At 69.9% G+C, this 86,444-nt stretch carries 81 protein-coding genes, 1 tRNA gene and 1 pseudogene (1 of these 83 running past the window's edge); 33 read left to right on the top strand and 50 right to left on the bottom strand.

Annotation, left to right across the window (positions count from 1 at the left end):
- Nucleotides 1-96: 96 nt before the first annotated feature.
- Both ACZ60M_RS04240 and ACZ60M_RS04235 read right to left on the bottom strand, forming a co-directional pair.
- Nucleotides 97-1,110: a LacI family DNA-binding transcriptional regulator gene (locus tag ACZ60M_RS04240; protein ID WP_465414541.1), complete on the bottom strand. Its 1,014-nt coding sequence runs from the start codon at nucleotides 1,108-1,110 to the stop codon at nucleotides 97-99.
- Nucleotides 1,111-1,429: 319 nt separating this feature from the next.
- Nucleotides 1,430-2,047, bottom strand: a complete 618-nt coding sequence (locus tag ACZ60M_RS04235) for a class I SAM-dependent methyltransferase (RefSeq protein ID WP_465414539.1) — start codon at nucleotides 2,045-2,047, stop codon at nucleotides 1,430-1,432.
- Between the two features lie 259 nt (nucleotides 2,048-2,306).
- Between ACZ60M_RS04235 and ACZ60M_RS04230 the strand changes: the two genes are divergently transcribed.
- Together ACZ60M_RS04230 and ACZ60M_RS04225 are read left to right on the top strand one after the other, a co-directional pair.
- Nucleotides 2,307-3,305 (top strand): hypothetical protein, encoded by a 999-nt coding sequence (locus ACZ60M_RS04230; RefSeq protein WP_465414537.1) that lies wholly within the window; start codon nucleotides 2,307-2,309, stop codon nucleotides 3,303-3,305.
- A gap of 262 nt (nucleotides 3,306-3,567) precedes the next feature.
- On the top strand, nucleotides 3,568-4,596 hold the full coding sequence (locus ACZ60M_RS04225) for a proprotein convertase P-domain-containing protein (protein WP_465414535.1): 1,029 nt from the start codon (nucleotides 3,568-3,570) through the stop codon (nucleotides 4,594-4,596).
- Nucleotides 4,597-4,670: 74 nt separating this feature from the next.
- Here the strand turns inward: ACZ60M_RS04225 and ACZ60M_RS04220 are convergent, their stop codons facing one another.
- From ACZ60M_RS04220 to ACZ60M_RS04150, 15 genes and pseudogenes are all read right to left on the bottom strand, one after another.
- Entirely contained in the window at nucleotides 4,671-5,750 is a 1,080-nt protein-coding gene (locus tag ACZ60M_RS04220; protein ID WP_465414533.1) for a cytochrome d ubiquinol oxidase subunit II, read from the bottom strand.
- Complete coding sequence (locus ACZ60M_RS04215) at nucleotides 5,747-7,231, bottom strand: cytochrome ubiquinol oxidase subunit I (protein WP_465414531.1); 1,485 nt, start codon at nucleotides 7,229-7,231, stop codon at nucleotides 5,747-5,749. The genes ACZ60M_RS04220 and ACZ60M_RS04215 overlap by 4 nt, the downstream gene beginning before the upstream one ends.
- Nucleotides 7,232-7,494: 263 nt before the next feature.
- The gene (locus ACZ60M_RS04210; RefSeq protein ID WP_465414530.1) at nucleotides 7,495-8,949 is read right to left on the bottom strand and encodes a vWA domain-containing protein; all 1,455 of its coding nucleotides are present in this window, start codon (nucleotides 8,947-8,949) and stop codon (nucleotides 7,495-7,497) included.
- Between the two features lie 151 nt (nucleotides 8,950-9,100).
- Nucleotides 9,101-10,150, bottom strand: coding sequence for a glycerophosphodiester phosphodiesterase family protein (locus tag ACZ60M_RS04205; RefSeq protein WP_465414528.1), 1,050 nt, complete (start codon nucleotides 10,148-10,150; stop codon nucleotides 9,101-9,103).
- A 69-nt stretch (nucleotides 10,151-10,219) separates the two neighbouring features.
- Nucleotides 10,220-11,032 (bottom strand): tRNA pseudouridine(38-40) synthase TruA, encoded by an 813-nt coding sequence (gene truA / locus ACZ60M_RS04200; RefSeq protein ID WP_465414526.1) that lies wholly within the window; start codon nucleotides 11,030-11,032, stop codon nucleotides 10,220-10,222.
- Nucleotides 11,033-11,115: 83 nt separating this feature from the next.
- Nucleotides 11,116-11,463, bottom strand: a pseudogene (gene rplQ / locus ACZ60M_RS04195) (50S ribosomal protein L17); the annotation flags it as partial.
- Between the two features lie 68 nt (nucleotides 11,464-11,531).
- The gene (locus tag ACZ60M_RS04190) at nucleotides 11,532-12,578 is read right to left on the bottom strand and encodes a DNA-directed RNA polymerase subunit alpha (protein WP_392962605.1); all 1,047 of its coding nucleotides are present in this window, start codon (nucleotides 12,576-12,578) and stop codon (nucleotides 11,532-11,534) included.
- Nucleotides 12,579-12,655: 77 nt separating this feature from the next.
- The gene (gene rpsK / locus ACZ60M_RS04185) at nucleotides 12,656-13,054 is read right to left on the bottom strand and encodes a 30S ribosomal protein S11 (RefSeq protein WP_136529806.1); all 399 of its coding nucleotides are present in this window, start codon (nucleotides 13,052-13,054) and stop codon (nucleotides 12,656-12,658) included.
- Between the two features lie 11 nt (nucleotides 13,055-13,065).
- Complete coding sequence (rpsM, locus tag ACZ60M_RS04180; RefSeq protein ID WP_465414524.1) at nucleotides 13,066-13,440, bottom strand: 30S ribosomal protein S13; 375 nt, start codon at nucleotides 13,438-13,440, stop codon at nucleotides 13,066-13,068.
- A gap of 168 nt (nucleotides 13,441-13,608) precedes the next feature.
- Complete coding sequence (rpmJ, locus tag ACZ60M_RS04175; RefSeq protein WP_081913453.1) at nucleotides 13,609-13,725, bottom strand: 50S ribosomal protein L36; 117 nt, start codon at nucleotides 13,723-13,725, stop codon at nucleotides 13,609-13,611.
- Nucleotides 13,726-13,752: 27 nt separating this feature from the next.
- A complete protein-coding gene (gene infA, locus ACZ60M_RS04170) occupies nucleotides 13,753-13,974 on the bottom strand; it encodes a translation initiation factor IF-1 (RefSeq protein WP_026929479.1) in 222 nt (73 codons plus the stop codon).
- A gap of 314 nt (nucleotides 13,975-14,288) precedes the next feature.
- Complete coding sequence (gene rpsD / locus ACZ60M_RS04165) at nucleotides 14,289-14,933, bottom strand: 30S ribosomal protein S4 (RefSeq protein ID WP_465414521.1); 645 nt, start codon at nucleotides 14,931-14,933, stop codon at nucleotides 14,289-14,291.
- A gap of 155 nt (nucleotides 14,934-15,088) precedes the next feature.
- A complete protein-coding gene (locus ACZ60M_RS04160) occupies nucleotides 15,089-16,141 on the bottom strand; it encodes a D-alanine--D-alanine ligase family protein (RefSeq protein WP_465414519.1) in 1,053 nt (350 codons plus the stop codon).
- Nucleotides 16,138-17,139: an NAD(P)H-dependent glycerol-3-phosphate dehydrogenase gene (locus tag ACZ60M_RS04155; protein WP_465414551.1), complete on the bottom strand. Its 1,002-nt coding sequence runs from the start codon at nucleotides 17,137-17,139 to the stop codon at nucleotides 16,138-16,140. Before ACZ60M_RS04155 ends, ACZ60M_RS04160 begins: the two co-directional genes overlap by 4 nt.
- 11 nt (nucleotides 17,140-17,150) lie before the next feature.
- The gene (locus ACZ60M_RS04150; protein ID WP_465414517.1) at nucleotides 17,151-17,960 is read right to left on the bottom strand and encodes a lysophospholipid acyltransferase family protein; all 810 of its coding nucleotides are present in this window, start codon (nucleotides 17,958-17,960) and stop codon (nucleotides 17,151-17,153) included.
- Between the two features lie 298 nt (nucleotides 17,961-18,258).
- Here ACZ60M_RS04150 and ACZ60M_RS04145 point away from each other — a divergent pair, with 298 nt between their 5' ends.
- The 4 genes from ACZ60M_RS04145 (at nucleotide 18,259) to ACZ60M_RS04130 (ending at nucleotide 21,241) form a co-directional block, all read left to right on the top strand.
- Nucleotides 18,259-18,486, top strand: a complete 228-nt coding sequence (locus ACZ60M_RS04145; protein ID WP_465414515.1) for a hypothetical protein — start codon at nucleotides 18,259-18,261, stop codon at nucleotides 18,484-18,486.
- A 21-nt stretch (nucleotides 18,487-18,507) separates the two neighbouring features.
- Complete coding sequence (locus ACZ60M_RS04140; RefSeq protein ID WP_465414513.1) at nucleotides 18,508-18,723, top strand: cold-shock protein; 216 nt, start codon at nucleotides 18,508-18,510, stop codon at nucleotides 18,721-18,723.
- A gap of 74 nt (nucleotides 18,724-18,797) precedes the next feature.
- Nucleotides 18,798-19,715: an NUDIX domain-containing protein gene (locus tag ACZ60M_RS04135; protein ID WP_465414511.1), complete on the top strand. Its 918-nt coding sequence runs from the start codon at nucleotides 18,798-18,800 to the stop codon at nucleotides 19,713-19,715.
- A gap of 215 nt (nucleotides 19,716-19,930) precedes the next feature.
- A complete protein-coding gene (locus ACZ60M_RS04130) occupies nucleotides 19,931-21,241 on the top strand; it encodes a D-arabinono-1,4-lactone oxidase (protein WP_465414509.1) in 1,311 nt (436 codons plus the stop codon).
- A 130-nt stretch (nucleotides 21,242-21,371) separates the two neighbouring features.
- Here ACZ60M_RS04130 and ACZ60M_RS04125 read toward each other — a convergent pair whose 3' ends face one another.
- From ACZ60M_RS04125 to leuC, 3 genes are all read right to left on the bottom strand, one after another.
- Nucleotides 21,372-21,929, bottom strand: a complete 558-nt coding sequence (locus ACZ60M_RS04125) for an HU family DNA-binding protein (RefSeq protein WP_465414507.1) — start codon at nucleotides 21,927-21,929, stop codon at nucleotides 21,372-21,374.
- Nucleotides 21,930-22,169: 240 nt separating this feature from the next.
- Complete coding sequence (leuD, locus tag ACZ60M_RS04120) at nucleotides 22,170-22,769, bottom strand: 3-isopropylmalate dehydratase small subunit (RefSeq protein WP_465414506.1); 600 nt, start codon at nucleotides 22,767-22,769, stop codon at nucleotides 22,170-22,172.
- Nucleotides 22,770-22,784: 15 nt separating this feature from the next.
- Nucleotides 22,785-24,212 carry a 3-isopropylmalate dehydratase large subunit gene (leuC, locus tag ACZ60M_RS04115; RefSeq protein ID WP_465414504.1) on the bottom strand — a complete coding sequence of 476 codons (1,428 nt, stop codon included), beginning with the start codon at nucleotides 24,210-24,212 and terminating at the stop codon, nucleotides 22,785-22,787.
- A gap of 67 nt (nucleotides 24,213-24,279) precedes the next feature.
- On the opposite strand from leuC, the gene ACZ60M_RS04110 reads away from it, so the two are divergent.
- Nucleotides 24,280-24,966: an IclR family transcriptional regulator gene (locus tag ACZ60M_RS04110; protein WP_344469158.1), complete on the top strand. Its 687-nt coding sequence runs from the start codon at nucleotides 24,280-24,282 to the stop codon at nucleotides 24,964-24,966.
- 119 nt (nucleotides 24,967-25,085) lie between these two features.
- On the top strand, nucleotides 25,086-25,253 hold the full coding sequence (locus tag ACZ60M_RS04105; RefSeq protein WP_465414502.1) for a hypothetical protein: 168 nt from the start codon (nucleotides 25,086-25,088) through the stop codon (nucleotides 25,251-25,253).
- 32 nt (nucleotides 25,254-25,285) lie between these two features.
- Here the strand turns inward: ACZ60M_RS04105 and ACZ60M_RS04100 are convergent, their stop codons facing one another.
- The 7 genes from ACZ60M_RS04100 to hppD form a co-directional block, all read right to left on the bottom strand.
- On the bottom strand, nucleotides 25,286-26,068 hold the full coding sequence (locus ACZ60M_RS04100; protein WP_465414500.1) for a CHAD domain-containing protein: 783 nt from the start codon (nucleotides 26,066-26,068) through the stop codon (nucleotides 25,286-25,288).
- A 92-nt stretch (nucleotides 26,069-26,160) separates the two neighbouring features.
- Nucleotides 26,161-27,699: a histidine ammonia-lyase gene (gene hutH, locus ACZ60M_RS04095; protein ID WP_465414498.1), complete on the bottom strand. Its 1,539-nt coding sequence runs from the start codon at nucleotides 27,697-27,699 to the stop codon at nucleotides 26,161-26,163.
- Between the two features lie 9 nt (nucleotides 27,700-27,708).
- Nucleotides 27,709-28,854 (bottom strand): imidazolonepropionase, encoded by a 1,146-nt coding sequence (gene hutI / locus ACZ60M_RS04090; RefSeq protein WP_465414496.1) that lies wholly within the window; start codon nucleotides 28,852-28,854, stop codon nucleotides 27,709-27,711.
- A 25-nt stretch (nucleotides 28,855-28,879) separates the two neighbouring features.
- Nucleotides 28,880-30,175 (bottom strand): formimidoylglutamate deiminase, encoded by a 1,296-nt coding sequence (locus tag ACZ60M_RS04085; protein ID WP_465414495.1) that lies wholly within the window; start codon nucleotides 30,173-30,175, stop codon nucleotides 28,880-28,882.
- Nucleotides 30,169-31,404, bottom strand: coding sequence for an allantoate amidohydrolase (locus tag ACZ60M_RS04080; RefSeq protein WP_465414493.1), 1,236 nt, complete (start codon nucleotides 31,402-31,404; stop codon nucleotides 30,169-30,171). Before ACZ60M_RS04080 ends, ACZ60M_RS04085 begins: the two co-directional genes overlap by 7 nt.
- Before the next feature lie 26 nt (nucleotides 31,405-31,430).
- Nucleotides 31,431-33,068: a urocanate hydratase gene (gene hutU / locus ACZ60M_RS04075; protein WP_465414491.1), complete on the bottom strand. Its 1,638-nt coding sequence runs from the start codon at nucleotides 33,066-33,068 to the stop codon at nucleotides 31,431-31,433.
- 14 nt (nucleotides 33,069-33,082) lie between these two features.
- Nucleotides 33,083-34,246, bottom strand: a complete 1,164-nt coding sequence (gene hppD, locus ACZ60M_RS04070) for a 4-hydroxyphenylpyruvate dioxygenase (protein ID WP_465414489.1) — start codon at nucleotides 34,244-34,246, stop codon at nucleotides 33,083-33,085.
- Between the two features lie 130 nt (nucleotides 34,247-34,376).
- On the opposite strand from hppD, the gene ACZ60M_RS04065 reads away from it, so the two are divergent.
- The gene (locus tag ACZ60M_RS04065) at nucleotides 34,377-34,862 is read left to right on the top strand and encodes an Lrp/AsnC family transcriptional regulator (RefSeq protein ID WP_465414487.1); all 486 of its coding nucleotides are present in this window, start codon (nucleotides 34,377-34,379) and stop codon (nucleotides 34,860-34,862) included.
- Here the strand turns inward: ACZ60M_RS04065 and fahA are convergent.
- Nucleotides 34,855-36,078 carry a fumarylacetoacetase gene (gene fahA, locus ACZ60M_RS04060; RefSeq protein WP_465414485.1) on the bottom strand — a complete coding sequence of 408 codons (1,224 nt, stop codon included), beginning with the start codon at nucleotides 36,076-36,078 and terminating at the stop codon, nucleotides 34,855-34,857. The genes ACZ60M_RS04065 and fahA overlap by 8 nt on opposite strands.
- Nucleotides 36,075-36,869, bottom strand: coding sequence for a hypothetical protein (locus ACZ60M_RS04055; protein ID WP_465414483.1), 795 nt, complete (start codon nucleotides 36,867-36,869; stop codon nucleotides 36,075-36,077). Before ACZ60M_RS04055 ends, fahA begins: the two co-directional genes overlap by 4 nt.
- Nucleotides 36,870-37,061: 192 nt before the next feature.
- Between ACZ60M_RS04055 and ACZ60M_RS04050 the strand changes: the two genes are divergently transcribed.
- Complete coding sequence (locus ACZ60M_RS04050; protein ID WP_465414482.1) at nucleotides 37,062-38,243, top strand: homogentisate 1,2-dioxygenase domain-containing protein; 1,182 nt, start codon at nucleotides 37,062-37,064, stop codon at nucleotides 38,241-38,243.
- A 28-nt stretch (nucleotides 38,244-38,271) separates the two neighbouring features.
- Here ACZ60M_RS04050 and ACZ60M_RS04045 read toward each other — a convergent pair whose 3' ends face one another.
- The 4 genes from ACZ60M_RS04045 to ACZ60M_RS04030 are packed head-to-tail and all read right to left on the bottom strand — an operon-like array spanning nucleotide 38,272 to nucleotide 40,951.
- Nucleotides 38,272-38,532, bottom strand: a complete 261-nt coding sequence (locus tag ACZ60M_RS04045; protein ID WP_465414480.1) for a MafI family immunity protein — start codon at nucleotides 38,530-38,532, stop codon at nucleotides 38,272-38,274.
- Between the two features lie 11 nt (nucleotides 38,533-38,543).
- Nucleotides 38,544-39,077, bottom strand: coding sequence for an NUDIX hydrolase (locus ACZ60M_RS04040; protein WP_465414478.1), 534 nt, complete (start codon nucleotides 39,075-39,077; stop codon nucleotides 38,544-38,546).
- 21 nt (nucleotides 39,078-39,098) lie between these two features.
- Entirely contained in the window at nucleotides 39,099-40,043 is a 945-nt protein-coding gene (locus ACZ60M_RS04035; RefSeq protein ID WP_465414476.1) for an NADP-dependent oxidoreductase, read from the bottom strand.
- 35 nt (nucleotides 40,044-40,078) lie between these two features.
- The gene (locus ACZ60M_RS04030) at nucleotides 40,079-40,951 is read right to left on the bottom strand and encodes a LysR family transcriptional regulator (protein ID WP_465414474.1); all 873 of its coding nucleotides are present in this window, start codon (nucleotides 40,949-40,951) and stop codon (nucleotides 40,079-40,081) included.
- An 86-nt stretch (nucleotides 40,952-41,037) separates the two neighbouring features.
- On the opposite strand from ACZ60M_RS04030, the gene ACZ60M_RS04025 reads away from it, so the two are divergent.
- Both ACZ60M_RS04025 and ACZ60M_RS04020 read left to right on the top strand, forming a co-directional pair.
- Nucleotides 41,038-41,478 (top strand): hypothetical protein, encoded by a 441-nt coding sequence (locus ACZ60M_RS04025; RefSeq protein ID WP_465414472.1) that lies wholly within the window; start codon nucleotides 41,038-41,040, stop codon nucleotides 41,476-41,478.
- Nucleotides 41,471-43,045 (top strand): multicopper oxidase family protein, encoded by a 1,575-nt coding sequence (locus ACZ60M_RS04020; protein ID WP_465414470.1) that lies wholly within the window; start codon nucleotides 41,471-41,473, stop codon nucleotides 43,043-43,045. The genes ACZ60M_RS04025 and ACZ60M_RS04020 overlap by 8 nt, the downstream gene beginning before the upstream one ends.
- A 113-nt stretch (nucleotides 43,046-43,158) precedes the next feature.
- Here the strand turns inward: ACZ60M_RS04020 and ACZ60M_RS04015 are convergent.
- Nucleotides 43,159-43,233 (bottom strand) — tRNA-Gln (locus ACZ60M_RS04015).
- A 224-nt stretch (nucleotides 43,234-43,457) separates the two neighbouring features.
- On the opposite strand from ACZ60M_RS04015, the gene ACZ60M_RS04010 reads away from it, so the two are divergent.
- Both ACZ60M_RS04010 and ACZ60M_RS04005 read left to right on the top strand, forming a co-directional pair.
- Nucleotides 43,458-43,970 carry a SigE family RNA polymerase sigma factor gene (locus ACZ60M_RS04010; protein WP_465414468.1) on the top strand — a complete coding sequence of 171 codons (513 nt, stop codon included), beginning with the start codon at nucleotides 43,458-43,460 and terminating at the stop codon, nucleotides 43,968-43,970.
- Between the two features lie 19 nt (nucleotides 43,971-43,989).
- Nucleotides 43,990-45,597 (top strand): hypothetical protein, encoded by a 1,608-nt coding sequence (locus tag ACZ60M_RS04005; protein WP_465414466.1) that lies wholly within the window; start codon nucleotides 43,990-43,992, stop codon nucleotides 45,595-45,597.
- Between the two features lie 346 nt (nucleotides 45,598-45,943).
- On the opposite strand, the gene ACZ60M_RS04000 is transcribed toward ACZ60M_RS04005, so the two are convergent.
- Together ACZ60M_RS04000 and ACZ60M_RS03995 are read right to left on the bottom strand one after the other, a co-directional pair.
- Entirely contained in the window at nucleotides 45,944-46,891 is a 948-nt protein-coding gene (locus tag ACZ60M_RS04000) for a nucleoside triphosphate pyrophosphohydrolase (protein ID WP_465414464.1), read from the bottom strand.
- A complete protein-coding gene (locus ACZ60M_RS03995) occupies nucleotides 46,888-47,559 on the bottom strand; it encodes a hypothetical protein (RefSeq protein ID WP_465414462.1) in 672 nt (223 codons plus the stop codon). Before ACZ60M_RS03995 ends, ACZ60M_RS04000 begins: the two co-directional genes overlap by 4 nt.
- A gap of 154 nt (nucleotides 47,560-47,713) precedes the next feature.
- On the opposite strand from ACZ60M_RS03995, the gene ACZ60M_RS03990 reads away from it, so the two are divergent.
- The 4 genes from ACZ60M_RS03990 (at nucleotide 47,714) to ACZ60M_RS03975 (ending at nucleotide 52,320) form a co-directional block, all read left to right on the top strand.
- Nucleotides 47,714-48,388 carry a Crp/Fnr family transcriptional regulator gene (locus tag ACZ60M_RS03990; RefSeq protein WP_465414460.1) on the top strand — a complete coding sequence of 225 codons (675 nt, stop codon included), beginning with the start codon at nucleotides 47,714-47,716 and terminating at the stop codon, nucleotides 48,386-48,388.
- Between the two features lie 109 nt (nucleotides 48,389-48,497).
- Nucleotides 48,498-49,523 carry a hypothetical protein gene (locus ACZ60M_RS03985; RefSeq protein ID WP_465414458.1) on the top strand — a complete coding sequence of 342 codons (1,026 nt, stop codon included), beginning with the start codon at nucleotides 48,498-48,500 and terminating at the stop codon, nucleotides 49,521-49,523.
- Nucleotides 49,520-51,481 carry a hypothetical protein gene (locus tag ACZ60M_RS03980; protein ID WP_465414456.1) on the top strand — a complete coding sequence of 654 codons (1,962 nt, stop codon included), beginning with the start codon at nucleotides 49,520-49,522 and terminating at the stop codon, nucleotides 51,479-51,481. Before ACZ60M_RS03985 ends, ACZ60M_RS03980 begins: the two co-directional genes overlap by 4 nt.
- A complete protein-coding gene (locus ACZ60M_RS03975; RefSeq protein WP_465414454.1) occupies nucleotides 51,481-52,320 on the top strand; it encodes a hypothetical protein in 840 nt (279 codons plus the stop codon). Before ACZ60M_RS03980 ends, ACZ60M_RS03975 begins: the two co-directional genes overlap by 1 nt.
- Before the next feature lie 61 nt (nucleotides 52,321-52,381).
- Here ACZ60M_RS03975 and ACZ60M_RS03970 read toward each other — a convergent pair whose 3' ends face one another.
- Complete coding sequence (locus ACZ60M_RS03970) at nucleotides 52,382-52,633, bottom strand: hypothetical protein (RefSeq protein ID WP_465414452.1); 252 nt, start codon at nucleotides 52,631-52,633, stop codon at nucleotides 52,382-52,384.
- A gap of 338 nt (nucleotides 52,634-52,971) precedes the next feature.
- On the opposite strand from ACZ60M_RS03970, the gene ACZ60M_RS03965 reads away from it, so the two are divergent.
- Nucleotides 52,972-55,656: a S8 family serine peptidase gene (locus ACZ60M_RS03965; protein WP_465414450.1), complete on the top strand. Its 2,685-nt coding sequence runs from the start codon at nucleotides 52,972-52,974 to the stop codon at nucleotides 55,654-55,656.
- Nucleotides 55,657-55,705: 49 nt separating this feature from the next.
- Here the strand turns inward: ACZ60M_RS03965 and ACZ60M_RS03960 are convergent, their stop codons facing one another.
- Complete coding sequence (locus tag ACZ60M_RS03960; RefSeq protein WP_465414448.1) at nucleotides 55,706-56,308, bottom strand: hypothetical protein; 603 nt, start codon at nucleotides 56,306-56,308, stop codon at nucleotides 55,706-55,708.
- A gap of 89 nt (nucleotides 56,309-56,397) precedes the next feature.
- Between ACZ60M_RS03960 and ACZ60M_RS03955 the strand changes: the two genes are divergently transcribed.
- From ACZ60M_RS03955 to ACZ60M_RS03945, 3 genes are all read left to right on the top strand, one after another.
- Nucleotides 56,398-57,102 (top strand): TioE family transcriptional regulator, encoded by a 705-nt coding sequence (locus tag ACZ60M_RS03955; protein ID WP_465414446.1) that lies wholly within the window; start codon nucleotides 56,398-56,400, stop codon nucleotides 57,100-57,102.
- Nucleotides 57,103-57,229: 127 nt separating this feature from the next.
- Nucleotides 57,230-59,449, top strand: a complete 2,220-nt coding sequence (locus ACZ60M_RS03950) for an endo-1,4-beta-xylanase (RefSeq protein WP_465414444.1) — start codon at nucleotides 57,230-57,232, stop codon at nucleotides 59,447-59,449.
- 89 nt (nucleotides 59,450-59,538) lie between these two features.
- Nucleotides 59,539-59,808 (top strand): DUF2277 domain-containing protein, encoded by a 270-nt coding sequence (locus ACZ60M_RS03945; RefSeq protein ID WP_465414443.1) that lies wholly within the window; start codon nucleotides 59,539-59,541, stop codon nucleotides 59,806-59,808.
- A 2-nt stretch (nucleotides 59,809-59,810) separates the two neighbouring features.
- On the opposite strand, the gene ACZ60M_RS03940 is transcribed toward ACZ60M_RS03945, so the two are convergent.
- Nucleotides 59,811-60,143, bottom strand: coding sequence for a type II toxin-antitoxin system PemK/MazF family toxin (locus ACZ60M_RS03940; protein WP_465414441.1), 333 nt, complete (start codon nucleotides 60,141-60,143; stop codon nucleotides 59,811-59,813).
- Nucleotides 60,144-60,281: 138 nt separating this feature from the next.
- Here ACZ60M_RS03940 and ACZ60M_RS03935 point away from each other — a divergent pair, with 138 nt between their 5' ends.
- Nucleotides 60,282-61,004 carry an SDR family oxidoreductase gene (locus tag ACZ60M_RS03935; RefSeq protein WP_465414439.1) on the top strand — a complete coding sequence of 241 codons (723 nt, stop codon included), beginning with the start codon at nucleotides 60,282-60,284 and terminating at the stop codon, nucleotides 61,002-61,004.
- 30 nt (nucleotides 61,005-61,034) lie between these two features.
- On the opposite strand, the gene mfd is transcribed toward ACZ60M_RS03935, so the two are convergent.
- Together mfd and ACZ60M_RS03925 are read right to left on the bottom strand one after the other, a co-directional pair.
- Nucleotides 61,035-64,631 carry a transcription-repair coupling factor gene (gene mfd / locus ACZ60M_RS03930; protein WP_465414438.1) on the bottom strand — a complete coding sequence of 1,199 codons (3,597 nt, stop codon included), beginning with the start codon at nucleotides 64,629-64,631 and terminating at the stop codon, nucleotides 61,035-61,037.
- A gap of 130 nt (nucleotides 64,632-64,761) precedes the next feature.
- Nucleotides 64,762-65,592 (bottom strand): metal-dependent hydrolase, encoded by an 831-nt coding sequence (locus ACZ60M_RS03925; RefSeq protein WP_465414436.1) that lies wholly within the window; start codon nucleotides 65,590-65,592, stop codon nucleotides 64,762-64,764.
- Nucleotides 65,593-65,770: 178 nt separating this feature from the next.
- On the opposite strand from ACZ60M_RS03925, the gene ACZ60M_RS03920 reads away from it, so the two are divergent.
- Nucleotides 65,771-66,628, top strand: a complete 858-nt coding sequence (locus ACZ60M_RS03920) for an arylamine N-acetyltransferase family protein (protein ID WP_465414434.1) — start codon at nucleotides 65,771-65,773, stop codon at nucleotides 66,626-66,628.
- 3 nt (nucleotides 66,629-66,631) lie between these two features.
- Here the strand turns inward: ACZ60M_RS03920 and ACZ60M_RS03915 are convergent, their stop codons facing one another.
- Nucleotides 66,632-67,186, bottom strand: a complete 555-nt coding sequence (locus ACZ60M_RS03915) for a hypothetical protein (protein ID WP_465414432.1) — start codon at nucleotides 67,184-67,186, stop codon at nucleotides 66,632-66,634.
- Between the two features lie 129 nt (nucleotides 67,187-67,315).
- On the bottom strand, nucleotides 67,316-68,134 hold the full coding sequence (locus ACZ60M_RS03910; RefSeq protein ID WP_465414430.1) for a TrmH family RNA methyltransferase: 819 nt from the start codon (nucleotides 68,132-68,134) through the stop codon (nucleotides 67,316-67,318).
- A 108-nt stretch (nucleotides 68,135-68,242) separates the two neighbouring features.
- On the opposite strand from ACZ60M_RS03910, the gene ACZ60M_RS03905 reads away from it, so the two are divergent.
- On the top strand, nucleotides 68,243-69,157 hold the full coding sequence (locus ACZ60M_RS03905; protein WP_465414428.1) for a LysR family transcriptional regulator: 915 nt from the start codon (nucleotides 68,243-68,245) through the stop codon (nucleotides 69,155-69,157).
- Nucleotides 69,158-69,204: 47 nt separating this feature from the next.
- On the opposite strand, the gene ppc is transcribed toward ACZ60M_RS03905, so the two are convergent.
- Nucleotides 69,205-71,958 (bottom strand): phosphoenolpyruvate carboxylase, encoded by a 2,754-nt coding sequence (gene ppc / locus ACZ60M_RS03900; protein WP_465414426.1) that lies wholly within the window; start codon nucleotides 71,956-71,958, stop codon nucleotides 69,205-69,207.
- A gap of 297 nt (nucleotides 71,959-72,255) precedes the next feature.
- On the opposite strand from ppc, the gene cysC reads away from it, so the two are divergent.
- Nucleotides 72,256-73,800, top strand: a complete 1,545-nt coding sequence (gene cysC, locus ACZ60M_RS03895) for an adenylyl-sulfate kinase (RefSeq protein WP_465414424.1) — start codon at nucleotides 72,256-72,258, stop codon at nucleotides 73,798-73,800.
- A gap of 42 nt (nucleotides 73,801-73,842) precedes the next feature.
- Here the strand turns inward: cysC and ACZ60M_RS03890 are convergent, their stop codons facing one another.
- Nucleotides 73,843-74,463, bottom strand: coding sequence for a vitamin K epoxide reductase family protein (locus ACZ60M_RS03890; protein WP_465414550.1), 621 nt, complete (start codon nucleotides 74,461-74,463; stop codon nucleotides 73,843-73,845).
- Nucleotides 74,464-74,569: 106 nt separating this feature from the next.
- On the bottom strand, nucleotides 74,570-75,466 hold the full coding sequence (locus tag ACZ60M_RS03885; protein WP_465414422.1) for an SDR family NAD(P)-dependent oxidoreductase: 897 nt from the start codon (nucleotides 75,464-75,466) through the stop codon (nucleotides 74,570-74,572).
- 74 nt (nucleotides 75,467-75,540) lie between these two features.
- Here ACZ60M_RS03885 and amrA point away from each other — a divergent pair, with 74 nt between their 5' ends.
- Nucleotides 75,541-76,146 carry an AmmeMemoRadiSam system protein A gene (gene amrA / locus ACZ60M_RS03880; RefSeq protein ID WP_465414420.1) on the top strand — a complete coding sequence of 202 codons (606 nt, stop codon included), beginning with the start codon at nucleotides 75,541-75,543 and terminating at the stop codon, nucleotides 76,144-76,146.
- On the opposite strand, the gene ACZ60M_RS03875 is transcribed toward amrA, so the two are convergent.
- Complete coding sequence (locus ACZ60M_RS03875) at nucleotides 76,143-76,979, bottom strand: PhzF family phenazine biosynthesis protein (RefSeq protein ID WP_465414418.1); 837 nt, start codon at nucleotides 76,977-76,979, stop codon at nucleotides 76,143-76,145. The genes amrA and ACZ60M_RS03875 overlap by 4 nt on opposite strands.
- Before the next feature lie 90 nt (nucleotides 76,980-77,069).
- Here ACZ60M_RS03875 and ACZ60M_RS03870 point away from each other — a divergent pair, with 90 nt between their 5' ends.
- Nucleotides 77,070-78,206 carry an Mrp/NBP35 family ATP-binding protein gene (locus ACZ60M_RS03870; protein WP_465414416.1) on the top strand — a complete coding sequence of 379 codons (1,137 nt, stop codon included), beginning with the start codon at nucleotides 77,070-77,072 and terminating at the stop codon, nucleotides 78,204-78,206.
- Nucleotides 78,207-78,270: 64 nt separating this feature from the next.
- Here the strand turns inward: ACZ60M_RS03870 and ACZ60M_RS03865 are convergent, their stop codons facing one another.
- A complete protein-coding gene (locus ACZ60M_RS03865; RefSeq protein ID WP_465414415.1) occupies nucleotides 78,271-78,639 on the bottom strand; it encodes a YbjQ family protein in 369 nt (122 codons plus the stop codon).
- 141 nt (nucleotides 78,640-78,780) lie between these two features.
- Nucleotides 78,781-79,710 (bottom strand): DapH/DapD/GlmU-related protein, encoded by a 930-nt coding sequence (locus tag ACZ60M_RS03860; protein ID WP_465414413.1) that lies wholly within the window; start codon nucleotides 79,708-79,710, stop codon nucleotides 78,781-78,783.
- Between the two features lie 39 nt (nucleotides 79,711-79,749).
- On the opposite strand from ACZ60M_RS03860, the gene dapE reads away from it, so the two are divergent.
- Together dapE and ACZ60M_RS03850 are read left to right on the top strand one after the other, a co-directional pair.
- Nucleotides 79,750-80,823, top strand: a complete 1,074-nt coding sequence (dapE, locus tag ACZ60M_RS03855) for a succinyl-diaminopimelate desuccinylase (protein WP_465414412.1) — start codon at nucleotides 79,750-79,752, stop codon at nucleotides 80,821-80,823.
- Nucleotides 80,820-81,506, top strand: coding sequence for an LOG family protein (locus ACZ60M_RS03850; protein ID WP_465414410.1), 687 nt, complete (start codon nucleotides 80,820-80,822; stop codon nucleotides 81,504-81,506). The genes dapE and ACZ60M_RS03850 overlap by 4 nt, the downstream gene beginning before the upstream one ends.
- 50 nt (nucleotides 81,507-81,556) lie before the next feature.
- On the opposite strand, the gene folP is transcribed toward ACZ60M_RS03850, so the two are convergent.
- Nucleotides 81,557-82,420 carry a dihydropteroate synthase gene (folP, locus tag ACZ60M_RS03845; RefSeq protein WP_465414408.1) on the bottom strand — a complete coding sequence of 288 codons (864 nt, stop codon included), beginning with the start codon at nucleotides 82,418-82,420 and terminating at the stop codon, nucleotides 81,557-81,559.
- Nucleotides 82,421-82,481: 61 nt separating this feature from the next.
- Here folP and ACZ60M_RS03840 point away from each other — a divergent pair, with 61 nt between their 5' ends.
- From ACZ60M_RS03840 to ACZ60M_RS03830, 3 genes are all read left to right on the top strand, one after another.
- Nucleotides 82,482-83,753, top strand: a complete 1,272-nt coding sequence (locus ACZ60M_RS03840; protein ID WP_465414406.1) for a M18 family aminopeptidase — start codon at nucleotides 82,482-82,484, stop codon at nucleotides 83,751-83,753.
- An 83-nt stretch (nucleotides 83,754-83,836) separates the two neighbouring features.
- Nucleotides 83,837-86,389: an FtsK/SpoIIIE domain-containing protein gene (locus ACZ60M_RS03835; protein ID WP_465414405.1), complete on the top strand. Its 2,553-nt coding sequence runs from the start codon at nucleotides 83,837-83,839 to the stop codon at nucleotides 86,387-86,389.
- On the top strand, nucleotides 86,386-86,444 hold the 5' portion of the coding sequence (locus ACZ60M_RS03830) for a hypothetical protein (RefSeq protein ID WP_465414403.1). Its footprint extends 601 nt past the window's final position; the window shows 59 of its 660 coding nt (coding positions 1-59); the start codon lies at nucleotides 86,386-86,388; the stop codon falls past the right edge of the window. Before ACZ60M_RS03835 ends, ACZ60M_RS03830 begins: the two co-directional genes overlap by 4 nt.

Below are 86,444 nucleotides of genomic sequence, written 5' to 3'. Positions count from 1 at the left end.
CCCAAGACGCGGGGAGGTGCTAAGAGCCGGTTTTGTAGGGGGGGGGGGGGGGGGGGCGGCCGCCCCCCCCCCCCCCCCGCCCTCGCCTTTTCGCGTTCAGTTCCTCGGGGCCGACTCGCGCTCGACGATCGTGAAGTCCGCCAGTTCGGTCCGCGGCGGCTGCTTCGGGCCGGTCTCGGCGATGCGCTCCAGCAGCGTCCCGAGCGCGGTGCGCGCCAGCCACTCCCGGCCGGGGTCCACTGTGGTGAGCGAGGGGATCGAGTAGGCGGCCTCGTCGAGGTCGTCGAAGCCGATGACCGCCACGTCCTCGGGGACGCGGCGCCCGGCCTCCTGGAGCACGCGCATCGCGCCGAGCGCCATCGTGTCGTTGAAGCCGAAGACCGCGTCGAACGGCACGTCCCGGTCGAGCAGCTCGTGCATCGCGCGGGCGCCGTCAGCGCGGTGCCACAGGGTCGCCCGCACCACGAGCGAGGCGTCGTACTCGACGCCGTGCGCGGCCAGCGCCTCGCGGTAGCCGCGCAGGCGGAGCCGGGCCGAGCCCATGACCTCGCCCTCGTACTCGCCGATGACGGCGATGCGGCGGCGGCCGGAGGCCAGCAGGTACTCGGTGGCGGCGCGGGCGGCCTCGGTGTTGCGCATGGTCACGTGGTCGCACGGCCAGTCGAAGGTCCGCTCGCCGAGGAGCACCAGCGGGAAGGGGACGTCGAGCGCTTCGGCGTCCTCCTGGCCCATGCCGAGGGGGCTGAGGATGAGGCCGTCGGTCATGCTCAGGCGGGGGCTGTGCAGCAGCGCGAGCTCGCGGTCGCGGTCGCCGCCGGTCTGCTCGACGACGACGGTGAGGCCGTTCTCCTCGGCGGCGGCGATGACCATGCCCGCGAGTTCGGCGAAGTAGCTGAGGTTGAGCTCGGGGACGGCGAGGGCGACGGTGCCGGTGCGGCCCGAGCGCAGGCTGCGGGCGTTGAGGTTCGGCTTGTAGCCGAGCTCGGCGATGGCCCGCTCGACTTTTTCCCTGGTCGCGGGGCGGACGTGCGGGTAGTCGTTGATGACGTTCGAGACGGTCTTGAATGAGACGCCCGCCAGTTTCGCGACATCGCGCAAGGTCGCCGCCATCGCACCTCCTCGTTTCCCGCGAATTCTACAACGATGCAAACTGCCGTTGCCGGAGCTCCCACAGGTCGTCGCGCCATTGGAGCCGACCCGGCGATATTTTATCCGCACATTTCCATCAACCGATACCTCAGCATCACCCCGAACCCGCCGCCGGACCAATCCAACACCCTCACCCCGAACCCGCGCTCGGACCAAACGGCACCAACCGTCAATGTCGGACCCATGTGGGAGAGTGTCCTTATTTCACATGGTGGTCGGAGGTGGATGCGGGTGGGAAGGGGCATGCCCTATAGCCGCGCAGCGGCGCCCGCGGGCGCCGTTACGCCTCGGGGCGTTCGACCTTCAGCACCCGGTAGCCGTTGGCGCTCGCATGCTTGTCGACTTCCCAACCCTGGTCGGTGAGCCAGCGCGCGAGCGAGTCGGCGCCGAGGTGCTTGGAGACGACGAGCCAGGCGACGCCGCTGTCGTTCAGGCGCGGCAGCCAGGTCAGGAGGAGTTCGTGCAGGGCCTCTTTGCCGACTTTGATGGGCGGGTTGGACCAGATCTCGTCGAAGCGGACCTCGGCCGGGACGTCCTCGGGGGCGGCGACGTGGACCGTGCCGGGAGCCTTCTCGGTGTTGCGGCGGGTCAGGTCTAGGGCGCGGCGGTTGACGTCGACGGCCCAGATCTCGGCGTCGTCGCGCTGGGCGAGCACGGCGCTGATGGGCCCGTAACCGCAGCCGAGGTCGAGGAAGGTCCCGGCCCCCTCGGGGGGCACGACCTTGTTCAGCAGCACGCTCGTGCCGGGGTCGAGGCGGTTGCCGGAGAAGACCCCCGTGGAGGTTGTCAGCTCGTAGTCGACACCGTCGAGCGCGAACTCGACGGTGCGCTCGCGGTCGTCGACGGCGGGCTGCTCGCTGAAGTAGTGCTCTGGCTTCTCGGCTGGGCCTTTGGACATGCCCCACATTGTCGCGTGCCCCGCCTGACCGGGTCGCACGGATCGGCCGGTTAGAGACCTGCGCCGTTCCCCCGCCCCTGCAGTAGCGCGTGACATGCCACCGCCCACCGCGCCCTCTCGATCCCCGGGTGCACTGTGTGACATGTGATATGTCACGTGGCACGCCTTGTCACCCAAGGAGATGAACCCCGCTCAACACCGTCCACCTCCCGGGGGAACGTTTCCCGGTTTCGCATGTTTGCGGGTCTAAGCTGCCTCCATGGCACATGGCCCGTCACCGTTCGGAGTTCCCCAGGAGACGCAGGCGCACCGGCCTCCGGACAATCCAGGTTTCGACTGGGCGGAGTACGACGAGCGCTCGCAGATGCGCGCCCCCACGGCGCGGCTCAGCCCCGAAGACCGCACCCCGACCGTGCGGCTCGGCGCGGGCGACCGCACCCTGCCGCCCGCGAGGCGGTCCCCCGAGGAGGAGATGGAGGCGCACCTCGACCAGATCCAGGCCTCGCGCCCCCTGCGCCGCGCCGCCCAGCGCGCCCGGCGCCGCACCAGGTGGTGGCTGGTCGCGCTCGCGATCGTGAGCGCCGTCGCCGTCGCCGGGGCCTGCACGGCCGGGGCGTTCATCGTCCTCCGCGAAGGCGAGCCCGACCCGTCCGCGCCCAGCGCGGAGCCCCGAGCCGATGAGCCGTCCGCAGTGGACGAGACCGCGGGCGCGCCCGACGTGGTCGACCCGATCGCCAGCCGCGACAACGACACCGACCCGATTTCCATCGAGGAACTCTTCGGCGCCGACACGATCGCCCCGGCAGGCGGCGCGGGCGCATACAAAGTCCTTGAGACCGAAGAGCTCTCGAACTGCGCCGACGCCGGGCTCGACGAGCTCGCCGAGCTGCTCGCCGACGCCGACTGTACTCAGACCGTCCGCGCGACCCTCATCAACCCCGACGGCGAGTACGCCGCGACCGCCGGCGTGCTCAACCTCGCCGACGCGGCCGAGGCCGAATCGCTGCGCTCCGCCATCGAAGCGGGCCTCGAAGGCGGCTTCGCGGCCCTGCGGACCGATGGCGAGGCCGAGGAGCTCGGCCGGGCCGCCACCATGGTCGGCTACAACACCTACGGGCACTACCTGATGTACGTGGTCATCGGCCGCACCGACGGCGAGCCCATCGAAGAGGCCTCGGAACCGGTGCGCGCCATCGTGAGCGACCTCGTGGACGTCTGGTTCATCGACCAGCTCAACCCGAGGCGCGAAGTCCAGTAACCCGGACACGGAGCCGCCCACGCACGAAAGCGCGGGCGGCTTTCGTTGTGCGCCTCTGCCTCTCGGCGAACTTCCGACCCCTCGGCCCCAACCGCGCAGTGTCAGGAATGTGAACAATCTACTGTGACTATTGCCACGGCCGATCATCCCATGATTTGATCAATCCAAGCCCGCGTCCCATCCCCTGCGGGCCCACTCCCCGCGACCGGCCCGCCGGTCACCCGTCACCGCGCTCAACCGCCTCACCTCAGGAGCCGAACCCATGCCTTCCTGGACCTTCCCCGCCCGCCGCGCGCTCGCCGCGCTCGTCGCGGCCGCGCTGGCAGTCCTCACCGTCGTCGTCTTCGACGCCGCGCCCGCCGAAGCCGTCCGGCCGCCGGGCATCCCGTCCACCGCGACCGCCCAGTCCGAGCTCAACGCGCTCACCGTGGCCGCCGAGTCCCACGGCTCGACCTACGACCGCGACCTCTTCCCGCACTGGAAGTCCGTCACCGGCAGCGGCGGCTGCACCGCCCGCCAGTACGTCCTCAAGCGCGACGGCCAGAACGTCGTCACCAGCGACGGCTGCCAGCCGACCTCCGGCAACTGGCAGTCCGACTTCGACAACACCTGGACGACCACGGTCTCCAACGCCTCCATCGACCACGTCGTGGCTCTGAGCGAAGCCTGGGCGTCCGGCGCCTGGGCCTGGACCACCGCCCAGCGCCAGGCCTTCGCCAACGACATCAACTCCCCGCAGCTGTGGATCGCCACCGTCTCCTCGAACGCCGCGAAGAGCGACTACGACCCCGCCGAGTGGATGCCCGTCAACACCACCGGCCTGCGCTGCGACTACGTCAAGGCCTGGACCCACGTCAAGTACCTGTACAACCTCACCGTCGACTCCGCCGAGAAGACCGCGATCCAGTCGCACCTGACGACCTACTGCGGCTCCTCCGGCGGCACCCCGACCGGCTGCACCGGCTCGAAGACCACCGCCGCCGCGATCCCCGAAGGCTCGCCGCTGGACTCCACGATCGCCTTGTCCTGCACCGGCACCGCGTCATCGACGAGCTCGGTCACCGTCAACATCACCCACCCGTACAGCGGCGACATCACCATCGCGCTCATCGCCCCTGACGGCACGAGCCGCACCCTCAAGGCCGCTGGCGGCTCCGGCGCGAACATCGCCGCGACCTACAGCGTCAACCTCTCCACCGAAGCCCGTTCGGGCACTTGGACGCTGCGCGTCACCGACACCTACTCAGGCGGATCGAGCGGCACGCTGAACAGCTGGTCGCTCAGCATCTGACGCACCGAGGAGGGCCGGGCACTGGCGCGCCCGGCCCTCCCCCAATCCACCGCAGGTGTCGAAGTCCGAAGTGGTCAGTTCCCCAGCTGCCGGCTCCAGTGCGCGACGCGGCGGACCGGACCGCCCTCGCCCGCTTTGACGCCGCCGCCCGCCTCCCCGTTCCACTCGGGCGACTGGGTCAGATAGAACAGGTACCCGAGCGCCGGGCCGACGATCACAGCCGCGATCCCCACGGCCACAAGCAGCCCCTGCAGTGTCGCCACCGCACCAGCGCCGTCGGCGATAGTCACCTGGTCGACGAGCACCCACGGGTACTGCCCGATCCCCCACCCGGCCATGACCGCCGCGACCGCGATCACCGCGGTCAGCCGCGCCGGGCCGAAGCGCCTGCGCCACAGCAGGACCAGCGTCGCGATCCCGCCGAGCGCCGAGAGCGCCATGACGGGCGCGGCACGCCCGGTCAGGCCGTCCCAGAACGTCGGCGCGTCGTGCTCGATCGGGATGAGCCCCGCGAACACCACCACCCCGGTCGCCGCACCCACCACAAGGGACCTAACGCGGAGCTTCGCCGCCAGCGCGGTCTCGCCGCGCCGGGCCGCGTCGGCGGTCAGGAAGGTCGCGGCGAGGAACGCGCAGGTGCCGACCGAGATGCACCCGGTGAACAGCGCGGTCGGGTTGATCCACGACGACCACGGGTCGCCGTTGCCGTCCGCCGGGACCCGGCCCGAGGCGAGCGCGCCGACGATCGTGCCGAGGAAGAACGGCGCGAGCACCGAGCTCGTGGCGAAGACGGCCCCGAACAGCTTTGCCTGCCAGAGGGTCTCGCTGTACTTGCGGAACGCGAAGCTGGCGCCGCGCAGGACGATGCCGACGAGCGCGAGCACGAACGGCACGTACAGCGTCGTCATCGCGGCGGCGAACGATTCGGGGAACCCGGTCCACCACATGACGAGCACGTAGATGAGCCAGACGTGGTTGGCCTCCCACACCGGGCCGATGCTGCGGTCGATGAGCGTCCGCAGTGGAGCGCCGCGCCGGGCGCCGCCCGCGGTGAGGTCGTGGAAGCCGGTCCCGAAGTCGGCGCCGCCGAGGACAGCGTAGGCGACGACCCCGGCGAACAGCGCTGCGGCGACGGCGAACTCGAGCGTCATCATTTCGCGGCCTCCTTCTCAGCGGCGGCGGTGCCGTCGTCAGCGCCGTCTTTCTCATCGGCGCAGTCGCGGACCTCGGCGGGCCCGTCGGCGGCCAGGAGCTTCGGCCCGTACGGGCTCGGCAGGTCGCCCGCGCCTTCGCGCCAGCGGCGGGCCATCGAGCGGATGATGGCGATCGCGGCGATCGTCATGCCGCCATACAGGACCACGGACCCGCCGTAGAACCACCACAGTCCGGCCGAGTGGTCGGCGGCGGCTTCGGTGGTGCGCATGACGCCGTAGACGATCCACGGCTGGCGGCCCACTTCCGTGGCGATCCAGCCCGCTTCCATCGCGGTCATGGCGAGGAGGCCGGTCATGGCCATGAACCGCAGGAACCACTTGTTGTCGAGCAGGTCCCGCCCCCGCCAGCGCAGGAACCAGTAGAGGGCGACTGCGGCGAGGAGCAGCAGGCCGATGCCGACCATGGCCTGGAACGAGTAGTGGGTGAAGTTGACGGGCGGCTCGTCCTCCTCGGCGACCTGGTCGAGGCCGGGGACGGGTTCGGTGAACGAGTTGAGCGAGGCGACCGAGGAGAGGTAGGGGATCTCGATGGCCCACTTGACTTCGCCGTCGATGTAGAACCCGCCGATGGTCAGCGGGGTGGCGCCGTCGGCGGTCTCGTCGGCGTACTCGAACGCGGCGAGTTTCGCGGGCTGGCGTTCGGCGAGGTCGTGGCCGAGGAAGTGCCCGGCGAGGGGCTGCGCGAGGGCCGCGATGGTGGCGAACGCGAACGGGACCATGAAGCCGAGGCGGTGGTGGCGGTCGCGGCGGCCTTTGAGCATGCCGACGGCGTAGACGGCGGCGATGGTGAACCCGGCGACCATGTACGCGGCGAGCCACATGTGGGCGAACGCGAGGAACGCGTGCTGGTTGAACAGGACGGCCCACGGTTCGATGTTGGCGACCTCGCCGCTGACGATGTCGAAGCCGACGGGGGCGTTCATCCAGGCGTTGACGGCGAGCACGCAGTAGGTGCCGACGACGCCGGTGATCGCCATGGGCAGCACCATGAGCAGGTGCAGTTTCGGGGGCATCTTGCCCCAGCCGTAGAGGTAGATGCCGAGGAAGATCGCTTCGAGGAAGAACGCGAGGCCCTCGAAGGCGAAGGGGAGTCCGAGCACGTCGCCGAAGGTGCCCATGAGGCCGGGCCACAGGAGGCCCATCTCGAAGCTGAGGACGGTGCCGGAGACCGCGCCGATCGCGAAGAGCACGGCCGAGACCTTGCCCCAGCGCTTGGCGAGGTTGAGCGCGACCGGGTCGTTCTTGCGGATGCCGCGCAGGTGCATCACGAAGATGATGGCGGGGAAGGAGACCCCGAAGCAGGCGAGGATGATGTGCCATCCGAGCGACAGCGCCATCTGCTGGCGTGCGGGCATGAGCCCGGCGGGGTCTGCGGCGGCGACTACATCGGACGCCTGGGCGAGGAGCTGGGTTGCATCCATGCTTTGAAGCTACGGTCTCGGTATCCCGAAATCACGCTCTTGTGAATGCTTTCACAAGCCCGGGAAACGCAAGATCGAACGTGTTCAAAAACTTCTTCACCAGCGAATACATGCCCGGACCTCGGCAACCGGCCGGGCGGCTAGGACGCCGGGGCCGCAGCGCTCAATTTTGGAACGGGGTCCGGCGCCGGCGGTTTCGGCGGCGTCGAGCATAGCTCGCGAAGCCGCCCGCGTCAGCGATCGCGGGCGGCCTCGCGACTCCGCTACGCGCCCAACTCGGATGCGGTCGCGATCAGCTCCGCGAGCTCGTCCACGTCCGGGTCGTCGCTCGACTCGGCGAGCGCCCTGGCGGCGGGGAGGATCTCCTCGCAGTCGAAGTCGGCGCTGCCGCGCAGGACCTCCGCGAAGGCCGCCGCAACGAGGTCGACGCTCAGGTGCGGATCGGCGTCCTCGCTCAGGCCGCTGGTCGGCAGGACCGCCTCGGCCGAACCGGTGTGCTCGCCGTCCGGGTCCTGCCAGCGCACGCCAACGGTCGCAACGTCTCCGGCGTCGCCGGTCAGGGTCAGCGCGTACAGCGCGGTGACGCTGTGGCCGGGCCCGACCTCGCCGCCGTCGACGCTGTCGTCCTCGAAGTCGTCGTCGTCGAGGGCGCGGTTCTCGAACCCGATGAGCCGGTAGGAGGCGACCGCGGTGTCGTCGAAGGTCACCTGGATCTTCGCGTCGCGCGCGGTCACGCCGAGCGTCGAGGTCAGCCGCTCGGAGAAGACGCGCTCGGCCTCGGTCTCGGTCGCGAAGTAGACCGCCCAGCCGTCCCCGTTGTCGGCCAGCTGCTCCAGCAGCTCCTGGTTGTACGCGTCGCCGACGCCCACCGTGAGCAGCGTGATGCCCTCGGCGATGTCGTCGCCCAGTTCCTCGAGCATCGCGTCGTGCTCGGTGATGCCGACGTTCGCCTCGCCGTCGGAGAGGAGGATGACCCGGTTGTCCTTGTCCGGGTCGAACACCTCGCCCGCCAGCTCGTAGCCGTCCTCCAGCCCGGCCTGCATGTTCGTGGAGCCGCGCGCATAGAGCTCGCCGATGGTCGCGCGGAGTTCGTCGCCGTCGCCGACGTCCGTCATGCCTTGCAGCACTTCGGAGTCGGACTCGTAGGTGACGATCGCGACCGAGTCGGTCGGCCGCAGCTGGCTCACGAGGAGTTCGAGGGAGTCGCGGACGAGGGCGATCCGGTCGCCCTCCATGGAGCCGGAGACGTCGATGACGAACGTCAGGTTCACGTCGGCGCGCTCGGTCTCGGGCTCGCTGCGGGTCTGGAGGCCCACGCGCATCACGTGGGTCGCGTCGCCCGCGTCGTACCAGTCCGGCAGCTCGGCGCTGTCGACGCTGACGGCGAAGCCGTTCCCTTCGGGTTCGGTGTAGCCCTGGTCGAAGTAGTTGACGAACTCCTCGGGCCGGATCTGGTCGGCGGGCGGCAGCGCCCCGTCCTGGAGCGAGCGGCGCGCGTAGTCGTACGAGGCGGTGTCCACGTCGACCGCAAAAGTCGACTGTGGATCGTCGGCCGGTGAGACCGGGGCGTTGGCGTCGTACGTCGCGTCGGCATCGGGGGCCTCGGCTTCGGCCATGTCCTGCGCCGCACCGGAATCGGAGCCGCCCGGGCCGGTGCAGGCGGCAAGGGCGAGGATCAGGAGGGCAGCCGGAATACCGGCCACGGGGTGGCGTCTCATGGAGGGGTTCCCTTCTTGATCGGGACGAGGTGCTACCTCCATGAGACCGCCGATTCCGCGATCCGGTTCCCCTCGTGGCCGAACCGTGATGGCGCGGTGAGCAAACAGGACCCGCCCGTGACCGGACCGTCACCGCGTAACGATTCGGGCACTACCGGTCGCAGTAGCGCTTCGGGAGGCGGAAGCCGTAGTCGCGCATGACTTCACGCAGCACGTCCGGGTAGTCGGTGATGATGCCGTCCACGCCGTCGTCGATGAGCTTGCGCATGGTGGCCTCGTCGTCCACGGTCCACGGGACGACCTCGATGCCGTAGTCGTGCGCGTGATTGACCATCGCCGCAGTGACGTATGGGACGTAACCGGGGTCGGTGACTTTCCCGTTCTGCGGGGAACCGTGCACGGGCGAGAACGCGTCGGCGCCGAACGAGTCGATCGCGGCGATCGGGTCGCCCCCGAAGTCGTCGATGTCGATACCGCCCAGCCAAGGCGAGGCCCCGGCCTGGCCGGTCTGCAGGAACGAGATGTTCGTCAGCGCCACGAGCGGCAGCTCCGGCGCGGTCTCGCCCATGAGCATCAGCGTGCCCCAGTCGAAGCTCTGGATCGTGACCTGGCGGCCGATGCGGGCCTCCCGGATGTCGGCGAGCACGGTTTCTACGAAGGCCTCCCGCGGTGCGGTCTCGTGCGGCGCCCCGGCCTCCACTTTGGTCTCGATGTTGAGCTTCACGCCGCGCGCGTGGTAGTCCCGCACGAGGTCGAAGACCTCGCTGAGCAGCGGCATCGGCTCGCCGGGGTGGAGTTCCTGGTTCGGGTGGGCGGCCTGCACGAGGCTGCCGCAGTCGAGGGTGCGGACCTGCTCGAGCGTGAGGTTCTTGACGTACTTGCCGACATAAGGGAACTCCGGGTCCCCCTCGAACGCGGGCGCGGTGTCCAGGCACTTCCCGCCGCTCACACGCCGGTCGTGGGTGACGACCGCTTGGCCGTCCTCGGTGATCTGGACGTCGAGTTCGAGGGTGCTCACCCCGAGCTCGAGCGCGTTCGCGAAGGCGGGCAACGTGTTCTCGACGACGAGCCCGAGCCCGCCGCGGTGGGCCTGCAGGTCGAAGTCGCGCGAGGGGTGCGCGTCGGCGGGGCTGGGCACGGCGATGAACAGAGCGGTGGCGGCGATCGCCGCCACCGCGCCGGGGATGAGGAAGCGTCTCATCCCGTCAGCTTCAAGGGCCGGGCTGACCGAAGAGTGAACGGCGGCGCGCCTGGCCGTGAATTCAGGGCCTCAGAGGGTCCTCACGCGCCTGGTCAGGTCGACGCGGGCCTGCCAGTCCTTCGGGTCCTCGGAGTAGGAGACCTCCATGAGGGTGAGGCCGTGGGGGCCGACCACGTGGACGTCGTTGGCGCGCTGACCGCTGTCGATGATCGCGGCGAGCCAGGCTTCGTCGCGGCGGCCGTCGCCCACGGCGAGGGCCGCGCCGACGAGGCTGCGGACCATCGAGTGGCAGAACGCGTCCGCCCGAACCGTCGCGACCGCGACGCCGTCCTCGTCCCGGGTCCAGTCGTACTGCTGGAGCTCCCGGATCGTCGTCGCACCCTCGCGCTGCTTGCAGAAGCCCACGAAGTCGTGCTCGCCGATGAGGGCCTGGCACGCCGCGTGCATCCGCTCCACGTCGACCGGCCGCTGCCAGGCGAGGGTGTCCAAGCGCCGCAGCGGGTTCACGCCCCACATCGCGTCCGCGACCCGGTACCGGTACCGCCGCCACTGCGCCGCGAAGCGCGCGTTGAAGGAAGGATCAACGGCCGCAACGGAAGTCGCCCGCACATCGGCGGGGAGGATGCCGCGCATCCGCCACAGCAGCCGCTCCCCCAAGGCCTCCCACTTCGCCGTGGGCACGTCGACGTGCACGACCTGCCCGGTCGCGTGCACGCCCGCGTCGGTCCGCCCGGCCACGGTGAAGTCGCCGATCTCGCCGAACAGCAGCTCCAGCGCCCGGATCACCTCCGCGGCCACGGTCCGCAGCCCCGGTTGCAGCGCCCACCCCGAGAACTCGGCCCCGTCGTAGGCGACGCCGAGCCGCAAGCGGGTCCTGTCCACACCCTCGTCCACAAGTCCTCCCGGATAAAGCAAACCGCGCGCAGAGCGTAAGCCCTGCGCGCGGTTCGGCAACTGTCTTAGTCGACCAGCTGGATGATCGCCATAGGAGCGTTGTCGCCCTTGCGGTTCCCGGCCTTGATGATCCGGGTGTAGCCGCCCTCGCGGTTAGCGAAGCGGGGGGCGACCTGCTCGAACAGGTCGTGCGTGGCGTCCTTGTTGCGCAGCTTGGCCAGCGCCAGACGGCGGTGGTGCAGCGTGCCCTTCTTGCCGTGCGTGATCAGCTTCTCGGCGTAGGGACGCAGACGGCGGGCCTTGGTCAGCGTCGTGGTGATGCTGCCGTGCTCGAACAGGGAGGCCGCCAGGCCCGAGAGCATGAGCTTCTCGTGAGCCGGGGAACCGCCCAGGCGCGGGCCCTTTGTAGGTTTGGGCATTGTCTTGCTCCTTTTGGTTTGACGCGGCCGGCCGTCTTACGGAACCGACCGCCACTGGTCGGAAGTGCTTAGAGCTCTTCGGTTTCGCGAAGGTCCTCTTCGTCTTCCTCGTACTCGTCGTTGTCGGCGACCGGCGACCCGCCGTAGGCCACAGCAGCCTCGCTCGGGTCGAAGGTGCCGGGCGAGTCCTTCAGGCTCAGGCCCATGCCGGCGAGCTTCATCTTGACCTCGTCGATCGACTTCTGCCCGAAATTCCTTATATCGAGCAGGTCGGCCTCGGTGCGGTTGATGAGTTCGCCAACGGTGTTGACGCCCTCGCGCTTGAGGCAGTTGTAGGACCGGACGGTCATGTCCAGGTCCTCGATCGGCAGGGCCAGATCAGCAGCGAGCTGCTGGTCGGCCGGGCTGGGGCCGACGTCGATGCCCTCGGCCTCGGTGTCGAGCTCGCGGTACAGGCCGAACAGCTCCACCAGGGTGGAACCGGCCGACGCCAGCGCGGTGCGCGGGGTCGTGGACGGCTTGGACTCGACGTCGACGGTGAGCTTGTCGAAGTCGGTGCGCTGCTCGACGCGGGTCGCGTCGACCGAGTAGGCCACCTTGAGCACGGGCGAGTAGATCGAGTCGACCGGGATGCGGCCGATCTCGTTGGTCTCGCCCTTGTTGGCCGGGGACGAGACGTAGCCCCGGCCGCGCTCCACCACGAACTCCATGTCGATGCGGCCCTTGGAGTTCAGGGTCGCGAGCTTGAGCTCGGGGTTGTGGACCTGCACGCCGGCGGGCGGCTGGATGTCCCCGGCGAGGACCTCGCCCGGGCCTTCCTTGCGCAGGTACATGGTGGCCGGCTCGTCGTTCTCCGAGGAGACGCAGATCTGCTTGACGTTCAGCACCAGTTCGACGACGTCTTCTTTCACGCCGGGAATGGTGGAGAACTCGTGCAGGACGCCGTCGATCTTGATCGACGTGACCGCCGCGCCCGGGATGGACGACAGCAGCGTGCGCCGCAGCGAGTTGCCGAGCGTGTAGCCGAAACCGGGCTCCAGGGGTTCGATGGTGAACTTGGAGCGGGTCGGGCTGATCTGCTGCTCGGTGAGCGTGGGCCGCTGAGTGATAAGCACTTTGCGTTGTTTCCTTTGTTCGGGGCGCCCGCTATTTGACGCCTAAACTCACGGATTTTCAGTTTCGCGCAGTCGCGTTAGACGCGGCGGCGCTTCGGCGGACGGCAGCCGTTGTGGGGCTGCGGGGTCACGTCGTTGATCGAGCCGACCTCGAGGCCGACGGCCTGGAGGGAGCGGATCGCGGTCTCGCGGCCCGAGCCCGGGCCCTTGACGTAGACGTCGACCTTGCGCATGCCGTTGTCCATCGCACGGCGGGCGGCGGCCTCGGCGGCCATCTGCGCGGCGTACGGGGTGGACTTGCGCGAGCCCTTGAAACCGACCTGGCCGGAGGAGGCCCAGGCGATCACAGCACCGGTCGGGTCGGTGATCGACACGATGGTGTTGTTGAAGGTGCTCTTGATGTGGGCGTGCCCGTGGGGCACGTTCTTCTTCTTGGCGCGCGGGTTCTTGGAACCGCCGCGAGTCTTCGGTGGCATCAGCTGGTCTCCTAACGTGCCTTCTTCTTGCCCGCGACGGTCTTCTTCGGACCCTTGCGAGTACGGGCGTTGGTCTTGGTCCGCTGACCGTGGACCGGAAGGCCGTAGCGGTGACGGAGACCCTGGTAGCAGTTGATCTCGATCTTGCGGCGGATGTCGGCCTGCACCTCGCGGCGCAGGTCGCCTTCGACCTGGTAGTGCTCTTCGATGTGGTCGCGGAGCTTCACCAGTTCTTCGTCGGTGAGGTCCTTGACGCGCGTGTCGCGGTCGAGGCCGGTCGCCGCGATCGTCTCAAGCGAACGCGTACGGCCGATGCCGAAAATGTAGGTGAGTGCGATCTCCAGGCGCTTGTCGCGCGGGAGGTCGACTCCAACCAGGCGTGCCATGCAGGCGTACTCCTAGTGTTGTCGGAGGTCTGACCGCTGCCTTCCCGCTGGGTTCTGATCCCTGCCCTGATGGGCGATGCGAGCCCCGGCCTCCGAGCCGGGGGTTGTGCTGGCGCACTGGCGGCGGTTTCCCCTATTGGGGCCTTTCAATTGCTGGCGTTGTGCTGCTTAACCCTGACGCTGCTTGTGACGCGGGTCGGACGAGCAGATAACCATCACTCGTCCGTGCCTGCGGATCACGCGGCAGTTCTTGCAGATCACTTTGACGCTCGGCTTGACTTTCACGAGTCCTACTTACGTGTAGTCGTCAGGTCAGCGGTAGCGGTAGACAATCCGCCCGCGCGACAGGTCGTACGGCGAGAGCTCAACCACGACCCGGTCCTCGGGGAGGATTCGGATGTAGTTCTGGCGCATCTTGCCACTGATGTGGGCGAGTACCTTGTGGCCGTTGGTGAGTTCCACCCGGAACATAGCGTTCGGGAGGGACTCGACGACCTTGCCCTCAATCTCGATGGCACCGTCTTTTTTCGGCATGTCCTCCGCTACCGTGACAACTCGGTCTGAAAACCCCGCACCCTTGGCAGGTGGGAGCTACTGGCACGCCGACCCGGGAATCCGGGCGGCATTGGAATGGTGCGGGGCTTCACCAACGGCGTCCGGGTGCACGGCGACACCTGAAGCGCATGGCTACCCACTCGGGGACGCACTGCACCACTGAGCGAGTCTACTCGCGTCCCAATACCGTCTACCAGGGGGTTAACCGTGACGGAGGGCACTTGGACGAAAGCGGAGCGCCGCCCGGTTCCCGGTTGCCCGGAAGCCGGGCGGCGCTCAATGCTCGCTCGGGCTTACTTCGAGTAGAACTCGACGATGAGCTGCTCGTCGCAGATCACGGGGATCTGCTTGCGCTCGGGCACCGAGAGGAAGCGGGCGATCAGGCCTTCGAGGTGAGCCTCGATGTAGGCCGGAGTCGTCTCGCCCGCCCAGGCGCCGGCGGCGGCCAGCTGGAACGGCGTGGTCTCGCGCGAACGCTTGCGGACCTGGACGAAGTCGCCGGCCTTCAAGCGGTAGGACGCGATGTCGACCTTGCGGCCGTTCACGGTGAAGTGACCGTGGTTGACGAACTGGCGCGCCTGGTAGATGGTGCGCGCGAACCCGGCGCGGAGCACGAAGGCGTCCAGGCGGGACTCGAGCAGCGACACCAGGTTCTCACCGGTCTTGCCGGACTTGCGCACGGCCTCGGCGTAGGCGTTGCGCAGCTGGCGCTCAGAGATGTTGTACTGCGCGCGCAGACGCTGCTTCTCGACGAGCTGGTTCTTGTAGTCCGATTCCTTCTTGCGGCCGCGGCCGTGCTGCCCCGGAGGGTAGGGACGGCGTTCCATGTACTTGGCGGCCTTCGGCGTCAGAGCGATGCCGAGGGATCGGGAAAGCTTGACTTTCGCCTTAGCTTGCAATGATCTCTCCAGTAATTCATGCGTTGCCCCGAACGACATACGGGGCATAATGCGTCCCTGACCAGCAGAAACGCGTGAGTGTAGCGCGCTCAGGAAGCACCTGGAGGTTGTCCGGGGCCTGGCGCGCACACGGGTGTACGTTCGCACTCCTGCGCCCAGAGGGCACGGGAATGCTCGTGACCAGGTTACGCGGCCTACTTGCCGCCGCCCACCCGGGCTGCGGCGAGAGTGACCAGGCGCTCTACGAGCTCGCCGTAGGAGATGCCGTAGGCCGCGAAGGCCTGCGGCACGCCGCTCATCGGCGTCATGCCCGGCATGGTGTTCACCTCGTTGAGATAGACGACACCGTCCTCGCCGAGGAAGCAGTCGACGCGCGCGAGGTCGCGGCAGTCCAGGAGCCGGAAGACCTTCCGGGCCAGGGCCTGGGCCTGCTCGGCCACGCCCTCGGGGTAGTCCGGGTGGAGGTTGAACGGCTCGGGGTTGTCGAGGTACTTGGCCTCGAAGTCGAACCAGCCGTCCTCGCCCTTGGCGAGCACTTCGAGCGGGAACGTGATCTCCAGGTCGCCGTCGAGCGTCTCGACGACGCCCATCTCGATCTCGCGGGCGTTCACGAACCCGGCCTCGAACACGACCTTGTCGTCGACCTCGCGGGCCTTCGCGACCGCCTCGGCGAGTTCGGCGCCCGAGTTGACCTTGCTGATGCCCAGGCTCGAACCGGCGCGCGCGGGCTTGACGAAGATCGGCAGGCCGAGCTTCCCGATGACCGCTTCGGCGTCGAGCTCCTCGCCCGCCTTCAGCACGTCGAACGCGCCCTGCGGGACGCCCTCGGCGGCCAGCAGCCGCTTCGAGAACTCCTTGTCCATGCACAGCGCGCTCGACAGGACGCCGGAGCCGACGTACGGCGTCCCGGCCATCTCGAACAGGCCCTGGATCGTGCCGTCCTCGCCGTAGGGGCCGTGCAGGACCGGGAAGAGGACGTCGGCGACGGGCTGCGAGCCCGGGCCGAGGTCGATCGCGACGGCCTTGCCGGCCTCGGCGGTGACCTCGGGGAGGGCCTCGGGGGCCTCGATCGCGAAGGCGACGTCAGGGGAGAGCTCGACCCATTCGCCGCTGCGGGTGATGCCGATCGTGGTCACGTCGAAACCCCGGTCGCGCAGCGCCTTGGCCACACCGGAGCCGGAGGCGCAGGAGACCGGTTGTTCGACACTGCGGCCGCCGAAGAAGACGGCGACGGTCGGTTTAGTCATTTGTCGGACCTCAAACTGTCGGTTTCGGGTTTGGTCTCGCGTCCCATGAGTTCGGCGACCGCGGCTCTGGGGTCGAGTCCCTCGTGGCAGACCCGTTCCACGGCATCGCAGATCGGCATCTCCACGCCCACCTTGCGGGCGAGGTCGGTGATGGAACGGCAGCTCTTGACGCCCTCGGCGGTCTGCTTGGTGACGCGCGCGGCCTCTTCGAGGGTCGCGCCGAGCCCCAGCTGCTCGCCGAAGGTGTGGTTGCGCGACAACGGGGACGAGCACGTGGCGACGAGGTCGCCGAGCCCGGCGAGCCCGGCGAACGTGGTCGGGTCCGCGCCCAGGCGCGTGCCGAGGCGGGTGGTCTCGGCCAGGCCCCGCGTGATGATCGTGGCCTTCGTGTTGTCGCCCATGCCCATCCCGGCGGCCATGCCGTAGGCGAGCGCGATGACGTTCTTGACCGCGCCGCCCAGCTCGCAGCCGACCACGTCGGTGTTCGTGTACGGGCGGAAGTAGGAGGTCGTGACGGCCTTCTGCACGTCCACGGCCCGGCCGTGGTCGATGCACGCCACGACAGAGGCCGTGGGCTGCTGCTCGGCGATCTCGCGCGCGAGGTTCGGGCCCGACAGGACCGCGATGCGCGACTGGTGCGCGCCGGTGACCTCGGCGATGACCTCGGTCATGCGCATCGTGGAGCCGAGCTCGATGCCCTTCATGAGGCTCAGGAGCGTCGCGGCCGGCTCCAGGTGCTCGGCCCAGGCCGCGAGGTTGCCGCGCAGGGTCTGGCTCGGGACGGACAGGACCACGAGGTCGGCGCCGTGCAGCGCCTCGGCCGGGTCGTTCGTGGCGCTCACCAGGCCCGGCAGCGCGATGTCCGGGAAGTAGTCCGGGTTGCGGCGGGTCGCGTTGATCGCGTCGGCGACCTCGGCCCGCCTGGCCCACAGGGTGACCGGCGTCCCCGCGTCGGCGAGGATCTTGGCGAACACGGTTCCCCAGGAACCGGCCCCCATGACGGCTGCTCTCACTCGGAAGACCCACTTTCATCGGATCGGTGCTGCCGGGGATCGAACAGAGGGGGTGCTTCCTGGCCGCGGATCTCGGCGAGGCCCTCGCGCAGGGCCTCCATGATGCGGTCGGTGACCGCGGCGAGGTCTTCGCGGGTGGGTTCCTTTCCCTGCCAAGGGGAGAGGTCGACGGGAGGGAGGGCCTTGACGGTGACGGGCTTGCGGCCGAGCTTGAACTTGGGGTCGCGCTTGCGGTCGTGGATGCCGAGGGCGCCCCACTGCACGATCGGGACCACGGGCGCGCCGGACTCGAGGGCGAGGCGGGCGATGCCGGTCTTGCCGCGCATGGGCCAGCGGTCCGGTTCCTTCGTCACGGTGCCTTCGGGGGACATGATGACCACGTGCCCTTGGGCCAGTTCGCGTTCGAGGGTGCGCAGCGAGTCCGCGGCCTCGGCGCTGCCGCGCTTGACGGGGATCTGGCCGGTGGAGCGCACGAGCGGGCCGACCAGCGGGATGCGCAGGATCGACTCCTTGAGGAGGAACCGGGGGTGGCGTCCGGCGTTGTACACGTAGTGGACGACCACGAGCGGGTCGATGTCCGAGTAGTGGTTCCAGACGAGGATCGCGGGGCCCTTGAGCGGTATGTGCTCCATACCCGACCACGAGCGCTTGGTGAGACCCAGCATGGCGCCCTTGACGATGTTCGCGTAGGTGCGGACGTCGATGCGGAGGGCGTCGCCGCCGCGGCGGCGGAAGGTGTACTGCGCCTCGGGCCTCGGCTCGGTCACCTGCTGGCTCGCTTTCTCGGGGAGGGGCTCCGGCCGCATGGGCTCGGCCTGTGCCGTCGTGTACGGGATCGTCAGTGCATTGCACTCTAACGCCCGCGCCGGGCCCTTCAGGCGACGGTAAGCAAAGGGTGGGGTTTGACTCCCCGCCGCGGGGTACACCGCTACGTCGCGTGAACTCCCAGGTACGCGGCGCGCGGCCCGCGATGCGCGGCACGGGAACGGCGGTACCCGGGGGTTGCGCGGAACCCGCTATGATGTCATCATAGAGTCACAATGACATCTACCTTGCCGACCGGACGTGTCGGCTCGAATCCCGACTCGACTCGGAGTGAGTGACATGAACTGGCGTCTCTTCGGCTGGCTCGCGGCCCTGTTCGGCGGCGCGGTCATCGCCGTGATCATCGTGGTGAACGTGATCCAATTCGTGCTCGGGGCGATCGGCGGCATCCTCGCCTTCATCTTCAACTTCGCCCTCTTCATCGCCATCGTCGGCGGCGTCGTCTGGCTGGGCCTCAAGGCCAAGAAGGCCCTCGGCGGCCGCAACAACCCCCAGATCCGGAAGTAGCGCCTGGATTTCGGTCCTTCCATGGTCCAAGCTGAGACCATGCAGGGCACCGTCTCGAACTTCAACGAGGACACCTCCGGCGAGGCCGTCCTCGACAACGGCCGCCGCGTCGCCTTCGACGCGGCGGCCTTTCGCGCCTCCGGCCTGCGGTTCCTCCGCCTCGGCCAGCGCGTCGACCTCGACACCGACGATGAAGGGAACGTTGTGGCCGTCCGCATCCCGACGATGCATCCCTAGACGCGGCGGGCGCCGCGTACCCCCCGCGAGTGGCAGACTTCCCGCGATTGGGTGAGTCCCAGTACCTTAGAGGCGTGAGTGTGGAACAGGACACTGTCGGGAACGGGGCGCCGCAGAGGCAGATCGCCGCCGCTGGCGGCCTGTTGTGGCGCAACGGCGAGCGCGGCCTCGTCGAGGTGATCGCCGTGTGGCGGCCCCAGGTCGGGAACTGGTCGCTGCCGAAGGGCAAGCTCGACCCGGGCGAGCACCCGCTCACGGCGGCGTGCCGCGAGGTCGAGGAGGAGACCGGGATTCCGGTCATCCCGCAGATGAAGCTGTGCCGGGCCAGCTATGTGCTGTCGAACCCGGCCGGGGACGTGCTGAAGTACGTCGACTACTGGTCGATGCGCACCGAGAAGCCCGATGCGGCGTTCACCGCCGACGAGGAGATCGGCGAGCGGCGGTGGATCACGCTCGCGGAGGCGCGGGCGGCGCTGACGCGGCCGCGGGACCAGCAGGTGCTGCAGGCGTTCGGGGCTTTGCCCGCGGTGACGGCGACGGTGCTGCTGGTGGTTCCGGCGGAGGTCGAGCAGGCCTGGGACGGGCCGGAGGTGACGCGGCCGTTGAGCGCGCGCGGGCAGGACCAGGCGGTGCGGGTCGCGGCGCTGGCGTCGCTGTACCAGCCGGACCGGGCGTTCAGCGCGACGGGCCGGGCGAGCGTGCAGACGGTGGAGCCGATCGCGCAGGCGGTGCGGTGCAGGCTGAGCGGTGACACGGCGTTCGACACCGAAGCGCACGAACGCAATCCCGAGCGCTCGAGCGCGCGCATCCGGGAGCTCGCGGGCGGTGGCGGGACGGCGATCGTCTGCGCGGAGCCGGAAGTCGTGAGCGACACGGTGGCGATCCTGGCGGACGAGGACGGCGTGGAGACCGCGGACGTCTCGACGCGGCCCGGGGAGGCCTGGGTGCTGTCCCTGTCGGGCCAGAAGCTCGTGGGTGTGGAGCGGCTGTAGGGAGCCGGTTCGCGGGCAGCGAGAGAGCCGCTGGGGGCCGTGTTTCGGGCCCCCAGTTCTTACCCTCACATACGGGTACGACATTTCGGAGCCGGGAGTCCCGGCCTTCGGACTGCTCGGCGCTGCGACCGGTCGCTTTCGCGGTACCGTTGCCCGCCTGACCGCAGCCGGTGCGCCTTCGCGCGCCGGCTCGCGCACCGACTAGGAGGCACGCTTTGGCCAGCGCACCCACGCCCTTGCACAACTGGGCCGGGAACATCCGCTTCTCCCCCAGCCGTTTCGAGGCGCCCGCGACGCTCGACGAGGCGCGGGCGGTCGTGGCCGCCGCGTCGCGTCTGCGCGTGCTCGGTTCGGGGCACTCGTTCAACACGATCGCGGCCTCTGACGCGACGATGATGTCGCTGGCGGGCATCGAGCCCGAAGTGAACATCAACGCTGGACAGATTTACGGCTCGCAGGCTTCGCCGAGAGGCACCGGTACCGTCCGGGCCTCCGGCTGGATCACCTACGCCGACTTGAGCGCCGCGGTCCACCGCGCCGGTTTCGCGCTGCACAACATGGCGTCGCTCCCGCACATCTCCGTGGCCGGTTCGATCGCGACGGGCACGCACGGTTCGGGCGACCGCAACGGGAACCTCGCGACGGCCGTGGCCGCGCTCGAGTTCATCGGCCCGGACGGGGAGCTGCGCACCGTCGAGCGCGGCGACGAGGACTTCCCCGGTTCCGTGGTCCACCTGGGGGCCTTGGGCGTCGTGCACGCGGTGACCCTGGACCTGCTGCCGGGCTTCGAGATGCGCCAGTACGTGTACGACGGTCTGGCGTTCGAGAAGGCGCTGGAGAACTTCGACGAGCTGACGTCGTCGGCGTACAGCACGAGCCTGTTCACCGCGTGGGGCGCTGAACCGGTGTTCCAGTACTGGGTCAAGCAGCGCACGGCCGACCAGACCCACCCGTTCCCTAAAGCGAACTGGTTCGGGGCGCCGCTGGCGGACGGGAAGCGGCACCCGGTGCCGGGGGTGGACCCGCAGGCGTGCACGGTGCAGCAGGGCCAGACGGGTCCGTGGCACGAGCGGCTGCCGCACTTCAAGCCGGAGTTCACGCCGAGCGCGGGCGACGAGCTGCAGTCGGAGTTCCTGGTGGACCGGGCGGACGCTCCGGCGGCGCTGGAGGCGCTGGCGGGGCTGGGGGCCGAGCTCGGTTCGGTGGTGCAGATCTGCGAGGTGCGGACGATGGCGGCGGACGAGCTGTGGCTGTCGCCCGCATTCGGTCGCGACACTGTGGGCCTGCATTTCACTTGGGTGAGCGATTTCGAACGCGTAGCGCCGGTGCTGTCCGCGGCCGAGGCGGCACTGGAACCGTTCTCACCGCGACCCCATTGGGGCAAATTGTTTTCGATACCAATGAGTGAGGTCCGGTCGCGTTATCCGCGAATGGGGGACTTCGAGAAACTCCGCGCGCGCGTCGATCCAGAGGGGAAGTTCGGCAATGACTTCTCGGACGCACTCTGGGGCGGTGCCGGGCGCTAGTGCCGAGTGCCGCCTGAGGCGGCCGTCCCGGTAAAGCATCGAGGGCATTCAGGTGGCTCCTGAATGCCCTCTCCCCGTGCGAGTCGGACGGGTGCCTCACCGTGCCCCGAACCGGTTCGGGGCCGCGGCATCAGCTACGTCCGCGCTTCGTGGTCTTCTTCGCCGCCGTCTTCTTCGCGGCGGGCTTCGCCGCGGTCTTGCGCACGGCCTTCTTCGCGGTGGAGGCCTTCTTGGCCACCGTCTTCTTCGCCGCGGTCTTCTTGGCGCCCACGCGGCTCGTGGCCGTCGAGCGGGTGGCCGTGGAGGCGGCGCGCGTGGTCTTCTTCGCGGTCGTCTTCTTGGCCGTGGTCTTCTTGGCGGCGGCCTTCTTCGCCGGGGCCGTCTTCTTCGCGGTGGCCGACTTGGCGGCCTTGCGCTTGCCGGTCACGAGCTCCTTGAAGCCGGTGCCCGGACGGAACGCGGGGACGACGGTCTTCTTGACCTTCACCGCTTCCCCGGTGCGCGGGTTGCGCGCCATGCGAGCGGCGCGTTGGCGCTTCTCGAAGACGCCGAAACCGGCGAAGGAGACTTTCTCCCCTTTCACCACCGCGCGCTGTATCTCGTCGATCGCGACATCCACGACTTCTTTCGCAGCGGCCCGGTCGCCAGTGCGAGCGGCGATCCGTTCGACGAACTCTGCCTTGTTCACGAGTCCTACCCTCCCGATAGTCCTTGAAGCCATACCAGCTTGTTAAGCGCACGTTATGACGTTTCGAAAGCGAACGCAACTGTTTCCGCGAAAATCGACCCGTTGTGTCGCAAGGAATTTTTATTCGGGTGCCCGAAATCGACGCTCGCAACCCCGTTGGGAGGGACCCGAACACGCCTGGAGCCGGTGGCGATGCCACCGGCTCCGTACGTGAGGGCTAACTGGATCGGGCTCCGGACACTAGACCTGAGCGGGGAGAGTCCTAGGCCGCCAAGCGTCCCGGTTCGACTCGAATCCCGCGATCTTGTCCTCGTCGCGGAGCGTCAGGGCCACGTCGTCGAGCCCTTCCATCATGCGCCAGCGCAGGAACTCGTCGAACTCGAAGGACCAGGTGCGCTCGCCCGCACGGACTTCGCACGCGACGAGGTCGACGGTGATCTCCGACTCCGGGTGGAGTTCGGCGATCAGCCACAGCTCTTCGACGGCCGCCTCGGGCAGCTCCACAGTCAACAGACCGTTCTTGAGGGAGTTGCCGCGGAAGATGTCTCCGAAGCGCGGGGCGATGACCGCCTTGAACCCGTAGTCCTTCAGGGCCCAGACGGCGTGCTCGCGCGAGGAGCCGGTGCCGAACTCGGTGCCGGTGACCAGGATCGTGGCGTTCGTGTACTCCGGCTGGTTGAGGAGGAACTTCTCGTCCTCGCGCCACTCGGCAAACAGGCCGTCCTCGAAGCCGGTCTTGGTGACCCGCTTGAGGTACACGGCCGGGATGATCTGGTCGGTGTCGACGTTGGAGCGTCGCAGCGGCGCGACCTGGCCGGTGTGGGTCGTGAACTTGTCCATGATTCCCTGCCCTTCCTACAGATCCGCCGGGCTGGCGAGGTGGCCGGTGACGGCCGTGGCGGCGGCGACGGCCGGGCTCACCAGGTGCGTGCGCCCGCCCTTGCCTTGGCGGCCCTCGAAGTTGCGGTTCGAGGTGGACGCGGCCCGCTGGCCGGGCGTCAGCTGGTCCGGGTTCATGCCCAGGCACATCGAGCAGCCGGCGAAGCGCCAGTCGGCGCCCGCGTCGATGAAGACCTTGTCGAGGCCTTCGGCGATGGCCTGCTCGCGGACTTTGGCCGAGCCGGGCACGACCATCATGTTGACGCCCTCGGCGACCTTGCGGCCCTTGATGACATCGGCGGCGGTGCGCAGATCCTCGATGCGGCCGTTGGTGCACGAGCCGAGGAAGACGACGTCGACGTCGATCTCGCGCATCGGCGTGCCCGCGGTGAGGCCCATGTACTCCAGGGCCCCTGCGGCGGTGGTGCGCGCGATCGGGTCCTCGAAGTCCTCGGGTGCGGGGACGGTGCCGGAGAGCTCGATGCCCTGCGCGGGGTTGGTGCCCCAGGTGACGAACGGGCTCAACGAGGCCGCGTCGATGACGATCTCCTTGTCGAAGACGGCGCCCTCGTCGGTCTTGAGGGTCTGCCAGTACTCGACGGCGGCGTCCCAGTCCTCGCCCTTGGGCGCGTGCGCGCGGCCCTGGACGTAGGCGGCGGTCTTCTCGTCCGGCGCGATCATGCCGGCCTTGGCGCCCCACTCGATCGACATGTTGCACACCGTCATGCGGGCTTCCATCGAAAGCTCCTCGATGGCCTGGCCGCGGTACTCGACGATGTGGCCCTTGCCGCCGCCGGTGCCGGTGATGGAGATGATCTTGAGGATCAGGTCCTTCGCCGAGACGCCTTCGGGCAGCGAGCCGTTCACGGTGACGGCCATGTACTTCGGCTTCGCCTGCGGCAGGGTCTGCGTGGCGAGGACGTGCTCGACCTCGCTGGTGCCGATGCCGAACGCGATCGAGCCGAACGCGCCGTGGGTCGAGGTGTGGGAGTCGCCGCACACGACGGTCATGCCCGGCTGGGTGAGTCCCAGCTGGGGTCCCACGACGTGGACGACGCCCTGGTTCTCGTCACCGAGCGAGTGGATCCGGACGCCGAACTCCTCGCAGTTGGCGCGGAGCGTCTCGATCTGCTTGCGGCTGGTCGGGTCCGCGATGGTGAAGAGGTTGTCGGTGGGCGTGTTGTGGTCCTCGGTCGCGATCGTCAGATCGGTCCGGCGGACTTTGCGCCCGGCCTGCCGCAGGCCGTCGAAGGCCTGGGGGCTGGTCACCTCGTGGAGGAGGTGCAGGTCGATGTAGAGCAGGTCAGGCTGCTGGCCGCCCGTGCGTACCGTGTGGGCGTCCCAGACCTTCTGCGCGAGGGTGCGCGGTGCCGTTCCCTCGGATTCGTGTGGTGTAGGTGACATCTCTGTTCCCAGTCGTTGGACTTCTCGAAATATGGGAGGTAATGTTCAGCTCGTGAGAACGAATACTATCAGCGGAGTCGGCGTCCTTGACAAGGCGGTGCTCATCCTCACGGCTTGCACCAACGGCGCCAGCCTGGCTGAGCTCGTGCACGAGACCGGACTGCCCAGGGCCACGGCCCACCGGCTCGCACAGGCCCTCGAAGCCCACGAGATGCTGCAACGCGACCACGAGGGCCGTTGGCGCCCCGGCCCGAAACTCGGCGAGCTCGCCGGGTCGACGGCCGACGTCCTCCTCAGTGCCGCCGAACCGGTGCTCAACCTCCTCCGCGACCAGACGGGCGAATCGACCCAGCTGTACCGCAGACGGGCCGACGAACGCGTCTGCGTGGCCGCCGCCGAGCGCGCCTCCGGGCTGCGCGACACGGTGCCCGTCGGCGCGGGACTCCCCATGACGGCCGGTTCCGGCGCGCAGGTGCTGCTCGCCTGGGAACCGCCGGAAGGGATCCTGCCGCTGCTGCCCAAGTGCCGCTTCTCGTCGAAGACCCTTGCCGAGGTGCGCCGCCGCGGCTTCGCGCAGTCGGTCGCCGAACGCGAACCCGGTGTGGTCAGCGTCTCAGCTCCGGTGCGGGACAAGACCGGCCGCGTCGTCGCCGCGATCTCGGTGTCCGGACCCATAGAGCGTCTGGGACGCCGCCCGGGCGACCGCCTCGGCATGGCCGTGATCCGCGCCGGACAGAAGCTCTCCGGCCTCTAACCCCTTTATTTTCGTCCCTTCAACGGCCCGGCGGTCGCAGACCGCCGGGCCGTTCCACATGCTGGCGAGAGACCGCTCACGGGCCGCAACCGGTCGCCGCGAAACTCGTTAACCCGGCCATGAACGAGGAGGCCGTGATCCTCAGCGTGGAGGACTACCGCCGGCTCGCGGGCGCGCCCTCGTTCAAGGCGCTGCTGCGGGAGCCGCCGTACCTCGACGACTTCCCGGACACCTCCGACCTCCGCGCGGAACTGCCCCGCGACCAGGACCTGGGATTCGACCGGTGAGGTACCTGCTCGCGCCTGCTGAACCCGTTCGTCTAGGCCCCGAGGGCCGCTTCGGCGGCCGCGAGGTGCTTGGCGTAGGCGCGGTGCTCGCGTTCCAGCAGCGCGGATTCGGGCGCGTGCGCTTCGAGGTAGCGGATCGCGACCACGTCGTCCTGGCAGCGGCCCAGCACGTTCTGGACCTTCTTGGCGTCGGCGGCGACCGCCGCGGCGCTCTCGCCGAGGACTGCGGCGGCCTCGGCGGTGTAGCGGGTCCGCTTGGCGGTGTTGCGGGCCTCGTGCCGGGCCTCGTCCGGGTCGGGCGAGGACGCGATGGCGGCCAACGCGACCGCCAGGTCCAGGCGGGCGGCCTCGACGACCGGCGCGAGCACGTCCTCAGCGGGCTTCGCTGCGGCGTCGGTGAAATCGGGCGACTCGGCCATGCGACCAGCGGCGGCCAGCAGGTTCACCGTCCGCTCACGCGCGCAGGCTTTGATCAACGGCTCGTAGGCGAGGTTTTCCTGCTCGGCGAGGTCCTTGAACCAGTCGGGACGCTCATCGCCGAGCCGCTTGGCGAACCGCGTCCGCAGCACTTCGAGGTCCCGCACGTGCCCCAGTTCGGTGGCGAGCCAGCGCAACCGCCGCCGCTGCAGCGGCGGCTCGGCGTAGATCCCTGCATAGGTCTGCAGGAGCGAGCGCAGCCGCCTGGTGGCGACCCGCATGCGGTGCACCGCGTCCGGTTCGCGGCGCATCACCGGTTCCCGGAACTGCTGCAGCGTCTCGGCCTGCAAGGCGAAGTAGGCGTGCACTCCGCTTCCGGCGCTTGGTGTCTCGGTCATCGGCCCTCCCCGGTCGACAGGCTCCCATTACACAGCACTGCGCCCCGCCGAAGCGGGGCGCGGTGGTTCCTGTGTTCCCTGCGGGGTCTTCGTTAACCGAGGGGGCCGACGGCCGCCTCGATCTCGGCTTTGAGCGTGGGGCCTTCGACGAGGTGCTTGACCTGTTCGATGACGGGGGCGAGGAACTGGTCGGGCCCGGGCTTCCCGGCGATCGGCACGACGGCGGCCGTCGCGGCGCGGGCGGCCGGGGACGGGATGAGCGGCAGGCGCAGCTGGAGCCCCTGGGTCGCGGCGAGCATTTCGACCGCGAGGAGCGTGCCGAGGTTGTCGATGATCGTGCGGAGCTTGCACGCGGCGGCCCAGCCCATCGAGACGTGGTCCTCCTGCATGCCGGAGGTCGGGACCGAGTCGACGGACGCGGGCGCGGCGAGGCGGCGGTTCTCGGCGACGATCCCGGCGGCCGTGTACTGGGCGATCATGAGCCCGGAGTTGACGCCCGGGTCGGGGCTGAGGAACGCCGGGAGGCCCCGGTTGCGGGTGACGTCGAGGAGCCGGTCGACGCGGCGCTCGGAGATCGAGCCGACGTCGGCGGCGGCGATCCCGAGGAAGTCGGCGGCGTAGCCGAGCGGCGCGCCGTGGAAGTTCCCGGTGGACTCGACGCGGCCGTCGGGGAGGACGACCGGGTTGTCGACGACCGAGCGGAGCTCTTGGCCTGCGACCTGTTCGGCGTAGGCGAGCACGTCGCGGGCGGCCCCGGCGACCTGAGGGGCGCAGCGCATCGAGTACGCGTCCTGGACGGCGTGCGCGAGGTCGTTGCGGTGGGAGTCCATGACCTCGGAGTCCTGCAGCAGCCGGTGGATGTTCGCGGCGCTCTGCGCCTGGCCCGGCTGCGGGCGGATCTCGTGCAGCTCGGGCTGGAACGGCCGGTCCGAACCGAGCATGGCCTCATTGGACAGTGCGGCGCACACGTCGGCCATCGCCAGGAGGTGGCGCAGGTCCGCGACGGCGAGGACGAGCATGCCGAGCATCCCGTCCGTGCCGTTGATGAGCGCCAGGCCCTCCTTGGAGGACAGGGTGATCGGGGTGAGGCCTGCGCGTTCGAGGACCGGCCCGGCTTCGAGGCGGGAGCCGTCGGCGGTGCGGACCCAGCCTTCGCCGAGGAGGACCATCGCGCAGTGCGCGAGCGGCGCGAGGTCGCCTGAGGCGCCGAGGGAGCCGTGGCGCGGGACCCACGGGGTGATGTCGGCGTTGAGGAGCGCGGCGAGGGCGTCGGCGACCTCGGGGCGGACCCCGGAGCGGCCCATGGCGAGCGAGCGCAGGCGCAGCAGCATCATGGCGCGCACGACCTCGTCGGGCATCGGCTCGCCGACCCCGGCGGCGTGCGAGCGGATGAGCGCGTGCTGGAGTTCGGCGCGGCGCTCGGGTGCGACGAAGGTGTTCGCGAGCGCGCCGAAACCGGTCGAGACGCCGTATACGGGACGGCCTTCGCGCTCGATCGCGTCCACGATCGCCCGGCTGGCGGCCATGGCCTCGCGGGCCTTGGCGTCGATCACGACCTGGGCGCGGTCGCGGGCCACCGCGATCACCTCCTCAGGGGTGACCGGGACGGGCTTGATGCGGACAGTGGACATCGTTCCTCCTCAACGCACTACGTCGCCGTCGTGTACGACGGCCTTCACTAGGGGCGTCCCGGGCCGGTAGGCCAGGTGGACGTGGCTGGGCGCGTCGAGCACGACCAGGTCGGCGCGGGCGCCGACACTGACGCGGCCGATATCGCTGCGGCGCAGCGCTTTCGCGCCGCCAGCGGTGGCGGCGGTCAGCGCTTCGGCGGGGGTCATGCGCATCTCGCGGACGGCGAGGGCGATGCAGAACGCCATGCTGCTGGTGAACGACGAGCCGGGATTGCAGTCGGTCGCGAGGGCCACGGCGGCACCGGCGTCGATGAGGCGGCGGGCCTCCGGGTACGGCGAGCGCGTGGAGAACTCCGCGCCAGGCAGCAGGGTGGCGACCGTGGTGCCGTTCGCGAGGGCGTCCACGTCGGCGTCGGCGAGGTGCGTGCAGTGGTCGGCGGAGGCCGCGCCGAGTTCGACGGCGAGCCGGACGCCGGGACCGGCGGTGAGCTGGTTGGCGTGGACGCGCAGGGCCAGACCGGCCTTCGCGCTGGCGGTGAGCACGGCGCGGGCCTGGTCGCCGTCGAAGGCGCCGCGTTCGCAGAAGACGTCGGCCCATTTGGCATGCGGCGCGCAGGCTTCGAGCATCGGCCCGCAGGCGAGGGCCGTGTACTCGTCGGGATCGGCGCCTGTGGGGACGATGTGCGCGCCGAGGTAGGTGGTCTCGGCGGTGAACTCGGCGGCGATGCGCAGCGACCGGGCCTCGTCGGCGACGGTGAGGCCGTAGCCGGACTTGATCTCGACCGTGGTCGTGCCCTGGGCGAGCATTTCGGCGGTGAGGCGGGCGGCGTTGGCGCGCAGGGTCTCGTCGTCGGCGGCGCGGGTGGCGGCGACGGTGGTGCGGATGCCGCCGCCGGTGTACGGCTCGCCGCTCATGCGGGCATTGAATTCAGCGCTGCGGTCGCCGGAGAAGATCAGGTGCGCGTGGCTGTCGACGAAGCCGGGGACGACCGCGCGGCCGCCCGCGTCGAGGCGTTCGTCGGCTTGGGGCGCTTCGGCGTTCGGGCCGATCCAGACGATGCGGTCGTCGTCGGTGATGACGGCGGCGTCGTGGAGGACGCCGAGTTCGGTGTCGGCGGTGAACAGTTCGCCGATGTTGGAGACAAGGAGGCTCATCGCCGGTCCTTTCGCGGTTCCCCGGTCACGTCCACAGCCCGCCGATCGCCTTCGCCAGTTCCGCACCCGCGTCGATGCGCAGGTGCCTGCCGCCTGCGACGATCCGCCGCCCGTCGGCGATCACGTCGGTGATGTCGGCTGCTGTCGCGGCGTAGACGACCCCGGACGGGTCGATCCCGGCCGTGCGCGGCGTACTCGTAGCGACCGTGACCAGGTCGGCGCGGGCACCGACCTCGATGCGGCCCGCGTCCGCCCAACCGAGCGAGTCGTGCCTGGTCATCGCGTCGAGCAGTTCCCCGGCCGTGAACCGGCCGCGCTCCTCGCTGACAAGCCGCTCGTGCATCTCAACCGCCCGCGCCTCCTCGAACATGTCCACAATGGCGTTCGAGTCGGTGCCGAGCGAGAGCCGCACGCCCGCTTCGGCGAGCGCCCGCGCCGGGCCGAGGCCGTCCGCGAGATCGCGTTCGGTCGTGGGGCAGAAGCTCGCGGTCGTGCCCGAACGGCGCAGCAGCTCGATGTCGTGACCGGCCAGGTGCGTGGCGTGGACCGCCGTCAGGTCGGGCCCGAGGAGCCCGCAGCGCTCCAGCAGTTCCGTTGGGCTGCAGCCATGCTCGAGCCGACACGCCTCGTTCTCGGAACGCTGCTCCGAGAGGTGCACGTGGACCGGGCGCCCGTCGGTCGAGCACGCGAACGCCGCGATCGCCTCGTCCGGGACCGCCCGCACCGAGTGCACCGCGCCGCCGATCACCGCGTGCTCGGGCGGGTCGAGCTTCTCGACGCGGTCGAGCCACGCCTCCAGGCTCCCGTCGCCGAACCGCCGCTGCGCCGGTTCCAGCGGCAGGCCGAAACCGCCTGCGAGGTACAGCGTGTCGAGCAGGGTGATCCTGATGCCCGCGTCAGCGGCGGCCTGGATCAGGGCCTCCCCCATGGCGTTCGGGTCCGCGTACGGTCGCCCGCCGGGCGAGTGGTGCAGGTAGTGGAACTCCCCCACCGCGGTGATCCCGGCGAGGGCCATCTCCGCGTAGACGCCGCGCGCGAGCCGGTAGTACGAGTCGGGGTCGAGCCGTTCGGAGAGTACGTACATGCCTTCGCGCCAGGTCCAGAAAGTGCCCGTGCCTGTGTGGGTGCGCCCGCGCAGCGCCCGGTGGAACGCGTGCGAGTGGGCGTTCGCGAAGCCCGGGAGCGTCACGCCCGCAAGCACATCGCCGCGCCGCTTGCTGCCCGGCGTCACCTTCGCGATGCGGCCGTCGGCGACCTCGATGGCGACCGCGTCGGCCGGGCCGCCCGGGAGGAGGGCGTGCTCGGCCCAGAAGGTCAGCACGCGAGGTCCCGCAGCACGGCCGCGAGCGCGTCGACACCGGCGGCGCAGTCCGCGTCGCTCGCCGCCTCGCCGGGCGCGTGCGAGACCCCTGTCGGGTTGCGCACGAACAGCATCGCCGTCGGCACGTGCGCCGAGAGCACCCCGGCGTCGTGGCCCGCAGCGGTCGGCAGGACCGGCGCGCCGCCGAGGACGGCAGCGACGCGGTCGCGCAGGGACGCGTCGAACTCGACGATCGGCGTCTCCGACTCGGCCTCGATGCTGACACTGGTCCCGTCGCGTCCCGCGCGCTCGTGGACTTTGGACTCGAAACCGGCGAGGATCTCGCCGAGCACCGCGTCGTCGGGCGCACGGGCGTCGAGCCACGCGGTGACCTTCGCGGCGATCGCGTTGGTGGCGTTCGGTTCCACCTCGACCCTGCCGACGGTGGCGACGCCTCCGGCGAGGCGGGCCTCCTTGCGGGCGGCGAGGACCGCGAACGCGAACGTGAGCATCGGGTCGCGCCGGTCGGGCAGGCGCGTGGTCCCAGCGTGGTCGGCCTCGCCGGTGAACGTGATCCGCCAGCGCCCGTGCGGCCAGATCGCGCTGGCGACGGCCACCGGCGATTCGCTGCCGTCGAGGGCGCGGCCTTGTTCAATGTGGAGTTCGATGAACGCGGCGAGGCGTTCGAGGCGCTCGGGGTCGGGCCCGAGGAGGTCCGGTTCGGCCCCGGCGACGCTCATGGCCTCGGCGAGCGTGACGCCGTCAGGGTCGGTGAGGGCGCGGGCGCGGTCGGGATCGATGACGCCAGTCATGAGGCGCGAGCCGAGGCACGGCACGCCGAAGCGTCCGCCTTCCTCTTCGGTGAACGCAGCGATGCCGATGGCGCGCTTCGGGTTCGCGCCGTCGGCCCGGAGCTGGTCGACGGCGAGAAACCCGGAGACGATGCCGAGCGGGCCGTCGTAGGCACCGCCGTGCGGGACGGAGTCGAAGTGGCTGCCCGTCAGCACGGCACCGTGCGGGTGCGGTGCGTCGGGGTCGACGACCTGCTCCTTCTCCGCGTCCCACCAGGCGTAGAGGTTGCCGTTGCGGTCCTCTTCGTAGCGCAGGCCGCGCCGCTTCGACTGGGTGTGGAACCAGGTGCGCAGGTCGAGGTCGGGCTCGGTCCAGGAGAACCGCAGGTAGCCACCTGAAGCGGCCCGCCCGATCGGCTCGATCTCACTCCACAGTCGACGGAACTCGTCCGCGTCCATGTCAATCCCCGTTCAAAATGGCCGGTCTAGGACTCCCGTGTCGGCACGCGGATGCCGTGGTCCTCCGCGACCTGCTCGGCCTCTTCGTATCCGGCGTCCACGTGCCGGATGACGCCCATGGCAGGGTCGTTGGCGAGCACCCGCGCGAGTTTCTCGGCCGCGAGCGGCGTCCCGTCGGCGACGGTGACCTGCCCGGCGTGGATGGACCGGCCGATGCCGACGCCGCCGCCGTGGTGGATCGACACCCAGCTCGCGCCCGACGCGGTGTTGACGAGGGCGTTGAGCAGCGGCCAGTCCGCGATCGCGTCCGAGCCGTCCTTCATGCCCTCGGTCTCGCGGTAGGGGCTGGCGACCGAGCCGCAGTCGAGGTGGTCGCGGCCGATCACGATGGGGGCCTTCAGGGTCCCGTCGGCGACCATCTCGTTGAAGCGGACCCCGGCGAGGTCCCGTTCGCCGTGGCCGAGCCAGCAGATCCGGGCCGGGAGGCCCTGGAACGCGACCCGCTCGCGGGCGAGGGAGATCCAGCGGTGCAGGCTGCGGTTCTCCGGGAACAGGTCGAGCACGGCCTGGTCGGTCGCGGCGATGTCGGCCGGGTCGCCCGAGAGCGCGGCCCACCTGAAGGGGCCCTTGCCTTCGCAGAACAGCGGCCGGATGTAGGCGGGCACGAAGCCCGGGAACGCGAAGGCGCGCTTGCAGCCGCCGAGGAACGCCTCACTGCGGATCGAGTTGCCGTAGTCGAAGACCTCGGCGCCCGCGTCGAGGAACCCGACCATGGCCGCCACGTGGTAGGCCATGGATTCGCGGGCGCGTTCGGTGAACTCGTCGGCGTTGGCGCGGGCCAGCTCGGCCGCCGCGGTGTACCTGACCCCGGCGGGCACATAGGACAGCGGGTCGTGCGCGGAGGTCTGGTCGGTGACGATGTCGATCTCGACGCCGCGCCGCAGCAGCTCGGGGAAGACCTCGGCGGCGTTGCCGACCACGCCGATCGACTTCGCTTCGCCGTTCCGCTTGGCGGCCATCGCCTGCGCGATGGCGTCGTCCAGATCGGACGCGACCGTGTCGAGGTAGCGCTGGCGTACGCGCCGTTCCAGGCGCTCGGGGTCGACCTCGACGATCAGGCACACGCCGCCGTTCATCGTGACGGCGAGCGGCTGCGCGCCGCCCATGCCGCCGCAACCGGCCGTCAGCGTGAGCGTCCCTTTGAGACTCCCCCCGAAGCGTTTCTCCGCGACGGCCGCGAAGGTCTCGTAGGTGCCCTGCAGGATGCCCTGCGTGCCGATGTAGATCCACGAGCCGGCCGTCATCTGGCCGTACATGGTCAGCCCGAGCGATTCGAGGCGCCGGAACTCGGGCCACGAGGCCCAGTCGGGCACGAGGTTCGAGTTCGCGATGAGCACGCGCGGCGCCCACTCGTGGGTGCGCATGACCCCGACGGCGCGGCCGGACTGCACGAGCAGCGTCTCGTCCGCTTCGAGCGTGAGCAGGGTCCGAAGGATCGCCTTCAGGTCGTCGCGGCTGCGCGCGGCCTTGCCCGTGCCGCCGTAGACCACCAGGTCCTCGGGCCGCTCGGCCACCTCGGGATCGAGGTTGTTCTGGAGCATCCGGTAGGCCGCCTCCGCCTGCCAGGTCTTGCAGTGCAGGTCAGGGCCGTGTGGTGCGTGCATGAATCCGCTCCCCGTCACAGATTGCCGCGCTTGGCCTGCTCCTTCTCCAAGGCCTCGAACAGGGCCTTGAAGTTGCCCTTGCCGAAGCTGAGCGAGCCGTGCCGTTCAATGATCTCGTAGAACATTGTCGGCCGATCCTGTTGCGGCTTGGTGAAGATCTGGAGCATATAGCCGTCCTCATCGCGGTCCACCAGGACGCGCCGCGCCTGCAGCTCCTCGATCGGCACCCGCACCTCGCCGATGCGTTCGCGCAGCTCAGGGTCCTCGTAGTAGGCGTCGGGGGCCTCCAGGAACTCGACGCCGCGCTCGCGCATCGCGTCGACGGCGGCCAGAATGTCGCTGGTCGCGAGCGCGATGTGCTGGACCCCGGGGCCGCCGTAGAACTCCAGGTACTCGTCGATCTGGGACTTCTTCTTGCCCTCGGCGGGCTCGTTGATCGGGAACTTGATCTTGCGGGAGCCGTTCGCGACGACCTTGCTCATGAGCGCCGAGTACTCGGTGGCGATCGCGTCGTCGACGAACTCGACGATGTTCGTGAAGCCCATGACCCGCTCGTAGTAGCGGACCCACTCGCGCATCTTGCCGAGCTCGACATTGCCGACGATGTGGTCGACGGCCTGGAAGAACCGCTTCTGGGGCGGCGCGACCATGGGCGCGGCGGCGACGAAGCCGGGCAGGAACGGACCGTCGTAGCGCGACCGGTCGATGAGGACGTTCCGGGTCTCGCCGTAGGTCCCGATCACGGCGCGGCGGACCGTGCCGTGCTCGTCAGTGAGGTCGTGCGGCTCCTCGATCGCGATGGCGCCCTGCTCGATCGCGTGCTTGTAGTTCGCGTCCACATCGGGCACTTCGAGGGCCACTTCGATGACGCCGTCACCGTGCGCGGCGTAGTGCCTCGTCGCCTCCGAATCGGCGGTGACGCCCCCGGCGAGGACGAACACGACGCCGCCGGACTTGAGCGCGAACTCGGCGTGCTCGCGGTAGCCCTGCTCGGGGCCGCGGTAGGCGAACAGGGTCATGCCGAACGCGGTGGAGTAGTAGTGGGCGGCCTGACGGGCGTTGCCGACGTAGTAGCGGACGTGGTCCCAGCCTTTGATGGGGAAGGCGTCCTCGCGGATGTCGTGCTCTACGGCGCCGACAAGATCGGCATCACTGGGGCGGTTGGCAGTGTCGACCATGGCGGCCTCCTCGTCCTTGTGGGGCGGTCGACTTGATCATTGTTCAGATCACGGGACTGGGCAAGCAGTAGGTTTGAGGCTAGTCAACTTGCGCAAATATTACAGAGATTGCTTGGTTAGACTGGACAACATGACCAGTGATGCGGGAATCGACGCGCTCGACGCCAGGCTCATCGAACTCCTCGAGGCCGAACCTCGGATCGGCGTCCTCGAATGCTCGCGGCGGCTCGGCGTCGCACGCGGCACGGTCCAAGCCCGGCTCGACAAGCTGACCGAACGCAACGTGGTGCGCGACTTCGGGCCGCGGGTCGAGCCCGCGGCCCTCGGATACCCCGTGACGGCATTCGTGACCCTCGAACTGCGGCAGGCCGTCGGGCACGAGCACATGGCGCAGCGGCTCGCGAAGATCCCCGAAGTGCTTGAGGCGCATACGGTCACGGGCCAAGGCGACATGCTGTGCCGGATCGTGGCGCGCACGAACGCCGAGCTGCAGGGCGTGATCGACCGCGTCCTGGCGAGCGAAGGGGTCCAGCGCGCCACCACGGTGATCGCCCTGGCCGAGCAGATCCCGTACCGGACCCTCCCGCTCGTCAAGCAGGCCGCCGACCTCAGCTGAGCGCGGGCAGGACCGTCCCGCTCACCTCGCCTAGGCCGATCTCGCCGCCGTTCACACCGCGCGCGGTCGCGCTGATGACGACCGTGTCGCCGTCTTCGAGGAACGACCGCTGCTCGCCCTCGCCGACCACGACCGGGTCCTGCCCGCCCCAGGTCAGCTCCAGGAACGAGCCGCGTTGACCGGGCTCGGGCCCGGAGACGGTGCCCGAGGCGTACAGGTCGCCGGTGCGCAGCGACGCGCCGTTCACCGTCATGTGCGCGAGCATCTGCGCCGGCGTCCAGTACATGCCCTTGAACGGCGGCCGTGAGACCTCGGTCCCGTTCCAGCGCACGGACATCTGGAGGTCGTACCCGAACCGCTCCGCCTCCTGGAGGTACCCGAGCGGGGCCGGGTCCTGCACCGGCGCAGGGGCCTTCGCCCCGGCCAGCGCCTCGAGCGGCGTGACCCAGTGCCCGATCGAGGTGGCGAAGGACTTGCCGAGGAACGGCCCGAGCGGGACGTACTCCCAGGCCTGGATGTCGCGCGCCGACCAGTCGTTGACGAGGACCGTGCCGAACACGTGCTCCGCGAAGTCGTCCGGGCTCACCGGGGTGCCGAGCTCGGTGCCGACGCCGACCACGAAGCCGACCTCGGTCTCGATGTCGAGGCGCACGCTGGGGCCGAACTCGACGGGTGAGTCCTTCGACTTGCGCTGGCCCCGGGGCCGAACGATCGGCGTCCCGGAAGGCACCACAGTCCCGGCCCGGCCGTGGTAGCCAACGGGAAGGTGCTTCCAGTTGGGCAGCAAGGGCTCCGAGTCAGGCCTGAACAGCCGACCGAGGTTCGTCGCGTGATCCTCGGAGGCGTAGAAGTCCACATAGTCCGCGACCGCGAACGGCAAGTGCATGCGGGCCTTGCCGATCGGCGTCAGGAGGGTCGCGGACTGGTCCTGGTAGCGGCGGTCGCTCAGCAGCTCGGTGAGCTGGTGGCGGACGAGGTGCCACGCGGGCGGGCCCATCGCCATGAAGCCGTTCAGGTCGTGCTCGTGGAACGCGGGCCTGATCCACGGCAGGAAGAACGTGCCGGTCGCGAGCGCGCGCAGGTCGAGCACCTGGTCGCCGATGCGGACGCCGATGCGCGCGGCGGGGTCCTTCGCGGTCGAGAAGACGCCGTACGGGAGGTGGTCGAGGCCGAACGGGCCGGTGTCGGCCCCGTCTACCCAGCTGGTGGCGGTCATGCGGCGTCCCCTCGGTGCAGGAGTCCAAGTTCGGTGAGGTCGTGGAGCGGTTCGTCGATGCTGCACGAGCCGAAACCGGTCCACAGGGCGCGGGGCCGGTCGAGGACGCGGCGGGCGCGGGCGGCGAGGCCGGGGGCGTCGGTGCTGGCGAGGGTCGCGGCGAGGTCGTCGGTGCGGGCGCCATCGGCGGCGTCCGCGGCCGCTACCAGGACGTTCAGGAAACCGTGGTGCACGAAGCCCGTCTCCGGGTCGCGGTGGCGCACGGCCTGGTGGAGCCCGGCGGTGAGCTTGAACTGGAGCCCGCGCAGGCGGCAGCCCGCGATCGCGGCGGCCAGCGTCTCAGGGGCGGGGAAGAACTCGGCGGCGATGCCGCCGGTGCGGAACTTCGGGGTGAAGCCGGTGGCGCGCACGGCGTCGAGGGCGTCGTCGCCGAACGGCAGCTCGGCGAAGACCGGGCGGCCCCAGGAGGGCGCGAACTTCGCAAGGTGGTCGAGGGCGTGCCGGGACTCGTAGTGCAGGACGTCCACCTGCGGCGCGAGCGCGGCGACATCGTGCGCGACCTGCTCGAGGTCGCCGTCGACGATCACGCCGATGCGCAGTGCACCCCGTCCCGGCTCGAGGTCGGCGAGCCGCGACTGGGGTACCAGCAGCGGGCCGACCATGGCCTCGTACCAGGACTGGCGGTACCCGCGGTGCGCGGGGACGGCCGCTTCCATGGGCGCGCTTCCTGGTGGGAAGAGTGCCGCGTCATCGATCAGGCCCCGCAGCATCGCGGGAATCGGTCCAACCATGGTGCCGAGCCTAGGCGCTGGCGGCGGCCCGGGTCCAGCGCTCCGCGCAGCTCATGCGCGAACGGGCCCGGGCCGCGCGCGGGTGCGCGCGGACCACTCGAAATCGAACGGCGGGAAGGTTATCCTCGGGGCATAACCGCCGCCGCGCGGGCGTCACCCTCGCCTGCCGCGCGAACCGACAAAGGAGTCGACGTGCCGTTCTACCGTTCCGTCGGGCAGATCCCCGACAAGCGACACACGCAGTTCCGCCAGGACGACGGGAGCCTGTACTCCGAGGAGCTCATGGGCCAGGAGGGGTTCTCCTCCGACTCTTCGCTGCTCTACCACCGCTTCCGTCCGACCGCGATCTCCTCCAGCACCGAGCACCGGCCCGAGAGGCCCGAGCCGGTCGCGAACCACCCGCTCAAGCCGCGCCACTTCCGCACCCACAAGCTCAACGGCGGCCCGGACGACGCGATCTTCGGCCGCAACCACCTGCTGTCCAATGCGGACTGCAGGATCTCCTACGCGGTAGCCACCAAGCCCTCCCCGTTGTACCGCAACGCCATCGGCGACGAATGCATCTATGTGGAGTCAGGTGAAGCAGAGGTAGAAACCTCCTTCGGCGCCATCGATATCGCCCAAGGCGACTACCTGATCATGCCGATGTCAACGATCTACCGGATCATCCCGAAGGGAGAACTCCGCACGCTCGTAGTCGAATCGACAGGCCACATCACCCCGCCGAAGCGCTACCTGAGCGTGAGAGGCCAATTCCTGGAACACTCCCCCTATTGCGAACGAGACCTCCGCAGCCCGGAGGAACCCCTCCTCGTAGAAGGCGAGGACGTCGACGTCTACGTCCAACATCGAGGCCGCGGCAGTGCGACCCTCTGGACGAAATTCACCTACGCGCACCACCCCTTCGACGTGGTCGGCTGGGACGGCTGCCTCTACCCGTGGGTCTTCTCGATCCACGACTTCGAGCCGATCACCGGCCGCATCCACCAGCCCCCGCCCGCGCACCAGGTCTTCCAGGGCCCGAACTTCGTCATCTGCAACTTCGTGCCGCGCAAAGTGGACTACCACCCGGACGCGATCCCGGTGCCCTACAACCACCACAACGTCGACTCCGACGAAGTGATGTTCTACTGCGGCGGCAACTACGAAGCCCGCCGCGGCTCCGGCATCGAGCAGGGCTCGATCTCCCTGCACCCCTCCGGCTTCACCCACGGTCCTCAGCCCGGAGCCCCCGAACGCTCCATCGGCGCCGACTACTTCGACGAACTCGCCGTCATGGTCGACACCTTCCGCCCCCTCGAACTCTGCGAACCCGCTCTCGACGTAGAAGACACCAACTACGCCTGGACCTGGAACCGAGAACCTGACGCCTGATCGGCGAAACCGCCGCTCCGCCGACGATCTACTCAGCGATGAGTTCATCGAGCTTGTCGACGGAGTTGGGCATGCCCAACTCCGTCGCGGCGGCAACCAGTCGTTCGTAGTAGGCCCTCGACAACTGGTGAAAGTCCTCGTATAGCCAGGAGCACATCGTGTCGAACGCCAGCTCCTCCTCGCCAACACTGACTAGCAACCGAACATCCTCGATCACCGATTCCCTTTCAAGCGGGGAGTCGGCGAGGAGACCGGAGACTAGCTGCCCCAGAACGTCGTGTCTTGACATGCCAACCCCGTTCAGTCGCGAAGGGCTAGGCGGGCGGGGATGACCGGGGTGTCGAGGTCGGTTGCCGGGCGCCATTCTGCCGCGTGGACCTCTTCGGCCTGGGGGTCGAGTTCGTGGTCGCCGCAGTCGAAAAGGTAGCGGATGTCGTAGTGCCAGTGGGCGGCTTCGGCTTTGCGCGGGTTGGCCGGGATCGGGTGGACGTCGATGTGGATGGGGACCGGGTCGGCGAGGGTCAGCGCCGAGGGGTCGATGCCCGTCTCCTCGACCGCTTCGCGGAGCGCCGCGAGCGGGAGGGACTCGTCGCCCGGTTCGAGGTGGCCGCCGGGCTGGAACCAGCGGCCGATCGCCTTGTGGTGGACGAGGAGGACTTCACCGGCGGCGTTGACGAGGATCGCCGAGGCCGTGACGTGGCCGGGCATGTCCTTGCGGTCGAAGCCGTCCGGGCCGGTGAGCGCGAGCAGCGGCGCGATCGAGTCGGCGTCCTCGGGCCATTGCGCGAGGTAGGCGGCGAGCTGGTCCTGGAGATGGGCGATCGTGATGGGCACCGCCGTATTCTGCCAGCCCGCCTAATCGACGGTGAGCACGATCTTGCCGGTCGCGCCGCCCGACTCCATCGCCTCGTGGGCCTTCACGAAGTCCTCGAGCGGGAACGTCTCGGCGACGTGGACGCGCAGCTTGCCGTCGTCGGCGAGGGCCGCGAGGCCCTGCAGGCCGATGAGGTCGGGCTCGACGAGCATGAAGTCGGTGCGGATGCCGCGGGCGACCGCCTCGGGGAACTCGGCGTCGCGCAAGGAGTAGTAGAGCTGGGCGAGCACGCCGCCGTCGCGGATGACCGAGACCGAGCGTGCGGCGTAGTCGCCGGCCAGGGTGGTGAGCGCGACGTCGACGTCGGAGACGACCTCGGTGAAGTCGACGGCCCGGTAGTCGATGACCTCGTCGGCGCCGAGGCTGCGCACGAACTCGTGCTTGCCCGCGCTGGCGGTGCCGATGACATGGGCGCCAAGGGCTTTGGCGATCTGGACGGCGAGGTGGCCGATGCCTCCGGCGGCGGCGTGGATGAGCACGGACTGCCCGGCGGAGAGGCCCGCATTGTCCACAAGGGCCTGCCAGGCGGTGAGGCCGCACAGCGGGAGCCCGGCGGCCTCGATGTGCGAGAGGGAGGCGGGCTTGGGCGCGAAGTGGCGGCTCGGGGCGGTGACGTACTCGGCGTGCGTGCCGGCCTGGTGCGGGAAGCTCGGCATGCCGAAGACCTCGTCCCCGGGCTTGAAGCGGGTGACGCCGATGCCGACCTTCTCGACGGTGCCGGAGACGTCCCAGCCGAGGATGAACGGCGGCTGTCCGATGTAGAGGCCGATCTCGCGGGCGGCCGGGTCGACCGGGTTGACGCCCGCCGCGCGGACGCGGACCTGGATCTCGCCGTAGTGCGGCTCGGGCCGCTCGACCTCGGTCAGCGCCAGCACCTCCGGCCCGCCGAGGGTCTGCTGGGTCACGGCGCGCATCGTCTCGGGCACGGCAGGTCCTTGTCTCTGGGGAGTAGGGCTCGATTCTAGGCGGCGTCCCAGTCCCATGCCCCGACCTGGGTGCGCATGAGACGCGCGGCGGCGGGGAGGCGGCCGTCACCCGCCCAGTGGAGGCTGAGCGTGCGGTTGCAGTGCGGGTGGTCGACACCGACCCACGCGACGCCCGCCGCGGGGAAGCTGCGGCGGGCGATCTGCGGGAACAGGCTCAGACCGAGGCCGGCGCCGACCAGCATGTACGTAGCGGCGGGCTCGTCGATCTCGCAGGCGATGCGCGGTTCGAGGTTGCGGTCGGCGAAGAGCCAGTCGAGGAGGCGCCGCTGCCACTGGCCGCGCCTGGTGATGACGAACGGCTCGTTCGCGAGGTCTTCGACGGTCACGCGCTGCTCGCCCGCGAGGCGGTGGCCGGGCGGCACGGCCAGCCAGACCTGTTCGGCGTGAACGACTTCGGAGCGCGCGGCACCCATCGGCTGCGAGGCGAGGCAGAGGTCGACCTCGTCGGCGCGCAGCGCCTGCTCCATCTCGTCCGGGGCCATCTGGGTGAGCCGCACCTCGACCTCGGGGTGCGCGGCTTTGAACGCGGCGATCGGGCCGGTGAGCGGGAGGAACGTCTCCGACGCGAGCCGCACGGTCCCGGTGCCGCCGCTCGCGGCCTCGGCGACGGCGCGGCGGCCCGCTTCCAGTTCGCCGAGGGCGCGTTCGACATGGTCGCGGAAGACGCTCCCGGTCGCGTTGAGCCGCAAGCGCCCTGCGCGGTCGAACAGCGGCGCGCCGAGCTCGGCCTCCAGTTTGGCGATGGTGCGGCTGAGTGCGGGCTGGGCGACGCGGAGCTCCGCCGCGGCGCGGCTGAGGTGCTCCTCACGTGCGACAGTGAGGAACTGCCGCAAGGCGTTCAGGTCCATCGACGTCCTCTCATGCCTCCGGTGTTATAGCACCATAGCGATATTGGTCTTTGAAGTCTTAACCGCGCGGTCATACCCTCGATGGCGTGGAACGAACCCTCGAAGCTACCGACGCCCCTCCTGAACCAGCGCGCACCGCCGTCAGCGGCTGGGTCCTGCGGTCGGTCGCGACCCTCTTCCTGATCGGCGGCTTCGGCCAGCCGGTGTTCGCAGGCGTGTACCTCAGCGGCGACTTCGACGGCCTCTCGTGGCACGTGATGGGCGCTGACCTGGTGTCGTTCATCAGCATCGCGCAGATCGGCACGGCCGTCGCGGTGTGGGTCCGGGTGCGCCGGGCCTGGCCTTTCTGGGCCTCGCTCGCCCTCATGGCGGGGGTGACGGCGCAGTACTTCGCCGGGCTGGAAGGGGCCCTGTGGCTGCACCTCCCGCTCGGCGTCGCGCTCATCGCGGGGATCACGATCATGTTCGCGGCCTTGTGGATGCGGCCGCTGCCGCGCCGCGCGAAGGCGGTGCGGACCGATGCCTGAAGTGTCGCGGCGCCGCCTGCTGGGCATCGGCGCAGGACTCGGCGCCGTCGCGGTCGGCGGCCTGGCGCTCTCGGCGGCGTGGGCGCGCCACAAGCCGGAGACCGGCGACCAGCTCGTGAGCGATCTGCCCCTGCCCCAGGCGTTCTCGGTGCCGCTGCCGATCCCGGCGGTGCTCGCGCCCGTCTCGTCAGACGGCGAGGGCGACCGGTACGAGATGGTGCAGATGGAGACCGAAGCGGAGATCATCCCCGGCTACTCCACTCGACTGTGGACGTACAACGGCACATTCCCCGGACCCACCATCGAGTCGCGGCGCGGGCGCCATGTCACTGTGGCGCACCGCAACGAGCTGCCCGTCCCCACCGTCGTCCACCTCCACGGCGGCCGCACCCCGGCCTCTTCCGACGGGTACCCGACCGACCTCGTCCTCCCCGAGGGCTGGACCGGCGCGGCCGCTCACCATCAGGGCCACAGCATGACCGACGACCTCGCCGTCATCACGAACGTCCAGCGCGAGTACGGCTTCCCGCTCGACCAACGCGCCACCATGCTCTGGTACCACGACCACCGCATGGACTTCACCGCCCCGGCGATCTGGCGCGGCCTCGCCGGGCTCCACTTCGTGCGCGACGACGTCGAGGACGCCCTCGACCTGCCCCGCGGCGACCGCGAGATCCCGCTCATGATCGCCGACCGCGCCTTCGACGCCGACGGCCAGCTCAAGTACCCCTCGCTCGACCCGACCCTGACCGGCGAGATCGGCGTCGAGGAGCCGTTCACCGCGGGTGTCCTCGGCGACGTGATCCTCGTGAACGGCGCGCCCTGGCCCGTGCACGAGGTCGACACCGGGCTCTACCGCCTGCGCGTCCTCAACGCCTCCAACGCGAGGCACTACGAACTCGAGGCCGTCGCCGAGGACGGCCGGACCCTCCCGCTCGTCCAGATCGGCGCCGACCAGGGCCTCCTGGCGGCCCCGGTCAGCCACGACCGCCTCCCGATCGCGCCCGCGGAACGCTACGACCTGCTGATCGACTTCACCGATATCCCGGTCAGCACGACAGTGCGCCTCGTGAACCGCCTCGGCTCGGGCCGAACCGCGGACGTCATGGCGTTCCACGTCGTCCGCGAGGGCGAGCGCACCCCGATCCCCGAGACCCTCGCCGACGACCTCCCCGAATGGGACCGCTCAGCGGCCGCCACCGTCCGCGACATCGCCTTCCGCGCCGGACGCATGAACGGCCGCCACGGCTGGGTCATCGACGGCCTCCCCTTCGACCCGGGCCGCACCGACGTCACCGTCAACCTCGGCGACGTCGAGGTCTGGCGCCTCATCGCCGACGTCCACCACCCCGTCCACCTCCACCTCGTCGGCTTCCGCATCCTCTCCCGCGGCAACGGCGACCCCCTCCCCCACGACGCCGGGCTCAAGGACACCGTCTCCCTCCGCCCCGGCGAATCCGCCGAGATCATCACCCGCTTCGACGGCTACCGCGGCCGCTACCTCTTCCACTGCCACAACGCCGAACACGAGGACATGGGCATGATGGCCAACCTCGAAGTGACCTAAGTCCCCGCACACAGCAGAGGCCCGCCGGATTCCGGCGGGCCTTGACCCATTGCACCAGGCAAAACAAAAGGCCCGCTAGGCGGGCCGTTCGTAGTTTACAAGATTACTTTTTATGGCTGGGGTACCTGGACTCGAACCAAGAACAACGGAACCAGAAACCGCCGTGTTGCCAATTACACCATACCCCAATGGTGTCTTAGCGCCTCAATGCTGCAGGCGCCGACGAGAGACAACTGTACCGGATGCGCTCGGGGCGCGACAAACGGGTTCCTGTGATGGGGGCAACGAGGGGATTCGGGGAGGTCGGCGGGCAACCCCGGGGCGGGTTCTGGCGTACTAGGCGTGTCGGGCCACGCCGAATCCACCACACCGCGGCCGGCCCGGCACCGACCCGTCACCTGAAAGAGGCCCTGTGAAGTCAGAGGAGCAGCAAGAGGCCGAGTTCCGATCCTTCGCCATCGCCCAGCGCGAGAGTCTGCGCAGGTACGCGTACCTGCTGTGCGGGGACTGGTTCGAGGCCGACGACATCGTGCAGAAGGCGTTGACCAAGATGTTCGCGGCATGGCGGCGAGTCGAGCCGGGCGGTGCTCCGGCGTACGTCCGCAAGATCGTCACCAACGTGTACATATCCCATCGACGCCTGGCCTGGGTCCGCCGCGAGCGGACCAGTTCTGAACTGCCCGTTCAGGAACTCGCACGTCCACAAGAGGTTGTGGACGTGCGGATGGAACTGCTGGCGGCTTTGAACCTGCTGCCCGCCAGGCAGCGCGCGACGCTCGTACTCCGTTACTGGGAGCAACTGTCCGTCGATGAGACCGCGACCGCCATGAGCTGTTCGACCGGAACCGTGAAGAGCCAGTCCGCCAAGGGCCTGCGCAAGCTGAAAGAGCTCCTCAACGATTCCCCCGTCCTGGCCCGGGCATAGCGGAAGGAAGCGAAGAGCGATGAACCTGCAAGACGATCCAGGCGCGATGTTCCGCACCGCCATGTCCGAATCCCCGCCACCGGCAAGTGAACTCGACCTCGACCGGATCGTGCGCGACGGCTACCGCGCGCGCCGCCGCCACCGCGCCGTGCTCGGCGGCGCCGCGACCACCGGTGTGGCCGCGGTGGCCGGGGTGCTCGCCCTGACCGTGGTCGGACTGCCCGACCTTGGCACCGACCCTGCCGAAGACTCGACCGGCGGCACCACCCCGCCCGCAGCCGAGGAGACGATCGAGGACCCGGCGATGGCCGGGTACCCCTACCGCCAGGACTGGGGCCAGGCCAGCGGCGGGGACGAGTTCTCAGCGTACGAGCCGTCTGAGGAGGTCACGACTGTCAAGGACGCGGCTACCGAGGCGTTCGGCCAGCTCCTCGCCGCCGGCGGGGTATGGAACGACCCGGCGAACACCGCCGACGAGGAGGACTGCTCCTACTTCGGCGAAGAGGGCGGCACGCAGGCGGACATCGACGAGTGCATGGCCGAGCAGAGCGGCATGCACGTCAACGCGGAGCAGGAACCCGGCAACTACAGCCAGACCTACCTGCGCACCATCGGTGGCGGCGAATCCGAGGAGGAGGGTTCGGGGCTGCGGACCGTCTTCGAGCTCAAGGTGCTGCTGCCCGGCGGCTGGACCGCCGAGCCCGGACCGATCACCCAGCAGCTGTTCCCGCAGCACCTCATCAGCGACGGCCCCTACTTCACCGAGGAAGCGCCCGAGTTCACCAGCGAGGAGCTCGACGACGGCCGCATCCTGATGGTCGCCGACCACGGCTGCGCCGCCGATATCGCGGTGGTCTACCCGAACGGCACCGGCCTGCGCACCTCCTGGGAGAACTGCTCGGGCACGGACTACCCGCTCGACTTGGAAGGTCTCAGGGCCGCCGCGCTGGCGATGCCCGAGTTCGAGTTCGACACCTCCGAGCTTGCCCCGGTGGGCGAGCTGATCGAGGTCCCGATGGGCTGGATCGACGAGAACGACGCCTGGGCGCAATCGCAGGAGGCCGAAGACCAGGCGCAGAGCAGCTACGAGGGCGCGCGGGAGGCGCTCCAGGACCTCTACCCCGACGCGACCCTCGGCACCGGCGACGCCCGATCGCTGGGCATCACCGGCCGCGGCCTGGTCATTCAGCGCTCGTACGGCAACAGCGGCACCCTCCCGTTCGAGACCACCGTCGACGAGACCACCCAGGACATCTACTTCGACCTGCGGTACTACCTGCCGGGCGGATGGATTCCGGGCTACTCGGAGACCGGCCACTGGGATCCGCACCTGCAGGTCTGCGGCGAGGGGTTCGACTGCAACTCCTGGACCGACGACGACGGAACCTTCTGGACGTTCCAAGAGCTCAACGTCAGCCAAGAGCCCCAAGCCGGGGAGGACTGGACGCCCTACACCGAGCACGAGTTCTACGCGACGCGGTACTCGCCCGAGGGTTGGGCGGTCGGCATGTGGGTCTCCTGGCAGGACGACGCTCCGATCGACGCCGACATGCTCGGCGAGATCCTGCGGGCCATGCCCGCCCCCGAGTACGACGAGGACGCCGTGCCGGAGATTCCCGCCGGGTAGGACCGTAAGCCCCCCTTGAAGAAACGAGGCGCGGGCCCGACCAAGTCGGGCCCGCGCCTTCGTCCGCGAACGGCGCTTCCAGGCCAGCGAGTCGTGGTCGGGCGCGCCGACCTCCTGCTTCACGGTCAGCGCCAAGGAAAGGCTGCGCTTGAGCGCGGCCTCGACGACATGGTTGCCTGCAGGCCCGGGGAACTGGACCTTGTAGTCGGTGGCCGGGCCTTTCGGGCCTCTGGCACTTGCGTCACCGGATGGCATGCGATCGACCACAGCAGAGATAGCGGCCATTGTTAATGGCCGCGAGAACATTATTGTGAAGTTACGGTTGAACGGTTAAGGGCCTGCCCGTCTAGTGCTCGATCGATTCCGCGACGTGCCCCTGCGGGTCGAGGCGGTCCAGATCCGCGCGCTCGGTGATCGACTTGCGCAGCGCCAGTTCGGGGTCGACTCCGGCGGCGCGGGCGGCCGCTACGGCGGCGAGCAGGAAGTCGCCCACCTCGTCGGCCTCGAGTTTGAGGCCGTCGGGCAGTTCCGGCAGCTCCAGCGGCTCGCCCTGGTCGTGGAAGCGCTCGATGACCTTGGCGGCCAACGACAGCGACGGCAGCTGCCGCGAGACGCCGTCGGCCGGGTGGTCCCGGTGCGGCTTCTCGGCGGCCTTCGCCTCGTTCCAGTGCTCGTACAGGTCGTCCGGGTCGGCGTCGCCCCACACGTGCGGGTGGCGGCGGATGATCTTCTCGACCAGGTCGCCCGCGACGTCGTCGATGTCGAAGTCCTCGGCGAGCGAGGCGTGCAGGAGCGGCTGGAACAGGAGGTCGCCGAGCTCTTCGCGGAGCTCTGAGGGGTCGCCCCCGGCGATGGCGTCCAGGACCTCGTACGACTCCTCGAGCAGGTACGGGCCGAGGGTCTCGTGGGTCTGCTCGTGGTGCCACGGGCAGCCGTCCTCGGCGTGCAGCCGCGCCACGGCCTCGACGAGGTCCAGCAGGCGCGCGCCGGGCGGGTCCCAGGAGCCGTAGACGACTTCGAGCTCGATCTCGCCGCCCGCGACGTACTCGGCGAGCGCTTCGCGCAGCTCCTCGTCGCCGTCCTCGCCGACGATCCAGACCCCGCCGGACTCGATGAACTCGGCGGCGTCCTCGACGAGCTCCACGTCGATCCCCGCGTCCCGCACGGCCTCGACCGTGGGGCTCTCGAAGAACGCGGCCACGGATTCGGCGTCCTGCAGGGCGTCCCAGGCCTCGACGGTGAGCAGCCCGGCGGGGATGCGCGGGGAGGTCAGGAGCCAGGTGATCTCGCTCAACGCTGCGGCACCTCGACCTCGAACACGCCCACGAGCGGACTGATGTCGAGCGCGCCGTAGCGCGGATTCACGGCCACGTCGTACTCGGCGATGTAGCCGTTCAGGTCGTCGGCGAAGCCCGCCTGCTGCTCGCCCCACATGCGCACGACCTCGTTGAGGATCGAGGGGTCGGCCTGCGCGGCGGTGCTGAACTCGGCGAACTGCTCTTCGGTGAGCTGCTCGGAGGTGGCCCAGCCCTCGACCGCGCGCTGCAGGAGGTTCTGGTCGCCCGCGACGGCCGCGTTCAGGGCCGCGCTCTCTTCTTCAGTCATCGCGCGCGGCTCGGCCGCGGCGGCGATCTCGTCGTAGTACGCGGCGGCTTCGATGTACCGGGCCTCGAATTCGTCCGCGGCGCTGTTCGTGTCGGGGGCCTCCAGGCCCATGGCCTGGCCCAGCTCGGCGAAGAGCACGATGAACGCGGCCTTCTGGCGGCTGTCGGCGTAGCTGATCTCCTCGATCGTCGCGCCCTGTTCGAGGTACATGTCGACCTCGCCGTCGACATAACCGTCGAGTGTGGCCTCCGTGACGCGCTGGTCGCCGACGAACATCGCGGCCCCCTGCTCGCTTCCGCAGGCCCCCAAAGCCAAGAGCCCGACCGACGCCACCGCGACAAGCCTGAGTTTGCGCACAGCACTTCCCTTCCACTCGACTGCCCCTGTGACCTTAGCCTCACCAAAGATTCCTCCACAATCCCCCCACCCCGGCCGGGCAATCTGAATGAATCACACTTTCAGTGTCGTTATTCCGACAGAACGTAACGGCCGCAATCGCTATGAAGATCCGATGGCCCCTACCCCGCAAAACCTCCATAGCCGCGGATTCCAGGCACTCATCGGCGCCGAGCGATGGAACGCCCTCCTCTCCCACGGCAGCCGTCGCGCGGTTCCCGCCGCCGACCGGCTGCTCGACCAAGGCGCGCCGAGCCGCATCGTCCACGCGATCGACCGGGGCCGGGTCAGGGTCGTCTACACCGACGAAAGCGGCAACGAAGTCCTCGTCGCCGTCCGCGGACCGGGCGACCTCATCGGCGAGTACGCGCAGCACGACCGCGGCGAGCACAGCGCGTCGGTGTGGACCCTCGAAGACGGCACCGTCGTGACACTCGAAGCGTCCGCCTTCGCAGGCTTCATCGACCGGGAGCGGTTGCGGGACACCTTGCAGCACTACATCCTCAGCAAGGCCCGGCAGGTCGGCGAACGCGTCTGGAGGGCGGCCAACCTGCCCGCCGAGCAGCGCCTGGCACAGCTCTTCCTCGAGGTCCTCAACGCCGATCCGGGCCGATCGAATCCCACGGTCCCGATGAGCCAGCGCCTCATCGCCGAGTCGCTCGGCGTGAGCCTCCGGTCGGTGAACCTGCTCGTCGCACGCTGGAAGGACATCGGGCTCGTACACACGAAGCCCTCCCTCATCACGGTCCGCGATCCGGCGGCGCTCTCCCGGCGGGCCCACCTTCGCTGAAAGTGCCTCGCGTCACAGGTGCTGGTGCGCAGTACTGCGCATCGCGTCCTCGGCGGTCGCCTGAGGATCAGAGGACCGGACCTGAACCGAGCCGATACCGAGGAGCACGATGCACCCTGAAGCCATTCCGGCCCAACGAAAGACCGAGACCCGCGAAGTCGCCGTCCTGGCATTCGACATCCGGAAGTTCAGCGCCTACACCGACACCGAGCGCACCCGGATCGCCTCGGATTTCCGCAACGACATCGAGGCCGCCTTTCTCGGGACCGACCTCCAGCGGGCCTGGAGCGAGCGCGAGTTCTGCCAGAACTCCGGCGACGGGATCGTGGCCGGTTTCCCGAAGGCGTACCTCCGCGCCATCGTCGACGGCCTCCCGCAGGCCCTGCAGCTCCTCCTCCGCGAACGCCACCACCGCGGCGAAGGGCTGATCAGGATGCGCCTCGGCATCGCGGTGGGCACGATCCAGGGGATCGCCGACGAACGCGTCGACGTCGCCCCCAACCAGGTGATCATCGACGCGTGCCGCATCGGCGACTCCAAGGTCTGCAAGATGCTCCTGGAGAACTCGGACGAGAACGCCACGTTCCTGGCGGTCGCCGTGACGCCGGCCGTCATCACCGGCACCGTCGGCCCCGACCCCGGCTGGCGGCGGTCGACCGAGTTCGTGCGGGTGCCGGTCGACATGCAGGACAAGGACTACCACGCCGAGGCGTACCTCCACGTGCCCTCGCCTTCCGGATACCTCCTGCGGTACGGCCTGTCGAACCTCCCCCTTTCCGAGGCCGCCGAAGACGCGTCGGTCGAGCCGCTCGAGGACGCCGTCGAACGCGGTGAAGCCGAGGTCCGTCTGCGCATGGGCGGGCAGTCCTCGACCGTCGGCCCGGTCGGCGGCGACCTCCACGACGGGTCAGCGCGGGTCGGCGGAATCGGTCGCGACGCCATCGGCGTCGGCTCCGGCAACCGAGTCCGGGTCGACCGCTCCACTCACGACGACCACAGCCGCAAGGTCCACCGCGGCAACGTCTTCCACGGGGAGGTCAGCGCCGCGGAAGGGGGCACGGTCAACGCCTTCGGCGGCGACCAGCACAACTACGAGGAGCGTCCCGCTCCGCGCCAGCGGAAGGAACGCGAATGAGCGACACCGAAGCCCCGGAGTCCATGGCCGGCAACGTCTTCCACGGGGAGGTCAGCGCCGCGGAAGGGGGCGCCGTCAACGCCTTCGGCGGCGACCAGCACAACTACTACCTCAGTGTCAGCGCCCTGCGGCGGCGGATTCGGTACGCCTCCGATCCCCAACGGCGAGACCGTGAACTGCAGCTGGTCGTCCCGCCGCCGGACCTCGACCGCGACCTTGCAGTCCTGCGAAGGACCCGGCTGCTGATACTCGCGGGAGGCGCCCGGACCGGGCTCACGACGGCCGCCCGCCAGCGCTGGCGGGCGTTCGCCGCCGAGCTTCCCAGCCGCCGTGCGGAGGAGCTGTTCACCGCCGACCAGGACGAACTCGTCGAGGAGCTCGGCGACCTCAGGCATCCGAGCGTGCTGCTGCTCGACATCTCCCACGACCACGACCTCGCGCTGCGGTTCGCCGAGCGGCTCGAAGAGATCCAGATCGCGCTCGACGAACAGGACTCCCACCTGGTCGTCGCAATCGGCGACACGAGCCGTCCCGCAGCCGAGCGCGTAGTCCCCGATGCGGTGCACCGCATCGGCAGGCCCGATCCGGTGGCGGTGATGGCGAAGCGCATGCGCCGTCCTGAACTGCTGCGGCAGATGCGCGGCGACGACCGGTTCATCGACCTGATCGCGGACCAGTGGCCGCCACGGGCCGCGCAGATCGCGGCGGTCCTCGACAGCGCGCCGCCCGATGCCGACCGGGACGGGCTGCTCGCATCGGTCATGTCCTGTCTGGACTCGTACTCCGCGGAACTCGGCGCTCTCTTCGAGGGCCGGATCGCGAGTGGTGACGCCCGGGCGCTCTTCCTTGCGACCGCTGCACTCTCCGGCGCCGAGCGCGCCTCGATCGCCACCGCCGCCGACGCCCTGGCCGAGATCGCAGGCGAGGAGACCGACCCTTCGGTACTGCGGGGCCAGAGCCTGAACCAGCGCTTCGCGGCGCTGGAGACGGTGCTCGTCGAGAAGAGCGGCGTGTTCGCCAACACGCGGCTCGGAGAAGCGGTGCTGCCCTATGCATGGGCGCAGTTCCCCACCTGGAGGGCCCCGATCCGGTCCTGGCTCGACCAGCTCCTCCGTCCCCAGCAACTGGAGGACGACACGCTGGCGGTCCTGCTGCCGAGGCTGCTCAATTTCGCCTCGGCCACCGGAGCGGCCGAGTTGGTCGTCGCGCGGGCGGCCTCGATCGCCGGAGCCGGTTCGGGCACGAGACTCCGCCGGGAACTGGCCGCGGGCCTGCTCCTCGCCGGGGCGATCGACCCCGCGATCGGCCAGCAGGTCCGCAGCCAGCTCTGGCAGTGGTCCTACCACCGCTCCGGAGTCTCGATCGCCTTGCAGCGCACGGTCGCACAGGTCTGCGGGGACCCCGAGTACGCGACCCGCTTCCCCCGCAACGCGCTCACCCGGCTGCGGCATCTGCTGAAGTCGGATGCGTTTGCCGTCGTGGACGACGCGCTCGGCGCGTTCGCCAGGGCCGCCGGGTCACTCGCGCCGCAGACCGTGATCGAGCCGCTCGCCGAGTGGGCCTCGCAGGACGCCGACTTCCGGATCATGGCGCCGGTAGTCCTCGTCGCCCTGATCAGGGACGACGAGGTCCGCGCCCGATGGTCCGGCGACTGGCTGGCCCGCGACCCGTTCGGTGCCGTCGCCTCGCTGTGGCGGGCCCTGCTCACCGATGCGAGCCCGAGCCTCGTGCGCGACACCGTCGCCGCTTGGCTGGACTTCGCCGCCGCAGCCCCGCCCGAGTACAGGGCGCCGATCGCCGGGCATCTCGCCTCGGCGGTCGAGAACTTCTGGACCCTCGGGCAGCTTTCGCAGGCCCTCAGCGAACGGGCCTGGACAGGGCGCGCCGCCGAACCCGACGTGCTGGTCCTGCGCGACCAGCTCGCCGACCTCCTCACTCAAGCAAAGGTCTCGATGTAATGGCCAGTTGGATCATGCTGATCGTCCTCGTCCTCGCCGTCCTCGCGTTCTTCGGATGGAAGGTCTACCAAGGCTGGACCGGAGCGGTCGAACCCGTCGCCGCATCGGTCGAGCCGCCCCCGATGCACGAGTACAAGACCGTGCTCGAACTGCCGAGCGCCCTCCCAGCGCTCAAGTTCTCCTGCTCCGTTTCCGTCCAGTACATCCTCAAGGGCGACATCCGGATCGGCGAGGACGTGCGGCGGGTCCTGGAATGGGAGATCCACCGGGTCGCCCAGTCCGTCACCGCCGGGCACTCGCTCACCGTCAGCGAGTACCTGCACCTGCCGCTGAACGACAAGTTCAATGCGTGGCGATGGGCACGCGACGGCGCGCTCGGTTTCAAGGCCGAGTTCGACCTGGTCAGCGTCGCCCCGGAGGCTCTCGCCCTGGCGCAGGAACTGGAACTTGCCGAGTTCACGCTCGACATGGAGACCCGGCTGCACGACAAGCGGATGAGCAACGCCGATCGCCTCGGACGGCTCCTGAGCCAGCCGCGCACGGCCGCGCTCTGGTGGTTCGCGCAGCACCCGGAGCGGGTCGAGGAGCTTCCCCGGATCACGGAGCTGATGTACGAGCTCGACGCCCAGCTCAACCACCGCGATGCGGTCCTCGCCCCCGGGATCGTGGCTGTCGGAGGGTTCGCGCCGACCAGCGGCGCGGACCTCGACACGTTCCTCGCCGGAACCGGCGAGGACGAGCGGACGCTGCTGCTCAACACCCTCGCCGCGGCCTACGACCGGCTCGGCAACCCGGAAATGGCCGTCCGCGCCCGCGAACTGGCCGAGCCGGCGGAATGACGAGACGGGCCGACCGGTCTCCCCACCGGGATCGGTCGGGCCTGTTGCGGAGTGCTCCGCTTCAGCGCGGCTTCTTGGCGATCCTGCGGGTCTCGGCGACGATCCAGGGGCACCACTTGTCGCGGTTCCACGCGCCGTGCCAGTAGGGCGAGTCGTCGATGCCCTCTTCGAAGGTGGCAGTGGGATTCGGGCCGCCGCCGTTGTCTTTGCAGTCGACTCGGATCACCTTCGGGTCCTTCGCGGTCTGGAAGACCGTGAAGACCGCCGGACCGCGCTTGAACTCGCCGAGATAGACGTCCTTGGTGTCAGCCATGAGTCGAGACTAGGGAGAACCGGGCACCGCCTCAAGGTGAAACAGCAGGTTGGACTGTTGGCAATCCGACAGTTCAGAAACATTGGGGCGCAACGACCGAGACCAGCCGACGGCCCCGCCGATGCGGCGGGGCTGTCGTCCTGTGTTCGGCGTGGTGTGAGTTGCAGCACTTGCGAGGTGGATTCCTTGCGGTTCCTCGTAGTTTCGTCGGTATATCCATTTTGATGCGCGGTGATGGCCTGTCATGTTGGGACGCAAGGGAATCGCATGCTCGTGCGAACCCGATCGCGATCGGCGCCGACCACCCCGGCGCCGCTACCGCCGAGCAAGGAGCCGTCTTGTCACGTAAGGAACATTGGCGCCGCGTACTCGCCGCCTGTCTCGTGGGAGCGCTATCATCGGCTGTCGCCGCAGCCGCGCCCGCTCTGGGGCAGACCGAGTCCGATGCGAACGCACTGATCGAGCAGAAAGTCGATCCCGCGCTGCTGGCCGAGATCGACGCCGAAGGGGAGGCCGAGAGCTGGGTGCAGTTCGAAGGCAGCCCGGACTACTCGGCGGCCTACCGCGCCGAGACGAAGGCAGAGAAGGGCGCGGCCGCCTACGCGGCGGCGAAGGCGTTCGCCGAGTCCTCTCAGGCTGACCTGATCGCCGAGCTCGAAGCGGCGGGCGTCGAGTACGAGACCTATTGGGCCTCATCGTCGGTCAAGGTGACCGGCGGCACCGATCTGCTGGAGACCGTCACCGCCTTCGACGAGGTCGCGAGGGTCGTCGACGCCCCCGAGGTCGTCACTGTGGAACCGGTCCCTGCCGAGGCCGGGCTCGCGCCCGCGTCCGTCGGTTGGGGGCTCGACGACATCAACGCCCCCGACGCCTGGCAGCAGCTGGGCGCCACCGGCGAGGGCGTGGTCGTCGCCAGCATCGACTCCGGCGTCCAGTACGACCACCCGGCGCTCGTGGAGCAGTACCGGGGCAACAACGGCGACGGCACCTTCACCCACGACTACAACTTCTACGACGTCGAGGGCTCCTGCGGCGCCGCGCCGTGCGACCTCAGCAACCACGGCACCCACACGGTGGGCACCATGGTCGGCGACGACGGCGCGGGCAACCAGATCGGCGTCGCGCCCGGCGCGGAGTGGATCGCCGCCAACTACTACGGCTCCAGCATGGAATCGGTGCTGAAGGCCGGGCAGTGGATGGTCGCGCCCACCGACGCCGCGGGGAACAACCCCGACCCGTCCAAGGCGCCCGACATCATCAACAACTCCTGGGGCCGCGAGGCCTCCGACCACGACCCGTACTACGAGGACATCGTGGCGCTGTGGCACGCGGCCGGGATCATCCCCGTCTTCGCCGCGGGCAACAGCGGGCCGGCCTGCCTCACCACCAACTCCCCGGGCGGCTACGCGGACGTGATCGCCGTGGGCGCCTACGACTCCAGCGGCGCCATCGCCGAGTTCTCCTCCCGCGGGCCGACCAGCGACGGCCGGGTCAAGCCGGACGTCTCCGCCCCCGGCCAGGGCATCCTCTCCTCGGTGCCCGGCAGCGGCTACGGCTCGCAGAGCGGCACGTCGATGGCCGCGCCGCACGTGGCGGGCACGATCGCCCTCATGATGGAGGCCGAACCCGCGCTCCGGGGCGACTACGGCCTGGTCTACGAGATGCTCACTGGGTCAGCGAGATACACAGTGGACGATCAGTGCGGCGGCACCGCCGAGGCGAACAACGTCCACGGTTACGGCCGTATCGACGCGCTCGCCGCGGCGCAGGCGCTCCCGGACGGCGAGTCCGGTTCCATCGCGGGCACTGTCACCGCCGCCGACGGCACGCCGCTCAACGGTGCGGACCTGGTTTTCGACGGCACGTTCGACCGCCGCGCCACGACCGGGGCCGACGGGAAGTACGACGTGTCGTTCGCCCTCACCGGGCAGCACGCGGTCACGGTGACCAAGTTCGGCTACGCGCCCGCGACCGGGACGGTCACTGTGGCGGCGGGCCAGGCGGCCGTGTTCAACGCGGTGCTGACCCCGCTCGCCACCACGGTGGTCACCGGCACGGTGGTCGACGGTTCGGGCCACGGCTGGCCGCTGGCGGCCACGGTCGGTTCGGCGGGCGGCGAGGTGTCGACCACGACCGACCCGTTCACCGGGCGGTTCGAGCTGACGCTGCCCGCGGGCGGCGTCGAGCTGGTCGTCGAGACCGAGTACAGCGGGTACCAGACCGTCCGCGTCGACGCGGACGCCGCCGACATGCGGGTCGAGGTGCCGGTCGAAGCAGGCTGCACCGCACCGGGTTACGCGTTCGCGCCGCTCGGCTCCGGCTTCGAGACCTCTCCGGTGGGCTGGACCGTGGTCAACCACGGCGGCCCGCAGCCGTGGCGCTTCGCTTCCGACGGCACCGGCAACCGCACGCCGGGCTCGGGCGGTTTCGCCTACGCCGAACCTCCGGGCGGCGGCACCATGGACACCGACCTCGTCTCGCCGGTGTTCGACCTGTCGAGCGCCCCGCAGCCGGTGCTGTCCTTCGCCACCGACTTCTCGATGTACGCCCCGTACTCGCGGGCGGACGTGTCGATCAGCACCGACGGCGGGCTGACCTGGCAGGAGGTCTGGGCGGCCGCCCAGCCGGTCCTCGACACGACGGTGACCGTGGATCTGACCGCCTGGGCCGCAGCGCAAGAGGCCCAGCTCAAGTTCCACTACTACCACGCCTACCGCACCGGCTACTGGTGGCAGATCGACGACGTCCTCGTGGGCGGCACCGCCGACTGCGAGCCGGTCCCGGGCGGGCTGGTCCGGGGCACGGTCACCGACCAGAGCGGGGCGCCCGTCGCGGGCGCCGTGGTCACCCACACCGCTTCGGGCCACCACGGCGTCTCGGACGCGCAGGGCCGGTTCTGGACCTTCGCGCCGGGCTCGGGGACCGCGCGGTTCGAGGCGGTGAGCGCGTCCGGTTCGGCCGCAGCCGATGTCGGCGTCGTCCTGAACGGCGTGACCGCGGCGGACTTCGTGCTCGCGACGTAGCCTTCTCCGAACAGCGGGCCCGGTGACCTGGTCACCGGGCCCGTTCCCGTCAGTCGGCGTCGGGTTGGTTGGGGTCGTGGGGGGTTCGGTAGCGGCGGCGGCGCGGGGGCGGGCGGCGGGGGGTGGCGGCCTGCTGGAGGCGGTCGATCTCGTAGCGGAGGTACCAGGGCTCCCAGCCGTCCTGGCGGAACCACTGGCGGCCGGTGCGGGAGAGGAGGCCGCCGAGGACGCAGAGGGCGATCACTATCCATAGTGGGGAGACGATGAGGGCCCAGACCTCGCCGTAGGTGCGCACGACCGCGCCGATGCCGATGTAGGTGTTCACCGGGACCACGATGATCGCGGCGACGCGGGCCCACTTGCGGCCCAGGCCGAGAGCGAGCACGACCCAGACGTAGGGGGCCGTGAAGACCACGAGCAGCGGGAGTACCACCGCGATCGGGTAGCTCGAGCCGATGTCGATGGCCGCTTCGATGTCGGCCAGGAGCGGCACGCCCTCGGTCTCGCCCTTGAACCAGTTGAAGAGCCGGGGCCCGACCCCGACGCTCACGCTGACCAGCATGAAGTACTGGAAGACCATCATGACCTGGGCGAGGTCGACCGAGTGCGGCTTGTCGTAGAGGGCGTTCGGGTCGTTCGGGATGCTGTTCACGGGCGCTCCAGGGGACTCCGAGGGTCCTCTCAAGCGTACGGCCGCAACGGGCTTCAGCGGAACCGCGAATCGGCTAGGGTCTTGGACCTGTGGACACCTTTCGGCCTTCCGACCTCGCCCGCGAGCACGGGCTCTCGACCCAGGCGGTCCGCAACTACGAGCGCGACGGGTTCCTCCCGGCGGCCTCGCGCACGGCGAGCGGGTACCGGGTCTACACCGAGGCGCACGCGGCGGCGCTGCGCGCGTTCCTGGCGCTGGTCCCGGCGTACGGGCACGCGGCGGCGGGCCGGATCATGCAGGCGCTCAATGAAGGTGATCGGGAGCGCGCGTTGGCGGAGATCGACCGCGGGCACGTGCAGCTCGTGCGCGACCGCGAGACCCTGGACGCGGTGCGCGCCGCGATCGGGCACCTCACGAGCGAGCCGCCGCCAGCGCGGTTCACCGGGTCCGCGCCGCTCACGGTGGGGGAACTGGCGCGGCGGCTGGGTGTCACGGCGGCGACCGTCCGGAACTGGGAGGACGCGGGGATTCTGGCCCCGGAGCGCGGGCCGGGCACCGGGTACCGGTGGTACCGCAACGAGGACGTGCGGGACGCGGAGCTGGCGCACCTCTTGCGGCGCGGGGACTATCCGCTGGGGCAGATCGCGGTGGTGGTGCGGCAGGTGCGGACGGCGGGCGGGACCGAGGAGCTGGCGGCGGCGCTCGACGGCTGGGGCCGGAGGCTGACCGAGCGGGGTCTGGCGATGCTGGATGCGGCGGCGAAGGTGAGCGGGTTCTTGCAGGTCATTGGCTGATCGGACATCTCCTGATTGACAACTGTTGATATCCCACTTACCATGGCACAGCTTGGAAGTTTCATGGAATATTCCGAAACTTTCAGAAAGTCTTCGCTTCCCTCCTCCGCACTGGAGCCGCACAGCCATGGAACACCACCCCCGATCGCCGCGAAAGCGCCTGCGCGCCATCGCCGCCGGAGCCGGAGCGCTGGTCCTCCCCGCCGCGCTCGCCTTCGGCAGCCCCGCCGTCGCCCAAACGACCGCGGTCTACACCGCCGACTTCGCCGACGGCACCGTCGGCGCCTGGGCCCCGCGCGGTCCCGTCACGCTCACCGTCGAGGACGGCGCGCTCCACACCGCGGGCCGCACCGCCGACTGGCACGGCCCGTCCCTCGACCTCACCGGGCTCATCGCTCCCGGTGGCACCTACGAGATCTCGCTCGACGTCCGCTTCAACGCGGCCGCCGCCGGGACGGCCGTCTCGACCACGGTGCAGCGCGAATCGGGCGGGACCACGTCGTACGACAGCGTCGTGTACCAGGCCGCCGTCGGCACCGAGTGGACCGAGCTGACCGGCGAGTACGCGATCGCCTCGGCCGCCGACGCCCTCACGCTCTACGTCGAGTCCCCCACGCCCGAGGCGGCCTACTCGATCGACAACGTCGTGATCACCGAGCTCACCCCGCCCGGCGTCGACCCGTCCATTCCTTCGGTCAAGGACGTCCTCGCCGAGGACTTCCGCTTCGGCGCGGCGGTCGACCCGCGCGACCTCGCCGCCCCCACCGTTGACCTGTTGAACAAGCACTTCAACCAGATCACGGCCGAGAACCACATGAAGCCCGACGCGATCCAGCCGACCGAGGGCGTGTTCGACTTCGCCGCGGCCGACCAGCTGGTCGAGCACGCCGAGGCGAACGGCATCGAGGTCTACGGGCACACGTTCCTGTGGCACAGCCAGGTCCCCGACTGGTGGTTCACCTACCCCGCCGGGCATGCCAATGCCGGTGAGCCCCTTGGCAGCACGCCTGAGGACCAGCAGATCATGCTCGACCGCCTCGAAGCGCACATCGGCGCGATCGCCGCGCACTACGGCGACCGCATCCAGGCCTGGGACGTCGTCAACGAGGTCATCAGCGACAACGCGACCGAGGTCTACCGCAACAGCCGCTGGTTCCAGATCTTCCAGGGCCCCGAGTACATCTCGCACGCCTTCCGGATCGCCCGCGAGCAGCTCGACGCCGTCGGCGCGACCGAGGTGAAGCTGTTCATCAACGACTACGGCACGCACAACCCGGCCAAGCGCGACAACCTCTACAACCTCGTCTCGGGCATGCTCGCCGACGGCGTCCCGGTCGACGGCGTTGGCCACCAGACCCACATCGGCCTCGACACCTCGATCAGCCAGATCGAGGCGAGCATCGACAAGTTCGCCGGGCTCGGCGTCCTCCAGGCCGTGACCGAGCTCGACGTGGCGATCGGCGCGCCCGCCGCGGGCGTGGAGTTCCCCGAGCTCGAGTCCCGCCTCATCCAGCAGGGCCACTACTTCCGCGACCTGTTCGCCATGCTCCGCACGAAGGACCTCGAGTCCGTGACGGTGTGGGGCCTGCACGACGGCCGCAGCTGGATTCGCACCGACGAGCGCCCGCTCGAAGCGCCGCTGGTCTTCACTGACGACCTGCAGGCCAAGTGGGCCTACTGGGGCGTCGCCGACCCGACGCGCCTCCCCGAGATCCCCGTCGAGCCGACGCCCGATTACGCGCGCGTGCAGGTGCCGCTCGCCAAGAACGCCCCGGTGATCGACGGCAGCAAGGAGAAGGCCTGGAAGAAGGCCGCCACGGTCGCCACCGAGGTGCACATCGAGGGCAGCGCCGACGGCGCGAAAGCGGACGTCTCGCTGATGTGGGACGACGAGGCGATCTACGCCCTGTTCGAGGTGACCGACCCGCTGCTCGACGCGACCAGCGCGAACGCGTGGGAGCAGGACTCTGTCGAGGTGTTCCTCAACCCCGGCAACACCAAGGAGGGCGGCTACGGCGACGCCGACGGCCAGTACCGGGTGAGCTTCGGCAACGCGGTCACCTTGGGCGGCAACGGACCTGACGCGGGCGCTATCACCAGCGCCGCGAAGGTCACGAGCACCGGCTACACCGTCGAGATCGCGATCGCGCTCGCCGAGGGCGACGGCGTGGTCGGTGCCGAGCACGGCATCGAATTCCAGGTCAACGATGCCGCCGACGGTGCCCGCACCGCGGTGCACACCTGGTACGACCCGACCGGCCGGTCCTGGAGCACCAACAAGTTCTGGGGCATCGCCGAGCTGGTCCGGAAGGTCAACGACTGCGACGGGCAGCTGCAGGCGGTCTAACCGCAGGTAGTCGAGGGGCGGGGCCGCGCGGTCCCGCCCCCTTCGCGTTCGGCGAGGCCGTTGTCGCAGGCTTGTGCGACGCTGGAGGCATGTGCCGCAGTGTGAAGACCCTGTTCAACCTCGATCCGCCCGCCACCGACGAGGAGGTGGCCGCCGCCGCGCTCCAGTACGTGCGCAAGCTCAGCGGCTCGACCCACCCGTCGCACGCCAACCAGGAGGCGTTCGACGCGGCCGTCGCGGCGGTCGCGGCCGCCACCCGGGAGCTGCTGGAACACCTGGTCACGGCCGCGCCGCCGAAGGACCGGGAGGTCGAGGCGGAAAAGGCGAGGGCCAGGGTGGCGAAGCGGTTCGGGTCCTAGTCCTACTCGAGTCCGCCGAGCCGAAGGGCGTCATCGATCTCGCTGAGTTTCGCGGACGGCAGGACGCCCGCCTGCCTGATCAGATCTTCCTTGGCGAGGGTGACCAGCCAGGTGCAAGGGATGAGGCCGGGACGCGGCAGTGCGACTCTCAGGACGCCTTCGAGGGGCAGCCCTTCGGGGGCGCCTACCGCCACCTCAACGGCCACTCCGCTGAGATCGGTGTCCGCAGGAGCGACGACCTGCATCGCCGAGAAACCGGACGCTTCTTCACCCGACAGCAGTACGACCGCCTGCTGCCCGTCGAATGCCGCCCACCAGACTTCGCCACGTCGCACATGTCCTCCTGACCGCCGACTGCTCCAGGCACCGAGCGTAGACCTGCCCGGTGGGCGTGAGGAAGGCACGCACCTCCTTGGGGTGCAGCGCCGCCGCGAAGGCCCCGGTGGGAAGCTGAGACTTTCTAGGAGGCTGGCATGGGGTTCCAGGGGTATCGGGTGGTCGTGACCGGGGCCGGGCGCGGTTTCGGGCGGGCTCTGGCGATCTCGCTGGGCCGGGACGGCGCGGAGCTGTTCCTGTCGGCCCGGGACTTCCAAGCGGCGGAGTCGGTCGCCGAGGAGGTGCGGCACGTCGGCGGGCGCGCGCACGCGTTCGAGTGCGACCTGGCCGACCCGGGATCGGTGCGGGAGTTCGGTGAGGCCGTCGGCGAGGTCGCCGACCGGGTCGACGTGCTCGTCAACAACGGTGCGCCGTACCTGGACGCGGGCGGGTTCCTCGAAGCGGACGACGCGCAGGTGGCGGCGACGATCAGCGCCGGGGCCACGGGCACGGTGCTCGCGACCAAGGCGTTCCTGCCGCTGCTGCTGCGCAGCGCGCATCCGGACATCGTGACGATGGTGTCGGGCTGCGGCGAGTACGGCAACCACCGGTCCGAGGCGCACGAGGCGTTCTACGCCGCGAAGTCCGCGCAGGCCGGGTTCACCGAGGTCCTCTCGAAGCGGCTGCGGCCCAAGGGCGTACGGGTGATCTCCCTCTACCCGCCGGACTTCGACGACCTCGACCCCCTCGGCCCCGAATGGGACAGCGAGCGCGGCAACGGGGACGCCCTGTCGGCGCGGTCGGTCGCCGACTGCGTCCGGTTCGCGATCGCGCAGCCGCGCGACTGCTTCATCAAGTCCTTCTACTTCGAGCAGGCGTAGAAGGGGCCGGAACGCGCCCGGCCCCTTCGCTTACACCGCTTCGGGAATGACGTCCGTGATGAGGTCGGCGCACCACTGCAGGAGCGCCAGCCCCTCGATCGGCTTGCCGCCGATCTTCGAGGTCGTCGGGCGCGGGACGCTGATGAGGCCCGCCGGGGCCTTGTAGTGCGCGTCCGGGTAGTGGCGCCCGAGCCGCAGCTGCTTCGAGTCGGGCAGCTCGACTGCTGAGAACCTGAGGTTCTTGCCCTGCAAGGCGATGTCCGTGAGGCCGTGGTTGCGGGCGAGGAGCCGGAAGCGCGCCAGGTGGAACAGCGTCTGCACCTGGTCGGGCGCGGGACCGTACCGGTCCTCCATCTCCTCGCGCACCCCGTCGAGCTCGGATTCGCTGTGGACCTCGGAGATCTTGCGGTACATCTCCAGGCGCAGCCGCTCGACCTCGACGTAGTCGAACGGGATGTTCGCGTCCAGCGGCAGCTCCACCTTGACCGGCGCGGGCGGCTCCTCGGCCCCGCCCTTGAACGACGCCACCGCCTCGCCGACCATCCGCAGGTACAGGTCGAAGCCGACGTCGGCGATGTGCCCGGACTGCTCGGCCCCCAGCAGGTTGCCGGCGCCGCGGATCTCCAGGTCCTTCATCGCCACGTACATGCCCGCGCCCAGCTCCGAGTGCTGCGCGATCGTCGCCAGACGCTCGTGCGCGGTCTCCGACAAGGGCTGCTCCGGCGGGTACAGGAAGTACGCGTACGCGCGTTCGCGGCTGCGTCCCACGCGGCCGCGGATCTGGTGCAGCTGTGAGAGGCCGAGGAGGTCGGCGCGTTCGACGATGAGGGTGTTCGCGTTCGGGATGTCGATGCCGGACTCGATGATCGTGGTCGAGACGAGCACGTCGTACTCGCCCTCCCAGAAGCCCTGCATGATCTTCTCGAGCTCGGTCTCGCTCATCTTGCCGTGGGCCACAACGACTCTCGCCTCAGGGACGAGTTCGCGGAGGCGCGCGGCGGCCCGGTCGATCGACTCGACCCGGTTGTGCAGGTAGAACGCCTGCCCGTCGCGCAGCAGCTCGCGCCGCAGCGCCGCCGCGACCTGCTTGGCCTCCCACGCGCCCACATAGGTGAGCACCGGGTGGCGCTCCTCGGGCGGGGTCTGGATCTGCGACATCTCGCGGATGCCGGTCACCGCCATCTCCAGGGTGCGCGGGATCGGCGTCGCCGACATGGTGAGCACGTCCACGGCGGTGCGCAGGGCCTTCAGCTTCTCCTTGTGCTCCACGCCGAACCGCTGCTCTTCGTCCACAATGATCAGACCGAGGTCCTTGAAGCGGGTCTCGGCCTGGAGGAGGCGGTGCGTCCCGACGAGGATGTCGATCTCCCCCGCCGCGATGCCCTTCTGGATGTCGGCCGCCTCGCGCGTGGACTGGAACCGCGACAGCTGCTTGATCTTCACCGGGAACTGGCCCATGCGCTCCACGAACGTGCCGTAGTGCTGGCTCGCCAGCAGCGTCGTCGGCACGAGCACCGCGACCTGCTTGCCGTCCTGCACGGCCTTGAACGCGGCGCGCACCGCGACCTCGGTCTTGCCGTAGCCGACATCGCCCATGACGAGGCGGTCCATCGGGACGCGCGCCTCCATGTCCGCCTTCGTGTCCATGATCGCCGACATCTGGTCGGGGGTCTCGATGTACGGGAACGCGTCCTCGAGCTCGCGCTGCCACGGCGTGTCCGGGCTGAACGCGTACCCTTGCGCCGCTTGGCGGGCCGCGTACAGCTGGATCAGCTCGGCCGCGATCTCCCGAACCGCCTTGCGGGCGCGCTTCTTCGTCTTCTGCCAGTCCGCGCCGCCCAGCTTGTGCACGGTCGGCTGCTCGCCGCCGACGTAGCGGGTGAGCTGGTCGAGCGAGTCGGTCGGCACGAACAGCCGGTCCCCCGGCTGGCCTTTCTTCGACGCCGCGTACTCGATCACGAGGTACTCGCGCTCGGCCCCGCCGATCGCGCGGCGCACCAGCTCCACGTACTTGCCGACGCCGTGCGCGTCATGGACCACGAAGTCCCCAGGGGACAGTTCGAGCGGGTTGACCATGCCGCGACGCTTGGTCGCCTTGCCCTTCCGGGGCTTCTGCGCCGCGAGGGCCTTGCCGCCCGCGATGTCGGCGGCCGTGACGACCACCAGACCCGAAGCGGCATCGACGAACCCGAGCGCCAACGTGCCCGTGCACGCCACGACCTCGCCCGCCCGGAACGCCTGCGGCGCGGACTCCAGGTGCGCGCCGATCCCCTCGGCCTTCAACTGCTCGGCGGCGCGCTCGGCCCCGCCGAGGGCCGGGTAGACCACGGCGACCGTGCGGCCGTCGCGGGTCCAGGCCTGCATGTCGGCCACGAGCTGCTGCGTGTTCCCGTGGTAGCGCGGGGTCTCGGTGATGCCGAGGTCCACGGTCACGGCATCGTCAGGGGACACCTCTCCATAGTGGAGCTTCTCGCCGGTGATGGCCGCGAGCTCGGCCGCGATCGCGTCCTCTTCCGGGGCAACGGCGAACGGCGAGATCGTCCACCAGCGCTGGCCCTTCGCCAGCGCGGCCGTACGGGCCTCGGCGAGGTCGTGGAACGTCCCGGCCCCGAGGTCGACGGGCGCGGCGGCACCGGCCGCCGCTGCCGCCCAACCGGCTTCCAGGAACTCGTTCGAGGTCGCCACCAGGTCGAGTGCCCGCGTGCGGATGCGCTCGGGCTCGATCGCCACGACGAGGGCGTCCCGGGGCAGGACAGCTTGGAACAGTTGCAGCTCATCGGGTCCGGCGAGCGCGGGCAGCAGGGACTCCATGCCTTCGACCGGGATGCCCTGGGCGAGTTTCGCGCACATCTCGGCGAGGCCGGGGTACTCCTCGCCGAGGGCGGCGGCCTTCTCGCGGACCTCGTCAGTGAGGAGCAGTTCGCGGCAGGCGACGGCGCGCAGTTCGGGGGCCTCGTCGAGGGAGCGCTGGTCGGCGACGGAGAACTCGCGGATGGAGTCGACCTCGTCGCCGAAGAACTCCAGGCGCAGCGGGTGCTGGGCGGTGGGCGGGAACACGTCGAGGATGCCGCCGCGCAGGGCGAACTCGCCGCGCTTCTCGACGAGGTCGACGCGTTCATAGGCGAGGTCGACGAGGTGGGCGGCGAGCTCGAACAGGTCGGTCTCGTCGCCGCGCCGCAGCTGCACGGGTTCGCGTTCGCCCAGGCCCTTGAGCTGGGGCTGCAGGGCGCCGCGCACGGGCGTGACGATCACGCGCGGCACGTCCCCGGCGTGGATGCGGTGGAGCAGTTCGAGGCGGGCGCCGACGGTGTCGGAGCGCGGGGACAGGCGCTCGTGCGGCAGCGTCTCCCATGCGGGATAGAGCGCGATGTCCTCTTCAGCGATATAGGAGGCCAGCGACTCGGCCAGCTCCTCGGCCTCGCGGGAGGTCGCGGTGATCGCGAGCACGGGGCCGCTCGCGTGGGCGGCGGCCTGGGCGAGCGCGAGGGGGCGCGCGCCGGGCACGGCGACGACGTCGACCGGGCGGTCGGAGGTGGAGGCGAGCTCGGCGATGCGGGCGAGCTTCGGCGCCTTGGATGCGGCCGTGAGCAGGCTCGCGAGTTTCGGAACGGATCGTTCTGCGGCCATACGGACTCCTGCGAGGTTCCGGATTCAACTGTGCTCGAGGCACGACGATTGGCCGGAACCTGGACCCAGCTGGGTCCTGTTCCGGCAACCGGTCGAGTCTACCTCGCGCCGTGGAGCGGGCAGACCGAGATTATTCGGCGGCGCCCTGGCCCGGGTCCTGGTTGAAGATGAGGTTCTGGATTTCGGGCAGGTTGTAGAACATGCCCAGGACCACCAGGACGGTGAGGGCCGGGAGCAGGACCTTGTACTCGGCCTTGCCGCCGGCGCGGAGGGCGATCTTGTCGGGCAGGCCGATCTCGACCCAGCGCCGCTTCAGGAACGGGAAGGGGAAGAACATCGGGCAGCCCATCTTCGTGATGATGTCGCCGAGGATGTGGATGAAGCAGCCGAAGCCCATGGCCAGGCCGAGGAGCCAGTAGGAGCGGCTCTCGTCGAGCAGGTGGTACATGCCGTAGGAGACGGCGAGGGAGATGCCGGTGGTGACGACCCACCCGTACTTCTCGACGATCGAGTTCATCAGGCCGCGGACCGCGAGGCCGGTGAGGACGAACAGGATCGCGATGACGGCGAACTTGCCGCCCCAGGCGGCCAGGAGTCCGGTTCCGATGCCGACGATCGCAGCGTGGAGGATGGTGTGGGTGAACAGCCGGTGGCCGTTCTGGCGCTTCGGATCCTTCTTGCCCTTGGTGAGCAGGTAGAACCAGAAGCAGAGGCGCTCGACGCACTCGGCGACGAACAGGGACACGACGCCGAACGAACGGGCCACAGTGGACCCGCCCTTGTTCTCGGTGACGCGCCCGGCGCAGTCGATGTCGGGATAGAGGGCGGCTCCAGCCGCGGCGATGGTGCCGACGGCGAGTTCGCTCGCGGTCTGGTCGATGCCGAAGGCGGCAGAGGCGACGGCAGAGCCTGCGAGCCACAGGGCGGCACCGGACATGGCGTGGGTCGGGCCCATGACCATAGTGGGGACTCCTTCAAGGGCAGTATTGGGAGCAGGGTGAAAAGCTTTGGAGACTATCCCACACGCGCACGACAACCGCTGTCCCAGGCGTGATAAACCTCCAGCCCCGCAACATCATTCCCGTATCGGTACGATCACGACGCCCGCCCGGACCCGCAGCTCGCGCTATGGTCGAGGGGTGTTCGACTCCTCGCAGCTCGCCGCCTATCTCAAGCGCGTCGGGATCAGGGCCCCGAGGCGCCCGACGCTCCACGCGCTGCGCCGGATCCACCGCGCCCACATCGACGCGATGCCCTACGAGAACCTCGACATCCAGCTGGGCAGGCCGATCCGCCTCGACACCGACTCGCTGTTCGGGAAACTCGTCGAGGGCGGCCGCGGCGGCTACTGCTACGAGCACAACGGGACCCTCGCGCACGCCTTGGAGGCCATGGGCTTCGACGTGCGCCGCGTCCTCGGCGGCGTCGCCCGCGAGACCGAGGGCGACGGCAACTGGTGGAACCACATGCCGCTCGTGGTGCGCTTCCCGGGCGGCGACAAGTACCTCGCCGACGCCGGAATCGGCACCGGCTTCCGCGACCCGCTCCCGATCCGCAACGGCAGCTACCGGGTGGGGCCCTTCAACTTCGGCATCTGGAACATCGGCGACGGCGAATGGCGCTGCTCGATCGACCCAAGAGTCGCCAACCTGACTTTCGACTTCACCCTTGACAGCCGCGAAGCCGCCGAGTTCGAAGCGAAGTGCACCGAGCTCTCGACCTCCCCCGAATCGCCCTTCGTGAAGACCCTGACCGTGCAGAACCCCGGCGAGACCGACATCTGGGTCCTCCGGGCCCGCACCCTCACGGTCTACGACCCGAAACTCCCCGAAGGCAAGCGGGTCAACACGGTCGACAACCCCGCCGACTTCGCTGACCTCCTGCGAGGCCGCTTCAACCTCACCCTCGAAGACGCCGAGATCCAGACACTGTGGACCAAGGCCGCCGAGCAGCACGAACGCAAACTCGTCGAGGACGCGAAGGCCAAAGCCTCCTAACCATCAGCCCCTACGGCAGAGCCCCAAGCCGATCAGCAGCCAGGCCGCCCCGGCCTGTCCCTCGGTCGCCGCCCACGTGACATACCCGGACACCGTTTCGCCCAAGGCCAACCCTGCAGCGACACCAAGCACTAGGACAGGAAGGCTCGCAAGCAAGAGGACCGCCGTAGGACGAGGCCCGCTTCGCTTTCGCAAGCACGCCACTCCGAGGACCGTCGCTCCTACATAAATCAAGTGCGAGAGTATCCAGGCAGGTACACCCGCCAGCGCCACGCCCCCTTCGGCCCCGGCCGGTACCAGCGCCCCGACCGCGTTGGCCAGAAACCCGACCGCCGTTGCCACGAGCCCGGCCAGAACGAGCCCGCGCCCCCAGGACCCGGCCCGCCCCAGTTCCGCCCGATGGCGAACCCCGAACGCCAGGAACCCGGCGAACACCAGCAGCACCGCCGCCAGCCCCGCCCAGTTGGTCACCCACGGCAGCGACTCACCGACCCCCGGAAACCCCGTGGCGGCGAAGACGATCGCACCGCCGCACATCAGAGCACCGAGCGCAGTCATGGTTCCTCCCAGAGGTCGAGGGGTTCGTGCCCGCCAAGAGGCGGTACGAGTCCATGTTCGCCGCTCTCGGTATTCACGAACTCCCCTGGGAGAGTGAGCGTGGTCCCCCGCCGGAGTGAGCGAGGCGGCTCAGGAACTGCGCTGGCGGGCAGCCTCATACAGAGCGACAGAGCCGGCATTGGCAGCGTTCAACGACGATGCCGCCTTGGGCGACATGGGAATCCGTGCCGTCGCGTCGGCGAGCTCGAACCAGGACTTCGCCATGCCCTCAGTCTCGTTGCCGATCACCAGCAACGTGGGCCCGCGCAGGTCGTGCTCTGACAGCACCTTCTCGCCCCGCTCATCGGTCCCGATGACGACCGGAGCAGGCGACTGCTTCCGGGCCCACTCCGCCACCTCATGGGCCGAAGCAGCGCTCACCACGGGCATCGCGAACAAGCTGCCCGTCGAAGCCCGGACCGCCTTGGGGTCGTAGGGATCTGCCGCGTTCCGACCCGTGATGACGACAGCATCGGCACCGAAGGCATCGGCAGACCGAATCAGCGACCCGACGTTCCCCGGACTGGTAGGCCGGTCGATCACGATGCCGAGCCAATCGGCCCGCGTCTCCAGATCGGCGAGCTTGCGCTGCGGGATCTTGACCTGGGCGATGAGTTCGGGCGCCTGCTCGTCCTTCTCCCCCAGCTCCGCCATCAGCTCGCTCGACACGGCCGCCTGTTCGATGTGCGGGCGTTCGAGGAGTCCGCGGGCCCAATCGGAGAGCTGCCTGCGGTCCGCGTCGTAGAGCAGGGACTCGATCGCCCAGCCGTGCTCGACTGCGAGCGAGATGGGCCGCACGCCCTGCACCAGGAACGACCCGGCCCGGTGGCGCTTGTTGCGGTTGCGCAGCAAGGTCTCCCACTGCTGGTACTTGGCGTTTCGCACGCTCACCCGCAGGGTTCTCGACATCGCTGTACTCCTCGTCCGTCTCGCTGGCAGGCGCAGAACCTACCACGCTCGCGATTGCTGAGCCCTGCTCAACTATTCTTCAGTGGCATTGAAGAACGGAGGCCCGCTGTGGAGCGGCAGGAGATCGAAGTCTTCTTGACCTTGTGCGAGGAGCTGCACTTCGGCCGCACGGCCGAGAAGCTGCGGCTGTCGCCCGCCCGCGTCACGCAGGTCGTCCAGAAGATCGAGCGGCTGGTCGGCGCGCCCCTGTTCGACCGGACCACGCGCGGCGCCCACCTCACCGAACTGGGCCAGCGCCTCCGAGACAACCTCGCCCCCGCGCACGAGGCCGTCGAGTCGGCCATTCGGCAAGCAGTGGCTGAGGGCCGCGGGGTCGGCGGTGAACTTCGGTTGGGGTTCTTCGGGCCCTTCACGGGCAGGCAGCTCACGACGCTGGCCGACGCGTTCGCCGAACAGCACCCGGGCGCCGCGGCGCAGGTCGTCCTGGAGGTCGAGGTGGGTGCACCGCTGCGGCCGCTGCTGGAGGGCCGAGTCGACGTCCTCGCCACGCTCCTGCCGGTCGACAAGCCGGGCTTGGTCGTCGGCCCGACCGTGGTGCGCGATCCGATCGTGATGGGTATGCCCGCGAATCACCCGCTGGCGCAACGGGACACGGCTTCAATGGAGGACCTCGGCGACTACCCCGTCGTCAACTCCCCGAGAGGGGAGGCGTGGTCCGACCTGTTCACGCCCGCGAGGACACCGTCGGGACGCCCGATCGACCTCGCCTACCCGATCCAGACGATCCAGGCCGGGATGTCGCTCGGTTCCGCGGGCAAGGGGATCGGGACGCTCATCTCGCAGCTCGCGAAGTACCACCAGTACCCGGAGGTCACCTACCGGCCGCTGGAGAACGCCCCGGTCTGCGAGATCGGGCTGGTCTGGCAGGCATCACGGGAGACCGAGCTGATCCGGGCGTTCGCGCGGTTCGCGGCCGCTCGCGGGCCGGTCGACGTTCCCTGGAAGTCCGAGGATCTGACGTAACGCGAAGGGCCGCAGCGAAACCGCTGCGGCCCTTCTGAGTAGATCGATCAGCCCGTGTTGCGCAGGCCCGCCGCGATGCCGTTCACGGTGATCAGGAGGGCGCGCTTGAGGTGCGGGTCGACGTCGCCGTCGGCGCCGCCTTCGGAGCGGTAGCGCTTGAGCAGCGAGATCTGCAGGTGGTGCAGCGGCGCGAGGTAGCGGTCGCGGACTTCGAGGGTCCGGGCCAGCTGCGGGTTCGCGTCGAGCAGCTTCTCGCCGCCGGTGAGGGCGAGGACCTCGGCGACGGTGCGCTCGTGCTCAGTCTTGATGGTGTCGAAGATCGACTGCAGCCCAGCGGGAACCAGCGTGGAGACGTACTGGCCCGCGATCGACAGGTCGGTCTTCGCGAGGGTCATCTCCACGTTGGAGACGAAGTTGCGGAAGAAGTGCCACTTCTCGTACATCTCGGCGATGTCGTCGCCCAGGCCCGCCTCGCGGGCGGCCGCGAGGCCGGAGCCCACGCCGTACCAGCCGGGGACGATCTGGCGCGACTGCGTCCAGCCGAAGACCCACGGGATCGCGCGCAGGCCGCCGAGGCCTGCGTCGGTGTTGGGGCGCTTGGACGGGCGCGAGCCGATGTTCAACGCGCCCAGCAGTTCCGTGGGGCTCACGGCCCAGAAGTACTCGGCGAGGCCCTGCTTGCCGGTCAGCTCCCGGTAGGTGGCCTTGGAGGCCTCCGAGGTCTGGTCCATGACGCTGAACCAGCGGCCGAGGACGTCGGGCTGGTGGCGCGGCTCGGTGTGCAGCAGCGTCGCCTTGAGCGAGGCGGCGACGGTGAGCTCGAGGTTCTCGCGGGCCAGCGCGGGCAGCGTGTACTTGTCGGACAGCACCTCGCCCTGCTCGGTGATCTTGATGGCGCCGTCGAGCGTGCCCGAGGGCTGGGCCAGGATCGCCTCGTGGGTGGGGCCGCCGCCGCGGCCGATGGTGCCGCCGCGGCCGTGGAAGAGGCGCAGGCGGACACCGTGCTTGTGGGCGACGTCGCGCAGTTGCCTTTGGGCGCTTTGGATGTTCCACTGGCTGGCGGTGATCCCGGCGTCCTTGTTGGAGTCGGAGTAGCCGAGCATGACCTCCTGGATGTCGCCGCGGGCGGCGACGATCGCGCGGTACGCGGGGAGGCTGAGGAGCCGGTCGAGGAGGGTGTCGGCCCCGGCGAGGTCTTCAACCTCTTCCATGAGGGGGACGAAGCCGATGTCGGCGCGGCCGCGGGCGACGTCGACGAGGCCGGCGTCGCGGGCGAGGATCGCGGGGGCCAGGACGTCGGCGGGGTCGTGGGTCATCGAGATGATGTAGGACTCGACGATCGACTGTCCGAACTGGACCTGGGCGTCGCGGATGGCGTGGAAGACGTCGAAGGTCTTGCGGTTGCGTTCGGCCAGTTCGACGTTGGCGGGCGCGAGGGGCCGCTGGCCGGAGAGCTCCTTCTCCAGGAGCGCGTCGCGCTCGGCGGCGGTGAGGTCGGCGTAGGGCTTGTCGAGTTCGCCGGTGGCGTCGTACAGCTCGGCGAGGACGGCGTGGTGGGCCTCGGAGTGCTCGCGCACGTCCATGGTGGCGAGCTGGAGGCCGAACGCCGCGACGGTGCGGATGACGCGGTCGAGGACGCCCTTGGCGGGGAGCTGGCCCCTCTGGCGGGCGAGGGAGTCGCGCATGACCTGGAGGTCGGCGAGGAGTTCGCGGCCGTCGGCGTAGTCGAACCCGGCGCGGTGCGGGAGGCCTTCGGCGTGGCGGGCGCGGGTGTTGGCGAGCTTCGCCTCGATGGCGCGGGCCTTGAGCCGGTAGGGCTCCTCGGCGTAGATGCGCTTGTACCGCTCGGGGATCTCGAGGACCTTGAAGTCCGCGGCTACGGAGTCGAGGAGTTCCTGGGCCGCGGGGCGCACGGTCTGGGAGACGGAGAGCTCGTTGATGAGCCCGGCGACGGCGCCTTCGGCGGCGGCGATGCCGTGCTCGTGCTGCATGAGCAGGACCTGCTTGGTCACTTCGGGGGTGACGAACGGGTTGCCGTCGCGGTCGCCGCCGATCCAGGTGCCGAACTTCAGGGGCGCGGAGCCGGGGCGGGGCGAGCCGCCGAGGTCGGTGAGGGTGGCGTTGAGGTCGGTGAGGACCCGCGCGGCCGCGTCCCGGTAGAGGTCGGTGAGGTAGTAGATGGCGTTGCGGGCCTCGTCGGTCGGCTCGGGCTTCTCGACGCGGAGCTCGTCGGTCTGCCAGAGCAGGTCGATGATCTCGGCGAGCCGGGAGTTGACGGCGTCGACGTCGGCGGAGCCGAGCACGGCGCGCTCGGCGGTCTCGGCGTCGAGGAGGTCGGCGATGCCGCGAAGCTTGACGAGGATGGAGCGGCGCGCGGCCTCGGTGGGGTGGGCGGTGAAGACGGGGCGCACTTCGAGGCGTTCGGCGGCGGCCGCGATCTGGTCGGCAGGGACGTCCTCGGCGGTGATCTCGGCGCGGGCCTGGGAGAGCCAGCCGCCGTGCTCGGCGCGGGAGCGGCGCATGTCGCGGGCGCGGTGGACCTGCTCGGTGATGTTCGCGAGGTGGAAGTAGGTGGCGAACGCGCGCGCGAGGTCGACCTCTTCGTTCACGTCGAGTTTCGCGAGGCGGGAGGCGACGGCCTCGGGCTGGTGGCGCACCAGGCCGCGGACTTCTTCGACGAGTTCGAGCAGCTGGGGGCCCTCCTGGCGGACGAGCGCCTGGCCGAGGAGGTTGCCGAGCCGGCGGATGTCGCGGCGGAGCTGCTTGTCGTCGGTTCCGCTGGAGGAGTCGAAGTAGTCCATGGAGGTCTCCACTGGTGGTCTGGGCCCGGCCAATTTATGGCTCGCGAGCTCGCCAAGAGGCCCGATGAGAGGGGCCGCTCGCGCCGACGTCCTTGTCCGCGGTGAACTGCTGTGAGAGCGATGTCAGCGTAACTTACCGGTAATGGCCGCGCCACTTTCTCAGTCCGCCATGCGGGACGATCCGGTTCATAAGCGCCTGGCGCGGGTGAGGCGAGTGACGGACCCGTGGCTTACGCTGGTGCGACCGAATCCGATGCCGCCCCCGCCCGAAGCACTGCGAAGGGATCCCGACCGCACATGTCTGACTGGGTACTGCCCGACGAGATCCTCGCCGAGGCGCCGAGCCACACCCCCCTGCCGCACGAGCTCGCCGACCTTGAACTGCTGCTGTACGGCGCTTATGCGCCGCTGCGCGGGTTCATGGGCGAGGCGGATTCGCGGGCGGTGACGCAGACGGGGATGCTGCCCGACGGCACGGCGTGGCCGGTCCCGGTGACGCTCGACGTGCCGATCGCGACCGCGCGGCTGCTCGACAACCCCGACCCGAAGCGGCGTGTGCTTCGCATCACGGACCCGGAGGGGGCGCCGGTCGCGGCCGTCGAGTGCCACAGCCTGGACGCCCTCGGGCCCGACATGGTCCGCGTCGGCGGGCCGGTGCGGCGCATCGCCGACGCCGCGCACGGCGTGTTCACCGGCCTGCGCGCGACCCCGGAGCAGGCGAAGACGACGTACACGAAGCCGCGGGTCCTGGCGCTCGTCGCCGACCGGCCGCTGCACCGCCCGCAGCTGGCGCAGCTCGCGCGGGCCGCGCACAACCTGGCCGCGCACGTCCTCGTCATGATCCCCACCGGCGACGAGACGAACGGCGACCGCGACCTGCGGCTCCCCACGGCCGCGCTGGTGCGCTCGGTGCTGGCCGCGAAGGACCGGCTGCCGACCGCGACCGTGCTCACCGTGCCGTTGTCCAAGCGCGGCGACAAGCTCCGCGACGGGCTCTTGACCGCGAAGGTGGCGGCGGCGTACGGCGCGACCCACATCATGACCGGCCGCGACGGCCTCGGCGGCGGCGACGGCGTCCGCTCGATGGTCCCCCGCGAGCTGGCCTACGACACCCGGGACGGCCAGTGGCGGCCCATCGAGGACATCGAGCCGCCGTTCCGGCGCATCGCGTTGAGCGACGCCGAGATCGCCGACATGCTCGACCGCGGCTTCGGGCTCCCCGAATGGCACACGCCGCCGAGCGTGGCCGCCGAGCTGCGCAAGGCCCGGCCGCCGCGCCGCCAGCGCGGTCTGGTGCTGTTCTTCACGGGCCTTTCGGGTTCGGGCAAGTCCACGATCTCGCGCGGCGTCTACGAGGCGCTGCTGGAGGACGGGACGCGCACGGTGTCGCTGTTCGACGGCGACGTGGTGCGGCGGCTCCTGTCGAGCGGGCTCGGGTTCTCGCGCGCGGACCGGTCGGTGAACATCCGCCGCATCGGGTTCGTGGCCGCTGAGGTGGCGCGGCACGGCGGCATCGGCATGGCCGCCCCGATCGCGCCGTACGAGGCCGACCGGGCCGAGGCCCGGCGCATGGCCGAGGCGGCGGGCGCCGACTTCGTGCTCGTCCACGTGTCCACGCCGCTCGAAGTGTGCGAGGCGCGGGACCGCAAGGGGCTGTATGCGAAAGCGCGCGCGGGCGTGATCCCGGAGTTCACCGGGATCTCGGACCCGTACGAGGCGCCGCCCGCGGCGGAGCTCCAGATCGACACGACCGAGATCACCGTCGGCGAAGGCGTCGAACAGGTACTCGAGTACCTCTCGGAGGGCGGCTGGCTGGAGCCGACCGGGCTCCGGTTGGGATAGGACGTGAAAGGCCCCGGGCATCAGCCCGGGGCCTTCTTCGTTCTAGAAGAGCGTGGACCAGTAGTCCCAGAAGCCGGTCCCGACGATCATGACGACCGCGGCGTACAGCAGGGTCAGGCCGATCCAGTGGTACCGGAGCAGGTCGTCGATCGCGTCGCGCCAGTCCTCGCCCACCGGGATCGCGCCCGTGCGCAGGTTCCGCACCGTCGTGAACCAGAAGATCGGGAGCACCACGGCCCACACCGCCATGCACCACGGGCACAGCACGCCGATCCGGTACACCGACTGGTAGATCAGCCACGACACGAACGCGAGCCCGCCGAGCGCGCCGAGGTTGAAGACCAGCGCGATCCAGCGCGGCAGCGACACCTTCGCGAGCCACAGGGCGCCCATGAAGACCACGAGCGGGAACGCGACGAGGCCGATCATCGGGTTCGGGAACCCGAACACGGAGGCCTGCCAGGTGTTCATCACGGTGCCGCACGACAGCACCGGGTTGAAGTCGCAGGAGATCACGTGCCCGGGGTCCATGAGCGAGGCGATGCGCTCGTAGGTGAGGTCGAACGCGGCGGCCAGGCCGACCAGCCCGCCGAGGAGCAGCACGAGACCGGTGACGGTGCGCCCGTGCGCTTCCCGTTCGCTCTCGCCGAAGGCCTCGTCCATTCGCGTCTCCAGGGTCTCGCCGGTGTCCGTCGCTGTCATGGTCATGCTGAGGTAACGACCGCGACGACGTGTAGGTTGCGGACGTTATGTCCTGACTTGCCGGAGGTCACGCCCGCAGGGACTTGCCGCCGTCGACGACGAGGGTCTGCCCGGTGATGTACGAAGCCGAAGGCGCGCAGAAGAACACGGCGGCGGCCGCGACCTCTTCGGGGCTGCCGGGGCGGCCCATCGGACCGTCGAGTCCCTTCTGGAGCTCAGGGACCGTGGAGGAGCCGGTGCGGATGAGGCCCGGCGCGATCGCGTTCACGGTGACGCCGTCGGCGACGACCTCGGTGGCGAGGGCCTTGGTGAGGCCGGTGACCCCGGCTTTCGCTGCGGCGTAAGCGGCTTCGGCGGGGACGGCGTTCACGACGCCGGTAGTGGCGGCGATGTTCACGATGCGGCCCCAGCCGCGCTCGGCCATGGACTGCACGAACGCGCGCGAGACCAGGAACGCGGTGTCGAGGTTGCGGGTGAGCTCGGTCTGCCAGTCCTGGTAGGACAGCTGCGCGACCGGTTTCACCACGGCCGGATCGGTCTTCGACGTGAGCCCGGCGTTGTTGACGAGGATGTCGACCTCGCCGAGCGCTTCGCCGACGGCGTCGGCCAGCCCGCCCACCTCGGCCTCGTCGGCCAGGTCGGCGACGAACCCGACCGCGCCGATCTCCTCGGCGCGTTCGTGGATGCGCTTGGTGGTGGAGACGATCGCGACCGCCGCGCCCGCGAGGCGCAGCCGGGTGGCGATGGCGAACCCGATCCCGTCGGGCGCACCCGCCCCGGTGACCAGCGCGATCTTCCCGGCGAGCGAGTCGAGTTCCTGCAACCGCCCGCGAGAGGGCTGCGCCTGCGTCCCGCCGCTTGACGGCAGGTCGATGACCTCGGCGAGCCCCTGGTCGACGGTGGCGTAGACGTCGGCGTCGAAGTTCGAGTCGAATGCGTCGGCGCTCGTGCGCGGTTCACTCATGCCCCGCAGTCTCTCACGTGACTGTTATCAAACAGATGACCGGCAGGCGGCCTGTCACATGGCACCATCGGAGGATGGACCCGCACCACGAGTCCGGCCTCGGACCGGTGCTGACCGCGCTGGCGCGCAGCGCGGTCGCGACCTCGTTCGCGCCCCGGCCGCCCGGCGCGGCCGCACTCGCCGCCTCGGCCACCGCTAACCATGCTGACGCGCTCGCCCGGCGCGAGGCGACGTTCGTGACCCTCACCCGGGACGGTCGCCTGCGCGGCTGCATCGGCACGTTGACCGCGTTGCGGCCCTTGGGGGTCGACGTGGTCCGCAACGCCCGCCTCGCCGCCCGCGACCCGCGCCTGCCGCCCGTCGAGGAGACCGAGGTCGACGCGCTGCACGTCACCGTCACGGTCCTGTCGCCTGCGGAGCCGATCACCGTGCGGGCCTTCACGTCCCTGCTCGACCACCTGCGCCCCGGGCAGGACGGGCTGACCCTCAAGGACACCGGCCGCCGCGCCACGTTCCTGCCGTCGGTGTGGGCGAGCCTGCCCGAACCCGACCGGTTCGTGGCCGCGCTGCTGCGCAAGGGCCGCTGGCCCCGGCATCTGTGGACCACGGAGCTGCGTTCGGCCGCGTGGCCCGAAGGCCTTGCGGCCGAACGCTACGGCGCTATCGAGTTCTCGGGTTAAGGGAGCGTGACGAGGGTGCCTTCGGCGACCTTCACGGCCGCACCGGCGACCGACACCGACACGGCCTGACCGTTTTCGACCACGACCTCGCCATGGAGGGCCGAGGGACGGTCGATCTCGGCGCCCTGCGCGATCTCGTAGGAGTGGACGCCGTCGCCGCTGATGAGGCCCTGGTCGACCAGGTGCACGCCGAGCGCGACCGCCGCCGAACCCGTCGCCGGGTCCTCGCCGACGCCGCGGTGGAACAGGCGGGCGTGGACGGTGTGCTGGGACTCGTCGAAGCTGAACAGGTAGACCTTCTCCAGGTGGCCCGGGACGTCGACCGCGGCGGCCACGTCCGCGTCGTCGAGGCGCACGAAGTTGTGGTCCAGGCCCGCGCTGGCGTTCTTCGGGGTGCCGATGATCCGGGCCGGGTCGAGGCCGATCGCGGCGGCGGCCGTCGCCCGGTCGATCTCGGGGCCGGTGCTGATCGCCGTCGAGGTGAGCTTCGCGGTGCCCTCGGCGACCGCGACAGTCATGAGACCCGCGCCGCATTCCTGGACGACCGAGCCGCCGTCCGGGGCGACGCGGCCGGACTCGACGGCGGCGATCGCCGCGCCGATCGTCGGGTGCCCGGCGAACGGCAGTTCCTCCGCAGGGGTGAAGATCCGCGCGAGATAGTCCGCGCCCGGCGCGGCGGCCGGGAGCACGAACACCGTCTCGGAGAAGTTGAACTCCAGGGCGATCGCCTGCATCTGCTCAGGTGTGAGGTCCTGGCCGTCGAAGACGACGGCGAGCTGGTTGCCCGCGTAAGCGCGGTCGGAGAACACGTCGTAGATCGCAAAGGGAAGCATGGGCCAGTTATAGCGCGGGACGCAGTGGCGCCGGGTGCGGTAAGGCTACGCTCACATTCGCGGGGCGGAATGCGTGGTTACGATTGGGTCATGTCTGACAACGCTGCCGTCGTCGAGGCCGTGCACGAAGCGCTCTCGCACGTCAACGACCCCGAGATCCGCCGCCCGATCACCGAGCTCGGCATGGTCGACACCGTCGAGGTCGACGGCGGTCGCCTGTCCCTGAAGATCCTCCTCACCGTCGCGGGCTGCCCGATGCGCGACACGCTGCAACGCGACATCGCCGGTGCCGTGGACGGCATCGACGGCGTCACCGAACTCGAGCTCGAGTTCGGCGTCATGAGCGAGCAGCAGCGTGCCGACCTGCAGGTCAAGCTGCGCGGCGGCCGCGCGGGCGCCGAACCGGTGATCCCGTTCAACCTGCCCGAGTCGCGCACCCGCGTGTTCGCGATCGCGTCCGGCAAGGGCGGCGTCGGCAAATCGTCGATGACCGTGAACCTCGCCGCCGCGCTGGCGCAGAAGGGCCTGTCGGTCGGTGTCGCCGACGCGGACATCTACGGGCACTCGATCCCGCGGATGCTCGGCGCCGACGGCGCTCCCACGCAGGTCGAGGACATGATCATGCCGCCGCAGGCGCACGGGATGAAGGTCATCTCGATCGGGATGTTCACGCCCGGGAACACCGCTGTCGTGTGGCGCGGGCCGATGCTGCACCGCGCGCTGCAGCAGTTCCTCGCCGACGTGTACTGGGGCGAGCTGGACGTGCTCCTGCTCGACCTGCCGCCCGGGACCGGCGACATCGCTATCTCGGTGGCGCAGCTCCTGCCGACCGCGGAGCTCGTGGTCGTCACGACCCCGCAGCAGGCGGCGGCCGAGGTGGCCGAGCGGGCCGGGGCGATCGTCACGCAGACGCACCAGAAGCTCGCGGGCGTGGTCGAGAACATGTCGTGGATGGTGCTGCCCGACGGGTCGCACATCGAGCCGTTCGGCTCCGGCGGCGGCAAGACCGTCGCGGAGGCGCTGACCCGGGACGTCGGCACCGAGGTGCCGCTGCTCGGCCAGATCCCGCTCGACCCGAAGCTGCGCGAAGGCGGCGACGCGGGCGTGCCGCTCGTGATCTCCGACCCCGACTGCGAGGCGTCCCGCGCGATCCGCGCGATCGCCGACCAGCTGGCGGTCCGGAAGGTGTCGCTGGCGGGGAAGCAGCTGGGCCTCAGCCCGGTCTAGGAACGTTTTTGAGCGGCGGCCCTCGGGTGTTGAGGGCCGCCGCTCGTTTTCCCCAGTTTCCTGATTAAAGCTTGCGGAGCGTGACGGCCGTGCCGTACGCGCACACTTCGGTGCCCTGGTCGCGGGCGTCGGAGACGTCGAAGCGCATCATCACGACCCCGTTGGCGCCCAGGCTCTTCGCGTTGTCGACCATGCGGGTGAGCGCTTCCTCGCGGGAGGCCGCCAGGGCCTTCGTGAGGCCCTTGAGCTCGCCGCCGAGCATCGACTTGAAGCCCGATCCCATGTTGGAGAACATGTTCCGCGACCGCACCGTGAGGCCGAAGACCTCGCCCAGCGTCTCGATGATCTCGTAGCCGTGCGCGTTCTCGGTGGTGGTGACGACGAAGCCCGACGAGGTCGGATTGACGCCACCGAAATCCCCAACGTTGTCCATGCGGTGAAGGCTATGCGCAATCCCGGGCCCGTACCTCGATCTTCGGGATGAACCCCGGGAACGCGAGTAGCACCTCGGTACTACACCCAGCAGCGCAGACGAAAGGCCCCGGCATCCGCCGGGGCCTTCGGTGTACTCGGTCTACTGGGCGCTGTGCAGGGCGGCGTTCAGTTCGCCCCACGTGCCCGAGCGCGGGCGCACTTCGAGGACGCCGGTCTGGGTGTTCGTCCAGAACTGCAGGTTGTCCTTGCCCGAGAGGGTCGCGGCCTTGACGACCGTGCCGTCGGGGGTGGTGACCTTGGAACCGGCGGTCACGTAGCAGCCCGCGGCCACGACGCAGTTGTCGCCCAAGGAGATCCCGATGCCGGCGTTCGCGCCGAGGAGGCAGCGCTCGCCGATCGAGATGACCTCCTTGCCGCCGCCCGAGAGCGTCCCCATGATCGAGGAGCCGCCGCCGATGTCGGAGCCGTCGCCGACGAGCACGCCCGCGGAGATGCGGCCCTCGACCATCGAGTTGCCGAGCGTCCCTGCGTTGAAGTTCACGAAGCCCTCGTGCATCACGGTGGTGCCGGAGGCGAGGTGCGCGCCGAGGCGCACGCGCGAGGCGTCGGCGATGCGGACGCCCGAGGGGGTCACGTAGTCGGCCATCGGCGGGAACTTGTCGAGGGACTTGACCTCGAGGACCTGGCCTTCGCCGCGGAGCTTGAGGCGCGCGGCGTTGACCGCTTCGGCCGGGACGGGGCCGAAGTTCGTCCAGGCGTTGTTCGGGAGCAGGCCGAAGATGCCTTCGAGGCTGATCGAGTGCGGGATGACGAACCGGTGCGAGAGCAGGTGCAGCCGCAGGTACACGTCGGCGGTGTCCTCCGGGGCCTCCGCGAGGGATTTGACGTGGACCGACACGCCCTTCGAGGTCGTGCCCGTCGGGTTCTCGCGCTCGAGGTCGGGCGCGGCCACACCGGTCGGGGCCTCGCCGAGGCCCAGGCGGGTGAACCACACGTCGAGGACCGTGCCGTCGGCGGCGACCGTGGCCACGCCGACACCCCATGCTCCGTCAGTCAGGAAATCACTCATGCGAAAAGCCTATCGACGCGGCGGGTAAGGTCTGCGGATGTGACAGTTTTGAGTGAGGCAGTCCTCGCCGACCCGGTCGCGCTGACCAGGGCCCTGTGCGACATCCAGTCCGTGTCCTGGAACGAGGCCGAGATCTGCGACGAGGTCGAGGCGGCCCTCAATCGGTTGGGGCACTTGACGACCGAGCGCGTCGGGAACACGCTGATCGCCCGCACCGAACTGGGCCGGGGGCGGCGCGTCATGCTCGCCGGGCACCTCGACACGGTCCCGGTCAACGACAACTTCCCCACCCGCCTCGACGGCGACGTCCTGTGGGGCCTGGGCACCTCCGACATGAAGTCGGGGACGGCGCTCGCGCTGTGGATCGCCGCGACGGTCCCTGAGCCGAAGTTCGACCTGAGCTTCGCGTTCTACGACTGCGAGGAGATCGAGGCCGAGCACAACGGGCTGAACAAGCTCTCCAAGTCCCGGCCCGAGCTGCTCGCCGCCGACTTCGCGATCCTCCTGGAGCCGACGTACGGGCTCGTCGAGGCCGGATGCCAGGGCACCATGCGGGTCCGCGTGACCACCGGCGGGAAGCGGGCGCACTCGGCGCGTTCTTGGAAGGGCGAGAACGCGATCCACAAGATCGCGCCCGTCCTGCAGCGGCTCAACGCGTACGAGGCGCGCGAGGTCGACGTCGACGGCTGCACGTACCGGGAGGGCCTGAACGCGGTCTTCATCGGCGGCGGTGTCGCCGGGAACGTCATCCCCGACGAAGCGTGGGTCGACGTGAACTACCGGTTCGCGCCCGACCGCGACGAGGCCGCCGCCGAAGCGCATGTGCGCGAGGTCTTCGACGGGTTCGACGTGCACGTCTCCGACACCGCGCCGTCGTGCAGGCCCGGGCTCGACAGGCCCGAGGCCGCCGAGTTCGTGGCCGCCGCCGGGGGCGAGTTCCGTGCGAAACTCGGCTGGACGGACGTGGCGCGCTTCGCGACACTGGGCATCCCGGCCGTGAACTTCGGGCCGGGCGACCCGAACCTCGCCCACAAGCAGGACGAGCGCGTCGAGATCCCGCGCATCCGCGCCTGCGCGGACGCACTGCGGGCCTATGTGGAGGAATCATCATGACGATCAAGCGCCGCATCACCGCCGACGAGCACCTGCTCGACGTCGCCCACCGCGAGGAGTGGAAGCAGAAGGCCTCCTGGCGGGTCATGAAGATCCAGGCCGAGTTCGTCGCGGGCTTCGACACGCTCGAAGCGGCCGAGCTGGGCGAGGCGATCGGCGTGTACGGCTCCGCGCGCACCCCGGTCGACTCCGAGGAGTACAAGCTCGGGATCGAGCTGGGCCACAAGCTGGGCGAGGCCGGGTTCTCGGTCATCACCGGCGGCGGCCCGGGCGCGATGGAGGCGGCCAACCGGGGCGCGGCCGACGCGGGCGTCAAATCGGTCGGGCTCGGCATCGAGCTGCCGTTCGAGCAGGGCATCAACCCCTACGTGGACATCCAGCTGGACTTCCACTACTTCTTCGTCCGCAAGGTCATGTTTTTGAAGTACTCGTCCGGGTTCTGCGCCCTCCCAGGCGGCTACGGGACCATGGACGAGCTGTTCGAGTCCCTGACGCTCGTGCAGACCGAGAAGGTGGGCAAGTTCCCGATCGCCTTGATCGGCACCGAGTACTGGGGCGGCCTGGTCGCCTGGCTGCGTAGCGCGATGGTCGCCGACGGCAAGATCAACCCCGACGACGTGGACCTGCTGCTCGTCACCGACGACCTCGACGAGGCCGTGGCGCACATGAAGCAGGCTCGGTAACGAACGTTCCAGAACGGCCGCCGTGATCCTTCACGGCGGCCGTTCGCGTCTCAGAGGCTGCGGTGCGGGGCCTTCGGGGGCTTGTCGCCCTTGATCGCGGCGACCATGTCGAGCACCTCGCGGGTCGCGGCCACGTCGTGCGCGCGGAAGACCCGGGCGCCGTTCCAGGCCGAGATCGCGGTCGCGGCCAGGGTGCCGTTCAGGCGCCGGTCCACCGGGAGGTCCAGGGTCTCGCCTACGAAGTCCTTGCGGGACAAGGCGACCAGGACCGGCCAGCCGGTCTCGGCGAGCTCGTTGAGGCGGCGCGTGAGGTCGAGGGAGTGGTAGGTGGTCTTGCCGAAGTCGTGCGTCGGGTCGATGAGGACCCCGTCGGCGCGCACACCCGCCGCGACGGCCGCCTCGGCGCGCTCCACCAGCTCGGCGCGAACTTCAGCGACCACGTCGCCGTAGACCGCTTTCGCAGCCACGGTGCGCGGCTCCAGGCCGCCGGTGTGGGAGACGACGAAACCCGCGCCCGTGTCGGCCGCGACCTCGATCACCGTGGGGTCCCAGCCCGCCCACGTGTCGTTGATGAGCTCGGCACCTGCCGCGACCGCCTCGCGGGCGACCTCGCCGCGCCACGTGTCCACCGAGATGACCAGGTTCGGGTGCTTGTCGTGGACCGCCGCGATGAAGGGGACGACGCGGTCGATCTCCTCAGCAACGGAGACCTCCGGGCCGTCACCGGCCTTCACGCCGCCGATGTCGACGATGTCCGCGCCGTGCGCCACCGCGTTGTCGACGGCGGCCACCGCCGCCTCGAAAGCGAACGTGGCCCCCGAGTCGTAGAAGGAGTCGGGCGTGCGGTTGACGATCGCCATCACCGCGTAATCGCCCTCATCGAACACCCGTCGGCCCAGTTTCAACGCTCGCATCCGTCTATGCTGACAGCCGCTGAAGCCACCCGCCAGTGCAAGTCGCCTAAGGAGCACACCGATGCCTCGCTTCGACCGGTCGCACACCGACGACCTCGCCGCGTACATCAAGGCCGGCCCGACCCCGTACCACGCGTGCGCCGAGGCAGGTCAGCGGCTTGAAGCCGCCGGATTCCGGCGGCTCGCCGAGACCGAGGAGTGGCCGCTCGGCTCCAACGGCGACGCGGCCGGGTACTACGTCGTCCGCGACGGCTCGATCATCGCCTGGCGCACCCCGGGCGAAGCGGCCGAGCGGTTCCGGATCTTCGGCGCCCACACCGACACCCCCACGTTCAAGGTCAAGCCGCGCCCCGACACCGGCTCCTCCGGATGGAAGCAGATCGCCGTCGAGGTCTACGGCGGCGTCCCGCACCAGACCTGGCTCGACCGCGACCTCTCCGTCGCGGGGCGGCTCGTCATGCGCGACGGCTCCGAGGTGCTCGTGCACGTCGACCGGCCGCTGCTGCGCGTGCCGCGCCTCGCCATCCACCTCGACCGGGGCGTCAACGAGGGCCAGAAGCTCAACGCCCAGTCGCAGCTCACCCCGATCTGGGGCCTCGGCGAACCGCGCGACGGCGAGTTCCTGGAGTTCATCGCGAAGGAGGCCGGCGTCGACGCCGGGGACGTGTTCGGCCACGACCTCTTCACCGTCGCCCTCGACGAGCCCGCCTACCTCGGCAAGGACGAGGAGCTGTTCGCGGCCTGGCGGCTCGACAACCTCACCAGCACCCACGCCGGTATCGCAGCGCTCATCGCCGCCGAGGACACCGGTACGAACGTGCCCGTGCTCGCCTCGTTCAACTACGAGGAGATCGGCTCCATGACCTACTCGGGCGCCCAGAGCCCGTTCCTGGAGACCGTGCTGCGCCGCCTGTTCGGCGACGACGACGAGCGGTACGCGCGCACGATCGCCGCCAGCGCCATGATGTCCTCCGACACCGGCAACGCGGTCCACCCGAACTTCCCCGAGAAGCACGAGCCCGGCCACCGGCCGGTCCCGGGCGGGGGCCCGATGATCAAGGTGAGCGCGAACCAGCGGTACGCGAGCGGCGCCGAGGAGCAGGCGCTGTTCCGCCGCTCCGCCGACGCTGCGGGCATCCCGTGGCAGACGTACGTGAACCGCAACGACATCCCGGGCGGGACGACGATCGGCCCGATCTCGGGCACGCAGCTGGGCATCCTCACTGTGGATGTGGGCCTGCCGATCCTGTCGATGCACTCGGCGCGGGAGCTGTGCGGCGCCGAGGACCCTGGGCTGCTCGCGGACCTGGCGCTGGGGCTGTTCACCCACTAGAACAGGCCTCCCCGGTATGGTGATTGCGTTGCGTAGACCAGCCTCGGCGAAGCTTGCGAGCCGTAAATGTGCCAGGAGGCGCTTTGACTTGGCGGACCGAATTGGAGCGTGCGGCGGCGCGTGTGCGCGAGGCCGCGGGCGCCGCCGACCAGGCCGAGGAGCTGCTGCGGGGCGACGCTTCGCGTTTGGCCGCAACGGGAGTCGAGCAGCGGCGTTCTGAACTGGCCGAGAAGCTGCGGGCCGTCGCCACCAAGACGGCTACGGGCTGGCTCGGGGACGACCTGGCCGCGATCGCGCCGAATACGCCAGTGTGGACGGATGTGCCTGCGACCGAAGCGGTCCGGATCGGGACGGCCGAGATCGACGACGCCCCTGCGTTCCCGGCGCTCGCGGGCCTGCTCGGCAAGGGCCACTTGGTGTGCGACGGCGACGCCGCCGACCCGCGCGTGGCCGGGATGCTCCAGTCGCTGCTGCTGCGGATCACCGCCGCGCACCCGAACCTCGAACTGAGCCTGGTCGACGGCGTGACCCTCGGTCAGGTGTTCGCGCCCGCCACGGCGCTCGTGGACGCCGGGATCGCCGGTCCGGTGGCCACGGACCACCTCGCGCTCGGCCGGGTCCTCACGGACGCGGAGAAGCGGCTCACGGAGCTGCGGGACATCGCGGCGCGGGGGCAGTCGATCAGCGACCGCCCGTTCCACCTCATCGTGATCGCCGGGCTGCCGCCCGAGGTCGGCAACTCGGTGCGGGAGCGGCTGGCGGCGCTGGCGCACGCGGGGCCGTCGGCGCGGTGCCATCTGGTGCTGTGCGGGTGGAAGCAGCTGCCGCACCGGGAGTCGCTGCCCGCGATCGAGCACGCGACGTACTTGTACTGCAACGAGAGTGACGTGCGGCTGGGGAGCCTGCCGCTGCCGGTGCGGCTCGATGCGGCGCCGTCGCCGGGCCTGGCGCGCGCGGTCTACGGCTCGAGGGCGCAGCAGCGCAAGGAGGCCGGGGAGCTGGGCGTCGGCGATCTGGTGCCGGAGGTGCTGTGGTCGGCTTCGAGCCGGGACGGTCTTTCCACGGTGATCGGGCGCGACTCGGCCGGGAGCACCCAGGGCGGCGACGTGGAGGTCGCGTTCGACGATGCGACGCCGCACTGGCTCATCGGCGGGCGCACGGGCGGCGGCAAGACCGTGTTCCTGCTGGATGTGCTGTACGGGCTCGCGACGCGGTACTCCCCTGCCGAGCTGGAGCTGTACCTGCTGGACTTCAAGGAGGGCGTCTCGTTCACCGAGTTCACGCCCTCGCCGCTGGACCCGTCGTGGATTCCGCATGTGAAAGCCGTTGGGGTGGAGTCGGACCGCGAGTACGGGGTGGCGGTGCTCGGGGCGCTGCGGGCGGAGCTGTCGCGGCGCGCGGGGCTGATGAAGCGGGCCGGGGCGACCCGGCTGGCGCGGCTGCGCGAGCTGCGGCCGGAGACGCCGCTGCCGCGGATCGTGGCGGTGGTCGACGAGTTCCACGTGCTGTTCGCGGGGAACGACCGGCTTGCGGGCGAGGCGGTCGCGCACCTGGAGGAGCTGGCGCGCAAGGGCCGCTCGTACGGGGTGCACCTGGTGCTGGCGAGCCAGACGATCTCGGGCATCGAGGCCCTGTACTCGAAGAAGGACTCGATCTTCGGGCAGTTCCCGCTGCGTGTGGCTTTGCCGGGCGCGAAGCACCTGCTCGATGAGGGCAATGACGCGGCGGACGGGATCAGCGTCGGCCAGGCCGTGATCAATGACGCCGGGGGTATCAAGGGCCGCAACCGGACCTGCCGGTTCCCCGATGCGTCGAGCGCGGAGGACCTGCTCACGGGTCTGCGGCGGCAGCTGTGGGAGCGGCGGGACTCCGATGTGGAGCCGGTGGTGTTCCGCGGTTTCGACGAGCAGCACCTGGAGGACGATCCGCGGTTCGCGGACCTCGCGCCGACCCATGCGCCCGTGGCACTCCTGGGCCGGGCGGTGGACGTGCACATGTCGACGGTGGGGTACCAGTTCGACCGGAGCCCGGGGCGGCACCTGGCCGTGCTCGGTACCTCGGCGGTCGCGGCGGACGTGCTCGCTGCGGCGGCGGTATCGCTTGGGCGCCAGCATGAACCGGGAAGCGTCGCGTTCGAGGTGGCGGCTACCGCCGTCGGCGTGGAGGACACGGCGCGGCAGGTGCTGCGCGAACTGGAGGCGGGCGGGCACGAGTGCCGTCAGCTCGCTCCGGGGTCGATCCTCGGCGGGAAGCGGGAGAAGCCGACGTACCTGGTGTGGTTCGGCGCGGACGGCGCCGACGGGAAGGGCGCGGCGATGCGGGACCTGCTGCTGCACGGCCCGGCCGACGGGGTGCACCTGCTCGGCTGGTGGCGGGGCGCGCGGCGGTTCCTCGACGACATCGGCGGTTCGTCAGGGCGCGAGCACTGCGCGGGGGTCGTGGCGCTCAACATCGCCGGGAACGACCTCGCCGCGATCACCGGCGGCTACGAGCGGGCCTGGGAGGCCCGCACCAACCGGTGCCTGGTGATCGACCGGCACGCTGGCACCGAGACGCTCGCGGTGCCGTTCGTGCGGCCCGGCCGCCTCGACGGGCTGCCGGTCCAGGACGCCCCGGGGAAGGTGGAGTCGCGATGAGCCTCAGCGCATATGAGGACCTGGTGCACGAGCTGACGCGGCTCGACGCCGACAC

Source organism: Glycomyces sp. NPDC050141 (genome assembly GCF_055586545.1).
The sequence above is the reverse complement of the archived record's forward strand: the minus strand, read 5'-3'. Positions and strand labels throughout refer to the sequence as shown.

Coding starts and splice junctions, on each gene's coding strand:
- ACZ60M_RS04240 (WP_465414541.1), bottom strand. CDS start 1,110: ATGGCGGCGACCTTGCGCGATGTCGCGAAACTGGCGGGCGTCTCATTC.
- ACZ60M_RS04235 (WP_465414539.1), bottom strand. CDS start 2,047: ATGTCCAAAGGCCCAGCCGAGAAGCCAGAGCACTACTTCAGCGAGCAG.
- ACZ60M_RS04230 (WP_465414537.1), top strand. CDS start 2,307: ATGGCACATGGCCCGTCACCGTTCGGAGTTCCCCAGGAGACGCAGGCG.
- ACZ60M_RS04225 (WP_465414535.1), top strand. CDS start 3,568: ATGCCTTCCTGGACCTTCCCCGCCCGCCGCGCGCTCGCCGCGCTCGTC.
- ACZ60M_RS04220 (WP_465414533.1), bottom strand. CDS start 5,750: ATGATGACGCTCGAGTTCGCCGTCGCCGCAGCGCTGTTCGCCGGGGTC.
- ACZ60M_RS04215 (WP_465414531.1), bottom strand. CDS start 7,231: ATGGATGCAACCCAGCTCCTCGCCCAGGCGTCCGATGTAGTCGCCGCC.
- ACZ60M_RS04210 (WP_465414530.1), bottom strand. CDS start 8,949: ATGAGACGCCACCCCGTGGCCGGTATTCCGGCTGCCCTCCTGATCCTC.
- ACZ60M_RS04205 (WP_465414528.1), bottom strand. CDS start 10,150: ATGAGACGCTTCCTCATCCCCGGCGCGGTGGCGGCGATCGCCGCCACC.
- rpsK (WP_136529806.1), bottom strand. CDS start 13,054: ATGCCACCGAAGACTCGCGGCGGTTCCAAGAACCCGCGCGCCAAGAAG.
- rpsM (WP_465414524.1), bottom strand. CDS start 13,440: ATGGCACGCCTGGTTGGAGTCGACCTCCCGCGCGACAAGCGCCTGGAG.
- infA (WP_026929479.1), bottom strand. CDS start 13,974: ATGCCGAAAAAAGACGGTGCCATCGAGATTGAGGGCAAGGTCGTCGAG.
- rpsD (WP_465414521.1), bottom strand. CDS start 14,933: ATGTCGTTCGGGGCAACGCATGAATTACTGGAGAGATCATTGCAAGCT.
- ACZ60M_RS04160 (WP_465414519.1), bottom strand. CDS start 16,141: ATGACTAAACCGACCGTCGCCGTCTTCTTCGGCGGCCGCAGTGTCGAA.
- ACZ60M_RS04155 (WP_465414551.1), bottom strand. CDS start 17,139: ATGGGGGCCGGTTCCTGGGGAACCGTGTTCGCCAAGATCCTCGCCGAC.
- ACZ60M_RS04150 (WP_465414517.1), bottom strand. CDS start 17,960: ATGCGGCCGGAGCCCCTCCCCGAGAAAGCGAGCCAGCAGGTGACCGAG.
- ACZ60M_RS04145 (WP_465414515.1), top strand. CDS start 18,259: ATGAACTGGCGTCTCTTCGGCTGGCTCGCGGCCCTGTTCGGCGGCGCG.
- ACZ60M_RS04140 (WP_465414513.1), top strand. CDS start 18,508: ATGGTCCAAGCTGAGACCATGCAGGGCACCGTCTCGAACTTCAACGAG.
- leuD (WP_465414506.1), bottom strand. CDS start 22,769: ATGGACAAGTTCACGACCCACACCGGCCAGGTCGCGCCGCTGCGACGC.
- leuC (WP_465414504.1), bottom strand. CDS start 24,212: ATGTCACCTACACCACACGAATCCGAGGGAACGGCACCGCGCACCCTC.
- ACZ60M_RS04105 (WP_465414502.1), top strand. CDS start 25,086: ATGAACGAGGAGGCCGTGATCCTCAGCGTGGAGGACTACCGCCGGCTC.
- ACZ60M_RS04100 (WP_465414500.1), bottom strand. CDS start 26,068: ATGACCGAGACACCAAGCGCCGGAAGCGGAGTGCACGCCTACTTCGCC.
- hutH (WP_465414498.1), bottom strand. CDS start 27,699: ATGTCCACTGTCCGCATCAAGCCCGTCCCGGTCACCCCTGAGGAGGTG.
- hutI (WP_465414496.1), bottom strand. CDS start 28,854: ATGAGCCTCCTTGTCTCCAACATCGGCGAACTGTTCACCGCCGACACC.
- ACZ60M_RS04080 (WP_465414493.1), bottom strand. CDS start 31,404: ATGGACGCGGACGAGTTCCGTCGACTGTGGAGTGAGATCGAGCCGATC.
- hutU (WP_465414491.1), bottom strand. CDS start 33,068: ATGCACGCACCACACGGCCCTGACCTGCACTGCAAGACCTGGCAGGCG.
- hppD (WP_465414489.1), bottom strand. CDS start 34,246: ATGGTCGACACTGCCAACCGCCCCAGTGATGCCGATCTTGTCGGCGCC.
- ACZ60M_RS04065 (WP_465414487.1), top strand. CDS start 34,377: ATGACCAGTGATGCGGGAATCGACGCGCTCGACGCCAGGCTCATCGAA.
- fahA (WP_465414485.1), bottom strand. CDS start 36,078: ATGACCGCCACCAGCTGGGTAGACGGGGCCGACACCGGCCCGTTCGGC.
- ACZ60M_RS04055 (WP_465414483.1), bottom strand. CDS start 36,869: ATGGTTGGACCGATTCCCGCGATGCTGCGGGGCCTGATCGATGACGCG.
- ACZ60M_RS04045 (WP_465414480.1), bottom strand. CDS start 38,532: ATGTCAAGACACGACGTTCTGGGGCAGCTAGTCTCCGGTCTCCTCGCC.
- ACZ60M_RS04030 (WP_465414474.1), bottom strand. CDS start 40,951: ATGGACCTGAACGCCTTGCGGCAGTTCCTCACTGTCGCACGTGAGGAG.
- ACZ60M_RS04020 (WP_465414470.1), top strand. CDS start 41,471: ATGCCTGAAGTGTCGCGGCGCCGCCTGCTGGGCATCGGCGCAGGACTC.
- ACZ60M_RS04005 (WP_465414466.1), top strand. CDS start 43,990: ATGAACCTGCAAGACGATCCAGGCGCGATGTTCCGCACCGCCATGTCC.
- ACZ60M_RS03990 (WP_465414460.1), top strand. CDS start 47,714: ATGGCCCCTACCCCGCAAAACCTCCATAGCCGCGGATTCCAGGCACTC.
- ACZ60M_RS03985 (WP_465414458.1), top strand. CDS start 48,498: ATGCACCCTGAAGCCATTCCGGCCCAACGAAAGACCGAGACCCGCGAA.
- ACZ60M_RS03980 (WP_465414456.1), top strand. CDS start 49,520: ATGAGCGACACCGAAGCCCCGGAGTCCATGGCCGGCAACGTCTTCCAC.
- ACZ60M_RS03975 (WP_465414454.1), top strand. CDS start 51,481: ATGGCCAGTTGGATCATGCTGATCGTCCTCGTCCTCGCCGTCCTCGCG.
- ACZ60M_RS03970 (WP_465414452.1), bottom strand. CDS start 52,633: ATGGCTGACACCAAGGACGTCTATCTCGGCGAGTTCAAGCGCGGTCCG.
- ACZ60M_RS03950 (WP_465414444.1), top strand. CDS start 57,230: ATGGAACACCACCCCCGATCGCCGCGAAAGCGCCTGCGCGCCATCGCC.
- ACZ60M_RS03945 (WP_465414443.1), top strand. CDS start 59,539: ATGTGCCGCAGTGTGAAGACCCTGTTCAACCTCGATCCGCCCGCCACC.
- ACZ60M_RS03935 (WP_465414439.1), top strand. CDS start 60,282: ATGGGGTTCCAGGGGTATCGGGTGGTCGTGACCGGGGCCGGGCGCGGT.
- mfd (WP_465414438.1), bottom strand. CDS start 64,631: ATGGCCGCAGAACGATCCGTTCCGAAACTCGCGAGCCTGCTCACGGCC.
- ACZ60M_RS03925 (WP_465414436.1), bottom strand. CDS start 65,592: ATGGTCATGGGCCCGACCCACGCCATGTCCGGTGCCGCCCTGTGGCTC.
- ACZ60M_RS03915 (WP_465414432.1), bottom strand. CDS start 67,186: ATGACTGCGCTCGGTGCTCTGATGTGCGGCGGTGCGATCGTCTTCGCC.
- ACZ60M_RS03910 (WP_465414430.1), bottom strand. CDS start 68,134: ATGTCGAGAACCCTGCGGGTGAGCGTGCGAAACGCCAAGTACCAGCAG.
- ppc (WP_465414426.1), bottom strand. CDS start 71,958: ATGGACTACTTCGACTCCTCCAGCGGAACCGACGACAAGCAGCTCCGC.
- cysC (WP_465414424.1), top strand. CDS start 72,256: ATGTCTGACTGGGTACTGCCCGACGAGATCCTCGCCGAGGCGCCGAGC.
- ACZ60M_RS03890 (WP_465414550.1), bottom strand. CDS start 74,463: ATGGACGAGGCCTTCGGCGAGAGCGAACGGGAAGCGCACGGGCGCACC.
- ACZ60M_RS03885 (WP_465414422.1), bottom strand. CDS start 75,466: ATGAGTGAACCGCGCACGAGCGCCGACGCATTCGACTCGAACTTCGAC.
- amrA (WP_465414420.1), top strand. CDS start 75,541: ATGGACCCGCACCACGAGTCCGGCCTCGGACCGGTGCTGACCGCGCTG.
- ACZ60M_RS03875 (WP_465414418.1), bottom strand. CDS start 76,979: ATGCTTCCCTTTGCGATCTACGACGTGTTCTCCGACCGCGCTTACGCG.
- ACZ60M_RS03870 (WP_465414416.1), top strand. CDS start 77,070: ATGTCTGACAACGCTGCCGTCGTCGAGGCCGTGCACGAAGCGCTCTCG.
- ACZ60M_RS03865 (WP_465414415.1), bottom strand. CDS start 78,639: ATGGACAACGTTGGGGATTTCGGTGGCGTCAATCCGACCTCGTCGGGC.
- ACZ60M_RS03860 (WP_465414413.1), bottom strand. CDS start 79,710: ATGAGTGATTTCCTGACTGACGGAGCATGGGGTGTCGGCGTGGCCACG.
- ACZ60M_RS03850 (WP_465414410.1), top strand. CDS start 80,820: ATGACGATCAAGCGCCGCATCACCGCCGACGAGCACCTGCTCGACGTC.
- folP (WP_465414408.1), bottom strand. CDS start 82,420: ATGCGAGCGTTGAAACTGGGCCGACGGGTGTTCGATGAGGGCGATTAC.
- ACZ60M_RS03840 (WP_465414406.1), top strand. CDS start 82,482: ATGCCTCGCTTCGACCGGTCGCACACCGACGACCTCGCCGCGTACATC.